Consider the following 113611-nt stretch of genomic DNA (forward strand, 5'->3'; position numbering starts at 1 on the left):
CCTCGACGAACTCCAGGCAGGCGACCAAGCCGTCAAAGCCACCTTCGAACTCGGCTACAGCCAGCTCGACAAGGACCAGGCCCGCGCCTTCCGCCTCCTCGGCCTCGCCGACGGCCCCGACATCTCCCTCCACGCGGCGGCCTCCATGCTCGACCGCACCCCCGACGAGACCGAGGACCTCCTCGAATCCCTCGTCGACACCTCCCTCCTGGAATCCGCCGCCCCCGGCCGCTACCGTTTCCACGACCTCCTCCGCCTCTTCGCCCGCGCCTGCGCCGAACGCGACGAACAACCCCCGAGCGAACGCGACGCCGCCCTCTCCCGCCTCCTGGACTTCTACCTCGCCACCGCGGCCCGCGTGTACGCCCTGGACCAGCCGGGGGAAAGCCTGGCCGACTACCTGGAGCCGACGACTGCGGAGGGCCTGCACTTCACCGGCCAGAACGAGGCGATCGGCTGGCTGCTGGCCGAGTCCGCCTGCTTCCTGGCCTGCGCCCGCCAACTGACCTCCGGCGCGACGCTCCGCCGCGCCGCCGACCTCCTGATGGCCACCAGCGGCCTCGCCGAGTCGGGCGTGAACATCCGCTCCTACGAACAGGCCGCCACAGCGCTCCTGGAGACCGCGCACGAGGCCCGCGAGCCGCACGCCGAGGCGCGGGTGCGTTCCGTGCTCACGGGCGTCTGCCTGGCCACCGGCCGCTTCGACGAGGCCGACGAGCAGGCCCGCCTGGCCGGACTCCTCGGCCAGTCCGTCGAGGACCCGATCTCCGCCTCCTACTCCCTCAACGACCGCGGCATCGTCGCCAACTACCAGGCCCGGTACACCGACGCGGAGGAATACCTCTCCGAGGCCCTCCTCGCCTTCCGCCACCACGGCAACCCGGTCTCCGAGGCGAGCGCCCTGTGCAACCTCGCGCGCAGCCGCATGGCGCTGGGCCACTACGACAGCGCGATCGGGCTGGCCCGGCAGAGCGTCGTGCTCCAGGAGGCGCACGGGCAGGCCCTGCGCTTGGCCAACTGCAGGTACACCCTCGGCACTGCGCTGGTACAGGCCGGCCGAATCCCCGAAGGGCTCGACGAACTGAATCAAGCGCTGGCCATCTTCCACGAGATCCGTCAGGGCCAGTGGGAGGGCGTCACGCACTTCCGCATCGCCGAGGCCCACTTCTCGGCGCAGCGCCCCGGACAGGCAGCCGCCCATGCGGAACAGGCTCTCGCGCTGCGCGTACTCGGTGGAGAGTGGCGCCGTGCGACGGTCCTGCTGGTGCTCGGCAAGTCCCTGAACGCCCTGGGCCAGACGGACCGCGCACGCGCCATCTGGACGGACGCGCTGGCGGTGTTCGAGCAGTTGGGCTCGTCGGAGACGGACGAGGTACGGGACTTGCTCATGCCGTCCGTCGCAGCCTGAGACAGCACCGGCAGCAAACGTTCATCGATCGTTTATCGGCGACCGGCATGCTCTTCTACATCGACCCGCCGCCTCGGGGGGCAAGCGGATCGATGGGGGGAAAGAAGCCGCTGTCCCAGTAGGGTTGAGCGGCTCTGGAGCGCCCGCCCGGCGGCCCACGGGGGAGCCGCCGGGCGGGCCGTGACAACGCTTGTCTACAAAGGAGTCAGCCACCATGACCGCTCACGAGGAAACGACTGCGACCGAGCCCGACGAGAGCCGCCACGGCACGAGCGAGCCGACGGACATCAGCACGAAGAGCCGCCACGGCACCTCGATTCCGTCCAACCTCAGCACCAAGAGCCGCCACGGCACCTCGATCCCGTCCAACCTGACCTCCGACGAGACCACGGAGGACGGCACCGACAGCCGTCACGGCACGTCGGAGCCTGCCAAATAGAGCCAACACCGCACGGGGGATACATGGGGTCCGGCATCGGCGGCGAAGAGGGGGACCGCCGGAGCCGGGCCCCAATGTGCATGGCAGGAATCTGTCCGAACTTCAGTGCTAAACGGTCGCTTCTCGGCACAGACTGTAAGTAACAGGTCCCACCAAGGCGTTGAGCTGCCACGGCGGGAAGTCCAGTCCCGTACAGAGGAGTTGCCGTGACCCGCCCCAAGAAATTCCTCGTGCTTGCCGCCTTCGGCGCAGGCATTATCGCCGGAGCGGCAGCGCCCGCCCTGGCGCACCATCAGCAGGCACTGGCCCAGGGGAGTTCCCAGGCTTCCACCGAGATCCTGGCGAACCGCCACGGAACCTCAATACCCCTTTCGGGCCCGGATCAGGGCAACCGCCACGGAACCTGATATTCCAGGTGGTCACGGGGCCGAGTCGTCGACTCGGCCCCGCATTGCTATGGCCGGGCGGGGAACGCCACCTCGAACCACACCTCTTTCCCGTCCACGCCGCCCGGCCCGAACGGGGAGCCCCGTACGGTGCCCCACGCGTCGGAGAGCGCCGCGACGAGATGCAGGCCGCGCCCGGACTCGCCGGTATCCACCACGGCCCTTGGCCGTGGCGGCATGCCGCTGCCGTCGTACACGGTGACGCGCACCTCCAGCGCCCCCACGGAGAGCCACAGAAGCGAGCCCCGGCCGGTGGCGTGCACGACCGCGTTGGTCACCACCTCGGACGTGCAGAGGGTGACCGCGTCAACGATGCTTTTCAGCCCCAACGACCGCAGCACGGACGCGACGAAGTGGGCAGCGGCTGCTCATGGGTTCGCCCCTCCGGGGGTTCCGTCGCGGAACGCCACGCGGTGACGGGCCCCTCCCCGGAATGACCGGCCGGTCGTGAAGGGGTGTGCTTCCGACTCACAGGCAGCACACGGGAGTCAGGGCAGCGGGCAGCTGCCGCAACCTCCGCGTGAGAGGTACGTCACGTAGACGTACGGGGCAACCATGCGGTACTGCAACCATGACCCCTGTGCTCGCCCGGACGCTCGCTCCCGTGTGAGGGTGAGACGAACGGAAGGATCACGATGCCGCTGAGGAGTACGCCGACCGCCCGCCAAGAGCGCCTCGGCAGAGAGCTGCGCAGGATGCGCGAGGCCGCAGCGCTGACAGCACGAGACACCGCGAAGCTGCTCGGCGTTGACCCCGCGAAGGTCAGCCACATAGAGGCAGGCCGACTTGGCGTCAGTGAAGCGCGGCTGCGGCGCATCGCCGCATACTACGAATGTGGCGACGTATTTCTGATCGAGGCTCTTGCAGCCATGACGCACGAGCAACGCGGGCAGGGCTGGTGGGAGGCGTATCGCGGCATCCTCCCGGCATCAGTCCGGGACGTATCGGAGATTGAGCATCACGCCACGTGGCTGAACGCCCTCCAAATCACGCATGCGCCAGGCGTCTTGCAGACAGAGGAGTACGCCCGCACCATCTTCGGCTACGTGGTACCTCCCTTGCCCAATGACCAACTGGAGGCGCTCGTACAACATCGCATGGAGCGTCGCGGCATCCTCTTCCGTGAGCGACCACCGACGTACAGAGCCGTCATCCACGAGGCGGCGCTGCGCATGCGTTTCTGCGGTCGCAAAGTGATGCGCAGTCAACTGGAGCACTTGCAGGACATCGGCGAACTGCCGCACGTAGAGGTGCGGGTGATTCCCTTTGAGGCAGAAACCTACATCGGTTCCGGCCACGCCATGCTGCACATGGGCGGCCCTGTTCCGCAGCTCGACACCGTCCAGATCGACAGCGCACAGAGTGTCAGCTTCCTCGATGCCGACGCACAGCTGAAGAAGTTCCGCGCTATCTTCAGCCTCGTCGACGCCGGGGCACTCGACAGGCAGAAGTCACGCGATCTCATCCGGAGCATTGCTCACGGTCTATGAAAGGGATGTCGATGTCGGAACCGACAACCTGGCAGAAGTCCTCTTTCTCACAGGAAGGAGGCGAGTGTGTTGAACTGGCCTCCGTCGGCGGCGCCATGGCACTCCGCGAGAGTGACGACCCCGGTAGCGTTCTCATCAGCGAACACCGCCGCGTCAACGCGCTACTCAGGTGCATAAAGGCAGACCTGGCCTTCCCCCGCCCAAGGTGACCGGAAGACGGATGAACCCACCCCCCAACTGGCAGAAGTCCTCCTTCTCCGGCACGGAAGGCGACTGCATCGAACTCGCCGCCCTTGGCAGCAGTATCGCGGTCCGGGAGAGCGACCGGCCTGCCGAAACACTCGCCACCACGCCCGTCCGCCTCGCGATATTCCTGGCCAAGGTCAAAGCGGGGGCGTTCAACCGGGCGTGACGCGGCCGGCGGACGACGAGCGGGAGGGGACGGGGAGGGGGCGGTTCTTCCGGAACACTCAAGCGTGATGTGCGGCCGCTTGCGGCTCGTACATCATGCCGTTCCGGAAGGACCGTCACCGGACCGGCCCCGCCACCCCACCCACGCCGCCGCCACCCCCACCGTCACGGCCAAGAACGGTTCGAAGTGAGTCCGGCACCCGGGGCGTAATGGCGGGATTTCACGCTATGAAGCTTTATTGTAACTACCCGTGGCGGGCGTGCGGCGCCAGCGGTCCAGCGCAAACGCCCGTACCAACCCATGGGAGGAGCACTCATGCTCACGTCCGAACCCGCCGCCACCGCACACAAGCGCCGGGCTGCGGCGTCACCGCCCGGGCAGGGGGTCATCCCCGAGCAGCTCAGGGGCATGACCTTCGACGGCTACCCCTGCTCGTACCGCCTGCTGCAACACCCCAGCGCGCAGACCGAGCCGTTCGTACTGCTGGGCGGCGCACTCCAGGACAAGTACGCCTGGGTGCCCGGCGAGGGCCCCTTCCGCGCCGTGAGCGACATCATGACGATCGACCTGCCCGGCTGGGGCGACGTCCCCGTGCTCCCCTCCCGCTACGGGTTCGACTTCCTCGCGGACGCCCTGGCGGCGGCCATGGACCACGCGGGCATCGCCAAGGCGAACATCGTCGGCGCGTGCTACGGGGGCCTCATCGGATACATCTTCGCCAAGCGTCACCCCGACCGGGCAGCGAGCCTGGCCATGGTCTCGGCACAGGACGGGCTGTCCGACGAGACGCGGGCGGGTTTCCACCGAGCGATCGACGCGCTGAAGGCGGACGACCTGGACACGTTCCTCCAGATCGTGGTCGACCTCTACCTGCCGCCCTCCGTGACGGCCGCGCACCGCCGCCGCAAGGCCATCGCCCGCGTGCTGCGCGGCCAGATGCGCCAGCTCCCCGCGCGGGCGTTCGACAACTACATCCAGGGCACGCTGCGCCTGCTCGACTTCCGGACGGAGTTCTCGCCGCTCCCCCTCCCGACGCTTGTCGTGAACGGCGAGCAGGACACCTTCACCCCTCCGAGCGGCGGCCGGCGGCTCGCGGACCGCCTGGACGCCTCGTTCGCCCTGATCGACGGCGGCGGGCACATGCTGGGCCTGGAACGGCCGGTGGAGACCACCGAGCGCATCACCTCGTTCATCCTGGGCCGCCAGACGGCCCAGACCCCCCAGCTGCCGTTCAGCCGCGCCCCACACCCCATCTGAGCGCCCGCACCGCCCCATTCACCGCCGAGCGGGATGGTGGCGACGGCCAACGGCCCGCGCGGATCAGGCGGCGTTCACGGGCACGGCGCATACGCGGGGGCATGACCGGGCATCGTAGTAGTATTACGCGTGACACGTAATACTCAAGGAGGCTGCCGGTCATGCTGCTGAACTCCAAGGGACAGGTCACCATCCCCGCTGACCTGCGGGCCAAGCACCACCTTCACGAAGGCGACGAGATCGATGTCATAGAGGTCGATGGCGTGCTGACGATCAACCGTGCGGAACGCGCGGAAAGCCGGGGCCACCGCATGGTGCGTCGACTGCGTGGCAGCGGCACCGACGCCGCTACCGACGGGATGAGTACAGACGAGCTGATGGAGTTCCTGCGCGGTGAGTGACGCCACTCTGATCGACACGTGTGTGCTGCTGGACGTCCTCGGCGAAGATCCGGTGTGGCGCACGTGGTCCGAGCAGGCGCTGGCCGACGCCGCGGATTCGGGTCCCGTGGTGATCAACCCCATCATCTACGCGGAGGTCTCGGTGCGATACGCACGGCTCGAGGATCTTGACGCGGCCCTTCCCCCGCAGGACTTCACCCGCGAGGCGCTTCCTTATCCAGCCGCGTTCCTCGCAGGCAAGGCGTTCGCCCTCTACCGGCGCAGCGGGGGCAGCAAGCGAGCGCCTCTCCCTGACTTCTACATCGGCGCACACGCTTCAGTGGCGGGACACAGTCTGGTCACCCGGGATCAGAGTCGCTATCGGACCTACTTCCCCAAGCTGAAGCTGATCCACCCCTGACTGTCGGGTCCGAACCGTCGGCGGAATCCGCCCACGGATGGCTCCGGTAGCGCCGGGTTTCCCGTCGGCGTAGCGTGAATTGCGGCAATCGCACTGTGCGTACCCGTACGGGAAGCGAGGCGGCACGGCGATGATCAGGAACCTGATCGGCTCCCTGCTGGCCCTCATCGGAGCGGCAGCGGCAGTGTGGAGCCCTTTCCTCTCTTGGTACGGCGCCCGTGACGGGCAGGATTTCCGTCTCGGTGAGCTGTTCACGCCGGACGGGATCAGTGGAGCAGACGCGGGGCTGTGGGGCGGGCTGTTCGTGCCCTTGGCCGCGGCCTCGCTGTTGGCGCTGATCGGTATGGCTCTGCGGTCGGTGCTGCTGGTGGCGCTCGCCGGAGTCGTGGTGCTCGGCTTCACGATCCTCTGGATGGTGCGCCAGGGCCAGGCTGCGGGCAGCCTCACGGCGGGCGGCGAGACGGGCCTCGGCGCGGGTGTGGCGCTGGCACTGGCGGGTGGTCTGGTGATCCTCGTGGGCGCGTCGGCGATGCGGGGCAGGCGCAAGCGGCGCGGACGGCACCGGGTACCCGGCGGTATGGAGGAGCGGGAGTCGCGCTGGGACTCCCGGTCCCACTGGCGCGGGGGCCGTTCCGATACGGCGGCGGGCGCAGGAGCAGCCGCCGCAGGCGGAGCGGCCGCAGTCGGGGCAGCCGCCGCGCACCACGGTGATGCCGCCACGTCCGAGCGGACACCCCCGCCCACCGCCCCACCCCACCCCCACCGCCGCCCCGGAACCCAGCCCGGAACGGAGCCCGGAACCGAGCCCACGCCGACAGCCGTACAGGCGCGCGACCCCCGCGTGGAGGCGCGCGACGCCGGAACCACGGACCTGGAGACGGCCGACGCGGCTGCGGACGCCGAGCCGCATTCGGACGCGGACGCGGGGGCGGAGCCGCCCGTGACGGTCGTGCCCGAAGAGCAGGGCATGCGCCTCGACAACGGACGCAACGTGATCCCGGGCGCGGGCGCCGGCGGGAACGCCGGAAAGGACACCGGCAGGGACACGCGAGCCCAGCCCGCGCGGCATGGCGCCACGGGTGTCACTGCCGGTGCGGAGACCGGCGCGCAGGCGGACGCGGAGACCGACGTTTCGAGGAAGGAGCCGCTGCCCCGTCGGCTGCTGCACCGAGTGCAGCATCTCGGCCATGGCCACGGCCACGGATCCGGCCGTCACGACCACCGCGACGCCGCCTGAGCTGACCTCCCCGCAGCCCGAACGTCGGAGCCTACCCCTGCCGGGACTGCCCCGTGCCCTTGGCCGCATCGAGGGCGTACACGCAACGGTCCTTGCTGCAGGCGTAGATCACGCCGCCCACCGCCACCGGGGAGCCGGTGATCTCACCGCCGGTGGCCAGCTTCCAGCGGAGCTGGCCACCCACCGCGTCCAGCGTGTAGAGGCAGTGGTCGGCGGAACCGAAGTGCACGCGGCCGGCGGCCACCACGGGGGCGCCTATGACGTCGCCGCTCGCCGCGAATCGCCACCGGGGCGTGCCGCTGACCGCGTCCAGCGTGTAGAGCGCCCCGCCGCTGCCGAGGTGGACGAGGCCGTCCACGACGACGACCGGCTCGGTGGAGTGTCGCGACTCCGTGGCGATGCGCCAGCGGTCGTGGCCGTTGACGGCGTCGAGGGCGTAGACCGTGCCGAGGTAGTCGGCGAGGTAGATGCCGCCGCCCGCCACTGCTGGGCCCGGCACGAAGGCCGGGGCGCACAGGAAGGCGGCCGGGGCGTCGAAGCGCCACCGCTCGGCGCCGCTCGCCGCGTCCAGGGCGAAGACGCGCGATCCGGCGCAGATGTAGACCGCGCCGTCGTCCGCGACGGTGAGCCGCACGGGGACGCCGCCGGTGGCGGAGGAGTCGCCGACCGGGTAGGCCCACCGCTCGGTGCCCGTACGCGCCTCCATTGCGTACAGCCGCCCGTCACCCCAGGTGTAGACGGTGCCGTTGTGTATGACGGGCCCGGCCTCCGGGGTTTCGAAGTCGGCCTGTGCCCCCGAGAGCTCCCACAGCCGTTCGCCGGTCGACGCTTCCCATGTCTGTACTCCGCCGCCGCGGGTGCCGGTCACGACGGTGCCCCGGTCGACCTTCAGTGAGTAGACCCAGCCGTCGGTGGCCAGCCGCCAGCGTTCGGAGCCGTCGGCGGCGTCCAGTGCGTACAGACTCGGCCCGTCCGAGGCGTGCACCCGGCCGCCCGAGACGGCCATGGACCAGGCGACCTCGCGGGTCTTGAACTGGCGCCGCCCGGTGGCGACGTCGAGGGCGTGCACCTCGAAGGAGGTGACGTACAGCAGATCGTCGGCGACGACCGGGGTCCCCCACACGTCGTTGGACATCCGGAAGCGCCACGGGCGCCAGCGGGGCGGTGTGCCCCCGTCGGGCGGCGGGACTTGCTGCGCGGAGGGCGGAGCCGGTGGTGCGGCTGGGGTGCCGGGTGCCGGAGGGCGGGGCGGCGGCCCGGCCCTCGACGGCCCCGGGGAGGAGACGGGAGGCGCGGCGTGCGCGGCGTGCCCCGCGTGTGCGGGCGGGCTCGGGGGCGCGGCCGCGTGGGCACCGTGGGCGCCGTTCGGGGGGCGCACCCAGCCGGAGCCGGGGCCGGAAGCCGGGTCGGGCTCCCGGAGGTCGTCCGTCCGGCGCGGGCCGGGGCCGATGGGCACCTTGGCGCCGGGCAGTTGTACGTGCGACCCGTCCGGACCGGGCGCGCTCGGCGGTGCGGCGGGCGGGGAGGCGAGAGAGGCAGCCGGGTACCCGCCGGCGCCCACCGCTGCGGGGCCGCCGGGGCCGGCCGGGATGCTGCCGCGGCCCTCCGGGCGCCAGGCCGTGTCCCAGTCCGAGCTCTCGGCGGCGTTCGCCCCCATGGGGGCGGTGTCGGGTGCGTACGGTGCCCTCACGGGCGGGCCCGCGCCGGTTTCCGGCGGGGACGCGGGCGGCGGGGGCGGGGCGGCGTGCGACGGCGGCGAGGCGTGCGGCTGCGGCATCGCGGCGAGGTCCGGCCCGGCGACGGCGGAGCTCTGTGGCGTGCCGGCCCCGTGCCGGGGCCCGCCTGCCTGGCCCTGCCCCCGGTCGCCCTGGCCTCCCTGACCCTGGACTCCCTGGCCTTGGCCGCCCTGGCCTTGCCCCTGGGGTCGCGGCGTACGCGCTCCGCGCTTGCGCTCGATCAGCGCCACCGCTCCGCTGGGCAGCCAGGCCGAGGCCGTGCCGCTGTCGTCCCCCGCAGAGGAGAAGAGGTGCGGCGCGAGCTGCGTCTGGAGGTCGGCCGGGCTGGGCCGCTCCTCGGCCGCCATGCGCATACAGGAGTCGATCAGCGGGCCCAGGTCCTCCGGCATGCCCGACAGGTCGGGGCCCTCCCGGAGCAGCATGAAGACCGTCTCGACCGGGTTGGCGCCGTGGAAGGGCGCATGGCCGGTGGCGGCGAAGACCAGGGTGGAGGCGAGCGAGAAGATGTCACTCGCACCGGTGACGCTGCGCGAGTCCCGTGCTTGTTCGGGTGACATGTAGGCGGGAGTGCCGACGGCGACGTTGGTCATGGTCAGACGGGTGTTCGAGACCCCGGAGGCGATGCCGAAGTCGATGACGCGCGGGCCGTCCTCGACCACCAGTACGTTCGAGGGCTTGAGGTCGCGGTGGACGAGACCCGCGCCGTGGATCGACTGCAGCGCCTCGGCGATACCGGCGGCCAGCCAGCGGACCGCCTGCACCGGCAGCGGGCCGCACTCATTGACTATCTCCTCCAGCGACGGCGCGGGCACATACGCGGTCGCCAGCCAGGGAACCGCTGCGCGCGCGTCGGCGTCCACGACAGCAGCGGTGTAGAAGCCGCTGACCGCCCGTGCGGCCTCGACCTCCCGCGTGAAGCGCACGCGGAACAGCTGATCCTCGGCGAGTTCGGTCCGCACCGTCTTGATCGCCACCCGTCGGCCCGATGCCGAGCGCGCGAGATAGACCAGCCCCATGCCACCGGCACCGAGACGGCCGAGCACCTCGAACGGCCCGATCCGTCGCGGATCGTGCTGTGTCAGCTGCTCCACCACTTGCCTGCCACCTCCCCGTAGGGGCGTTTGCTTCGTACCCGCCCCGTGCAGCTTCTCACTGCCGTCCAGGACCTGGGCCCGGAGACCGATTCTTCCTGGCTAAGGCGACCGTAGCGAACCCGGGGCAGCGGGGTCGCACCGTGCTGCACTGGGATAACCGGATGGTTCACCAGAAAGCAGACATGTCACTCTTGCCCCGGCTCCCTCCTGACCTGCGCACGGGCATTTCCCCCTCTCTCTTCAGCAGATCTCTCACCGGCCTCTCCCGGCCATCCGGCCTCTCCCGACCCGCTGCACAGAAGGTATCCCCCGCCACTGACAGTCACGGAAACCCGTTTGCATGCGGTCGAATCGCGCACGGATCACCCCTCGGTAAGCTGACGGCATGACAGGACAGGTGCGAACAGTCGACGGCCGCGTAGCCGGGCGCCGCGGTCAGGCGACCCGCCAGAAGCTGCTCGACTGCCTCGGCGAAATGCTCAACTCCTCGCCTTACCGCGATGTCAAGGTCATCGACGTCGCGCGCAAGGCGGGCACGTCTCCCGCGACCTTTTACCAGTACTTCCCCGACGTCGAGGGCGCCGTACTGGAGATCGCCGAGTACATGGCCAAGGAGGCGGCGAGCCTGAACGCGCTCGTCGCGGACCGTTCATGGACGGGCAAGGCCGGTTGGCAGACGGCGGAGGAACTGGTCGACGGTTTCCTGTCGTTCTGGCGCAAGCACGACGCGATCCTGCGCGTCGTCGACCTGGGCGCCGCCGAGGGCGACAAGCGGTTCTACCGGATCCGGATGAAGATCCTCAACGCCGTGGCGGGCTCCCTGACGGAATCCATCAAGGATCTCCAGGGCCGGGGCAAGGTGGACCGCGAGGTCAACCCGGCGGCGATCGCCGGTTCGCTGGCCGCGATGCTCGCCGCTGTCGCCGGGCATCAGAAGGGCTTCCAGAGCTGGGGCGTCAAGCAGTCCGAACTGAAGCCGAACCTGGCGCTGCTGGTGCATCTCGGCGTGACGGGCAAGAAGCCGACTCGCTGACCGGCCGCGGCCAAGCCAAGTCGCGCCGCGCGCGCTCTGGATCGCGCTCGCGCGGAAGCCCACCGGGCGGCGGCCCACACCCGCCGCCCGGTGGGCGAGGGCCCGGTGGGCGCCCCTGTCAACCGCCCCCGGGCCCGGACCTGCTCACCGCGTCACACGTGGCACACGCTGTACACGTGCGGTGCGGATCACAGGTGTCAAAGGCGCCGCCACAACGCCGGTACGTTCGGCGGCTCCCAGCCCGTCGTGGCCTGGTGACCCTGGAGGCACTCGTACTCGGCGCCTCCGTAGGTGACCCGGTCGCCGGGCCGGTAGTCGGCGGACGCGCTCCAGGTGCCGCCCGGAGGCTCGCCCGGATCGCCCCCGCCCTGCTGGATGTTGAGGACGAAGTCGAACGAACCCTGCTTGCCGCCGCCGCCGTCCCGCACGTCCATCAGCAGCGCCGGGTCGAAGATCGTGTCGGTGTTGTTGCGCGGCTCGCCCGGGAAGTAGAGCTGCGTGGTCAGCACCGGCCTGTTGGGCGCCTGGACCTTGACATGCAGATGCCTGGTGCGGCCCGGATAGAGCCCCGGCACATGGGTGGTGAGCTTGAACGCACCCGAGGCGTCGGTGTACTGGTGCCCCCGGTAGCGGTAGCCGATGTTGTCGTACGCGCCCTGCGCGTCGGCCTGCCAGAAGTCCAGCAGGACGTCCGGGATCACCTGGCAGCCCAGGCCGAACACATAGCCGGAGACGGTCAGCAGCGTGCCGCTTCCGGAGCCGGTGAGCGAGCTGCGCCGGGGCGAACCGGGCGTGAAGTACGGGCCTTCCGTCTGCGGCGGTGTCGGATCGTCCCCGTCGTCGCAGTACGGGGTCGGGGTCAGCGGCCTGCCGCTCGCCGCCTTGTCCCGGGCCAGCGCGGTGCCACCGCCGAGGAGTGCCGCCGCCGGGCCGACGGCCAGGGCGGCCTTCAGCACGGACTTGCGGCTGATTCCGCTCTCCGCGTTGCCGGTGCGGTTCGCGGGAGTGCGGCTGTCGGCGGGGGTGGTGCCGTCAGCGGGTGTGTCCGTGGAGTTGTCGCCTTCCACAGTGACTCTCCTTCGCGTCGGGGGGTGTCGGACGCGGCCGGCCGGGCGTGGCCATGACGTTACGGAGCGGCCTGTGGTGCGTCGATGGACGAAGTACGGCAGGCATGGTGAATCCCGCCAGGCGGAGGCCCGGCGGCCGGGGGCAGGGCGGAGGTGATGACCCCGCTGTCGCGCCGGAACTCGCCCGGCGTGATGCCGGTCTCCCGGCGGAAGAAGCGGCAGAAGTACGCGGCGTCGGCGAAACCCACCTCGCGGGCCACCCGCCCCACGGTCAGGCTGGTGCTGGCCAGCAGCCGCTTGGCCTCCAGCACTTGGGCCTGCCGGACCAGCTGGCCCGGCGTCCGCCCGGTGGCCGCCTTCACCGACTCGCTGAGATGGCTGACCGAGACCCCCAGCTCCGCGGCCCAGTCACGGACCGACTGCCCGGTGGCGCCTCCGGGGCCGGTGAGCAGCCGCGCGAACCGCTGCGACAGGACGGCGGCGGGGCCGGGCCGTACGGTGGCCGTCTGCGTCAGAGGCACGTCGTGGTCCACCGGCAGGCGGTTCGCCCGTACGACCAGAATGTGCAGATACGCCTGGAGTACGGAGGCCATCCCGGGGCGCTGCTCCCCGTGCTCCCGCAGCATCCCGGTCACCACCGGCTCGATGTCGGCCGCCTCGTCGGTGTCGAGCCGGGCACCGGAGCGCTCGCCCAGGCCGCGCAGCAGATCGCGGTCGCCCGGGTGGGCGAGCAGAAAGGCGTCGTCGAAGAGCACGACCCAGCCGTCCAGATCGCTGACACCCTCCCAGTAGTGCACCTGGCCGGGGGTGATGACGCACAACTGCGGGGGCTGCAGCGGTCTCCGGCAGAGATCTACGACATGACTGCCCCGCCCGCCGGTGACATAGACGATCTCGTGGAAGGTGTGCCGGTGGGGGAACTCGGCACGGGACAGCGGGCCGATCGAGTCGAACGTCCCGATGGCGAAGGGGAGTTTGTGCGGGGCGGACACTTCCAGGCGGTGCAGTGGCACCACCACTCCATGGCTCTCTTCCACGGCCGAATTCATCCATTCTTCATACGGCTTGCGCGTCGAGAAGCCCCCCGGTTCACGCCCCTTCTACCCCCGGGCCCTCAGATGCACTCGCCTCGCAGCGGGATTGGTATGGACCGGAGGCTCGGCGGCCCGCACTCCCGTACCCGGACACACCGAGGTGCGCGGTGCTCAGCGGCACCGCGCACCTCGGGACTGTCCGTGAGGAGTTGCTGACAGTAGCTCAGAAGCGGCTGTACAGCAGCTTGTTGGGCGATCCAGTGCCCGCTGCCCTGACCCTGCCCTCGGTGGAGGCGTCCAGCAGTGCGCTGGAGACCTGAGCCGGGGTCTCCGTGGGATGCTCGGCGAGCCGGAGTGCGGCGGCGCCGGTGACATGCGGTGCCGCCATGGACGTACCGCTGAAGACGGCATTGGCGGTGTCCGAGCTGAGCCCCGCCGAGACGACCCGGTAGCCCGGGGCGAAAAGGTCAACGCAGGTGCCGTGGTTGGAGGATACCCAGCGTGCGTCCGTGCTGGTGGTGGCCGCGACGGTGAGCACCGCGGGCGCGCGGGCGGGCGACTGCTCGCACGCGTCGACATCGTTGTTGCCCGCCGAGACTGCGACGGTCACACCGGCCCTGACCATGGCGGTGACGGCGGCGTCCTTGGCGTCGGTCGCGGAGCCGCCGATGCTGATATTGGCGACGGCGGGCTTCACGTGGTTCTTCGCCACCCAGTCGTAGCCCGCCAGGACGTCGGCGGTGGTGCCGCGGTTCTCGCAGTTCAGTACGCGCACCGCGACCAGCTTCACCGACTTGGCCACACCGTACGTCCTGCCCGCGACGGTGCCCGCGACATGCGTGCCGTGGCCGTGGCAGTCCTGGGCGGTGGCGTCGTCGTCGACGAAGTCGTGGCCGGACTTCACGCGCCCGCCGAACTCGCTGTGGCTGAGGCGCACACCGGAGTCGACGACGTAGGCGGTGACGTTGGAGGCGTCCGTGTCGTAGGTGTAGCTGTCGCTCAGCGGCAGGTCGCGCTGGTCGACACGGTCGATGCCCCAGGTCGGGTCGGCCTGCGTCGCGTCGCCCTGCTCGATGCGGTTGGGTTCGACGTAGGCGACGGCGGGATCGGCAGCGAGCCTGCGGGCCGCCGTCTCGTCCGCCGTGACGCTGAAGCCCTTGAGCGCGGTGGCGTAGGTGCGCTCGACCTCGGCTCCGGAGGCACCCGACTTCTTGAGCAGGTCACCGGCCAGACTGCGTACGGAGGGCGCGGACTTGAGGCGGGAGGCCCCGGGTGCGTCCTTGCCCGTCTGCTTCATCACGACGATGTACTCGCCGCTGATCGCGCCGGGTTCGCCGGCTCCGCGGATCTCTCCGAGGCCGGTGCCGGGCTCCAGCGCACTCGCACCGGCGGCGGTGCCGCTGAGCAGGGCGAGAGCTGCGGCCGTGGCGAGGACTATCCGAGAGGTCTTCTTCGTTCTCTTCTTGGTTCTCTTCGCATGCTGCAACGGAGCGAGCCCTTTCGGTCGGGCGTGCGATGGCCGCTCCGTTCTAGCCGCACACATGTAGCACCAAGCGCTCATGTACGGCATAGGCGACTATTCGAGTCGATGTCGTTGTCGAATCGTTACCCTGGCTCGGCGGAACGTCAGGACGTACGGGCGGCGTTGAGCGCCTCGACGGCGGCCTGGGCGTCCCCGAGGTTCGTGAAGTCCACCGCGATGAAGTTCACCGGCCGTCCGCGTTCGGCCTCGCAGCGACGCGCCCGCTCCAGCACGAAGTCCTTGCCGTTCACCTCTTCGGCGTCGATCCGGCTGCCGCCGCCGTGCGTGATGAAGTGGTTGAGCAGGAACAGCCCCTTGTCCTTGCCGCCGCGGTTGGGCTCGCAGCTCATCTCCCCGGGGGAGCTGAAGGCGTAGGGCGTCTCCATGCCGTACCGGTAGTAGTTGCGATACCAGGGGGCCGGGCCGTCCTGGCTCTCGGAGAAGACGACAAGGCGGGTGTCGTCCTCGACCATCTCCCCCAGGGTGGGCCACTGAGCTTCCGGATCGGAGTCGGGCGTGAACAGCAGGTCCTCCAGACCTGCCTCCCGGAACGCGGAGGCCGTCTGCTCGCCGCTGATGCCGTCCTGGGTTATCAGGGTGACCAGTTCCCCCGGATGCTCTTCGAGCCAGTCGCCCACCTCGCGCAGGGTCTCGACGAGAGGCACGGCTCCGGCCCGGCAGATCGCATGGCACAGCCAGAGTCCGCGCCTGGGCGGGCTCGCCTTGTCGATGAGCCCGGTGACCTGCCGCTGCATGTCGGGGGCGAACTCGGAGAGCTTCAGGCGCTCGGCGATCTCGTCGGGACGCTCCCAGGTGTGGGTGTCGATGAGCAGCGCCCTGGCACCGTTGTCCAGCTGCGTGGTGATGTCGGCGTCCTGGAGCGGACTGATGAACTTGTCGGCCGTCGACGACATCGCGTTGTGGCTGGCCAGGTAGGCGACCTGGTCGTAGCGCAGATCGCACAGTTCGGCAGAGCCGTTGCAGTAGATCCGCTCCGAACCCCTCGCCGCCGTCGGCAGCAGGGCGGGGCCCAGGACGACCGTCGTCGTGACGAGCACGCCGATACCGCCCAGCGCGGCCTTCCGCGCACGCAGCGACAGCGAACGGCCCGCGGCGCGCCGCTCCCACGCGACGGAGACGACGAACAGCAGCAGGCCCGCGCCCAACGGCAGGAGCGAGGCGAGCAGTCCGGCGTCGACGAGAGAGCGGAGGCCCGTCCGCTCCAGGTCCGTCACCAGGGCGGCCAGCGAAGGCGGCCATGAGGCGGGCGGCGTCCACAGCCAGGCGTCAGCGAGCCACCGTGCCAGCAGAAAGACGGAGGCGGTCAGGGCGCCGCCCATGAGGAGCAGGCGGGCGAGGAGACGCAGGCGCCGCGCCCGGGTCCGGGGCCCGAAGAGCCACAGGAGGACGACCGCCGCGATGCCCGCACCGGCGGCGAGCGTCTGCACCAGCCCCATGGTGAGGTGGGTGATGCCGCGTGCCGAATGCAGCGCGCCGGTGTCCGCGCCCGAGTTCTGCAAGTCCTCGGCCACGTTCCACTGGCCGCCATCGGTGATCTTGAGCAGGTCCTGCTCCGCCTTCTCGCCGCCGGTGCCTGCCGTGGTGCCCGGCAGATGCGGACCGACCGCGGCCAGGGCCGTGGCCACGTCTCCCACCGAGAGCGCCCCCTCGACCTGGGCGTGCAGCGCCTCCCGTTCGCCCTTCGGCACACCGGAGAGCAGCAGGCGGGTCGCGTCCTGGACCGCCTTGTCGCCGAGCTCCACGCGGGGCAGACCGGAGGGCCTGCGGCCTGCGGCGAGATCGTCGAGAGCGGTTTCCATCGCCTCCAGGGCGGCGTCCAGATCGGCTTCGGTGCGCTCCTCGGTGCCGGAAACCAGGCTGCCCAGATACACCTCGCCCAGATCGCTCAGATTGGCCAGCACCGGTGTGAGGTCCACCGACAGGCTCAGACTGTCGGTGTCACCCCGCAGGTAGCGGAGCAGCGCGGCGATCTGATCGCCCGTCAGCTTCCTTACGGTGGCCATCGGCAGCACGGTCTTGAGGTTCGCCGTCACCACCGACTCGGGCACCGGCAGACGCGCCAGCAGGCTCCTGGTCACCGGCTGTGCCTCCGGGTCGACGAGCACCTCGTCGTACAGCCGGTCGTACGCCCGCTCGTCGTCCAGGACGCCCTGGTAGAAGCCGCGGTTGAGCACCGTGCCGCGCAGGGTGCCCGCGCTCACCAGGACCGTCACACACAGCACGGCCAGCACCCCGGCCAGGACCCTGGTCACTCTCCCCGGCCGGGCCTGACGCCAGCCGACGGGTGCAGTGGAGTCCGAGGGCCCGGTGCGGCCGGCCTTCGACGCTGCGTCGCCCACCTCGGCGCCCTCCCCTCCGGATCCGTGACAGCTTTGCTGCCCGTTTGCTGCTCACCAGACTAGTTTGCGGGGAGCCCCACTTCGTCACGTATCGCGCGCACCCCCTCGGCGAACGCTTGCGAGATCGCGGGCGGCCGGGTAGTCGCAGGCGGCCGGGTATGCGAACCTACCCCGCGCCGGGGGCGCCCTCCGCGTGCGCGCCTACCCCCGTACGCCCCCGCGCGACGTCCGGGCGGAGCACCAGGTCCTCGTCGTACGCGCCGCCCCGCTCGTGCCGGTAGGGGATCGGCGTGGCCGTGGGGAGCGTCCGGAGCCGCTCCCGGAGCTGGGCGGCGGCCTCGTCGGCGGCCTGGGCCGTGGCACGGTCCGCGCCGTACACGACAAGCGGCGGCAGCGCGGCCATCCCGGTGTACCAGAACGTGCCGTGCAGCAGCGGGAAGAGCACCTCCTCCACCTGCCCGTGGATGCCGCGCGGTCCGAAGCTGGACTCCCGGGCACCGACCGAGGTGACCACCAGTGCCCGCTTTCCGGCGAGCCCGCCGTCCCCGTACCGCCGCACGCCGCCCTGGTCGTCCTTGACGCCGAAAGCGAAGCCCTGCACGAGCACGCGGTCGAACCAGCCCTTGAGGATGGCGGGCGGCCCGAACCACCACAGCGGGAAGTGGAAGACGATCGCGTCGGCCCAGGCGATCTTCTCCTGCTCGGCGAGGATGTCATCGCTCAGCTTGCCCTCCCGGTATCCGTGCTCCTGCTCCGCGCCGACGAACAGCCGGTCGGTGGACTCGCGACGGAAGTCCCCCGCGTCCACAGTGGGCTTCCAGTCCATTGCGTAGAGGTCCGAGACGCGGGTCCGGTGGCCGGACTCCTCCAGCGCGCGCAGGCCGTCGGCCATGAGCGAGGCGTTCAGGGAGCGGGTTTCGGGGTGGGCGAATATCCAGAGAATGTTCATGCCTCCGATGCTGCGTCCGACTGCCCGGCGCGACCACTGGCCACATGGACACGATGTGAAAGAATCGGGCCATGTCTGCTGTGGCTGCCGCGCACGAGCGGCCCGACGCATCTGCCGCACCTGCCGCACCTGGCTTCGGCGCTCCCGGTCGGCACCGGGTCGCCGTCCTCGTCCGTCACGGGGTGCTGCCGCTGGAGCTGGGGCTGGTCCACCAGATGTTCGGCGGCGCGGTCGCGCCCCGCGGCGCGCCGGATGCCGGTGAGCCGCTCTACGCGGTGGTGACCTGCGCACTCGCCCCCGGCGAGATCCGTACGGATGCCGACTTCCTGATCCGCGTCGCCTGCGGGCCCGAGTTGCTGGCCGAGGCCGACACCGTGATCGTCCCGGCCTCGCACGAGGCGGACGAGACCGAGAGCGAGGGACGGCTCGGCACCGCGCTCGCCGACGCCCTCGCCCGCATACGCCCCGGCACCCGGATCGCCTCGATCTGCACCGGGTCCTTCGTCCTGGCCGCCGCCGGGCTGCTGGACGGGAAGCGCGCCACCACCCACTGGAAGTCCGCCGACCACTTCCGGGCCCTCTACCCTGCGGTGGACCTCGATCCGGACGTCCTCTACACCGACGCGGGCGACGTCCTGACCTCGGCGGGCGAGGTGGCCGGGATCGACCTCTGCCTGCACATGATCCGGAGCGACCACGGGGCGGCCGTCGCCAACGACGTCGCCCGCACCACCGTCGTACCACCCCACCGGGACGGCGGTCAGGCACAGTTCATCACCCGCCCGGTATCCGAGCCGGGGCGCCGCGCCTCCACCGGCACGGCCCGCGCCTGGGCCCTGGAACATCTCGACCGCCCCCTCACCCTCGGCGAGTTGGCCGCATGCGAGTCGATGAGCGTACGGACCTTCACACGCCGCTTCCGGGAGGAGGTCGGCCTCACTCCCGGCCGGTGGCTCAGCCAGCAGCGCGTGCAGCGGGCCCGGCAACTGCTGGAGGAGACGGACCTGCCCGTCGACCGGGTGGCCGCCCAGGCAGGCTTCGGCACCGGCACCTCACTCCGCCAGCACCTCCAGACGGCCCTCGGCGTCTCCCCCAGCGCCTACCGCCGCACCTTCCGCGGCCCCGCCACCCTGCCGGACCGCCTCCCAGCGACCACTGATCTTCATCGGTCGACGGTTTGACCACGCGAGGGCCACTTTCCTGGTCAGTCCGTCGACCGATGAAGATCCACGAGGAGAGCCGTCAGCTGGGCGGAATCGCGCACCTGCACCGCATTTCGCGGGAGAACGGCGAGTCCGTGAAACGGTGGGGTGGTGACTCAAGGCAACGAGCAGCCCCGCGTACTCAGGCCCGCGCTGGAATCGATGACGCTGCTTGTCGCGGCCGTCATCGTGCACGACACAGCCGCCGACCGCGTTCTCCTGCTCCAGCGTGGCGAGCAGGCCAAGTTCGCCCGGGGCAAGTGGGATCTGCCTGTCGGGAAGAGTGAACCGGGCGAGGCGGTCACCGGGACCGCGGTCCGTGAGCTGTGGGAGGAGACGGGGCTGACGGTGCGGCCCGAGGCCCTGAGGATCGCCCATGTCGTCCACAGCGCCCGGGGTGTCGAAGCCCCCGGCGGCTTCCTCACCGTCGTCTTCGCCGCAGACCGGTGGTCCGGCGAGCCGGAGAACCGTGAGCCCCATAAGCACTCGCAGGTCTGCTGGGTGGATACGGACGCCATACCCGGGGAGTTCGTGCCCTCCAGCGCCGGTGCTCTGCACAGTTATCTGAGTCAGCATCAGGCCCAGGCCCAGGCACGGGTGGAGATCACGCTGCACGGGTGGGGCTGAGCCGGACTCCCCGCCGGGAGGCGTCCGTCAGGCCGCGATCGTGACCTCCGGGCGCCGGCGGATGACCAGGGCCATCAAAGCCGCCGTCGCGCACAGTGCGCCCGAGGCGATCCACACGATGTCGTACGTGCCGAAGGTGTCGCGTGCCAGGCCCGCCAGGAACGCGACGATCGCCGCGCCGATCTGGTGTGACGCCAGCACCCAGCCGAAGACGATCGCCCCGTCGGCGCCGAAGTGTTCCCGGCACAGGGCGATCGTCGGCGGCACGGTCGCCACCCAGTCGAGGCCGTAGAAGACGATGAAGAAGAGCATCGGCGGCTGCAAGTCGTCCGTGAAGAGCATCGGGAGGAAGAGCAGCGAGACCCCGCGCAGCGCGTAGTACGTCGCCAGCAGCCGCCGGGGATCGTAGCGGTCGGTGAACCAGCCGGAGGCGATGGTGCCGATGATGTCGAAGACGCCGATCACCGCGAGCAGCGAGGCGGCGGTCGGTATCGCCATTCCGTGGTCGTGCGCGGCCGGGACGAAGTGGACGCCGATGAGGCCGTTCGTCGAGGCGCCGCAGATCGCGAAGGTACCGGCGAGCAGCCAGAAAACCCTGGTGCGGACGGCCGAGTTGAGTGCGCCCAGGGTGCGGCGTGCGGCACCGGTGGTGGAGACCTCGGGCGTCACATAGTCGTCGCCCGCCCCGTACGGCCGCAGTCCGACGTCCTCGGGCCGGTCCCGCAGAAGCCACATCACCAGCGGTACGACGGCGAGCGCCGCCCCGGACACGATCAGCGAAGCCGTCCGCCAGCCCGGTCCCCCCACCAGGACGGCGATCAGCGGCAGGAAGACCAGCTGCCCCGCCGCTCCGCCCGCGGTGAGCACGCCGGTGACCAGGCCGCGGCGCTGGACGAACCAGCGGTTGGTGACGGTGGCCGCGAAGGCCAGCGCCATGGAACCGCTGCCGAGACCGACCAGCACGCCCCAGCACAGGATCAGTTGCCAGGCGGAGGTCATGAAGACGGTCAGCCCGCTGCCCGCCGAGATCAGCAACAGTGCGCAGGAGACGACGCGTCGGATGCCGTAGCGCTCCATCAGCGCGGAGGCGAACGGTGCGGTGAGCCCGTAGAGCAGGACATTGATAGAGACCGCGCCGGAGATGGTGCCGCGCGACCAGCCGAACTCGTCCTGCAGCGGGTCGATGAAGAGGCTCGGCGTGGAGCGGAAACCCGCCGCCCCGATGAGTGCGACGAAGCAGACGAGCGCGACCCACCAGGCACGGTGCACGCGCGGTCGGCGGCCGGGGCGCGGGGAGTCGCTCCCGGCTCCGGTCCCGGCCTCGGAACCGGGGGACTGGGGAGGGAGTGTCTTTGTCACGCGCTCACTCTCGGCTGCCCGGCCCGTCCGCACGAGTGGCCCGACGGCCACCATATGCGAGGATCGGGCCATGAGTGTTTTCCGTCACCACGGCCGCCACCGGGTCGCCGTGTTCGTCCGCCATGGGCTGCTGCCGATCGAACTCGGCATCCCGCACCGGATGATGGGCCGCGCCAAGAGCGCGGCGGACGAACCGCTCTACGAGGTGATCACCTGTTCCGTCACCCCGGGTGCGGTCCGTACGGACGCCGACTTCAGCGTCAACGTGGAGCACGGGCCCGAGGCGCTTGCCGAGGCCGACACGGTGATCGTCCCGGCGGCGCACGAGAGTGACGAGCCGTCCACCACCGGCAGCATGAGCCCGGCGCTCGCCGACGCCTTCGCCCGCATCCGCCCCCGCGCCCGGATCGCCTCGATCTGCACCGGGGCGTACGTTCTCGCCGCAGCCGGGCTGCTCGACGGGAAACGGGCAACCACCCACTGGGCCTCCTGCCTCCGCTTCCAGCAGCTCTTCCCACAGGTGAAGGTCGACCCGGACGTGCTCTATGTGGCCGACGGAAGGGTGCTCACCTCGGCCGGGGTCGCCTCCGGCGTCGACCTGTGCCTGCACATGGTGCGCGAGGACTTCGGCTCGGCGGTCGCGAACTCCGTCGCGCGCCGGACGGTCGTACCGCCCCACCGGGACGGCGGGCAGGCGCAGTTCATCGAACGGCCGATGCCCGAGCCCGGCATACACGGCACCGGCACGGCCCGCGCCTGGGCCCTGGAGCATCTCGACCGTCCGCTTGCGCTACGGGAGTTGGCGGCACGCGAGTCGATGAGCGTACGGACCTTCACGCGTCGCTTCCGTGAGGAGGTCGGGCTGAGCCCGCAGCAGTGGCTGACTCGGCAGCGCGTCGAACGGGCCCGGCACCTGCTGGAGAGCAGCGACCTGCCCGTCGATCAGGTGGCGGCCGCGGCGGGCTTCGGCTCGGCCGCGGCCTTGCGCATGCATCTTCAGACGGCTCTCGGGGTGTCACCCAGTGCGTACCGGCGGACCTTCCGCACGGGCGGCGCCGACGCGGCGGTGGCGCAGGCGGTGGGCACGGGCCGGTGAGCGCGGGCCGGTGGGCACGCGCGGGCCCACCCGGGGCGGTGTGCCCGTGCGTACCACCGGGCGCCACACGGACGGCCACCGCCCGGACCGGCGCTCAGACCCTGCCTCCGAGGAGGCCGACGCCGTCTCGCGACCCGCAGTCGCCGAGGCTTCGGGCGCGACAGCCCGCTCCTCGACTCCCCTCACGACGCATCGCTCACCCAAGCGTGATCAAGAGGACACTCCACGTCAACACCTGGTCTGGGCTTTCCGCAGCCAGGAGGGGTGGAAGGGGGTCATGGCGGGGCGCAAAGGGCACGGGCGGCGGCGCGCAGGGAGTCGTGGGACATCACGTACGGGCGCGGACAGTCACTCGGGATCAGCAGGCAGCGGTGAGCGACCGCGGTGACCGGCAACGGCAAGCGGCGGCACTGAGGATCAGGCGGTGAAGATCAGGCGGTGAGCGGGCCCGTCGTGGCTGACTGGCCGGTCGCCGCGGGCAGGTCTGGGTAGCAGTCGAAGAGCCTGCGCACACCGAGCGCGGCGAGCACACGGTTGACATGCGAGCCGTCCTCGGCACCGCGCGCGGGGAGGATCAGCCGCAACTGCCCTGCGCAAGAGCGCATCAGCCGACGGGACGCGATCAGGACACCCACTCCGCTGGAGTCACAGAAGAGCACTTCGGAGAGGTCGAGCACGAGGCTGCGGCGGCCCTCGGCCACAGCGTCATGGACGCGCTGCCGCACGGCGGGCGAGGTGACCAGATCCATTTCGCCGGACACTCGCAGGACAGTCCACTCCCCACGCACCTCCTCCCATACTTTCAACGACACGTGGCCCCTTCCCTTTCGCTCACCGAACGAACTCGATCGCCTGCCGGAAGTGATCCTTCCCTGTCTCGGCTGCCCTGCCGACCGCGGTCAAAACTGCTTCACCTCATGACCCTATGCCCTGGTCGACCCGTTCCTCCCCTTCGTTCCAGTCGGAACAGCACGCTCATCTGGCATATCCGTGCAGGGAATACCACTCACGAACGACAAAAATCAGCAGAAAGTGACGAGTTCGACACCATCAGCAATATCTCTAGGGCGCACATTGCCTCAAAGGGGCGTACGTTGTCAGCCCCCCGCACTACATTCGAGGAGACGGCTGGGGTGACGAGGGCGTTTGGGGAGCGGGGCCACATGGCATACGACACATCACCGCGTTGGGACCGGAAGATGCAGCAGCGGCTGGCGCGAGGCGAGGCAGCGGCGCTGAGCGAGCTCTACGACCGCTACGCCGCCCTGGTCCACAGCCTCGCCCACCGCGTGCTGGACGACGACGAATCCGCAGACCGTACGACACGGGAGGTCTTCACCCATGTGTGGGAACACCCGGACGCCTACGACCCGCGGCAGGGTTCGCTCCGCTCATGGATCGCCGCGCTCGCACAGCGGCAGGCCGCGTACCGGCTCCGGCAGCAACAGCACGGTGGCTCACCCGAGCAGATCGAAGAGAAAGTGCGCGCCGCCTCCGCCGCCGCCCGCGCCGACTACATCGTGACGTCCATGCCCGCGTCGCTGCGCGCCGCCCTCGAACTCGCCTACTTCCAGCGCCGCGACTGCCGTCAGACAGCCGAGCACCTGGGCGTCACAGAAGACGAGGCGCGGCGCAGACTGCGGCTGGGGCTCCAGCTGCTCTCCTCGGCCACGACCCGGCCGCTGCCAGCCGGACCGGAATCACCCCGCATCCCACCGGGCCTCGGGCGAGCGCGGTGAACGGGCCGTACGAGCCCTCCGGCCACAGCCCGGACGAAGGGCAGAGGGGCCGCGCACCCGGAGACGAAGGCGCGGGCAGCGCGGGCAACGACGGCGCGAGCGGCGGCATCGGCCCCCGGCCGTCCCGTATACCGACACCCCGGCGGGCCGCCGAGGACGGCAACTGGCCGCCACCGCCGGCACCTGGGCCGAACCTCGAGCACACACCACCCGAGGGGCGGACCCAGACTGCCCGAACCCAGGCAGGGCAAGCACTAACGGCCCAAGCACAAACGGCCCAAGCACAGCCCGTCTTCGACCACAGCGTGCTGAAATCCCTGCTCGGCGCCTGGGCATTGGCCGCCTGTACCGCCGAAGAGGCGGCGGCACTGGAAGCCCATCTCGGCGAGTGCGCCGCCTGCGCCGACGAAGCCCTGCGACTCCGGGACGCCGTCGGCCTGCTGCGCCCCGAGGAAAACCTCGACCTCGACCCGCAACTGCGCTCCCGAGTACTGGCAGGCTGCCTCGTCCGCAGACCAGCCCGCGTCCCGATGCCCGAATGGGCCGCTCCCTACGACGCGGAGACCGCCCGGCTCGACGCACTGCTGCACGACATGGCTGAAGCGGAATGGCGCGCCCCCGTCCGACTGCACTGGTTCGACGGCAAACAGGGCGTCACCGAACGCGAGACGACCGTCGCCGGAGTGATCGGCCACCTGCTCGCCGTGGACGGCATGGTCGCCGCCTCCCTGGGCCTGCCCGACCCACTGAGCACGATCCCGCTGCCGCGCGGGGCGGGGCCCGAAGCACGTACGGAAGCCCAATGGCGCACCGGCTCCCACACCGGGCCTCCCTACCCAAGCCCCGTCGGGACGGACGACACCCCGCAGGCAATCCGCGTGCCCTGGCGCGAACAAGGCCACTCGCTGATCCGCACCGTCTCCTTCGCCGGGCGCTGCACCGCCGAACTCGAAGCGTCCTACGGCACGTTCACCCTCCCCGTGAAAGACGCCTTCCTCGAGCGCGCCTTCGAATGCTGGGTGCACGCAGGAGACATCGCAGCAGCCGTGGACTATCCGTACGATCCGCCCCAGGGCCCCCAACTGAACCTGATCGTCGACCTGGCCGCCCGGCTGCTGCCCGGCACCATCGCCAGCCGCAGACGCTCGGGCCTCGCCACACCCGCCAAACGGCTCTCCGTACCCGGAGCGCCGGGCCGCACCCTCCACCTGGAAGTCGAAGGCAGCGGCGGCGGAGACTGGTACATCCCGCTGGACTCACCCGCTGCGAGCGCCTCCCCGGAAGAAGAAGTGGCGCATGTGGCGCTGGACGGGGTGGAGTTCTGCCAGTTGGCGGCCGGGCATGTGGCACCACAGGAAGTCGCGGCCGGGCAGTGGGGAGACCGGGAAGCCATCCGGGACGTGCTTTTCGCTGCGGCGTCGCTTTCGCATCTGTGACGGGGAGGCGCCTGCGGGGGCCTCTCCCCTGACCCGCCCCTTCCCGAAACCGTGCCCAGCCCCGGACCCCGGCGACGCAGGCCCCAAGCCGGCACACCGGCCGCGCCGGGTCGGGGCGTAGCGGGCCGGGAGGAGGTCCGTCGGGGAAACGCTAGGTGAAGACGACCGTGCGGCGGCCGTTGAGGAGGACGCGGTGTTCGCTGTGCCATTTGACCGCGCGGGCCAGCGCCTGGCACTCCACGTCGCGGCCGATCGCCACGAGCTGTTCGGGGGTGACCTCATGGCCGACCCGTTCGACCTCCTGCTCGATGATGGGGCCCTCGTCGAGGTCGGCGGTCACGTAGTGCGCCGTCGCTCCGATCAGCTTGACGCCGCGCGCGTGTGCCTGGTGGTAGGGCTTGGCGCCCTTGAAACTCGGCAGGAAGGAGTGGTGGATGTTGATGATCCGCCCGGACAGCGCCTTGCAGAGATCGTCCGAGAGCACCTGCATGTAGCGGGCGAGCACCACCAGTTCGACGTCCTCGTCCTCGACGAGCCGCAGCAGCCGCGCCTCGGCCTCCGCCTTGGTGTCCCGGGTGACCGGGATGTGGTGGAAGGGGATGTCGTAGGAGGCGGTCAGTTCGGCGAAGTCGGTGTGGTTGGAGACGACGGCGGCGATCTCGACCGGCAGGGCGCCGATCCGGGAGCGGAACAGCAGGTCGTTCAGGCAGTGGCCGTACTTGCTGACCATGAGCACCACCCGCATCCGGTCGGCGGCGCGGTGCAGCTGCCAGTCCATCCGGAAGGAGTCGCCGATGGCGCCGAAGCTGGCCCGCAGCTTGCTGAGGGTGGTCAGGGACGCGGCGGCGTCATCAGCCGCGCTCTCCCGCTCGGTGCCCGGCCCCGCGCCGTCGCCCTCCGCGTGCTCGGGGCCGCCCGCGGAGCCGCCGCCGCTGAAGTGGACCCGCATGAAGAACAGCCCGGTGTCCCGGTCCCCGAACTGCTGGCTGTCCTCGATGTTGCATCCGGTCATGAACAGGAAGCTGGACACGGCGTGCACGATCCCCTGCTTGTCCGGACAGGAGAGGGTAAGGACAAACTCTTCGGCCTCGCTCATGCTCCCAGCCTGGCACACACAGGGGCGGCCGGCTCAGACCGCACGCAGCAGGACCGCCAGCGCGTCCAGCGAGCTCGGTGGCACGTCCGGGTCGTCCCCGTCGTTCACCGCCAGCCGCAGGTGTGCCTCGCGCGCCGAGCGGACGGCCTCCGGCCAGCCGTGGTGCTCCATGTACGTCGCGACGGGGGCGTCGGCGCCGACCTGGTGCATGATGCGCAGCACCCGCAGCACCGCCGTGTCGACGAGGGCGGCCTCCTGCGAATCCCGGAAGATCGTCCCGACGTACTTCTCGGCCGACCAGCTGTCCAGCCAGGTGTCCTCGACGAGGCGGTAGACCGCGTCGGTCACGTCGCCGTAGCCTGGCTGGCCCGTCAGCCAGCAGTTCTGCTGGAACGCGGGGTCGGAGAGCATGTGCAGTGCCGAGCGCACGTTACTGCGCCAGCGCCACCAGGGCATGTCATTGACGGGCATGGCGTCCATGGTGGTGGACCGACGGCCACGACGGGAAGACCTCTCCGAAGCTTGCTGCATGGTGCTCGACCATACGTTCTCCGGTACCCCCACCCACCGGCCCCCCGTAATTCACTCTGTCGTCACCGTTCGTTGGCCGGACATCACTTCCCAGTTATGCCCCGCGCGGCATCGTGCTCAGACATGACTGCTCGGCGCCGTGCTCACAAGGTTACCGCCCTCGCCGCCGTCACGGCCGCGTTCGCGTCACTGCTCAGCGGCTGCTCACTCCTCCCGGGAACGGCCGAGGCCGGAGACGACCCGATAACCGTGATGACCTGGGCCCCCGACAAGACCAAAGCGACGAACATGCCCGGAATGCCCGCGATGGCCGAGGCGTACGCGCGCTGGGTCAACGCGGAGGGCGGCATCAACGGCCGCCGGCTCGAAGTACTGACCTGCAACGACCACAACGACACCGTCAAGGCCGCACGCTGCGCGAGCCGTGCCGTCAAGGAAGACGCGGTGGCTGTCGTCGGCTCCTACAGCCAGCACGGCCGCTCCTTCATGTCGCCGCTGGAGGGGGCCCGCATCCCCTATATCGGGGGCTACGGACTCGCCGACGAGGAGTTCACCAGCCCGCTCTCCTACCCCGTCAACGGCGGCCTTCCGGCGCTCGTAGCGGGCAACGGGCGGCAGTTGGCCGCCGGTGAATGCGGACGCGTCTCCCTCGTACGGCCGGACACCACCGCGGGCGACCAGCTCCCGCCGCTGCTCAACTCCGGACTGCGGGACGGTGGAGCGGCAGGCGCCGCACCCGTCTCGGACATCCGCGCGCCGGAGGACGCCACCTCCTACCGGACGGCCGCCCAGCAGGCCCTGGAAGGGGCGGCGGGCGGCAGTGCGGTGGGCAGCGGCGGGGCGGGGGGCGGCGCCTGCATCACCGCGGTGCTCGGCGGGCGCACGGACACCTTCTTCGACTCCTTCCGGCGGATACAGGGCAACGACCCGCAGATCCGTACCGCCTCGGTGCTGGGCAGCGTCCGGCAGTCGCTGGTGGACCGTACGGGCGGGGCGGACAGCCCGCTGGACGGCACGTACGCGACGGGCTGGTACCCGGGCGCGGACGACCCGCGCTGGAACCCGATGAAGAAGGTGGTGCGGGAACACGCCTTCAAGGACAACCGGATCGACACCGCCGACCCCGGCGTGCAGACCACCTGGATCGCCTACACGGTGCTGCGTACCGCGCTCGAATCGTTGGACGACGGCGCGGCGGTCACCACGGAGAGCCTGCGCAAGACGCTCGACGAGGGGCGCCCGATCCCGACCGGCGGGCTCACCCCCGACCTGCGCTGGCACTACGAGGACCTGCTCGCCGCGCACGACTTCCCGCGGATCGTGAACACCCAGGTGACCTACCAGCGGGTGCGGCAGGGCCGGGTGGTGTCGGTGCGCAAGGGGTTCGTGGACGTGGAGGAGTCGCTGGAGGCGGGGCGGGAGGACAGCGTCACGGACAACTGAGGCGAGCCGGCCCAGGGGCCCCAGGCGGGGTCGGTGCACGGGCCCTGCGCCGGGCGGCTGCTGCCCGGCGCACGTCGTCCTCCGGTCAGAGCTGGGTGAACTTGCGCTCGCTCAGCCCGTACTCCCGGGCGGTCGGGTTCCACAGCCCGGCCGCCTCCTTCTTCGCACCCGTCGCCTCGCCGCTCGCGGTCGTCCCTGCCACCTGCTGCTGCGTCGAGCGCGGATTGCCCTTCGGGCAGCCCTTCTTCCCGGCCACCTGATCCGCCCAGGTGGCGTACGCCCGGTCGGCCCGCTCGGAAGCCTTCCAGGCGCGGGTGAGGGAGTCGCTGAGCGCGGCGTTGTCCGGGACCTTGCCCAGCTCCAGCTCGCCCAGCTTGGTGACCAGTCCCTTGCGCTGCTCGGCGGCGGCGCGCAGGTCAGTGGCGGCAGCACCGAGTTTCTTGCACTGCTTGATGTTCTGGACGGCGTTGATCACCGAAGTACGGCTGTTGTTGCTCGACTCCAGCAGTTTGTCCAGCTTCTTCGCCTGGGTCTCCGCGGTCACCGGAGCGGGCGACTTCTCGGTGGGCGGGGCGCTGGACGGGGTGGGAGCGTCCTTGGCGTCGTCCTCGTCCCCACCACCGCCGCCGCCGCTGAGGGCGGCGCCCGCGCCGATCCCGACAACGATGAGCGCGGCGACCCCCACCCCGATGAGCACGGCGGGCGAAATGCGGCTACCGCCCTCCCCGCGCTCGGCGGTGCGCCGTGCGGCACGGCCCGCCTCGTACGGGGCGCCATGCGGCTCGTACGAGGCGGCGGGCCCGGGGCCCTGCTGGTGTGCGGCGGGGTCGAACAGGGGCATGCTCTGGGTCGCCCCCGCCTCACCGGAATCCATGGGGGGAGGCTGCTGGCCCGGTCTGCCGTGCTGACCGTGCTGCTGCGGCGCGCGCTGCCCCTGCTGGGGGGCGGCTCCGCCGGGCGCCGGGTCGGACCGGAAGAGGCTGTCGAACTCGGCGGGCGGCTGCCGGTCCTCCGGCGCGCCGGGGCGAATGCCGTACGGGGCACCCGGGGGCGGCGGCGGAGTGGCCCTGGCCGGCGGTGGGCCGCCCGGCGGGCCCGGCGGGGGCTGCGGCGGCCGCGAGTCCCCTCCGCTCGCCTCCGGCGGCAGCGGGCTGCGCAGCATCGCCGTCGCCTCCGGATCGGCGTTGCCCCGCTGCGGTGGCAGCAACTGCGTGGACTCCGCGGCGGAATCCGCCCCGTAGCCCGGCTCCGCTCCGGCGCGGAAGGGCGGGATGAGCTGAGTCGATTCGGCGTCCGCGCTGTCGTGCGCGGGCTGCGGACGCAGCTGTTCGGTGAAGGAGTCCTGCGGGAGCGGGCGTCCGGCGGCGCTCGGCGGCCACGCACCGGGCTGCATCCCCGGCTGTGTGCCGGGCTGTGCCCCCGGCGGCGGAAGCGGAGCCGCGCCCCGCGACAGCGGCCCCAGGGACAGCATCTGCGTCGACTCGGCGTCACCGTCAGCGGGGGCGTGCGGAAGTGCTCCGGGGGCCGCCGGGGGCCGGCCGCCCCCTCCCCCCGTGCCCTGCCCGGGCGCCGGGGCCCCGGCGGGCGGCTGCGGCGGGAGAAGTTGCGTGGACTCAGCATCCCCGGCGTGCGGCGGGAAACCACCCGGTGGCGGGGGCAGCGCGGTGGACGGGGGTGCGTTGGGCGGAGGTCCGGCGGGCGGCAGCGGAGCGGACGGCTGACCGGGACGCCCGGACTGACCGGCGTGTGAGGGCTGACCACTCCCGGACGGCAACTGCCCCATCGCCGACGACGGACCGGCCTGCAACGCGGGCCCGCCGTGGGAGGGCGGGCCCGCGTGCTCCGGCGGAGCACTCTGCGGGGGCTGGCCCTGCGGGGGCGGCGGGCCGCCGGGCGCGCCGTGCGACGGCGGGCCGGGGTGGGGCGGCTGCCCGCCGGGGCGGGGCGGCCAGTTCGCAGGCGGCTGCGGCACGGGCGGCGGGGCCTGCGCGGGCTGACCGGTGCCGGACGGCGGGCCGGGATAGCCGTAACCGCCCTGCGCTTGCGGGCCCGGGTAGCCGTAGCCGCTCTGCGGCTGGGGACCCGGGTAGCCGTAACCGCCCTCGGAGGACTGCGGGCCGGGGTAGCCGTACCCGCCCTGGTCGGGCTGGGCGCTGGGATACCCGTACCCGCCCTGCGGCGGAGGGCCGGGGTACCCGTAACCGCCCTGGGCCGGGGGGCTGCCGGGGTACCCGTAACCGCCCTGGGGCGGGGGTGCCGCCGGTGGCGGTCCAGGGGGAGCCGGGGGCGCGCCGTAGGGCGGCGGGGGCTGTTCGGGCTCCGGGCCGCCCGGACCCCAGGGCTGCCCCCAGGGCTGGCCCTGGGCGGGCTGCGGGGCCGCCGGTGGCCGTGGCTGGTCGGGTATCCACGGCTCGCCGCTCGACGGCAGCACGACACCCTCGTACGGGGGCTCGTCGCCCTGTCCGTGTCCGCTGTGCGTTGTCACCGGGACTCCTCGATAAGCCTGACTGCCGAACGGTCGGCTCACGCTACCGGGTCGCTCGAACTGTCGACCACAGCCCCGATCATGGGGAACCTCCCCACCCTCGCATTGCGGTACCAGGCTCCTAAATACCCCGTTATGCCACCGCCCTCAGCTCCACGCGTGCGGTGAACTCGGCGACGACCGGCACCTTCGCGTACGGCACCAGTCGCTGCTGGAAGTCGTCCAGATACTCCGCCCCCCGGTCGGAACGCAGTCCGGCGAGGACTTCCGCCGCCTTTGCCCCCGTATGACAGGCGTGCTCGACCTCACGCTGCCGCAACTGCCCGTCCGCGAGCAGAAACAGTCCGATGGCCCGGCGCCGCGCGCGCCCCTCCGAGTGCCCGGCCAGGGACTCGCGCGCGCGTTCGATCGTGCCCTGCGACTGGCCGAGATCCCGGTGGCAATGGGCGAGTTCGTCCGCGAGATAGGCACGGTCGAAGTGCGCGATCCACACCGGATCGTCACCGGAGTCGGCCTGCGCCTCCGCCGCCTCCAGCGCCTTCAGCGCCTGCCCTGCCACCGCATGGCAGAACCGCGAGTCCCCCATCAGGGCATGCCCCCGCGCCTCCGCCGCCAGGAACATCGACTGCGCGCGCGGCGTCACCTGCCCCCGCGCACCCTCCTGTGCGGCGCGCGCCAACTGGGCGATCTCACGCGGGCTGCCGAGTGAGGCGGCCAGGTGGCTCATGCTCGCGGCCAGCACATAGCCGCCGTACGCACGGTCACCCGCCGCCTGGGCCATCCGCAGCGCCTGGATGTAATAGCGCTGGGCGAGGCCGGGCTGCCCGGTGTCGACGGCCATATAACCCGCCAGCTCGGTGAGCCGGGCGACCGCTCCGAACAGCGCCCGGCCGACGTCCTCCCGGTACGAGCCCGCCAGCAGCCCGGAGACCACGCTGTTCAGATAGTGCACGACGACCGGGCGGACATGGCCGCTGCCGTGCCGGTGGTCCAGCTGCGAGAGGGCGTCGGTCATCGACTGCACGGCCGCCACGTCCGCCGTACCCACCCGCCCGCCCGCCGTACGGGACACCGCCTCGTCCGGGGCGGTGATCAGCCAGTCGCGGCTCGGCTCCACGAGCGCGGTGGTGGCGACCGTCGACCCGGTCAGGAAGTCGCGGCGCCCCACGTCGCTGCGCCACAGCTCGCACACCTGCTCGACGGCGGCCGGGACGGTGGGGGCGAACTGCAGGCCCACGCCGGAGGCGAGGTTCTTGCCGTTCGCCATGCCGATCTCGTCGAGCGTGACCGGACGGCCGAGTTTCCGCCCCAGCGCCTCGGCGATGACGGCGGGCGCCCGCCCGCGCGGCTGCTGACCGCGCAGCCAGCGGGCGACGGATGTCTTGTCGTAGCGGAAGTCGAGCCCGTGCTCGGCCCCGCACACGTTGACGCGGCGGGCGAGACCGGCGTTGGAGCAGGCGGCTTCCTGGATGAGTGCCTGCAGCCTTTCGTTCGGCTGCCTCGCGACCAGTGGCCTGGCGGCCATGTGATCCCCCTTCTCCCGATGCTCCCGAATGTCACGGATGATCACTGCCCAGCGCACATACCGGGAATTCCGGCACGATGCGGCGCAATGGACCGGAGGGTGACTACCCGTACACCACCAGTAATCCCCATACGCGCCCCCGCAGATGCTCCGGTGCGCCCCAGACGGCGGAACGTTGCTGCTCGTGCGAGAGCTCGCGCCCCCGTAACCCTTGTACAGAAGGGGAGTTGGGACCTGCATGGAAGAAACCCGCGGAAACACCTCCCCCGTCGCAGCCGTCACCCCGGGCGCCCCTGGCGCCCCCCTCGGCACAGCGCCCCCCGTTCCGGCACCCGCCACGATCATCGGACAGATAGCCCGGCCGCAGGCCGGAACGCCACTGGAGCACGCCGTGCGGTACGCGGAGGACCGGCGCTGGGACGTCTTCCCCGGCACCTGGCTCACCCCCGTCGGCGGAATCCTGCGGTGCAGCTGCGAGGACGCCGCCTGCACCGCCCCCGGCGCACACCCCGCGGGCGTGCGCTGGGCAGGCGAGGCGGCCGGCAGTGCGACGGCCGCACGCCGCCTGTGGTCCCGCGAGCCGAGGGCCTCCGTACTCCTGCCGACCGGCCGTACGTTTGACGCGCTCGACGTGCCCGAGACCGCAGGCTGCCTGGCAACCGCCCGGATGGCGCGCACCGGGCGCACGCCGGGCCCGGTCATCAGCACCCCGGACGGCCGGATGGTCTTCTTCGTACTGCCCGGCGCGGCGCCGAAGCTTCCGGGCCTCGTACGGAAGCTGGGCTGGTCACCGGCGCGGCTGGACCTCGTCGCGCGCGGCGAGGGCGACTGGATCGCGGCACCGCCGACCCGGCTCGGCGGCAGGGGCTCGATGCAGTGGGCGCTCCGGCCGACGGCGGCGAACCGCTGGCTGCCGGACGCGGAGGAGCTGCTCCCCGCGCTGGCGTACGCCTGCGGCCACGGCGCCGCCAGGTCCAGCGGACCGGTCCCGCCCTCGCCGCCACCCTCGTCCTCCCCTGCACCGGCGGCCGCAGCAGGGAGGGCTGCGGCGACCGCAGCGGCGGGGAGCCGCTCGCGAGGCTGACCGCGCTCGCGGGGCGCGTACGGGGCGCACGGCGCGCGGGGGGCGTAGGTGAGGCAGGGGGACGCTGGGCGGCAGGGCGTGCGGGGGAAACCCGTGGGGCGGGGGGAAATCCTGGGAGGCGCGGCGGATGTCACACATCGGAGCGCTGCGTCGTCCTCAGGGCATGAGAATTGCCATTGGATGCGACCGTATGCCCATGGAGTACTTCCGGTTGACGGCCGGGCCAGCCACCGAGCCCGCCGGCGTGCGGGGCGGTACGCCGCTCGCGCCCCGGCCCGCGGAGCAGCCGCGATGAGGCCGGGTCAGCGGGACCCGCAGGGGCACGGACAGCAGAGGCAGGAGCAGGGCCGGGCGGAGGGGTACGACCAGGACGCGCTCGCGCGGGCGTTCGAGGCGTACCGGCCGCGCCTGCTGCGGGTGGCGTACAGCACAACCGGATCGCTGACCGAGGCGGAGGACTGTGTCCAGGAGTCCTGGCTGCGGCTGCGTCGCGTCCCGGACCCGGCGGCCATCCACGACCTCGGCGCGTGGCTGACCAGGACCGTCGGACGTCTGGCGCTGGACGCGCTGGGCAGCGCCCGCGCCCGGCGGGAGCAGTACGTCGGAACCTGGCTGCCCGAGCCCCTCGTCGAACAGCCAGGGACTCGCGGCGACCTCGACCCCGTCGAGCAGATCACGCTCGACGAGTCGGTCAGCATGGCGCTGCTCGTCGTACTGGAGCAGCTCTCGCCCGCCGAGCGGACGGCCTTCCTGCTGCACGACATCTTCGGCCTCTCCTTCCCGGAGGTGGCCGAGGTGGTCGGCCGCTCCCCCGCCGCCGTACGGCAGCTCGCGTCGCGCGCCCGTCGGCATGTCGAGGACGGCCAGCCGCGGTTTCCGCCGAGCGACGGCCAGCAGCGGGAGCTGGTCGCCGCCTTCGTGACGGCCTGCCGGCAGGGCGAGCTGGACAGACTGGTCACACTGCTCGACCCGGAAGTCGTGTGCCGTGGCGACGGCGGCGGCAAGGTCGGTGCGCTGGGTTACATCGAGCGGGGCGCGCTCAACGTCGCGAAGGTCCTTCTCGCCTTCTCCCGTCAGCTGCCGGAAACGCCGCTGATGGCCGTGATCAACGGTGCTCCGGGACTCGTCATCCGGGGCAAGGACGGCCGCCTGTCGACGGTCGCGCTGACCTTCGACAACGGAAGGATCACCGCCGTGGACGTCATGCGCAATCCGGACAAGCTCGGCACGCTGCTCGACATCGAGTCAGCCACCCGGGACTGACGCGAAGCAGCTGCCCGGTGACCGGCCGCCCAACTGACCACGGGGGGCACTCAGTTGATCGCACAGCGCGAGTAGAATCGCCCGGCGGTGCGAAAGCCGCGCAAGAACGCCATGCACCCACCACAGGAAGGAACGGGACTTTTCATGACGCGCGCGACGACTGAAGGCACGCCGCCCAGTACCGGATCAGGTGGCGGATCAGCCGCTGCCGGGCCGACGGGCCCCGCCTACCCCGTCCAGGCGGTGAACGGCCGCGGAACCGTCCGGCTGCTGCGGACGGTGACCTTACTTGCCTGCATCGAAACCCTCGTACAGGCCGCGCTGGCCGGTCAGTTCATGACCGGCGACAGCGGAAAGCTCAGCTGGCACGAGGCCAACACCGGGCTGCTCGTCCTGCTGACGGCGCTTCAGATCGTGGGGGCGGTGCTGCTCTGGCGCCGCAACCGCCAACTGCGCTGGCCGATCCCGCTGACCGTCGTGGTCCTGCTGCTGACCGTTGCACAGGCGGTACTGGGCGCCAACGGGGAGACTGCGGTGCACATACCCGTCGGCGTAGCCATCTGCGGTGCGGAGGCGGCACTCGTGCTGTGGGCCTTCCTGCTCCGCCCGAACAGCCCGAACGGCCTGAACAGCCCGACCGAACCGGACGACTCCGGCACGGAGGCCGTGCGTCCCAGCCGAACGGCCTGAACCAGGCCGGGGCCCGACCGCTCCCGGCCCCGGCTCTCCCCGACCCGGCTCTCCCCGACCCGGTTCCCCTGCGTTGCGGATCTCCACCGTCAACTGCTGTTCCGCATCAGCGACTCCGCGTCAGCCCCGGCTCACCGCCGTGAGGATCTCCGGCAGCCGGTCCGCCACCCGAGGCGCCATCAACCGCAGCGCGAGACCGCACAGCCCGGCCCCGTACGCCAGCCCCGCGGGCAGAATCAGCCACAGCGCGTCATGCGCCCCCGACAGATGCATCCAGATCGTGGCGGCCAGCAGCGGCGCACCGAGGACCACGCCCACCAGCATGCCGCCGAAAATGCTCAGATACGCGAGCGAACCCTGCCCGGGCGCAACGTTCTTGCCGCTGTCCTGTGGAATCGAGTACGCGAAGTAGGCGGAGGAGACCACCCCGGTGGCCAGCAGCGCACCCAGCAGCGCCAGAGCGAGCCCCAGCACCTCCGGCAGCGTGGCCCAGTCGTCCATCAGCAGCGCCGAGAGCAGCGACACCGCGACCACGTACGGGACGCCGACCACCGCGATGGCCAGCAGCCGCCCGCGCAGCTCGCTCGCGGCGTCGCGCGCCGAGGAGACGGTGGAGGCCACCATCCAGAAGCCGGAACTGTCCTGCCCGAACTGGTTGTACATCTGGAGCCCGAGCATGCCCGCCGCCCAGCAGACGTTGTAGACGCTGCCGTTGCCCTGCACCGCGAACACCACCGGTAGCAGGATGCCGACGCCCAGCGACGCCCCCCAGCCCACCTTGGTCTTCGGGTCGCGCCACGCGTACCTCAGCGAGCGCAGCGCCACCGCGCCCGTACGGCCCGCCGGGAGCAGCGCCGCGAGGCCCCGCGCGCCGCTGGCCCGGCCGGTCGACCCGCCGGTGACACCGTCGCCGCCCGCGCCCGCACGCTGCGGCTCGGCGGCCTGCAAGGTCGAGGAGTCCGGCGAGATCATCAGCCGCTCCATGCTGCGCCGCCACCACCACAGCGTGCCCGCGAGCGCCACCCCGCAGAGCGCGAGCTGAGCCAGCGCCAGCGCGTACGAGCCGTCGCCCGCCGCGCGTACGGCGCCCACCGCGGCGGCGGGCGGCACCCAGCGCAGCACCTCCGTCGCCGGTTCCAGCAGGGAGAGCCCGTCCGGTTCGGAGAGCTTCTGGAAGCCCAGATTGAACAGCTGCGCGCCGACGGCGATGATCAGGCCGCTCAGCAGCGCCAGATCGCGGCCCTTGCGGCTGGTCAGCAGCCGGACGTTCGCCGTGGCCACGGCCCGTGCCAGCGCCACACACAGCAGCAGGGCCACCGGCAGGGCGAGCACGGCGACCGCCGCCCCGGCCCAGCCGTGCGCCACCGCGATCACCGCACCCAGCAGCAGGGTGAGGGTGAACACCGGCCCGATGCCGACCAGCGACGCGACGAGCAGCGCGGTCACCAGCGGGCGCGGGCGCAGCGGCAGCATGACCAGCCGGGTCGGGTCCAGCGTCTCGTCCCCACCAGGGAAGAAGAGAGGCATCACGGCCCAGCCCAGCGCGAGCAGCGCGGTCAGCGGGAGGACGACGTCCTCGGCGTGCTCATGGCCGCGCAGCAGGACCAGGCCGAGCAGCTGGAGTGCGGCCACCAGCAGGGCCAGCACGATGGAGGTGACGAAAGCCGCCGTGCGGGTGGTGGACTGGTGCAGGCCGTTGCGCAGCAGCGACAGCTTGATCCGTACGAAGACGGGGGCGGGGTGCGGTGTCCGTGCGGGGGCGGCGTCGGCCGCCTCGGCCGGGCCCGCCGGGCCCGCCGGACCGCTTGCCGGGACGGAGCGGGTGTCAGCGCTCATCGGGCGCCGCCGCCCAGCCAGTCCAGGCTGTCACCGGCGGCCGAGCGGGCGCCGGCGCCGACGAGTTCGAGGAACGCCTCCTGGAGGGAGGGCGCCTCGCCCCGTACGGCGGCCAGGGTGCCGTGTGCACGGATCTTTCCGGTGGCCATCACCGCCACCCAGTCGCACAGCGACTCGACGAGTTCCATCACATGGCTGGAGAAGACGACCGTGGCACCCGAGCCGGTGTACCGCTCCAGCACCCGGCGGATCGTCTGAGCGGACACCGGATCGACGCCCTCGAACGGCTCGTCCAGGAAGAGGACTTCGGGATTGTGGAGCAGTGCGCAGGCCAGCCCGATCTTCTTCCGCATGCCGGTGGAGTAGTCGACGACCAGCTTGTGCTGGGAGCCCGCGAGATCGAGCACGTCCAGCAGCTGGGTCGTACGCCGGTGCACCTCCTCGTCGGGCAGACCGCGCAGGGCACCCATGTAGCCGAGCAGCTCACGGCCGGAGAGCCGCTCGAAGAGCCGTAGCCCCTCGGGCAGGACGCCGATGCGGGACTTCACGGCGACCGGGTCGCGCCATACGTCGTGCCCGGCGATCTCGACGGTGCCGGAGTCGGGCCGCAGCAGGCCAGTGATCATGGACAGGGTGGTGGTCTTGCCCGCGCCGTTGGGGCCGACGAGCCCGACGAACTGGCCTGCGGGCAGTTCGAGATCGATCCCGCCGACGGCGATCTGCTCACCGAACTGCTTCCACAGCCCGCGCACGCGGACGGCGGGGGCGGGCGGCTCCGGCGGCCTCACCGAGCCGTCCACGGCGCCGAAGGAGGGCACGGCGCCGTCCTTGCCGATCACCCCACGGGGCGGCTGGGCGCGGGCGGCCCCGGCGGCCCTCTCCCCCCGCTCCGGCCCACCCGCACCCGGCCCCGGACCATCCTCGGCCGCACCGGTTCCCCCGGCGCCCGCCTCCGTACTGCCCGGCCCCGAAGCCGCCGCCTCCGGGGCGGCGCTGGCCGGGTTGTCGGCGACCGGCGCATCGGCGACCGGCGCATCGGTGACCGGCGCATCGGTGACCGGGGCGGCAGGCCACGGGCCGCCCGGCGAATCCGCGTCGAGCGGACCCGTGCCGGGTCCGCTCCCGCCGTCGCGCCGTGATCTTCCGCCCTGATGTTCGCCCGTCATGCCTGCGCGCCTTTCGCCGTCCCCTCAGTGGGCCCCCGCAGGGTCCCCGAAGAGGCAGGTCACGCCCCTTCTCGAACGCCACGATAGCCACGGCTCCCCGGACGGCCGCAAGGCGTAAGGAGTTGTGGGCCTTACCTGTGCTCGAGCGCACGGCAGCCACCGGCCCCCCGCCGGCCCGCCCACACCGGGCGGCAAGCCGACACACTGCCGCGCACCGGAGGAGCGGGCTCCGCCGTGCGGGCACCGAATGCCCGCTCGCGAACAGCCCTGTGAGAGTTGTCCGAGGAGCAGGGCTCGCCCGGCGGGCGGCAAGCGGGGAATTGCCGCGGGCCGGAGGCCGGTCTCCGCGCGCACCCGTCGGAGGCCACCGGATCAGCAGGGGCTGCGCCCGGCCGGGGGCTGGGGTGCCCGGGGGCTGGCTCCCCCCGGGCAGGACGCACCCCTGGCCGGGCGGGAGGTCCGGGCCTCCCGCCGCAGGCGGGCTACGCGTTGGGTGGGAGGGTCGCCTGGAGGAAGGGCTCGACAACGCGGCGCCAGCCGTCCGGGTGGTCGTAGTGGACGAGATGGCCCGCGTCCGGCACCTCGGCGTAGATGCCGCGGGGCAGCACCCGCACCATCTCCTGCGCCTCGGCCCGGCCGAGTTCGCCGTCGATGCCGCGCACAACGAGCGTGGGGCACTGGACCTGCGCCAGTTCGTCCCAGTGCGCGTCGTGCACCCAGGTCTCGCGGGCCCGCAGCATCTGGTCCGTCGAGAAGACCGGTCTCCAGCCGTCCTCCTGCTCGGACATCACCTCCGCGAAGAACTCCCCACGGGAAACCCGTGGGCGCTCCAGCTTCGGATCGTCCTCACCGAACCACTTGCGTACGTCCGCGAGGGTCGCGAACGGCACCGGCCACGACTCGTACCATCCCTCCCATTCGCGCTGCGACTGCTCGCCGAGGGCCGAGGCCCGCATGTCGCAGATGACGAGCGCCTGGACGAGGTCGGGCCGCTTGGCCGCCAGCTGCCACGCGGTCAGCGCGCCCATGGAGTGGCCGATCAGCGCCACCGGCGCGAGATCCAGCTGCTCGATCGCGGCCTCCGCGTCGTCGACATACGCGTCACGGTCGTAGCTGGCGTCGTCGGGCTTGTCGCTGCGCCCGTGACCGCGCTGGTCGAGGCCGATGGCGCGGTAGCGCGCGGAGAGCCAGCGGGCCGTGTCGGCCCAGTGCGCGGCCCGGCCCATCAGTCCATGCAGTAACAGCACCCCGGACGGCTTGCGCTGTCGTCCCGTCGCACCAGCCGCGCCGCCGGAGCGGTGATCCGGGTGACCGGCGTGACCCACCCCGTGGTCACCTTTCGGCGGGTCGCCGAACTCCCACGCGGCGAGCCGGATCCCCTCCGGTCCCGTCACGTCGATACGTCGCACCATGCGTCCTGGCACCCCCATTCCGTCTGATTGCCGCGCATCTGGCTGACCGCTGCGCACGCTATCGAACCTCTATTCGAACAGATCGCACTTCCGGCCAAAGCCGCTCGTTCGAGTGACCTCACCGAAGGATTGATCGCCACCGCCCAGGGGAGACAGCTACCGGGAGGGCGGCCGACCCTGGGAGCTCGGGGCTCCGGGTCGGCGCCGGGGGAAACGGGGAGACGGGGCTGCGACAGCCAACGGCGCGCGAGCCCCGTCTTCCTGACAGCCGCCCGCCTCTCCGCCGCGCACCCCGGGGCCGCCGCCGACCACCGAGCCCACACCTCTCGGTCCGCCCGCTGCCGGCCCCGCGCCTTCCCTCCCACGCCATCCGACGGCTCCCCTTCCGCCCTGCCCGTCAATGAGTAGCGACAGCGTGACACGACGCAGTCACGACCGCTCGCATTCCGGCAACATAGGTACGCGTCAGACCAGTTGGGAAGAAGACGACCGGACAGGTGTCTTCCTCGCCCGCACGGACTACCGAAACGAATCTTCGAACGGATCTTCCACGACCCGCCCTGACCTGCCCCGTCCGGTACGCCGCGAGCCCCTGCGCCGCACGCCCGCGGCCCCTGCGCCCCGTGCCCGGTCAGCGTTTGGCGACGAAGACGTGCGCCGCGACACCCGACTCCAGCTCGGCAGCCTCACCGCTGCTGCCCACCTGGACTCCACCGCCCGCCCCGGCAGTCACGCTGACCACGGCACCGGGCTGCACGCCCGCCCGCCGCAGCGTGTACATCAGCTGGGAATCGGCCTGGATAGGCTCCCCGATCCGGCGCACGACCACCGTCTTGCCGTCCACACCCGGCCGCAGCTCGGAGAGGCTGACCATCCCCGCGTCCAGGAAGGGATCGGCCTCGGCCGTCTCGCCCAGCTCTTCCAGGCCGGGAATCGGGTTGCCGTACGGCGACTCGCTCGGGTGGCGAAGCAGCTCGAGGACGCGGCGCTCGACCGCCTCACTCATCACATGCTCCCAGCGGCACGCCTCCGCATGCACCTGCTCCCACTCCAGCCCGATCACGTCGACCAGCAGGCACTCCGCGAGCCGGTGCTTACGCATCACGCGCGTCGCCAGCCTGCGCCCCTCGTCGGTCAGCTCCAGATGCCGGTCCCCGGCGACCTGGACCAGCCCGTCCCGCTCCATCCGCGCGACCGTCTGACTCACTGTCGGGCCGCTCTGGTCGAGGCGCTCGGCGATGCGCGCACGCATCGGCACCACGCCCTCCTCTTCCAGCTCCAGGATGGTGCGGAGATACATCTCCGTAGTATCGATCAATCCGGACATGCGTGCCCCTCATCGGTTGGTGCGACGGCCCTGGACCAATTCTGACGCATCCCACCGACAACCGGGCCGTTCCGGACGGGTTGCCGTATTGACAGGGGAGTGGTCCAGACCTCACCGTGATCGCGGCGGAGGCCGGGCAGCGGCCCCGAGGGCAACCAGGGAGCCGCGCGGGATGAGCGAAAACAAGTTGGCATCGGACTTCTTCGACGCGTCCATCAGCCTGCTCCAGCGGGTCAGAGACACGGAATCCGCACAGATCACCGCCGCGGGAGCCCTGATCGCCGACACGGTCGCCGACGGCGGCCGCGTCTTCGCCTACGGCGCGGGCCACTCCGCGCTCCCCGCGCAGGACGTCGTCTACCGCGCGGGCGGCCTCGCCGTGATCAACCTGCTCGTCGTGCCGGGGGTCGTCGGTGTCGCCACCAGGCCCGCCACCCTCAGCAGCGCCCTGGAGCACGTCGGCGGCCTGGCGGCCACCGTGCTGGACGCGAGCCGGGCCGAGTCCGGCGACCTGCTGATCGTCATCTCCCTCTCCGGGCGCAACACCCTTCCCGTGGAGATGGCGATGCACGCGCGGTCGCGGGGCCTGCGGGTGATCGGCCTCACCTCGGTCGCCTACACCCGCAGCACCGCCTCCCGGCACTCCAGCGGCACCTTCCTCAAGGACCACTGCGACATCGTCCTCGACAACCACATCGCGGTCGGCGACTCGGAGCTGACCGCCCCCGGCATCCCCGCGCCCTTCGCCCCGGCCTCGACGGTGGTCACCAGCGCCCTCCTCCAGGCCGTGGTCGCCACCGCGGCGGGCGGGCTCGCGGAGCGCGGCATCGCCCCGCCACTGCTGCGCTCCGCCAACGTGGAGGGCGGCCTGGACTGGAACGACCGCGTCATGGCGGAGTACGCGGACCGCATCTTCTACCGCGACTAGGGCTGTGACCGGGCCAGGTCGACCAGCGTCGCGAGGCGGACGGCGATGTCCTCGGCATAGGCCGCGTCCGAGCGGTCGAAGCCGCGGCGTCCGGCGCCGCGCAGGAAGGTCGCGACCCCGAGCGTCCGGCCCCGGCTGCGCAGCACCGCGCACAGGCCGTGCACCGTGTCGTGGGGCCACTTGCGGGACTCCGCCCAGTCCGCGGTCAGGTTCGCCTCGCTCACCGACGCGCTGACCCCGCCCACACTCGTACGGACCGAGCCGCCGCGCTCGTACGCCTGCACCGCGGGGTGACCGGCGCCGTAGCCCACCGGGATGCCGCTGCGCAGGCCCGGCTCGACCGGCGGCCAGTGGCCCGGCGCCGAGACCGGGGCCGCCGCGGCCCGTACGAGCCGGGTCGGCGCCATCAGCCGGCCGGGCGAAGGCACGGCGGGCTGGGCGGCGGCGGACGGAGCGGCGGCCATCACCGAGGCCTCGAGGTCGAGCAGCGCGTGGTCGGCGAATCCCGCCAGCGCGAAGTCCAGGTGGAGGGCGGCGGCCTCCATCGCGTCCTCGCATTCGGCGGCGGCCCGCCCGGCCCGGTGGAGTTGGGCGTCGCGGAAGCGCGTCCGTGAGGCGTCACGCTCGGCGCGCTTGGTGTGCGTGATGTCCTGGAAGAGCCAGGCCACACCCAGCGGCACGGGCTCCTCGGCCAACGGGGACGACAGCCGCAGGAAGCCGCTGCGCCAGCAGCGGCGGGTGGCCGCGTCCCCGTTCGGCCCCCTCGCGTCGCTGATCCGTGCGTCACTGATCCGCGCCTCGCCCATCCGCCCGTCGCCCGAAGGGCTGGAGCGCAGGGCCACCCAGATCTCGCAGGGCGCGGGCGGCGCACCCTGCGCCAGTACGTGCTGGAAGGCGCCCTCCAGCTCTTCGAGCCCCTGCTCCAGCAGTTCGCCCAGCGGGCGGCCCAGCAGCGCGGAGCGGGAGACGCCCAGCGCCCGCGCCGCGTGCGCGTTGACGACGGCCGGACGCAGATCCGCGTCGACGATCACCACGCCCCAGGAGGCGTCCTCCAGCAGCGCTTCGCTCAGGGCGATGGACCGTTCCAGGTCGATCTGTGCGTGCACCTCGCTGAAGGCGCAGTACACCCCGGTGGGGCGGCCGTCCGCCCCGCTCACGCCGGAGGACTGCGTGCGCACGAGTACCCTGCGGCCGTCCTTCGTCATCAGCGCGAACTCGTGCACCTGCCGCCCCGGCGTGTCCCTGGCGCCCAGCAGCCGGGCCTCGATGTCCGGGGCGTCGGCCTTGAGCACCGCCCAGCCGGCCAGCCCGTGGCGGCCGACCGCCTCGTCCGGAGTCCAGCCGAGGATGCGTTCGGCCTCACGGTTCCAGTGGGTGACGACGCCCTCGGCATCGAACGCGCACAGTGCCGCGTCCATGCCGTCGAGCAGGGCGGCGAGCAGCAGTTCGTCGTCTGCCCCGCCTCCTCCTCCGCCCGTGGCGGCGCTGCCTCCGTCGCCGGAGGCTGAGTGTTCGGAGTGGGTCTCTGACTGAGCAGTCACCTGGCACCCCCAGCTGGACGCGGTTGCTGCGACTCTGCGGCACGCACCGATCATTCAACTCGAACGTGACTCAGGGCACACGGGCTTTGCGCAAATCGTTGCCGCCCTGAAATTCGCTTGCGAGTGGTTCGCGGGATGCCTAACGTGCGAAGTACACGAGAAGGGAGGTGGTTCGGCCAGATGATGAATAACCGGACGCGTGAGGTGATTGCGGCCTAGGGCCGTCGTCACGCGTGACGCCGGCTCTGCCGGCCAATCCCAGCAGTCACCCGGCCCGCGGGCTCGTCGGACTCGTCCGACCGGCGCCCTTCCGCTTCGGCGGTGGGGAGCAGTCCGCGGGCCGTCTGCTGTCCGCATTCAGCTCCGGGACCGCACGGACTGTGAGTCCTGCGGGGGCTATGAGGCAGACGAGGCGGGTGTGCCGGAGGACCGCGGTGTCCGTGAGCTCCCCGCGCGGCGCAGGGACCATACGAACAGGCCTATCAGCCCCGCCTGGAAGAGGGCGGCGGCGGCGACCCAGCCGAAGATGAGCGGGCCGTCGAAATCGGCGCCGAGCGCGACGAGGACCGTGGGCAGGGTCAGCAGGAGCATCCACACCCCGGACAGGGACGCGTCGGCGTGGTCCACGAACGCTGTGTCCACAGCCGCGAACACCATCGCCGCCGCGACCAGCCCGAGGTAGACGAGCGAGCAGGCGTTTCCGAGGGTGACGCGGGCGTTGCGGCTCATGCGCTGGAGGAAGGCCATGATCTGTCCGTTCGGTTGGCGACCTGTATCCCCAGTCTGGCCACTGGCCGGGGCGTGCGCCTGAGTACGCGTACTCATTCGGCCGCCCCGGCCGGCCACCGCGGGTCACGTCACCGCGCAGGTCACGGGCAGAGCCGCTCCACCGTCCAGTCGCCGTCGGCGTGGACGAAGCGGAGCCGGTCGTGGAGCCGGTTCTCGCGCCCCTGCCAGAACTCCACCGCCTCGGCGACGACCCGGAAGCCGCCCCACTGCGGCGGGGCCGGGATGTCCGCCCCCTCCGGGTAGCGGACGGCCAGCTCCTCGTACATCCGGTCCAGTTCCTCGCGGGTGGCCACCCGTGAGGACTGCTCGCTGGCCCAGGCCCCGAGCTGGGAGCCGTGCGGACGGGTGCGGAAGTAGGCGGCGGTCTCGTCGCGGCCGATGCGCGCGGCCCGGCCGGAGACGATCACTTGGCGGGCGATGCCGTGCCAGGGGAAGAGCAGCGAGACGTGCGGATTGGCGGCGATCTCGGTGCCCTTGCGGGAGCCGTAGTTCGTGAAGAAGACGAAGCCGCCCTCGTCGTACTGCTTGAGCAGGACCGTACGGGAGCTGGGCCGCCCGTCGGCGTCGGCGGTGGAGAGGACCATGGCGTTCGGCTCGTGCAGACCGCTCGCCGCCGCGTCCTCGAACCAGCGGGTGAACTGGCCGTACGGTTCGGGGGCGAGCGCGCTCTCACTGAGACCTGCGGCCCGGTACCGGGCACGCATGGCGGCGGGGTCGAGGTTCGGGGTACCCGCGTGGGCGCGGGCGTGGGCTTGGGCGTCATCGGCGTGGGGCACGCGCATATCTTGTCGCATCCCCAGACCGATGGTGTGTCAGTCTGCCCGGTCTTCGCTCCTCGTACACCTCGCGCGGGAGGATCACGGGCTGTGCCTCATGTCACGGGCAGTGCGCATGTGGCGAACCCGCCAAAATCACTTCCACACCGCTGTGGCCTCCATAAATCGCGCGCTATCGTGTCCGTCCGGCCGGAGCCGGGTGACCACCATCCGTACGGGGCATCACCACGGGTACCGGAATCAGTCCGCCATCGGACACGTACCGCACCGCCGGGCAACGGCAGCGGAACCGTTCCGGCACCTCCCGGAAACACCTGGATCTGACCTGACCCTGGTCACCAGTCCGTCGACCTGCCGGCAGCACCTGCCGGCACCATCACGAGGGAGCCGCCTGATGTCCGATTTCGTACCCGGACTCGAGGGAATCGTCGCGTTCGAAACGGAGATCGCCGAACCCGACAAGGAAGGCGGCGCGCTCCGCTACCGAGGCGTGGACATCGAGGATCTCGTCGGCCATGTCTCCTTCGGGCACGTGTGGGGCCTGCTGGTGGACGGCGGGTTCCACCCGGGACTGCCGCCCGCCGAGCCCTTCCCCATCCCCGTCCACTCCGGCGACATCCGGGTGGACGTGCAGTCCGCGCTGGCGATGCTCGCACCGGTGTGGGGCCTGAAGCCGCTTCTCGACATCGACGAGGAGGAGGCGCGCGACGACCTGGCCCGTGCCGCCGTGATGGCCCTCTCCTATGTCGCGCAGTCGGCGCGCGGGCAGGGCGTGCCGATGGTGCCCCAGCGGGAGATCGACAAGGCGGAGACCATCGTCGAGCGCTTCATGCGGCGCTGGCGCGGCGATCCGGACCCCAAGCATGTCGCCGCGGTGGACGCCTACTGGACCTCGGCGGCGGAGCACGGCATGAACGCCTCCACCTTCACCGCACGGGTCATCGCCTCCACGGGCGCGGATGTCGCCGCCTCGCTCTCCGGCGCGGTCGGCGCGATGTCGGGGCCGCTGCACGGCGGGGCGCCTTCGCGGGTCCTCGGAATGATCGAGGAGATCGAACGCACGGGCGACGCCAAGGGGTTCGTCACCCGGCAGCTGGACCAGGGCGGCCGGCTGATGGGCTTCGGACACCGCGTCTACCGCGCGGAGGACCCGCGGGCACGGGTGCTGCGCCGTACGGCCAAGGAGCTGGACGCGCCGCGCTTCGAGGTCGCGGAGGCGCTGGAGAACGCGGCGCTGGAGGAACTCCACAACCGGCGCCCGGACCGGGTGCTGGCCACGAACGTGGAGTTCTGGGCGGCCATCGTGCTCGACTTCGCCGAGGTCCCGGCGCACATGTTCACGTCGATGTTCACCTGCGCGCGCACGGCGGGCTGGTCGGCGCACATCCTGGAGCAGAAGCGGACGGGACGGCTGGTCCGCCCCTCCGCCCGCTACGTGGGCCCGAGCACGCGCAGCCCCCGCGACATCGAGGGCCACGCCGACATCGCGCGCTGACCCGCGGGGCGAGGCGGGGCCCGCATCTCGTGTGCGGGTGCGGCCACCTGATGGCCGCATCCGCACACGAGATGCGGGCCTGTAAGGATGACCCGCATGCCCAGCACAGGTGACCACGCGGCTCGGGCCGCGGACACGGCCGAAGCGCTCCTCGCACCCTCCGGCGGCGTCGGCCCGGACCCACTGCCCGTCCTGACCTACCCCGCCGGAGCGGATCGCCTCGCCCGCCGCGAGGCACTGCGCCCGGTCTACGAGGCGATCGTGGCGCGGGTGGGCGCTCCCACCCTGCTCGGCGGCGCCGTCCGAGGACCGAGCGTGCGCTGGTGCAGCCGTGAACGAATCCTGCTGCTGTCCGGTGACCACACCGCCACCAGACTGTCGGGGCACGACGCCCGCAAGTTCGCACGTGCCGAATGGTGGGACTTCGACGGCGCCGACATCGGAAGACGCGGAAGGCCGCACGGCTTCGACACGTTTCCCTACACCTGGCAGCTCGACCGCGGAGGCCCCGGAGACGCCCCGTTGCATACGTACAACGGGGTAGCGGTCGCCAGCGGCTGGGACCATGCGACCACGGGGCTGGAGCTCATGCTCGCCGCGTGGGTGGAGCAGTATCCCGTCCAGGCCCCGGGTGACTGGATCGGTTTCGATCTGTGGACTGCCCGCGACTGGGGCCGCCGCATGATCGTGTCGTACACCCCCGCCCACCGCGGCCGCGAACTCGCCGTCCGTATCCACGACCGGGGTGCCGAACAGACCGAGGAGCGACAGGCTCAGATGCGTGAGCGCGGCTGGCGCACCCTTGCTGAACGCCAGTGGTGGTGTACCGATTCGCCGGAGAGCGATCCGGACGGGCCCCGGCAGATCGCTGAGCTCGCCATCACCGAGTGCCGTGCCCGGGGGGCCACCTGTCCCGACGAACTGCGGGCCCATCACATCAACGCGGGTGACCACGGCGCCCTGTGGCTCACCGGTCTGGGCCTTCCGACACACCCCTCCCGCGGCCACCACTACTGACCCCGCCGACCGGTCTCCCCGGCGTGTCAGCGCAACCTGTCAGCACCTGTCAGCGCAACGTGTCGGCGATGAGGGAGGCCCACTGCGCCACCACGCGGTTGCGGCGGGGGGTGTCGTCGCGGAGGAGGTTGGCCAGGCCGAGGCCGCGGGCCATGTCCAGCAGGCCCTGCACCGTTTCCCGTACACCCGGTGTCCGCTCGTCGGCGCCGAGCAGGGCGAGGGCCATCCGGTGGGTCTCGCGTCCGATCCGTGCCTCCAGGGCGGCGACGCGCGGGCCGAGCTGCGGCTCGTTCGAGGCGGCGACCCACAGGTGCAGCGCGGCGCGGAAGAGCGGCCCGGTGTAGAGGTCGACGATCATCTCGACGGCCGCCTCGGTGGTGGCCGGGGCGGGCAGGTCGCGCAGCACCGCCGAACGCTGCTCCGCGACATACTCGACGGCCGCCGTGAAAAGGTCCTCGCGGGTGGGGAAGTGGTGCTGCGCGGCGCCACGGGAGACGCCGGCGTGCTCCGCGACGAGCGTGACCGTACTGCCCGACCAGCCGCGCTCGGCGAGGCAGGTGACGGCCGACTCCAGCAGCCGCTGCCGGGTGGCGCGGCTGCGGTCCTGTTTGGGGGCCGTGCCGCGCTCAGAAGCTGTTGTCCTGCCCCGGTCGGGGGCCGAGTGCCCGGGCACCGCCGCCTCCTGCGTTGTCGTCGGTCGCCGACGCTCCGCGTCGACTCCCTCCTCCGCCTCGGATCCGGCGGCACCAGGCCCCTCGGCCTGATCCCCGCCGGGGCAGGACAACAGCTTCTCAGTCAGCGCACCCATCCCGGATCCCGTCGTTCGAGGAAGGCGGTCATGCCCTCGCGGGCCTCTTCGGAAGCGAACAGGCGTGCTGAGAGCTCTGCGAGGCTATCGGTGTCCCGGTCGAAGGCGCGCAGCACCTCGGCCGCGGCCAGCCGTTTCGACTCGGCCAGCCCCTGCGGGGAACCGCGCCGCAGCCCGTCGAGGATGGGGGCCAGCGCCGCGTCCGGGTCCGGCGCGGCCAGGGTGACGAGTCCGATACGAGCCGCCTCGGCGGCGTCGAAGCGCTCGCCGGTGAGGAAGTAGCGCCCCACGGCACGCGGATCCAGCCGGGGCAGCAGCGGCATCGAGATGACGGCGGGGGCGACGCCGATGCGTGCCTCGGTGAAGGCGAAGGACGCGGCTGGTGACGCGACGGAGATGTCGCAGGCGCCGAGCAGACCGGTGCCGCCCGCCCGGACATGTCCGGTGACGCGGGCGACGACGGGCTTGGGGAAGGCGACGACGGTGCGCAGCAGACGGGCCAGCGCCTGGGCGGCGGCGTCGCGCGGGGAGCCCGGCTCGCCGGAGGAGGTGCCGGAGGAGGTGCCCGAGGGCTCGCCGGAGGAGGTGCCGGTCACCGCCTCGCTCAGGTCCGCGCCCGCGCAGAAAGTGCCGCCCGTGTGGGTGAGCAGCACCGCCCGAGTCGTCTCGTCCGCCGCCGCCGACTCCAGTCCGGCGTACAGCTCCGTGACGAGGCGACGCGACAGCGCGTTGCGGTTGTGCGGCGAGTCGAGGGTGAGGGTGCGAACCCCGCGCTCGTACGTACTCCGCACCAGTTGGTGTCCGCCGGTCATGAGTGGCTCTCCTTCGCCCGCAGGTGCCGTCGCAGAATCTTGCCGCTGACCGCCCGCGGCACCGCGATCACGAACTCCACCCGCCGCACCTTCTTGTACGGGGCGACCCGCTCCGCGACGTAGGCCATCACCTCTTCCGCCGTGAGCTGTTCGCCCTGCCGCAGTACGACGAACGCCTTGGGCACCTCGTTGCCGTCCTCGTCCCCGACTCCGATGACCGCCGCGTCCGCGATCGCCTGGTGGCCCAGCAGCACGGCCTCCAGGTCGGCGGGCGCGACCTGGTAACCCTTGTACTTGATCAGTTCCTTCAACCGGTCGACGACGAACAGCCAGCCCTCCGCGTCGACGCGTCCCACGTCCCCGGTGCGCAGCCAGCCCTCGCGGTCGATCATCGCGTCGGTCTCGCCCTGGCGCCCCAGATAACCCTTCATCACCTGCGGCCCGCGTATCCAGATCTCGCCCGCCTCGCCTGCCGCCAGATCCTCCCCGGAGCCGTCCAGTCCGACGATCCGCATCTCGGTGCCGGGCATCAGTTTGCCGACGGTCCCAGGCGGCGGGTCCATGGCGGCACGTGGCACGACATGAGTGCCGGGCGACAGTTCGGTCATCCCGTACGCCTGCATCACCGTCGGCAGCCCGAGCCGTCGTGCACAGACGGCGCCCAGTTCGGCGTCCAGCGGGGCTGCGGCGCTCACCACGTACTCGACGGACGACAGGTCGTACGCGTCGACCGCCGGGTGCTTGGCGAGGGCCAGGACGATGGGCGGGGCGACGTAGAGCGCGGTCACCCGGTACTCCTGGACGGCGCCGAGGAACTGCTCCAGTTCGAAGCGCGGCAGCACGATCACGGTGGCGCCGGTGCGCAACGGCGCGTTCATCAGCGCGGTCAGCCCGTAGATGTGGAAGAAGGGCAGTACCGCCAGCACCCGTTCACCGGGGCCACTGGGCATCAGCGCGTGGAGCTGCGCCAGGTTGGTGGCGATGTTGCGGTGGGTGAGCATGACGCCCTTGGGGGACGCCGTGGTGCCCGAGGAGTACGGCAGCACGGCCAGGTCCGTCGCCGGATCGATGACGGGACCGGCGACCGCCGGTGCCCCGGCCACGGCCGGGGAGACGGTGCCCGGCATGTCGAGGACGGAGCGGTGCCCCACCGCCTGGTCGCAGACGAAGATCTCACTGACGCCGCCGGTGCGCTCCGCCGCCGCGCGGGCGACCTCCAGCAGCGGCGACACAGTGACGATCCAGCGGGCCTCCGAGTCGTGCAACTGCCGGGCGAACTCCCCGGGCGTCGCCTGCGGGTGCACGGTGGTCACCGCCGCCCCGGCCAGGCTGGCCGCGTAGAACACGGCGGGATAGAGCAGGGTGTTGGGGCTGTGCAGTGCGAGTACGTCCCCCTTGTGTACCCCGGCGTCCGAGAGTCCGGCCGCGATGCGGCGGGTGAGGCCGTCGAGTTGCGCGTAGCTGAGGGTCGTACCGTCCACCGCGTCGATCAGGGCGCTGCGGTCGCCGTGCTCGGCGACGGAACGGCCCAGCACGGCCTCGTGGATGGGCAGGTCGACGAGCGGGACATCGGCGTACTCGCTGCGGAACACCATGACGGTCCCCTTCGGGAGCGGCTCGGGATCGGAGCTGGGCGGTCGGGATCGGAGTGGGCGGTCGGGACCGGCTCGGCACCGACAAGGCTGCTCAGTAGGACTTGGGCAGCCCCAGGCTCTGGTGGGAGACGTAGTTGAGGATCATCTCCCGGCTGACGGGGGCGATACGGGCGACGCGGGCCGCCGTCACCATGGAGGCGAGACCGTACTCCCGGGTGAGGCCGTTGCCGCCCAGCGTGTGCACCGCCTGGTCGACGGCCCGCACGGCGGCTTCGCCCGCCGCGTACTTGGCCATGTTCGCCGCCTCTCCCGCGCCCATGTCATCGCCCGCGTCATAGAGATGGGCCGCCCTCTGGGTCATCAGACGGGCCAGCTCGATATCAATGTGTGCTTGCGCGAGCGGATGCGCAATCGCCTGGTGCGCGCCGATCGGCTGCTTCCAGACCTGGCGCGTCCGGGCGTAGTCGACCGCCTGCGCCAGTGCGTAGCGGGCCATGCCGAGGGCGAAGGCCGCGGTCATGATGCGCTCGGGGTTGAGCCCGGCGAAGAGCTGGAGCAGGCCCGCGTCCTCGTCGCCGACCAGCGCTTCGGCGGGCAGCCGTACGTCGTCCAGTACCAGCTCGAACTGCTTCTCCGGGGCTGCCAGTTCCATGTCGATCTGGCTGCGGCCGAAGCCGGGCGCGTCCCGCGGGACGATGAAGAGGCAGGGCTTCAGCTTGCCGGTCCGCGCATCCTCGGTGCGACCCACGATGAGGGTGGCCTGGGCGATGTCGACACCCGAGACGAAGACCTTGCGTCCGGTGAGCACCCAGTCCGTGCCGTCGCGGCGGGCGGTGGTGGTGATCCGGTGCGAGTTGGAACCAGCGTCCGGCTCGGTGATGCCGAAGGCCATCTTGCGGCTGCCGTCGGCGAGACCGGGCAGCCATTCGCGCTTCTGCTCCTCGGTGCCGAAGCGGGCGATGACGGTGCCGCAGATCGCGGGCGAGACCACCAGCATCAGCAACGGGCATCCTGCGACGCCCAGTTCCTCCAGCACGATGGACAGCTCGGCGATACCGCCGCCACCTCCGCCGTACTCCTCCGGCAGATTGACGCCCAGGTAACCGGCCTTGGCCGCGTCGGCCCACAACTCGTCAGTGTGGCCTCCGGCGTCGACGACGTCCGTGAAGTACCTGCGGCCGTAGCGGCTGCCCAGCGACCGCACGGCGGCGCGCAGGGCGCGGTGCTCGTCGGTCTCCAGCAGGGCGGGAGAGGAGGGGGCGGCGGGGGTGCTGTCGGTCATCGGATCCCTTTCGGTGCGAAGCGGGAAGAGCCGTGCGGTGCTGTGCGGTGCCGTTCTGCGCTTGCCGTTCTGCGCTTGCCCGAGCTGTGCGGGGCTGCGCTCGTCAGGGGCCGGTTGCCGCCGTCTCCTGGTCGGAGACGACGACCGCCAGGACCGCGCCCACCTCGACCTGCTGCCCGACCTCGGCGTGCAGCGCATGCAGGACCCCGGCGGCGGGGGCCGTGAAACGGTGCTCCATCTTCATCGCCTCCAGCCACAGCAGTGGCTGCCCGGCCGCGACGCGGTCGCCCGTGGCCAGCCCCTCCGCTATCCGTACGACCGTGCCGGGCATCTGGGCCAGCAGTGAGCCGGGTTCGGTGCGGGCCTGCGGGTCCGCGAAGCGGGGCAGGGCGGTGAAGGCGTACGCGCCGAGGGAGGAGTCCACCCACACCCGCACGGCGGCGTCACCCGCTGCGGCGGGCCCGGCGCCGTACGCACTGATCTCGAACTCCCGGCGCACCCCGTCGGCTTCCAGCACAACGGCCCTCTCGGTGGCGGCCAGCAGCCGCACGCCGGCGAAGTCCTCTGCGGCGAGCCCGTCCCGGGTGAGCCGGTAGGCGATCTCGTACTCCCCGCCGTCGGGTTCGGCACGGTAGCTCTTGCGCTGCGGCCGGGAGGGTACGTTCCGCCACCCGCCGAGGCGTGCGGCCACGGTCGGTGCCGCCCGCCGCGCCGCCGCGTCGGCGAGCGCGGCCGCGAGCGCGGCGAGGGCCTGCGGCCGGGCGGTCGCGGTGCCCTCGGGCACGGACGGGGGCGACGGCACCTGGGCCGGGGCAGTCAGCGCGGCGAGGTGCCGGTCGAAGAACCCCGTGTCCGGCTGGGCGTCGCCGAACTCCGGGTGCCGCAGGGAGCGTACGAGCAGCTCGCGGTTGGTGACCGGCCCGTGGATGCGGGCCCGTTCCAGCGCGCGGGCGAGCGCCCGTACGGCCTCCCGCCGGGTGGGCGCCCAGGTGATGACCTTGGCGAGCAGCGGATCGTAGTGGACGGAGATCATGTCGCCGTCCGCCACTCCGGAATCCACCCGCACGCCGGGGGCGTCGGGGCCCACCTCCAGCCGGTGCAGCACACCCGTCTGCGGCCGCCAGTCGCGCGCCGGGTCCTCCGCGCAGAGGCGGGCCTCGACCGCGTGGCCACGCGGCAGCGGCGGTTCGGCCGCCGGAAGCGGCTCACCCTCCGCGACGCGGATCTGGAGCGCCACCAAGTCCAGCCCGTACACGCGCTCCGTGACCGGATGCTCCACCTGGAGACGGGTGTTCATCTCCAGGAAGTACGCCCGGCCGCGCCCGTCGACAAGGAACTCGACCGTGCCCGCGCCCCGGTAGCCGACCGCGCGTGCGGCCCGCTCGGCCGCCCCGCAGAGTTCGGCGCGCAGCGCCTCGTCCAGCCCCGGCGCGGGCGCCTCCTCGATGACCTTCTGGTGGCGCCGTTGCAGCGAGCAGTCCCTCGTCCCGAGCGTCCAGACGGTGCCGTGCGCGTCGGCGAGCACCTGCACCTCGATGTGGCGCCCGCGTTCGACGTACGGCTCCACGAAGACCTCGCCGTCTCCGAAGGCGGCGGCGGCCTCGGCCCGCGCCGCCTCGATCTGGCCCGGCAGCGCGGCGAGTTCACGTACGACGCGCATGCCGCGTCCGCCGCCGCCCGCCGCCGCCTTGACCAGCAGCGGCAGTTGCTCCTCGCGCGCCTGAGTCGCGGCCACGGACTCCAGCAGCGGGACGCCAGCTTTGGCCATCAGCTCCTTGGCGTGGGTCTTGGACGCCATCGCGTCGACCGCCTCCGGCGGCGGCCCGATCCACACCAGGCCCGCGTCCTGGACGGCACGGGCGAAGCCGGCGTTCTCGGAGAGGAATCCGTAGCCGGGGTGGACGGCGTCCGCGCCCGTGGCCAGGGCCGCCTTGATGATCAGGTCGCCGCGCAGATAGGTGTCCGCCGCCGCGCTGCCGGGCAGCCGGACGGATGCGTCGGCCTCCCGCACATGCGGGGCGGTCGCGTCCTCGTCGGAGTGGACGGCGAGGGTGGCGATGCCCAGCTCCCGGCAGCTGCGGAAGACTCGGCACGCGATCTCGCCCCGATTCGCGACGAGTACGGATTCGATTGCCCTCACCGCTACCTCAGTCCCCTTCACCGGCATCCCCCTCGCGTTCGCCTCTGTTCCTTCCCCGTCGGCCCGCACTCCGCTCTCACCTCCGGCGCACTCACGTCCGGCGCCCTCACATCCGGAAGACGCCGAAGCCACCGCGTGCCCCCTCGACGGGAGCGGTGTGGACGGCGGACAGGCACAGCCCCAGCACGGTGCGGGTGTCACGCGGATCGATCACACCGTCGTCGTAGAGCCGCCCGGAGAGGAACATCGGCAGCGACTCCGACTCGATCTGCTCCTCGACCATCGCGCGCAGCGCCGCGTCGTTGTCCTCGTCGTAGGGCTGCCCCTTGGCCGCCGCCGATTCGCGCATCACGATGGACAGCACCCCGGCGAGCTGCTGCGGCCCCATGACCGCCGACTTCGCGCTGGGCCAGGAGAAGAGGAAGCGCGGATCGTAGGCCCGCCCGCACATGCCGTAGTGCCCGGCGCCGTAGCTGGCGCCCATCAGCACGGACAGGTGCGGCACCTTCGAGTTCGACACCGCGTTGATCATCATGGCGCCGTGTTTGATGATGCCGCCCTGCTCGTACTCCTTGCCGACCATGTAGCCGGTCGTGTTGTGGAGGAAGAGGAGCGGGATGTCGCGCTGGTTGGCGAGCTGGATGAACTGGGTGGCCTTCTGCGACTCCTCGCTGAACAGCACGCCCTGGGCGTTGGCGAGGATGCCGACCGGATAGCCGTGCAGGCTCGCCCAGCCGGTGGCCAGGCTTGCCCCGTAGAGCGGTTTGAACTCGTCGAAGTCCGAGTCGTCGACGATCCGGGCGATCACCTCGCGCGGGTCGAAGGGCACCTTCAGATCACCCGGCACGATGCCGAGCAGTTCGTCCTCGTCATGGCGCGGGGGCGCGGCGGGCAGCGGATCGGGCTGCGCCTTGCGCCAGTTGAGCCGGGCGACGACGCGGCGGGCGCGGCGCAGCGCGTCCGGCTCGTCGACGGCGAAGTAGTCGGCCAGCCCGGAGGTACGGGCGTGCATCCCGGCGCCTCCCAGCTCCTCGTCCCCGGCCTCCTCACCGGTCGCCATCTTCACCAGCGGCGGCCCGCCGAGGAACACCTTCGCCCGCTCCTTGACCATGATCACGTGGTCGGACATGCCGGGAATGTAGGCGCCGCCCGCCGTCGAGTTGCCGAACACGACGGCCACGGTGGGGATTCCGGCCTCGGACAGGCGGGTGATGTCCTTGAAGAGTGCGCCGCCGGGGATGAAGATCTCCTTCTGGCTGGGCAGATCGGCGCCGCCGGACTCCACCAGGCTGATGCAGGGCAGCCGGTTGGCCCGCGCGATCTCGTTCGCCCGCAGCGCCTTCTTGAGCGTCCAGGGATTGCTCGCTCCGCCGCGTACGGTCGGGTCGTTGGCGGTGATCAGGCACTCCACGCCCGACACCACGCCGATCCCGGCGACCAGCGAGGCGCCCACGGTGTAGTCGCTGCCCCAGGCGGCCAGCGGGGAGAGTTCGAGGAACGGCGTGTCGGGGTCGAGCAGCAGCTCGATCCGCTCACGGGCGAGCAGCTTGCCGCGCTCTCGGTGCCGGGCGACGTACTTCTCGCCGCCCCCGGCCGTCGCCTTCGCCTGCTCCGCCTCCAGCCCGGCGAGTTTCCCGGCCATCGCGGCACGGTTGTCCGCGTATTCCTGACCCGTCGTGTCCAGCACGGAACGCAACACGGTCACAGCAACTCCTCCGGGATCTCGACCTGACGGGACCTCAACCACTCGCCCAGTGCCTTGGCCTGGGGGTCGAAGCGGGCCTGGGAGGCGGCTCCGTCGCCCAGGATTCCCTCGACCACGAAGTTGACGGCCCGCAGCTGCGGCAGAAGATGCCGGGTGACCTCCAACCCCACGGTCTCGGGGAGCAGTTCACGCAGCCGGGTGGTGGTGAGTGTGTGCGCCAGCCAGCGCCAGGCCCGCTCGTCGCGCACCCAGACGCCGATGTTGGCGCTGCCGCCCTTGTCTCCGCTGCGGGCCCCGGCCACCGTGCCCAACGGCACCCGGCGGGTGGGACCGTACGGTGCGAGGGCCTGTCCGAGGGGCGGGGGCAGCGGCGGGTCGGCGAGCGGGACGACGGTCCGGGTCCCGGATGGCCGGGCAACCGGGAGCCGCCGCCCGTCCGGAAGCACAGCGGTGTGCGCCACCTCGGCCGCGTCCACGTACGCCGCCTCGAACACCCCGTACGGCGCGCCCTTGCCGGGCGGGGCGGTGACATGGAAGCCGGGGTAGCTGCCGAGCGCCAGCTCGACCGCCGCCGCGCTCACCGCGCGCCCGACCGTCTCGGCGTCCCCGTCCCGCACCACCAGCCGCAGCAGCGCACTGGCCTCCTCCTGGACGGGCGCGTCGGCACGGTCCGTACGGGCCAGCGTCCAGCGCACCTCGGCCGGAGCGCCGCCGGCGGGGCGGGCGGCGGCGAGCTGTTCCTCCATCTGCTGCCGCACCAGCTCCGCCTTCGCCTCGATGTCGAGGCCGGTCAGCACGAACACGACCTCGTTGCGGTAGCCGCCCAGCCGGGTGAGGCCGGCCTTCAGGGTGGGCGGCGGCGCCTCGCCTCGTACGCTCCCGCCGTCGGCGCCGGTGATCCGCACCCGGTCCGGGCCGTCGGGCGACAGGCGCACGGAGTCCAGCCGGGCGGTGACATCCGGTCCGGCGTAGCGGGCGCCACCCGTCTCGTACAGCAGCTGGGCCGTCACCGTGCCGACGGTCACGGCACCGCCGGTGCCCGGATGCTTGGTGATCACCGAGGTGCCGTCGGAGTGGATCTCGGCGAGCGGGAAGCCGGGGCGGCGTACGTCCAGACCTTCCTGGGCGAAGAAGGCGTAGTTCCCGCCGGTGGCCTGGGTGCCGCACTCCAGCACATGCCCGGCGACGACGGCTCCGGCAAGCGCGTCCAGATTCTGGGAACCTCCCCTGTCCCAGCCGAAGTGGGCGGCGGCGGCACCGGTCACCAGCGCGGCATCCGTCACCCGGCCGGTCACCACCACATCGGCGCCCGCCCGCAGGCACTCGGCGATCCCGGCGCCGCCGAGATACGCGTTCGCGGTGAGCACGCCCTCGCCCCAACGGCCCAGCCCGGGGCCGCCCGCGAGCAGGTCGTCCCCCTCCACATGCGCCACCCGAGCCGGAACGCCGACCCGATCCGCCAACTCCCTTACCGCATCCGCGAGTCCGGCCGGGTTGAGGCCGCCCGCGTTGGTCACCAGTTTCACGCCACGGTCGTGGGCGAGGCCGAGGCCGTCCTCCAGCTGCCGCAGGAAGGTCTTCGCATAGCCACGTCCGGGGTCCTTCATCCGGTCGCGGCCGAGGATCAGCATGGTCAGCTCGGCGAGGTAATCGCCGGTGAGGACGTCGAGTTCGCCGCCGCAGAGCATCTCGCGCACGGCATCGAAGCGGTCGCCATAGAAGCCGGAGGCATTCCCGACGCGCAACACGGCGGAGGCCGCGCCAGAACCCACGCTCACGAGGCCGCGCCCGTGACGCTCGCGTCGCGCGGGGCCCGCCCCGCACCGGGCGGGCCCGCGAAGGCCTGGGCGATGCCGAGCCAGTGCTCGGCGTCGGCGCCCTCCGCCCGCAGGGCGGTGTCGCTGCGGTGCATCCGCTGAGTGACCAGCCTGCAGAAGTCCAGCGCCGGTCCCGTCACGCGCTGCTCCGCGTCCTCTGGACCGTGTGCCCACAATGCGCCGTCCGGTGCCCGCAGTTCCACCCGGAAGGAGGCAACGGGCGGCTCCAGCCCACGGGCGGCATAGGCGAAGTCGCGCGTCCGCACGCCGATCCACGCCACGTGCCGCAACCGTGCCGTCGGCTCCCGGCGGACGCCCAGCGCGTCGGCGATGTCCTCACCGTGTGCCCAGGTCTCCATCAGCCGGGCGGTGGCCATCCCCGCGGCGCTCATGGGCGGCCCGTACCACGGCAGCCGACGGCCACGGGGGACCCGGGCCAGCTCCGCCAGCAGCTCTGCCCGGCCCGCCCGCCACTCGGCCAGCAGAGCGGCCACCGGCTGCGCGGCGCCCTGCTCCGCGCCCTCGTCCACGAACGTGCCGGGTGAGGCGAGCGCGGCCTCCGCCTCCTGCCAGAACGCGGCCTCGTCCCGCACAGCGAGCAGGGCCCGCGCGTCCGTCCAGGCCAGATGGGCGATCTGGTGCGCGATCGTCCATCCCGGAGCGGGTGTGGCCTGCCGCCACCCCTCCTCGGGCAGCTCGGCCAGGAGCGGGTCCAGACTCCCGCTCTCGGCCCGCAGATCCTCCAGCACCTCGTCCGCACCGGACACGTCGAACTCCCGCCACTCGGTCAGCCGTTCCGGACCACGTCAGCCGTTCCGGCGTAGAGCGTGGCAGCACCCACAGAAACAATCAAGCACGCCTGCATGATTTTTTCCGGGAGCCTGCGGACCGCGTGGAGCGCGGGACCGGCCCCGAGGAGTCGTGGGGAAGTCCCCCTCCCCCACGACTCCGACGATCATCCGAGCAGTCTGCCCGGCATCGCCCTCTCGAGGCCCCGCGCCGCCGCGTTTCCTCGCATGACGCGGCCCGCCCCGTCACAGCCCCCGGCGGGACGGGGCAGGGCGGGGCGGGGCGGGGCGGAAAGGTTCCCCCGGCCTCAGCTGATGGTCAGGCTCGTGAACCGGATCGTGACGGTCTCGGCGCGGTCAGCGCCGGCCGAGGTATCGACCTTGATGACCGTGGGGTTCTGCATGGTGTACTGCTTGACCGCCGAGTCCTGGTAGTCGAGCAGCACGATGGAGGCGGTCGCGGGCTGGATCCTTCCATTGACCAGCCCGGTGAACTGCGCGGAATGGGTGGTGCCACGGACGACGGTCACCGTCCCGCCGCTCTGCTGGCCCGGGATGAGCTTGCGACCGGGCGTCCCCTGCTGCTGGTGCTGCTGCTGCGTGGACTGCTCCTGGTTCAGGCCCGAGACCTCCTTGAGGTACTCGACGCGCGCGCCCTCGATGTTCAGTGCGAAGTTGTGGGCGGTGAGCGAGTCGCCCGGCTGGAGGCCCCCCTCGGCCTTGGACCTCAGCTTCGAACCGCTCTTCGCCCCGGCGTCGGAGGAGCCGGCGCCCGAGTGACTCTTCTGGGACGAACTGCTGCTCGAGGAGTCGGTGTCCGAGGAGCCGGACCCGCACGCGGTCAGCAGGCCCAGGGACAGTAGGGCCGCCGTGACCGCTCCGGCCATGCGGCGGCGGCTGGAGCTGGTGGATCGGGCCATTACGAGTCTCCCTGGGCCGTCGGAGGTTCCCTGCCGGGGCGTCTTCGGCACTCGCAGCCCGGCGTGACACCTCCGACACTCGCAATCCGGTGTGCTGTTACCGCCTTGGCCGTGTCACGCCCCCGTCACAGCCACTGTGGGCCCACGGCCCGGCAGGTCCGTGTGCGCGGGAGGAACGGTGTGCGCGGCACCGGCACCGGCACCGCGCGGCTTTCACCACGTGTCCGGATGTGACAGTTAGCCGTCATTGCGGTCATGGGGTGGCGGTGGCGAGAATTGCCTCATGCCCCGTTCGCACCGTGTCGTCATCGCGGTCTTCCCCGATGTCGACCTCCTCGACGTCACCGGCCCGGCCGAGGTCTTCTCGCTGGCCAACCGGGAGACCTCGGGCCGCGCCCGCTATGAGGTCCATCTCGCCGGGCCGTCCGCCGGCGAGGTGCGGACGTCGGCGGGTGTGCGGCTGCTGGCCGATCTGTCCTTCGACGAGGTCAGCGGGCCGGTGGACACCCTGCTGGTGCCCGGCGCGGTCGACTGGACCGCCGAGGGGCCCGTGGCCCGGCTCGACGCCGGTGTCGTGGCCTGGGTGAAGGAGACCGCCGCGCAGGCCGGCCGGGTGGCCTCGGTGTGCGTCGGTGCGCACGTACTGGCGGCGGCCGGGCTGCTCGACGGAAAGACGGCGACCACGCACTGGTCGACCGCCGCCCAGCTCACCGCGGAACATCCGGCTGTCACGGTCGACCCCGATCCGATCTTCGTCCGCACCGACCGCGGCCGGCTGTGGACGGGCGCCGGGATCAGCGCCTGCCTGGACCTCGCGCTCGCCCTGGTGGCCGAGGATCTGGGCGAGGAGGCCGCGCTTGCCGTGGCCCGGCAGCTGGTGATGTATCTGAAGCGGCAGGGCGGTCAGAGCCAGTTCTCCGTGCCGCTCAGCAGACCCGCATCAGCCCGCCGGGACATCGACGAGCTGCGGCTCTGGATCGCGGACCATCTCGATCAGGACCTGTCCGCGGAAGTGCTGGCGGCCCGGATGTGCCTGAGCGAGCGGCATTTCGCCCGCGTCTTCAAGCAGGAGACCGGTACCAGTCCTGCCGCCTATGTCGAAGCCGCCCGGGTCGAGGTGGCCCGGCGCCTGCTGGAGACGACCGACTGCCCGCTCGACCAGGTCGCGGACGTGGCCGGGCTCGGCTCGGCGGAGACCCTGCACCGGGCGCTCAAGCGCCAGCTCGCCACCACCCCCGCCGCCTACCGACGCCGTTTCCGCACGCAGGCCGCCTGAGCTTCTCCCGACAGCTGAGCCTCTCCACCCCAGCGTTCCCCCGTACGCGGGCACGGCGGGCAGCTCCGTCATGCTCGGTCTCCCCATGAAAGGCACACCATGAGCACGAACCAGCCCTCCACCACGCTGCGTGACGTCATCGGTCTGGACAGCCGGCCGCCCAGGCTGAACGACTCCATCCTGATCCTGATCGACGTCCAGAACACCTACCGCACCGGCGTGATGGCCCTGGAGGGCGCCGAAGAGGCCGTGGCAGCGGCCGCACGCCTCTTGGAGCGGGCCCGCGCCGCGGGCACCCCGGTCATCCACGTCATCAACGACGGCGGCGAGAACACCCCTTACGACATCCGCGCCCACATCGGCGCCCTCAGCGACGAGGTCGCCCCGGCGGAGGGCGAGACGGTCGTGGTCAAGCAGTTCCCCAACTCCTTCCACGCGACCGAGCTGGAGAAGACGCTGACCGGTCTGGGCGCCGCCCCCGGCAGCGGCAAGGACCTGATCCTGGCCGGGTTCATGACCCATATGTGTGTCAACTACACCTCCCAGGGCGCCTTCAACCTCGGCTACCGCCCCAGCGTCGTCGCCGAGGCCACCGCCACGCGCGCCCTCACCTGTCCGGACGGCTCCGTTCTGCCCGCCGCCACCCTCCAGACCGCCGCCCTGACGGGCATCACCGACCTGTTCGGCACGGTCGTCCCCACCGTCGACGCCCTCCCCGTCTGACCCCGGCCAGGGCCCCCGGCCCGCCGCCCCCCCCGCGCGCGGCGGGGGCGGCGGGCCGGCAGCAGTCAGCCCCGCTGGTCCTGGTCGCCCAGGCGGTCCGCGAGGACCTCCGCGAGGTGCCGGCTGCGCTGCCCGCCGAGTTGTTCGAGCTGGGTGCGGCAGGAGTAGCCGTCGGCCAGGAGTTCCGTCTCCGGGTCGGCGGCGAGCGCGTCGCGTACGGCCGGCAGCAGCTGGTCGTCCGCGCAGGCGGCCGAGACCTCGTAATGGCCCTGCTCAAAGCCGAAGTTGCCCGCGAGGCCGCAGCAGCCGCTGCTCAGTTCACCGGTCATTCCGGCCCGTTCGCGCAGCCTGCGGTCTGCCGCGTCGCCCAGGACCGCATGCTGATGGCAGTGGTTCTGCCCGGCCACCGGGCGGTCGACGCGGGGCGGTGTCCAGTGCGGCGCGTACTCCTCCAGCGTCTCCGCGAAGGTGCGTACGGAGGCGGCGAGCCGTGCGGCGCGGGGGTCCTCCTCGCCCAGCAGCTCCGGCAGGTCGGTCTTGAGTGCGGCGGCGCACGGCGGTTCCAGCACGGTGACGGGGAGCCCGGCGTCCAGCGCGGGCTCGATCCGGTCCAGGGTCTTGCGCAGCACCTTCCGCGCCTGGTCCAGCTGGCCGGTGGAGACGTAGGTCAGCCCGCAGCACACCTGCTTCGGCGGTACGGCGATGCGCAGCCCGGCGTCCCGCAGCACGTGCACGGCCGCCGTACCGGCCTCCGGGGAGAGGTAGTTGGTGAAGGTGTCGGGCCACAGCACGATCCGCCGGCCGCCCGGCGAGTGCGCGTCAGACGCACGCCCGTCCGGGGACCGCCCGTCCGGCGACTGCCCCTCCTCGGCCGCACGGGCGGTGCGGTCGCGCAGGGCCTCGGCGCGCCACCACCGGCTGAAGGAGCCGTTCGGCAGGGCCGGGATGTCCCGCTCCCGCGCCAGCCCGCCAAGCCGCTTGCCGATGTCCGCCAACGGCCCGATCCGGGCACCGGCGTTGAGCAGCGGGGCGCTGCGCGTGGCGGCGATGATGCGGAGCCACTGCGGCAGCCGTCCCATCGAGTAGTGCGCCATGGGGCGACGCCGCCCCTCGTAGTGGTGGTGCAGGAACTCCGCCTTGTAGGTGGCCATGTCCACCCCCACCGGGCAGTCGCTGCGGCAGCCCTTGCAGGACAGGCACAGGTCGAGGGCATCCCGCACCTCCTCCGACTGCCAGCCGTCCGTGACGACTTCGCCGGCGAGCATCTCGTGCAGCAGCCGCGCCCGGCCGCGCGTGGAGTGCTTCTCCTCGCCGGTGGCACGGAAGGAGGGGCACATGACGTTGGCGCCCGACGAGGTCTCGCGGCATTTGGCGACGCCCACGCAGCGCCGCACCGCCGCCGAGAAGTCGCCGCCGTCGTGCGGGTAGCCGAACTCCACGTCCACCGGCTTGCGCGGCAGCGGCGCGAAGCGCAGGTTCTCGTCCATCCGGGCGGGGCGCACCAGCATGTCCGGGTTCAGCCCGGCCGCCGGGTCCCACAGATCCTTGAAGTCGCCGAAGAGACCGACCATTTCGGGCCCGTACATCTTCGGGAGCAGTTCGGCGCGCGCCTGCCCGTCGCCGTGTTCGCCGGAGAGCGAACCGCCGTGGGCGACCACCACATCCGCGAGTTGGTGGCTGAAGTCCCGGAAGCGCCGGATGCCTTGGTCGCTGAGCAGGTCGAAGTCGATCCGCACATGGATGCAGCCGTCCCCGAAGTGTCCGTACGGCAGTCCGCGCAGGCCGTGTTCGCCCAGCAGTTCGCGGAAGTCCCGCAGATAGGCGCCGAGTCGCTGTGGCGGTACGGCGCAGTCCTCCCAGCCGGGCCATGCCTCGCTGCCGTCGGGCATGCGGGTGGCCGTGCCGGAGGCGTCCTCCCGTACGCGCCACAGTGCGCGTTGCGCGGCGGGGTCGGTGACTACCGCGTGGTCGGTTGTGCCCTCGGCCGCCGCCCGGCACAGCTCCTGGGCGCGGGACAGCGCCTCGGCCGGCTCAGCGCCGCCGACCTCGGCGAACAGCCAGGCGGCGCCCCGGGGCAGGGTGGCCCGTGCGGCTTCGCCGACCAGGTCGTGCGCCATGCCCTCGACGGTCAGCGGTCCGTACGGCAGCAGTGCGGCGGCGGCTTCGGCGGCGGCGCTCTCGTCCGGATAGCCGAGCACGGCGAGCGCGCGGGCACCGGGTGTCTCCAGCAGCCGGACGGTGGCCTGGGTCAGTACGCCCAGGGTCCCTTCGCTGCCGGTGAAGGCGCGGGCCCAGTCCTCGCCGTTCTCGGGGAGCAGGGCGTCGAGCGCGTACCCGGAGATCCGGCGCGGCAGTTCGGGGAATCCGGTGCGCAGCCTGGAGAGTTCGCGCTGGACGAGCCTGCGCCCGCCCTCGCGCAGCTCGGCGGGGACGCCCTCGCCGCCGGGAGCCAGCGCGGCGCGGGCTCCGCCGTAGGTGAGGACGTCCAGTTCGCGTACGTTGTCGGCGGTGGTGCCCCAGGCCACCGAGTGGGAGCCGCAGGAGTTGTTGCCGATCATCCCGCCGAGCGTGCACCTGCCGTGGGTGGACGGGTCGGGTCCGAAGGTGAGTCCGTGCGGTGCGGCGGCGGACCGCAGGTCGTCCAGGATGACGCCGGGCTGGACGAGGGCGGTACGGGCCTCTGGGTCGATCCTCTCGATGCGGTTCATATGCCGGGTGAAGTCGAGGACGATGCCGGTGCCGGTCGCCTGCCCGGCGATCGACGTACCGGCGCCCCGTGCCACCACGGGCACGCCGCGCTCCCGGCACGCGGCGAGGACCGCCGCCACGTCGTCGGCGTCCCTCGGCGCGACGACTCCGACGGGCACGCGCCGGTAGTTGGAGGCGTCCATCGTCATCAGTGCTCTGCTGCCCGTGTCGAACTCCACTTCGCCGCGTACGGACTTGCGGAGTGCCTGCTCGATGTCGCTCATGTCTGCTGCTGCCATGCCCCCAGCGTGCACGCTGAAAGCCCCGCAGCCGAGACGCCTCACCCTTCCCATGCGCCTCGGTACTCTCCGGACTCACAGGGCCGCTCGGTGTGACGATCTCCCCCGCGCCCTGTCGCGGGGAGGTCGTTACGGCGCCGGTGGCTCCGGGCTGGCCGGACTGAGGGGGCGCTCGAAGAGGGTCTCGAGGACGACGATCGTCTGCGTGCCCGTCACCCCCTCGATCCCGAAGAGGCGGCCCAGCACCTCCTGGAGCGCCTCGGTCGTCCCCGTCCGCACCTTGACCAGCACCGACGCGCTGCCCGCCACGATGTGCGCCTCCTCGATCTCCGGCAGTTCGGCCAGCGCCTCCGCCGTTCCCGCGCTGCCCATCCAGGCGGACGCGTCGACCATCACATAGGCGAGCACGCCGCGCCCCACGGCTGCCGGATCGACCTCGACCCTCGTACTGCGCACGACCCCGCGGGCCCGCAGTTTGCGCACGCGCTCGTGCGCCGCCGCCGCCGACAGCCCCACGGCCGCGCCGAGCGTCGCGTACGACTGGGTGGCGTCCTGCTGGAGGAGGACGATCAGCTGGGTGTCAATGTCATCCACATCGCGCACCATGAGTGGACACCATTCCTTCCTTATCGAATAACTCCGTACGGTATCTTGTCTTCAGTCAATGAAGCCGAACGATACTCACCTCACCCGTCTGCCTCATCTGACCGTCTACTGCCTTTCGGAGGAAGAAGCCCATGTCCGACCTCAGCACCGAGCTGTACGACGTGATCGACAAGCGGTTCCGCCCCTGCACGATCGGCGACAGCCGACTGGAAAAGCTCCACGGCGGCGGCCGCTGGGTGGAGGGCCCGCTCTACGTGCCCGCCGGCCGCTACCTGCTCTGGAGCGACATCCCCAACGACCGCTTGCTGCGCTGGGACGAAACGACGGGCGCCGTCGGCGAGTTCCGCAGCCCGGCCGGTTTCCCCAACGGCAACACCCTTGACCGCGAAGGCCGGTTGATCACCTGCGAGCAGGGCAACCGGCGCGTCACCCGCACCGAACACGACGGCGGCATCACGGTGCTCGCCGACCGCTTCGAGGGCAAGCGCTTCAACAGCCCGAACGACGCGGCGGTCAAGTCGGACGGCTCCGTCTGGTTCTCCGACCCGGACTTCGGCATCACCAGCGACTACGAGGGCCACCGCGGCCCCTCCGAGATCGGCGCCACCCAGGTCTACCGCCTGGACCCCGAGAGCGGCGACGTACGCCTCGCCGCCTCCGGCTTCGCCGGGCCGAACGGGCTGGTCTTCTCACCGGACGAGCGGCAGCTCTACGTCTCCGACAGCCGCGCCAACCACATCCGCGCCTTCGACGTCGCGGACGACGGCACCCTCATCAACGACCGGGTCTTCGCCAGCTGCACCGAGGGAAACTTCGACAACATCCGCTTCGACACCGACGGCCGCCTCTGGGCCGCCGCGATGGAGGGCGGCGTTCACTGCTACGCGGACGACGGCACCCTCATCGGCCGCATCCGCACCCCGGAGCCCGTCGCCAACATCCGCTTCGGCGGCCTCCGGCGCAACCGGCTCTTCCTGGCCGCCAACACCTCGCTCTACTCCCTCTTCATGGGCGTCACCGGCACACCGCACCCGGTTGCGGCACGCGTCTGAACGACCGGAACCAGACGGCCTGCAACCCTTCGCACCCCTTGCGTGTCTTCATGGACAAAGCGAAGAACACCATGATTAGTGGCTTTCATGGATCTCAGCGACGAGGGGGAAGCGATGGGCAAGAAGGCACACAGGTCCCGCCGGGCACGGGTGCGGCGGGCCATGGCACTGGCGGTCGGCGCGGCGGCGTTCGCCACGCTGGGCACGGCGGGCGCCGCCGAAGCGGGCGGGCCCGCCGGGCAGCAGCGGGCACAGACGGTGGAGCGCGAGCGGATCGCCGCCTCCGTACTGGGCGACGACTACAAGATCACGCTCACCGCGCTGCGCTCGGACACCGATCCGTACGCCGCCTCGGTGCGGATGCGTGCCTTCACCCAGCAGGACGGCGCCTGGCAGGAGAGCGACCGGGTAACCGTCGGGGAGGTGGAGGGCTGGTTCTGGTTCCCGCTGACGGGAAGTCAGGCCGTCTGCCAGTTCTCCACCGCGAGCACGGAGCCCGCACCCATCACGGTGAGCCTGCTGGTCACGCCCTCGATCGGCTGCTCGGCACCCGAGGCGTTCGAACTCCGGGACGGGCGCTTCTACCGCCCCTGACGCCGCGGTTGCACCGCCGGCCGTGACAGCCCCCGCTGCCGCGGCGGGCGGTGCCTCCGTACGATCGGAACATGTCTGCAGACGCACCGCTCACCCGAGCGTCTTTCCTCCGTCTCACCCCCGTCCGCGCGCCCGCGCCGCTGCGCCTGCTGCCGGACCGCCTCTGGACGGACGAGGAGTGGAGCCGCATCCGGCAGGGCCTCCGGGCGCGCAGCATGGACGAGAAGTGGCACGTCTTCACCGAGGGCGACGTCGCCTTCCTGCACCGCAGCTGGACGGGCAACGGGATCTACGAGGTGACCTTCGCACCCTCCCCCGCTCCTGACACTGGCTCTGGCACTGACCCTGGCACTGCCTCCGCGGGCGACAGGCGGGTGGTCTCGGCCACCGTCGAGACGGATCCGGAGCGCTACCGGAGCAGGGGCGGGGAATTCGAGAGCCTGATGATCGAACTCATCCTCGGCTCGATCGTGCTGGGCGATCCGGCCCCGGAGCTGTGGGCCCGCCACGCGGAGCTGCTCGCCGTCCCGCCGCAGGACGGCGAGCGGGAGGGGTGAGGCCGTCACCGGGCCCCGCCGCTCGGTCGGGGTCGGCGTGAACGCGGGGCCGCCGCCCGTCCATAGACTGCGCGGATGTCCTGGATAACCCCGCGCCGCCTGGGCGCCGCCGCCGTTCTGTATGCGACGTTCGTGGGCGGCTGGTACCTCGGCCAGCCGTTGGATCCGGAGTGCGCGGTGGAGGCGGACTCCGGGTACGAGCCCGCACCGCCCGGGCCCGCCGATCTCGAAATCACCCAGGGCACGGCCATCGTGCGGGACGTCGCCACCGCCGAGGTCTTCAGCACCGGCTACTGCGACTCGTACACACAGCACCCTCGTGTCTGGGCATGGGTCAACGGGGACTGGCGCTGACGCCGGCGCCTGCATCCCGGCCACCCGGCGGTCGTCCGGCGAACCAGTGTTTACAGTCCGGCTGCGGCGCGCTACGTTCCGAATGGGAGCGCTCCCAGTCAGCGTCATCACTCGTTCCACCCCACAGAAGGGACGACAAGCGCAATGGCCTTACGACCGATCGACCGGAGCCTTCGGAGGCACCGGTACCGCAGAGGCACCCTGCTGGCCCTGCTCGCCGCACTGCCGGGCCTGTGCCTGGTCTTCTTCACCGGGGGCAGCGCCTCCGCCCACGGAGCGCCCATGGAGCCGGGCAGCCGCACCTATCTCTGCTGGCAGCACAGCCTGTCCGACACGGGCGAGATGAAGCCCACGAACCCCGCCTGCCAGGCCGCACTCGACGAGGGCGGCGCCACACCGTTCTACAACTGGTTCGCCGTGCTGCGTTCGGACGGCGCGGGCCGGACCGAGGGGTTCATCCCCGACGGGGAGCTGTGCAGCGGCGGCACGGGCGGCCCGTACGACTTCACCGGCTTCAACCAGGCCCGTGAGGACTGGCCTTACACCCACCTGACCTCCGGCGCGGAAATGGAGTTCTCCTACAACGCGTGGGCGGCGCACCCGGGCACCTTCCGGCTGTACGTGACCAAGGACGGCTACGACCCCACGCAGCCCCTCGGCTGGGGCGATCTGGAGGACGAACCGTTCCAGACGGTGACGGACCCGCCGCTCTCGGGCGACGTGGGCTCGATAGACGGGAAGTACACGTGGTCCGGCACCCTCCCCGAGGGCAAGGAGGGCCGCCACCTGATCTACATGGTGTGGGAGCGCTCGGACAGCGCGGAGACCTTCTACAGCTGCTCGGACATCGCGTTCGACGGTGGCAGCGGTGAGGTGACGATTCCCTGAGCACGCGGGCCGCGCGGGCGCCGCACCGCTCGCGCGGCCCCTCAGCCGGCGCAGCCCGTCAGCCCGGCGCGGCCCGTCACCCGTTCGCGTGGCCCGCCGGGAGCTCCGGGGCGCCCGGCCATCTCGCGGTACGGACCGGATCCGTAGAGTGCGGCGCTACCCACTACGCTGCCCAGGTGGCTGATATCCAGATTCCCGCTGACATCAAGCCCGCCGACGGTCGATTCGGCTCGGGTCCGTCCAAGGTGCGTACGGAGGCGCTGAGCGCCCTGGCCGCTACCGGTACTTCACTCCTCGGCACCTCACACCGGCAGGCTCCCGTCAGGGATCTGGTCGGGCGCGCCATCTCAGGCGTCGAGTCGCTCTTCCAGCTGCCCGAGGGTTACGAGGTCGTCCTCGGCAACGGCGGCTCCACCGCCTTCTGGGACATCGCGACGCACGGCCTGATCGAGAGCAGGTCGCAGCACCTGTCCTTCGGCGAGTTCTCCTCGAAGTTCGCGAAGGCCGCCAAGCTCGCGCCGTGGCTGGCCGAGCCGAGCGTGATCCAGTCCGAGCCGGGCACGCACCCGCTGGCGCGGGCGGAGGCGGGCGTGGACGCGTACGCGCTCACGCAGAACGAGACCTCCACCGGTGTCGCCATGCCCGTGCAGCGCGTGCCCGGGGCGGACGAGGGCTCGCTGGTCCTGGTCGACGCCACCTCCGGCGCGGGCGGCCTGCCCGTGGACATCACCGAGACCGACGTCTACTACTTCGCCCCGCAGAAGTCCTTCGCAGCCGACGGCGGCCTGTGGATCGCCGTGTTCTCACCCGCCGCGATCGAGCGGGCCGAGCGCCTCGCCGCGTCCGACCGGCACATCCCGGAGTTCTTCAGCCTGAAGACCGCGATCGACAACTCGCGCAAGAACCAGACGTACAACACCCCGGCCCTCGCGACGGTCTTCCTTCTCGCGGAGCAGCTGGAATGGATCAACGGCCAGGGCGGGCTGGACTGGGCGGTCCGGCGTACTGCCGACTCCGCCCGGCGGCTTTACGGCTGGGCCGAGGAGTCCAAGCACGCGACGCCGTTCGTCGCCGACCCGGCACAGCGCTCGGCGGTCGTCGGCACGATCGACTTCGAGGCCGACATCGACGCCGCCGCGATCGCCAAGACGCTGCGCGCCAACGGCATCGTCGACACCGAGCCCTACCGCAAGCTGGGGCGGAACCAGCTGCGGGTGGCCATGTACCCGGCGGTCGAACCCTCGGACGTGGACGCGCTGACGGCCTGTGTGGATTACGTGGTCGAGCGGCTCTGACCTCTCCCGCGCCTCTACGCCTCCGCGCCTCCACACGGCACGGACGGCGGCACGGACAGGGGCACAGGCAGGGCGGCAGCGCGGGCCCGGATTCGTCCCTCCTCGGACGAGTCCGGGCCCGCGGCCGTTCAGCCCCCGCGCCGTTTCCATGACTGCACGGCTGGGTACCCCGGGCGCATGGCCACTCCCACGACCGGGCTGCACGTCCTCAGTCGCCGCGGGCGAGTGCGGCTGACCACGTACGAGCCGGACGGGCGGCCGGTGGGCAGCTCCGCATGCATCGTCGTCGAAGGCGATCACGCCTTCGTGCGGACGTATCGCAAGGCGAAGCACGCCGAGCGGCTGCGCCGCTATCCGGAGGCGGAGCTGGCCCCCGCCGACCTCGGCGGGACCCCGATCGGCGCCCCGATGAAGGCGCGGGCCCGCCGCCTGGAGGGCTCCGAGGCGCGGCGTGCGGCGGCGAAGCTTGCCCGCAAGCACCCGCTGTTGCAGGGAGTGGCGGCCCCGCTCGGCAGCGCGCTGCGTCTGGACCGGCCCGTCCACTACGAACTGCGGCTGGTCGGCGAGTAGCTGTCAGCGGCTGAGGTGCTGGAACTTGCGGACGGCCAGCGGAAGGAAGACCGCCGTGATGATCAGCGGCCAGACCACCGCCATCAGCAGGGCATGCTCCTCGATCCAGCTGCCCCCGCTGGGCATCGGGTTGCCGTACAGGTCACGGACCGCGTTGGCCGTGGAGGAAACCGGGTTCCACATGGCGATGGTGCCCAGCCAGTCCGGCATCGCCGAGGGCGGGGTGAAGACGCTGGAGATCATCCCGAAGGGGAAGGCGACGGCGAAGAGGTTGCCCGCCGCCTCCTGGTTCGGGGTCATCAGGCCGAGCAGGACGCCGATCCAGATCAGCGAGAAGCGCAGCAGGAGCAGCAGCACGAAGGCGTAGAGGGTGGCGAGCAGCCCGCCGTCCGAGCGCCAGCCGACCACCAGTGCGATCAGGGCCAGCACCAGGAGGTCCAGCCCTGCGTGCAGTACGTCGGAGACGCCGCGCCCGGTCACCACGGCTGAGGGCGCCATGGGCATGGAGCGGAAGCGGTCGGTGACGCCGCGCTCCTTGTCGATGACGACGGCCATCGCGGTGTTCATGAAGCCGAAGGCCATGGTCATCGCGAACATGCCGGGCATCGCGAACGCCTTGTAGTCCACCCCCTCGCCGACGTCCATGGCGCTGCCGAAGACGAAGACGAACAGCAGTACGGAGACGATCGGGAAGCCGAGCTGCCAGGCGATCAGCGAGGGCTGCTTGACGAGATGGGTGAGGTCGCGGCGGACGACCGTCCAGCAGTCGGCGAAGGCCCAGTACAGGCGGCGCTCCGGCCCGTCGAGGTCGATGACCGGCGTGGGGGCCGCCTTCGCGGTGCCGCTCGCTCTGGTGTTCCCTGATGTGCCGCTCATGCCGCCATCACGCCCTCCTGCGGCTTGTTCTTGTTCGCCGCCTCGCTCTCCTTCTCACCGGCCGTGCGGCCGGTGAGGGTCAGGAACACCTCGTCCAGCGTGGGGCGCCGCAGCCCGATGTCCGCCACCGCGATTCCCGCGTCCTGGAGGGTGCGCGCCACTTCGGTCAGCGCCGCGACCCGCTCGCTCACCGGGGCCTGCACCCTGCGTTCCTCCCTGTCGGTCTCCGGTTCGACCCCGCCGGCGGCGACGCGTGCGACCGTCCTGACCACCTCCGGGAGGTCGGCCGCCTCGGCTGCCACGACCTCGATACGGTCTCCGCCGATTGCCTGCTTGAGCCCGGCGGGGGTGTCCTCGGTGACGTTGCGGCCCTGGTCGATGACCGCGATCCGGTCGGAGAGCTTGTCGGCCTCGTCCAGGTAGTGCGTGGTGAGCAGGACGGTCGTCCCCTCGGCTGCGAGCGCCCGTACGGCCTCCCAGACCTCACTGCGTCCGCGCGGGTCAAGGCCGGTCGTCGGCTCGTCCAGGAACAGCACCTCGGGAGCGAGGATCATGCTGGCCGCCAGGTCGAGGCGCCGCCGCATGCCGCCGCTGAAATCCTTCGGCTGCTTGTCGGCGGCCTCGACAAGGCTGAACTGCTCCAGCAGTTCGACGGCCCGCTGCCGGGCGCGTGTGCTGCCGAGGTGGAAGAGCCTGCCGAACATCTCCAAGTTCTGCCGGGCGGTGATGATCTCGTCGACGGCGGCGTTCTGCCCGGTCAGGCCGATGCGTCTGCGGACCTGCCGGGGCTCGCGCCATACGTCGAAGCCGCCTACGACGGCCCGGCCGCTGTCGAGCCGGATGAGGGTGCTGAGGATGCGGACGGCGGTCGTCTTGCCCGCGCCGTTCGGACCGAGCAGGCCGTAGACGCTGCCCCGGGGCACGGCGAGATCGAAGCCGTCCAGCGCGCGCTTGTCGCCGTAGGACTTCCGCAGCCCTTCGGCGAGGACCGAGTAGTCGGACGTTCCCGTAGTCACGGGCTCCCCCTTCATGTAGCTGAGTGCCACCGCGAGCGGCCGGACCTTGCGGATTCCTGCTGCACGAGGACGCGGAACTGGGCGCACTATTTGGGTACGCTGTACTCAGAAGAAAAAGCGTACACCATACGCAGCGAAGGTTCGAGAGAATTAGGATGGCGGACACCATGACGACGGCACAGAGCGGCAGCGGCGACATCCAGCGCAGTCTCGAACTGCTCTGGGGCCTCAAGGAGGCGCCCACCCGGGGCCCCAAGCGAGGGCTGACCCTCCGGGAGATCGTGCGGGCGGCGGTCGAGGCGGCCGACGCCGACGGGATCGAGGCGCTCTCCATGCGCCGCGTCGCGACCGACCTGGGCGTCGGCACCATGTCGCTCTACCGCTACGTCCCGGGCAAGGCCGAACTGCTCGAGCTGATGCTCGACCACACGTACGGAGCACCCTCCGAGCTGGACAGGCAACCCCACCGGGACTGGCGCACCGAGATGGAGGCCCTCGCCCGAGGCAGCTGGAAGATGTATCTGGAGCACCACTGGCTGCTCCAGATCAACGTCGCCCGCCCCCTGCTCGGCCCCAACGCATTGGCCGGATTCGACTTCGCCATGGCGGCCCTGGTCGGGCTCGGCCTGAGTGACCAGGAGCGGGTCAGCGTCATCGTCGCGATCGACAACTTCGTGAGCGGCAGTGCGCGTACGCAGATCAACAGCCTGGAGGCGGCGAAGCGCACCGGAGTCAGCGACACGGACTTCTGGGCCGCCCAGGAGCCGATCCTCACCACGGTGATGCAAAGCGGTGCCTACCCCGCACTCGCCGAGCTCGCCGAGGACAGCTTCGCGCTGACCGGCGAGGACTTCTTCGAATTCGGCCTGGTGCGGCTCCTCGACGGCCTCGCGGACTTCGTCGAGGCGGCGAGCGCGCGCGAGGACCGCGACGACCGTGACGGCCGCGCGCGGAGCAGCTGACCCGGCTGTGGTCAGCTCCGGCCGTGGTCAAGCTCCGGCCGTGGTCAGCTCCGGCGGCGGAAGAGGCGGCGGACGGCCATCCAGACGCCGACCGCCAGGGCGAACGTCGCACCGCCGACCAGCAGCTCACGGTTCTCCTCGGCCGTGTTGCCCTCTCCGTCCCCACCGGAGCCGCCGTCCTTCTCCTCGGCCGCCTTCTCCTTCGCCGCCCGCTCCGGCAGCAGCTCGCCCTCCAGGTCCTCCGGCTCGACCCCGCCGCCCTCGCCCTCCGTACCGAACATCAGCGTGCGGCCGTCCGGTGTGAAGGTCACCGACTCGCCCTGGCGCTGCATCGGGACGTTGACCGTGTCGATCGGCTCCGGACGCCCGTCGGCGGTCCAGCGGTACATCTCGGCGCCGAAGTAGCTGCGCAGCAGCAACCGGGTGCCGTCCGGCGAGAACGCGCCGTCGGTTGCCCACATGTCCGTCCTGCCCACCCGCTGGAAGGTGTTCACGCCCATGGCGGACAGCTTCTCGGGCCCCGCGTAGACGCCGCCCTTCTTCTCGTCGTTCTTGCTCGCTATGTACACGCGGCCGGTCTTCGGGTGCACCATGAGCGACTCGGCGTCACGCGGCCCGTCCGCGTACTGGACGGTGTAGCGGGTGGGCGTGACCGTCGTGTCCCGCAGTTTCTCCGGTTCGGCGAAGCGGTAGATCCACACCTCGCTCCAGCTGCCGCCGAGGTTGTCGCCGATGTCGCCGACGAACAGCTCGCCGCCGGGGCCCAGGGAGATCCCCTCCACATCGCGGGGCTCCACGCCCTGGAGGGTGACGGTGGCCACCGTCTCGCCGGTGCGGCTGTCGACCGCGTACACGTACGGGCCGTCTTCACTGTCGTTGTGGGTCCAGTAGACGCCGGGGTGGGCGCGGCTGGCGGCGAGGCCGCTGGACTCGGTGATCCGCGGGTCCTTGATGTTGAAGGCGGACGGATCGTCGGCGTTCACCCGAGTGGAGGACCCGGCCGTCGCGGCCGGGACGGTGGCGAAGAGCACGCCCACGGCCGCGCAGGCGGCGGACACGGCGAGCGTCACGGCACGGCGCGCCCGGGAGGGCCGGGGCGGGCCGGGCCGCGGGGCAGCGGCCCGCGCCGAACCGTCCCCCGCGGCAGCAGAGTTCGCGGAACCGCCGGACAGCCGGGTGCAGAGTGCGCGCATGCCGCCTAGCCTGCCATCCCCGGGCCGGGTGACCGACCGCGTGACGGGCATCACAGCCCGGCAGCGCCGCGCGTCCGGAAGGATGGGCGGATGCGGATCCTGTTCGTCGGCGACTCGATGACTGTCGGAAGCGCGGGCGACACGACCTGGCGCTACCGGATGTGGCAGCACCTCAACGCCCACTTCGGCGGGCCCTACCGCATCGTCGGCCCGCGCACGGCGCTGCACGAGGACTCCCTCGACTACGCCGATCCCGACTTCCCCGAACGCGCCCGCCGCCATCTGGCGGGCTGGGGAGAGGGCTGGCTGCAGCTGACACCGCTGATCGGCGACGCCGTGCGGAAGGGGAAGGCGGACACCCTCCTGGTCGCCCTCGGTCTGATCGACCTGGGCTTCTACACGGACGCCGCACAGACCGCGGAGAACGCCCGGCGCTTCCTGGCCGAGGCGCGCACCGCGAATCCGCTGCTGCGGGCCGTGATCCTGCCCGTCATACCGAACATCCGTGCCCTGACCGACCCCGGCTTCGCGGCGGAGTGCGCACGCTTCAACGAGCTGCTCGCGAAGACCGTCGCGGACCTCTCGACCCCGGTCTCTCCGCTGCTGCTGGCCACCGAGCCGCCGGAGTGGACCCTGGACCGGGACACCTATGACGGCACCCACCCCTCCGCCAGCGGCGAACATCTGATCGCGGCGGCCTTCGCGGACGCCCTGCACCAGGGGTGGTCGGTGGGCGCCCCGTACGAGCCGCACGGGGCGAACCCTGCCTGACGCGGCACGAGCGAGGATTCACAGCGTGCCCTCCCGCCGAACGTATCGTTGTACAACGCGACTGCATGCGACTGCGCGGCAGTGGGGAGGAGCGGCAAGACGGACGAGTTCCCGCGCGACTGACCGCTGCCCCCGGCGTGCTTGCCTGGAGTCCACTCCAAGGCGTTGGCTTGTCTTTCATGGAGTACACGCAGCTCGGACGCACAGGACTCAAGGTCAGCCGGCTCGTCCTCGGCACCATGAACTTCGGCCCGCAGACCGACGAGGCCGCAAGTCACGCGATCATGGACACCGCGCTCGACGCGGGCGTCAACTTCTTCGACACCGCCAACGTCTACGGCTGGGGCGCGGACAAGGGCCGGACGGAGGAGATCCTCGGCACCTGGTTCGCCCAGGGCGGCAACCGGCGTGAGCGGACCGTCCTGGCCACCAAGGTCTACGGCGACATGGCCACCGAGGGTGCCGCCTGGCCCAACCAGTCGAGGCTCTCCGCTCTCAACATCCGCCGTGCCGTCGACGCCAGCCTCAAGCGGCTCGGTACCGACTACATCGACCTCTACCAGTTCCACCACGTGGACCGGTCGACGCCCTGGGACGAGATCTGGCAGGCGGTCGACGTCCTGGTGCAGCAGGGCAAGATCCTCTACACCGGTTCCTCCAACCACGCGGGCTGGCACATCGCCCAGGCCAACGAGACGGCCGCACGGCGCGGCTCGTACGGGCTGGTCAGCGAGCAGTGCCTCTACAACCTCGCCGAACGCCGCGCGGAGATGGAGGTCATCCCGGCCGCACAGGGCTACGGCCTCGGCGTGATCCCGTGGTCCCCGCTGCACGGCGGGCTGCTGGGCGGCGCGCTCCGCAAGGAGCGGGAGGGCGGCGCGGCCCGCACCGCAACCGGGCGGGCGGCGGACACGCTCGGTGACCCGGTCGGGCGGGCGCAGATCCAGAGGTACGAGGACCTGCTGGACAAGCACGGGCTGGAGCCGGGCGAAGTGGCCCTGGCATGGCTGCTCAGCCGCCCCGGCGTCACGGGACCGATCGTCGGTCCGCGTACGGGGGAGCAGCTGGCGTCGGCGCTGCGTGCGGTGGAGCTGAAGCTGAGCGACGAGGTCCTCAGCGCGCTGGACGTGATCTTCCCCGGCCCCGGCGCGTCTCCGGAGGCATTCGCCTGGTGAGAGGCGCCACGGCCCGGCCCGGTGCGGCGCACGGGGCCGGGCCGTGGCCCGGCCCGGCAGGCTCTCAGCCGCCGAAGGCTGCCGCGACCGCCACCACGACGAACAGCAGCACCAGCGCGCCGCTCACGATTCGCATCCTGGTCTTGGTATTCACGCCCCCACGGTACCGGGACAGCTCGCGCACCGTACCCGGGCCCCGGTACGGCGGCCCTCGCGGCGGACGGCGGCGCCCCCCTTCGCGCCCTGGCCCGCAGATGCGAGGCCACGGCACCGAAGACGTAGAGGACGGCTCTCGCTCCCGCCGCGATGCCCAGCGGCCGGTGCGGCCCGGTCCGCCATGTCCCAGGTGCTGGCCGGATCGCCGGTGTCGTGCGGTGCGGTGTCATGCGGTGCGGTGCGGGCCGGCGCTCAGTCCGAGCGTCCCAACCGCCAGGAGGAAACCGTCTCGTAGGTCGGCTGCTCGCCGGGCACTCCGCTGACCGGCAGCCGACTGCGTACGAGGGCGAGCTCCTCGGCCGTCCAGGACTCGCTCAGGAAACCTTCCAGCGCGGTGACGTACGGCGCCAGCCCACCGGGCGGGCCGTCCAGGCGCGGGCCGCGCGCGAGCGTGAGGTGGGCGTTGAAGCGGTGCACGTCCTCCATGCCGATACCGCTGCGCCGCCCCGCCGCCGCGACCGCTGCGGCGAGCCGCTCCATCGGTATGCGGTCGCCCTCAGCACCGGCCCACAGCGTGCGGTCGCCGAACCGGCCGAGCCCGGAGAGGCGCAATCGGAGCGGCTGCCCTCGCCGGGCCGCGCGCCCCAGCCGCTCGTTCAGCTCGGGCAGCAGCTCCTCCTCGACCTCGCCGTAGAAGGCGAGCGTGAAGTGCCACTGGCTCCGGTCGGTCCAGCGCAGCCGGTCCGAACCGGGCAGCGCCCGGAGCCCTTCCGCAGCCGCCGCCAGCTGGGCGGTGACCTCGCGGGGCGGCAGCAGGGCGGCGAAGAGTCTCATACCGCCAGTCTTCCCGGTGCGGTCACTCCGCTGCCCCGGAACGGCCGGATCCGGCCGAGGCGGCAGCGGGTACGGGCGCGCGCACCGGTTCGGGCGGGGGCGCGGCCGCCCGCAGCGCCGGGAGCCGCGCGTCACGGACCGGCTGGCCGCTGCCCCGGCCGCGGATGCCGTAGTCCCGCATCCCGGCCCGCAGGCCCGACCGCAGCCCCACGCCGGTGATCCGAGCGAGCACGAGCCCGATGCCGAGGGCCACCAGGGCCGAGACCACCCCGCCCGCCAGCAGGCCGACCCGGGCACCGAAGACGTCCGTGATCCAGCCCATGATCGGACCACCGATGGGCGTGCCGCCCACGAACACCATCATGTAGAGGCTCATGACCCGGCCCCGCATCGCCGGATCGGCGGCGAGCTGCACGCTCACGTTCGCCGTGACGTTGAAGGTGAGACCCATGATCCCGATCGGCATCATCAGCGCGGCGAAGATCCAGAACGTGGGGGTCACCGCCGCCGCCACCATCAGCAGCCCGAAGATCAGCGCGGCGCCGACCATCAGCCGCATCCGTGACGAGGAGCGGCGGGCCGCCAGCAGCGCACCGGCCACCGAGCCGACCGCCATCAGCGTGTTGAGCAGGCCGTACGTCCCGGCGCCCTCCTTGAAGACCTGATCGGTGAAGGCGGTGAGCCAGATGGGGAAGTTGTAACCGAAGGTGCCGACGAACCCGACGAGCACGATCGGCCAGAGCAGTTCGGGGCGGGAGCGCACATAGCTCAGCCCCTCCCGCAGCTGCCCCTTGCTGCGCGGCGCGCGCTCGCTCTGCTGGAGCTCACTGGTGCGCATCATCAGCAGGCCGATGAGCGGGGCGAGAAAGGAGAGGCCGTTCAGCAGGAAGGCCCAGCCGCTGCCGACGGCGGTGATCAGGACACCGGCGACGGCGGGGCCGACCAGCCGGGCGCCCTGGAAGTTCGCGGAGTTCAGGGAGACGGCGTTGCGCAGCTGGTCGGGACCGACCATCTCGGCGACGAAGGTCTGCCGCGTCGGGTTGTCGATGACGGTCGCCAGACCGAGCACGAAGGCGAGCACGTAGACGTGGGAGACATGCACCTGACCGCTCAGGGTCAGCGCTGCCAGGACGAGGCCGGTGATCCCCATCACGGACTGGGTGGCGAAGAGGACCTTGCGCTTGGCGCAGCGGTCCGCGATGACGCCTCCCCACAGGCCGAAGAGCAGCATCGGGAGGAACTGGAGCGCCGTGGTGATGCCGACGGCGGTGGCCGAGCCGGTGAGGCTGAGGACCAGCCAGTCCTGGGCGATGCGCTGCATCCAGGTGCCGGTGTTGGAGACGGCCTGGCCCATCGCGAAGAGCCGGTAGTTGCGGATCTTCAGCGAGCTGAACATCGAGGTCTGGGCGTCCGGGGTGGTGCGCTCGATGGCCTCGGTGTGCTCGGCGGTCTCGGTGTGCTCGGTGTGCTCACCGCTCTTGGCGGTGTCGGGGTGTTTACGGGTCGAAGGGTTGTGGGGAGCGGGTGCGGAGTCTTCTCCGTGGCCCGGACTCAATGGGGTTTCGCCTCTCTCTTCTGTGGTCTCGTGCGGGTGACCGGGCGCCTACAGGTGCGCGAGCTTCTCCAGTACGGGAGCCGCGTCGCGCAGCTTCGCCCACTCGTCGTCATCGAGCTGGCCCGCCAGCTCGGCGAGCCAGGCGCTCCGCTTGCTGCGGCTGGCGGCGAGCATGGACTCGGCCCGCTCGGTCTGCGTGACCACCTTCTGGCGGCGGTCCTCCGGATGCGGTTCCAGCCGGACGAGTCCCTTGGACTCCAGCATCGAAACGATGCGGGTCATCGACGGGGGCTGCACGTGCTCCTTGCGGGCCAGCTCGCTCGGCGTGGCCGAGCCGCAGCGGGCCAGGGTGCCGAGCACCGACATCTCGGCCGGGCTCAACGACTCGTCCACCCGCTGATGCCGCAGGCGCCGGGAGAGGCGCATGACGGCTGAGCGGAGGGAGTTCACGGCGACCTCGTCGGCCTGGGACAGTTCCGGCATGTCATTAGGGTAACTCATTACCTCGGCTAATGACCAGTGAGTTATCCCCGGTGACTTGGTGTAAACCTCATCTCACCCGTACGAGTGAGATCGTAGGGAAAACTGACCCGTCGCCCGCGCTCCGCCGGGGACGGTGAGCGGATGACCTCCAGAGAACCGGCAGACCCCACCGGACCCGCAGTACCCGCAGAACCCGCAGGATCGACCGTGCTCAGCCTGCGCCTCGACCGCGAGCTTTTCGAGCGGCTCAGAAAACATGCCGCGAAACGCGGAACGAGCGTCCAGGACTATGTGATCCGGACGCTGGTCCGCGATGACTTCGACGAACGCTTCCAGACGGCCGTCGAGGAGACCGACCGCTTCTACGGCCGCACCTGAAGGCCGCCGGACGGGCCTACCGCACGCCGAGCAGCTGCTCGATCGGGTCCAGCAGGAAGTAGACGAGGAAGCAGACCCCGACCACGCTGAGCAGCCACGGCACCTCGCGGAACCGTCCGACGGCCGCCCGGAGCAGGATGAAGGCGAGCACTCCGATGCCGATGCCGTTGGTGATGCTGTAGGTGAACGGCATCGAGGCCATCGTCAGAAACGCGGGCACCCCGACGGTGCTGTCCGCCCAGTCGATCTCCCTGACGTTCGCCGCCATGATCAGAAAGCCGACGACGACCAGCGCGGGAGTCGCGGCCTGCGACGGCACGACGGTCGCCAGCGGCGTGAAGACCAGCGCGAGCAGGAACAGTCCACCGGTCATGAGGTTGGCGAGCCCCGTGCGCGCGCCCTCGCCGACGCCCGCCGTCGACTCGACGAAGCAGGTGTTGGCCGAGCAGGAGCCGAGGCCGCCACCGGCGACGCCGATGCCGTCCACCATCAGGATCCGGCCCATGCCGGGCAGCTGGCCTCGCCTGTCGGTCAGCCCTGACTCCTCCCCCACGCCGATGATGGTGCCCATCGCGTCGAAGAAGCCGGACAGCAGCACGGTGAAGACGAACAGGCAGCCGGTCAGCAGTCCGACCTCGTGGAATCCGCCGAACAGGCTGATCTCCCCGAAGAGCCCGAAGTCCGGCGAGCTGACCACGTCGCTCGGCACCTCCGGGACGGCAAGGCCCCAGGCACCGTCCGGGATCTCCGCCAGCGAGTTGATCAGAATCGCCACGACGGTCATTACGACAATCCCGAGCAGGATCGCCCCCCTGGCCCGCCGCACGATCAGCACGAACATCAGCGCCAGTCCGAGCACGAACACCAGCACCGGCCAGCCCTGGAGCTGACCGCCCTGGCCGAGACCGAGCGGTACGGAGGTGTGCGCTGCATCGGGGTTACGGGTGACGAAACCGGAGTCGACAAGTCCGATGAGGGAGATGAAGAGGCCGATCCCGATGGCGATGGAGCGGCGCAGCCCGTTCGGGATGGCGTCCATCACGCGCTGCCGCAGACCGGAGGCGACCAGGATCATCAGGACGATGCCCGCCAGGAACACCATGCCCATCGCATCCGGCCAGCTCATCTTCGGGGCCAGCTGGAGCGAGACGACGGCGTTGATCCCGAGCCCGGCGGCGAGCGCGATCGGCACGTTGCCGATGACGCCCATCAGCACCGTGGTGAGCCCGGCGATCAGGGCGGTCGCCGTCACCAGCTGGGCGTTGTCCAACTGGTGACCGAACTTGTCCTCACCTGCGCCGAGGATGATCGGGTTCAGCACGATGATGTACGCCATCGCGAAGAAGGTGGCGAGACCACCGCGAATCTCCCGGCCGAAGCTGGAGCCGCGCTCACTGATCCGGAAGAACCGGTCCACTCCGTTCTGCGGAACAGGTGGCAACGGATCCCCTGGGAACAGCTGCTTCATGGGACCGTGCGGGCTGCCGGCCGAATCGGACATGCGTGACCTCGGTGGGGTGGGGGCGCCCGTGGAAGGCGGATGAGCGGCACCGGTATGAGCCGGATGAAGGGCGACTTGGAGTTTCCTACGAATAAAACAGGCCGCATCGAGATGCATTCAGTATGAACAGATAACGACCCTGATCGCTATCTCCGCGCGTAGACACGGCACGTGGCGCGCCACGGCCCGCCGTAACGTCCCACGGGAGAGCGCCGGTCACCCGGCAGGCTCGGGGGTGCGCAGGCTGGATAGGCTGGAGAGGACCAGCCACTGCGCCCCGAAAGACTGATCGAGGAGCCGGACCGATGGGCCTGATGAACAAGTGGACCGACGGCGACCGCGTGGCGCCGGAACCGCTTGAGGGCAACGTCATGGCGACGGTCGCCTCCGGCACCGCGATCTGGTTCCTGCTCTTCCTCGTGCAGCTCCCCTTCTACGGCTGGTTCGACGACCGCGGGCAGACATGGTGGATCTGGACCTGCCTGACGGGTGCCGGGCTCGGCCTGATCGGCATCTGGTACGTCCGGGGGCGCGACGCGGCGCTCCGCCGTGCGGCTGCGCAGGCAGCGGAGACGGCGGGGGCAGCCGAGGCGGGCACGGAGACCGATACCGCAGGGAACGGCGCGCCCACCGCCGACTAGGCCCTGCCCAGGGGCTCACCCCGCGCCGCCACTCCACGCGAAGCGCACGAATCACCCGTAACGTCAGAAACATGACGCAAGGGGTCGGCAGCGACGCCGGTGAACCAGGACCGGACGAGGGCCCGCCCCCGGGACCACGGTCCGCCCGCGCACGCGGGCTCAGTACCGAAGAGGTCGCCGAGCGCGTCGCCCGCGGCGAAGTGAACGACGTGCCGGTGCGCAGCAGTCGCTCGGCCGCGGAGATCGTGCGCGCGAACGTCCTCACCCGCTTCAACGCCATCATCGGCGTCCTCTTCCTGACCATTCTCATCGTGGGCCCGATCCAGGACAGCCTGTTCGGCTTCGTGATCCTCGCCAACACGGGAATCGGCATCGTCCAGGAGCTGCGCGCCAAGAAGACGCTGGACAACCTCGCCGTCATCGGGGAGTCACGGCCGGTTGTGCGCCGTGACGGGCGCTCCGCCGAGGTCCCGACCGCCGGGATCGTCCTCGGCGACCTGCTCGAAGTCGGTCCGGGCGACAAGGTGGTGGTCGACGGCGAGGTTGCCGAGTCCGAGAGCCTGGAGATCGACGAGTCGCTGCTGACCGGTGAGGCCGATCCGGTGGTCAAGCGGCCCGGCGAACCGATGATGTCCGGCAGCTTCGTCGTCGCGGGCAGTGGAGCGTTCACCGCGACCAGGGTGGGCCGGGAGGCGTATGCGGCCCAGCTCGCCGAGGAGGCATCCCGCTTCACGCTCGTGCACTCCGAACTGCGCAGCGGCATCAGTCAGATCCTCAAGTACGTGACCTGGATGATGATCCCCACCGCGATCGGCCTCATCCTCAGCCAGCTCGTCGTCAAGAGCGAGGACGCGGAGGAGGCGGTGCGCCGGATGGTCGGGGGCATCGTGCCGATGGTGCCGGAGGGGCTGGTACTCCTCACCTCGATGGCCTTCGCCGTCGGTGTCATCCGGCTGGGGCGGCGGCAGTGCCTGGTGCAGGAGCTGCCCGCCATCGAAGGGCTGGCGCGCGTCGACGTCGTCTGCCTGGACAAGACCGGCACGCTGACCGAGGGCGGCATGGAGGTCGCCGAGGTACGGACCCTGGGCGGCGCGGACGAGACGCGCGTGCGGCTCGTACTGACCGCGTTCGGGGAGGCTGATCCGCGGCCGAACGCCAGCCTGCGGGCGATCAGGGACAGCTTTCCGGCCCATGGCGGCGGAGGCAGCCCAGGCCGCACGGACGGCGCGGGCGGTACGGACGGTGGCGGTACGGACGGTGGCGGTACGGACGGTGCAGGCGGTACGGACGGTGCAGGCGGTACGGACGGTGGCGGCACTGATGGTCGCGGCGGCAGCACGGACGGTGGCGGGCGGCGTGCGGCGGACGGGGTGTGGGCGTGCATCGACGTGCTGCCCTTCTCCTCCGCCCGCAAGTACAGCGCCGCCGCCTTCCGCGAGCCGGACGGCACCCGCAGCAGCTGGCTGATGGGCGCGCCCGACGTCCTGCTGCCCCCTTCCCATGACACGCTCGCCGACGTCGACGGCCTCAACGCGCAGGGACTCCGCGTGCTGCTGCTCGTGCGTACGGAGCACGCGCTGGGCGCACCCGGCATGGCGGACGGCACGGAGCCGCACGCCCTTGTCGTACTGGAGCAGCGGCTGCGGCCCGACGCCCGCGACACCCTGAGCTACTTCGCGGAGCAGGACGTGGCCGCGAAGGTGATCTCGGGCGACAACGCCGTCTCGGTCGGCGCCGTGGCGGGCAAGCTGGGCCTGCCCGGCGCCTCGGCACCCGTGGACGCGCGGGGGCTCCCGGCCGGACGGGACGCGATGGCGGGCGTGCTGGAGGACGGCTCGGTCTTCGGGCGGGTGTCGCCGCAGCGGAAGCGGGACATGGTCGGCGCGCTCCAGTCGCGCGGTCACCACGTCGCGATGACCGGCGACGGCGTGAACGACGTACTCGCGCTCAAGGACGCCGACATCGGGGTGTCGATGGGCTCGGGCTCCGAGGCGACCAAGGCCGTCGCCCAGATCGTGCTGCTCGACAACAGCTTCGCCACGCTGCCCTCGGTGGTCGCCGAAGGCCGCCGGGTGATCGGCAACATCGAGAGGGTCGCGACCCTCTTCCTCACCAAGACCGTGTACTCCGTGCTGATGGCGCTGCTGGTGGTCTTCTGGCAGGTCCCCTACCCCTTCCTGCCCCGCCATCTGACCCTGCTGGGCACGCTGACCATCGGCGTCCCGGCGTTCTTTCTGGCACTGGCGCCCAACCGGCAGCGCGCGAGGCCGCACTTCGTGCGACGGGTCATGCACTACGCGATCCCCGCCGGGCTCATCGCGGGGATCGCCACCTTCGGCACGTACCTGCTGGCTCATGGCCACTACTCGGGGCCCGGTGCGCTGGGGGCGGAGACCAGCGCGGCGACGCTGACGCTGTTCCTGGCCTCGATGTGGATCCTGGCGATCGTCGCCCGCCCGTACACCTGGTGGCGGATCGCTCTGGTGCTCACGATGGGGCTGGGTTTCCTGCTGGTCCTGATGGTGCCCGCCTTGCAGGACTTCTTCCAGCTGAGGCTGGTCGGCACGACGATGCCGTGGACGGCGGTCGGTGTCGCGGCGGTGGCCGCCGCCGCCATGGAAATCGCCTGGCGCGCGGTGGCCCGCCGCGTGCCGGCCTGACGGGTCGGGTGCCCCTCAGCGCTGAGCGTCCTCGCGGTAGAGGTCGGCGAGCAGGGCGACGGCGGCGTGGGTGGCCGGGTGGGGGTCGTGGCGGCGCCAGATGAGGTGGACGGGGATGGGTTCGGCGTCGCGCAGCGGGCGGTAGCTGATGCCGTCGCGGCGGTACTGGGCGGCGGTGGCCTGCGCGGTGAGGCCCACGCAGCGGCCGGTGGCGATGGCGGCGAGCCAGTCGTCGACGTCCTGGGTGTACTCCACGGCGGGGCGGGCGCCTTCGGGCCACAGGTCCAGGGTGGTGGTGCCGGTGCGGCGGTCCACCACCAGGGTGCGGCGGCGGATCTCGTCCAGGCGGATGCTGCGGCGTCTCGTCCACTGATCGTCGGAGGCGAGGGCGAGGTAGCGGCGTTCACGGCCGACGACGGCGTGGGCGTGGCGGCGGGTGTCGATGGCGCCGCGCACGACGGCCAGGTCGCAGAGGCCCTCGGCGAGCCCTCCCGTGGGGGTGTTGTGGCGGATCAGGTGGAGTTCGACGTCGGGGTAGCGGTCGTGCCAGCGGCGCTGGAACTCGGCGGTGTGGCGGCCCATCGCGGACCATGCGTGGCCGATGTGCAGCCGGGCGTGGCCGGTGGCGGCCTGGTAAACCAGTTCGTCGGCCTGGGCGAGCAGTTGGCGGGCGCGGGCGAGGACCTGCACCCCGGCGGTGGTGGGGGTGAGGCTGCGGCTGGTGCGGTGCAGCAGCCGCACCCCGAGGATCCGCTCCAGCGCGAGCAGTGTGCGCGAGACGGCGGCCTGGGAGACTCCGAGCTCGATCGCGGCATCGGTGAAGCTGCCGGTGTCGACGATCGCGACAAGGCAGCGCAGGTGCCGCAGCTCCAGCCCCGTATGACCAACCATGCGTCCAGCGTATAGGTGGGGCATCGGATGCATTTTGCGCATGCGCCGGTGTGGCGAACTGTCGTGCCATGGCAAGAACGCGCACAGACACGACGGCCTCCGCGGCACAGGTGCCGCCCCGGTGGACCGGGATGGCACTGATGATGGGCAGCGGCCTGTCCAACCAGGCCGGAGCGTCGGTCGCCGCGCTCGCCTTCCCCGTCCTGGGGCCGGTGGGAGTGGTGGCGGTGCGGCAGTGGGTGGCCGCGGTGGTGCTGCTGAGCATCGCCCGGCCGCGGTTGCGGGCGTTCAGCGCCGCGCAGTGGCGGCCGGTGCTGGGACTCGCCGCCGTCTTCGCGATCATGAACCTGACGTTGTACACGGCGATCGACCGGATCGGGCTCGGCCTCGCGGTCACCCTGGAGTTCCTCGGTCCGCTGACCGTGGCGCTGGCGGGCTCCCGCCGCCGTATCGATCTCTTCTGCGCCCTCGCCGCCGCGGCGGGAGTGGTGGTCCTCACGCGCCCCCAGCCCAGTACCGACTACCTCGGCATCGGGCTGGCCCTGCTCGCCGCCGTCTGCTGGGGCCTGTACATACTGCTCAACCGTACGGTGGGTGAGCGGCTGCCCGGAGCACGGGGATCGGCCGCCGCCGCAGCCGTCTCCGGCCTGCTCTATCTGCCCGTCGGCGCCACCGCACTGTGGCTCCACGAACCCACCGCCGGCGCCCTGCTGTGCGCGCTGGCCGCGGGCGTGCTGTCCTCCGCGGTTCCGTTCCTCTCCGACCTGCTGGCACTGCGCCGGGTCCCCGCCCGCTTCTTCGGGATCTTCATGAGCGTCAATCCGGTGTTCGCCGCGCTGATCGGCCTGCTGGTCCTCGGCGAGCACCTCCATGCGGCATCGTGGCTGGCGATCGCCGTGATCGTCACCGCCAACGCCGTCGCCGTGGGCACCGCCGGCAACCTCTCCCTGAAGAAGGCCGCCTGAGCGGCGCTCATCGTCTGCTGAACGAGGTGTTCGGACGCTGTTCCACCGCCGTACACCGAGCGGCGCGGCGCAGCTGGCAAGCTGCCGTGGTCGGCCCGCCCGTGCGCGCGCGGTAACGACCTTGCCCGGCGCCGCATGGCGCGGGACCCCGGGCTGCCAGGGCCCGGCGGGTATTCCTCACCGCATACTGCACAGGGTCTGGAAGATGTCTGCCGAGCACGCCACCGTGAATCCCGCAGCCGCAGCAACGCCGGCTGCCGCTGTCCCGCTGCCCCCGGAAGCCCCGGAGGAGTCGGCGGGGCCGCCGAAGCCCCGACGGGAGCACCGTTACGACATCGACCTGATGCGCGCCATCTGCGCGTCCGCCGTCATCGTGGGGCATGTCGGCGGAGAGTTCGTCGCCGCCACCGGCGGGGACCCCCGGAACGGTGCGGCGGCCTACTGGCTCGGCCTGTTCCTCGATTCGGTGACCGCGTGGGCGGTGCCCACCTACTTCGCCATCGCGGGCTGGGCGGTCCTGGTCGGTGCGCCGCCCCGTAACGGCAAGACGCTGCGGACCCGTTCGCTGCGCATGATCGTGCCGGTCGGCATCTGGTCCGCCGTCTACCTGCTCTGGGCCCGCTGGCGGGAGACGAACGAGGACCCCACCTCCGAGCTGGCCCTGCAGGCGGTCTTCGGGAGCGTACGGCCCGCCTACCACCTCTGGTACTTCTACGCCCATGTGCCACTGATCCTGCTTCTGGGCTTCGTGGTCCTGCTGCGGGCCGGTAAGCGCCCGTGGGGCGTCGCCGTCGCGCTGCTGGTGGTCGCCGCGGCACCGACGGCCTTCGGTGACCTCGCCCAACTGACCGGCTGGGACGTCCCGAAGTTCGGCTGGCAGGCTGGCACTTACTCGCTGGTCTACGCGGTGCTGGGCACGCTGCTGCTGACCCTGCCGCCCACCGGCCGCCGCGTGTGGTGGATGGCGGGGGCGGTGCTGTCACTGGCGGCCGTCATCTGGTCCCAGGACCAGGTGCACTTCGTGATCCCCAACGCCAACGTGCTGGTGGCCGCGCTCACCTGCTGTGTGCTGCTCTCCCTCAACGGGCTGCGGATTCCGGAGCGGTTGCGTGCGCCGCTGACCCGGCTGACGGGGGCGGGCCTGGGCGCGTTCATGTGCCACGTGCTGCTGCTGAAGACCTTCGCGCCCCGCCTCGCCTCGGCGGAGCACGGCTGGCTGGGTACGACGGCCCTGGTGGCGGCGTACATCGCGGCCGTCGTGGTGCCCGCCTTCGCCGCGAGCATGCTGTGGGGCCGCCTGGGGCTGCGGCGCTACCTGGGATAGGCGCTACTCGGCGCCGCTGCGGGCCGCGCCCGCCCGGCGCGATATCCGCCCCAAGGCCGGGACACGGCGGAGCAGTTGGGCGCGGGCCGAGTTGTCCCGGCCCGGCAGCTCCAGCGCGGTCAGCCGTTTGCGGCTGAAGTAGTCCTCTGTGGTGCCGTCCAGACGCTCCGTCAGCCAGCTTGCCGCGTCCTCCCGCAGACCGGGGTGCAGTTCCGCCTGCATGCAGTAGCCCACCGTCCGCAGCAGCGCCCCCGCATCGTCGGCCCGCTTCGTCGGCACGGCCACCTCGGCCGTCGGGGTCTCGCCGCGCTCCAGGTCGGCCACCAGGAAGTCCACCAGCGTCACCGGCACCCGGTTGCTGTTCTGGTAGGGCCGCAGCCGCCGCAGCAGCACCTCGGTGCCGACCTTGGCTATGGGCACCCCGTAGTACGTCGCGGCCGTCAGCATGGCGGTGGAGAAACAGCCGACCACCAGCGACGGACGGCATCTCTCGTACACGGCTTCGGCCAGCAACGGCCGGTCCAGCACGGTCAGCCGTATCCCCGCCTCGGCCGCCGTCTTCTCCAGCGCACGGGAGTAGCTCGCGGGCGCGGAGGGGTGCGGTTTGAACAGCACCGAGTCGTGGCCCGCCGCGACCGCGCCGTGCAGCATCCGGAGGTGCAGTTGCTCCTCCTCCTCCTGAGTGAGGATGTCCAGCGCCGCGAGGTACTGGCCCAGCAGCACCGCTGTGGGCTCGCTCCGCGCGGCCCGGGTGAGCGCCGGATCGGAGGCGGCGGCCTCCCCCAGCTCGGCCAGGACCCGCCGGAAGGCGTCGTCGAGGACGGTCTCCGCACGTACGCCGTACTCGGAGAGCAGCATCGGACGCAGTCCCGGTACGAGATCGAGGTGCAGCAGCCGCTCGACGCGGCGGCCCACCGCGTACGGCAGCCGGTCGCGGGTGGGTCCGTAACTCATCAGCCCGTCGGCGTACACATGGATGGTGCTGCCGCCGAATATCGCGGTCAGCGCACGGGCCGGGCCCGCGTGGAGCGACTCCACGACCAGCTCCACCTGCGCGTCGCCCAGCCCCCAGCCGAGGCGCAACACACGTTCCCACAGGGGCGCGTCGTCCAGCCGTGGCATCCAGCCGCCGGGGTGGTGCGGGCGGATCATGGCGTTCCAGTCGCGGGTCTCGTCGAAGCGGGCGGCGAGCCCCTCGAAACCGCTCATCAGTGGGAGGGCGGTCGCCGTCTCCGGCACCGAGGCGTTGTTGGACACCAGCAGGATACGGCGGGCCGCGTCCCGGGGCCCGAACTGGCCCGCGTCCAGGGCGGCGGCCACAGTGGCCGCGCCGTACAGCGTCGACACCTCGAAGATCTGGACCGGGCGGGGCACGTTCGGGGTGTTCGCCATGATCAGGCCGCCTTTCGTGCGCCGCGCAGACGGCGGAGTCTCTCAGCGCGCTTCGTGTCGAGCTCCGCCAGCGTCGTGTCCAGCACCTGCTGCGGCATCCGGTGCAGCGCCTCCGCACCCTGCTGCCGCAACCGAGCGGCGACCGCCTCCTCGTAACCCTCGGCGTTGGCGAGGTGGAAGGCGAGGATGGCGCAGTAGGTGCGTACCGCCTTGGGCAGGAAGCGCTCCGCCTCCCGGTCGGCGGCGAGGTCGTCGAGGAGGGTGTCGAAGGCGGGCATGAAGTCCAGTTGGCGCTCATCCTTGATCTGGGTGAGCGAGGTGGCGACACCGCGCCGGTAGAACACCCCGAGCAGCCCCACGACCGCGAACGACTCGGCGCGCAGGTGGAGATGCCACACCCACAGCCGGTCCTCCGCCGTACGCAGCCCGGTGGCGAACCGCATCGCCCCGTCCGCGAACAGGCCACGGCGGTATATCCCGGCCCACACGAAGGGGTAGTCGACCATCGTCTCCGCGTCCGGCGGCGCGATCACGTCCCTCGGGTGCAGCACCGCACCCTCCCGGGGTGCCGGAGGACGCCGTAGCACACGCTTGTTCCCCGTACTGACCACATGGTCGGTACGGACGAAGTCGCATCCCAGTTCCTCTATCGCCGCCACCAGTCGGCGTAGGTAACCAGGGGCGTACCAGTCGTCGCCGTCCAGAAAGGTGAGGTAGTCGCCGGTGGCGGCGTCGATCCCCACGTTCCGGCTGCGCGCGATGCCCAGGTTCTGCTCGTTCCGGATGAGTCTCGCGCCGGGCAGGGTGTGCTGCCAGCTGTCGAGGATTCCAGAAGTGGCGTCCGTCGAGCAGTCGTCGACGAGGATGAACTCGGTAGTCGGCTCGGCGTTGTTGGCAAGGCTGCGCAGGGTGTCTGAGGCGTACTCCTGCACGTTGTGGAACGGTACGATCACGGAAAGCTTGGGCATGCGAGTCCAGGACGCTGAGCGGGCCGCAAGCGCGCGGCCGGGGCGACACTTGGGGGGTGCGTGCGGCCCAGGGGGTGGCATCGGGTGATGCGGCCGACTAGCACAGTAGTCACGGAACCGGCGTACCACGGAAGCAGTTCACGGACGACAGGTGAACAACAGGCAACGGAACGGGGCGAGGCCCCCTCCGGCCAGGCCGCCTCCCCGACCCAGCCGTCCGCACGGGTGTTCACCTCCACGAAACAGCTGCCGCGCAGAATCTCACGGCATGAAGATCGAACAGGTTCCTTGGGCGGACCCGGCCGCCCGTGCACTGCGGGCGCGGCAACGCGCGGAAATCGCCGAGATGTACGGCACTCCGGACAGCGAACCCGGGGTGGCCCCGTCGGCGGCGGACATCGCGGTGTTCCTCGTGCTCAGCGACCACGACGGCACCGCGGTGGCATGCGGCGGCCTGCGCGAACTCGACGCGGAAACCGGCGAGGTCAAGCGTATGTACGTGGCCCCCGCTCAGCGCGGCTCCGGCGCGGCCGGGCAGGTGCTCCGCGCGCTGGAGGACTGGGCACGTGCGCGGGGATGGACCGCCCTCCGCCTGGAGACGGGCGACCGCCAACCCGCCGCGGTCCGCTTCTACACGCGCTCCGGCTACCGCCCCATCCCACCCTTCGGCCCCTACGCGGGGACCACGACCTCCCGATGCTTCGAACGGCCGCTGTAGGCGAGGGCGCAGCCGGGCGCCCCGTCCCCGTCCCAGCACTTCGCGCGTCCCGGGGTGGCATTCCAGGTGTTTGCGTTTCCGCAGCTCAGGTGGGGTGGAACGTCCCAGTGTCCCCCATGGGCCGCAGACCGTTGCGCGGTGGGCGAGGAGTCGGTGATCGTGGTGACCACACCGCGGCGTCGAACTTCTCCGCCGAGGTGGTCCATCACTCGTCAAGCCCAGGGGGGCCTTGTCATGCATGCCGCACGCCTTCGCCGTAAGCACACTCTCGTCGCCGTCGCCGCGCTCGCCGCGGCACTCTCCCTGACCGCGTGCGGATCCGAGGACGACGCGGGCAGCGCCGCCAAGGCCGCTGCTTCCACGTCGTCCGCGTCTTCCTCCGGGTCTTCCTCCGGGTCTTCCTCCGGGTCTCCGTCCGCGTCGTCCCCCGCACCGAAGGACAGCGGCACGGGCGGCGCCACCGCCGGCGGCGCCGGTTCCAGCAAGGACGACGCACCCGGCACCGTCGCGGGCGGCGACGGTGCCACCGCAGGGGACCCCTGCTCCGGAGACAACGTGGCCGCCACGGTCACCCGGGTCGATCGCCCGGTGAACCACCTGCTCATCAAGATCACGAACAACAGCAGCGAGCGCTGCGACGCCTTCGGCGCCCCCGCACTGCGATTCGACGAGAGCCAGGCCGCGGTCCGCGTACTGGATGAGTCCCAGCCGCAGTCCGTCGTCGGCGTCGAGCCCGGCGAGTCGGCGTACGCCGCCATCGGACTGTCCAGCGCCGAGAACCAGGGCGAGGGGCTCAGGGACGTCAGCAACCTGGAGATCCACTTCCTGGGCAAGGAACTGCAGGGCTCGGTCGGCAGTGCCCTCGACAAGGCCCTGCCGCAGGGCACCAAGATCGACGACACCGCCTTCGTCACCTACTGGCAGTCCGACCTTCAGGACGCCCTGATGTACTGAGCCCCGCTCAGGACTCCCTCACCCGGCGCACCACGATCCCCGCCCGCGCCGGGTGAGGGACGCACGGCGGACCGCGTCCGCGTTCTCCTCGCCGGCGCCGTCCGCCGGCGCCGCTCCCGTCGGCGCCGCTCCCGTCGGCGCCGCTCCCGTGGCGGTCAGCTCTCCCTCTTGATCCACTCGTCGCCGCCGTTGGGATAGTCGTAGCCGGGGCGGCCGGTGCCGCCGCTGGTGCGGAACGGTGAACCGGCGTTGTCGAGGTGCAGCGTGCCGCGGCGGTTGCCGCTGGACCAGTCCAACCTCAGATCCCAGCGGACCTCGTGCGCGTTGGTGTGCGCGGTGACGTAGAAGACCTCCGGGTCGGTCTCGCTCACCTTGTACGGGAAGTCGCGCTGGCCGTTCTTGACCTCGGCCGCAGGGCTGCCGGCGTCCAGATCGACGTCGAAGGACTTGGTGTCGACCTTGCCGCCGCAGCCGACCCCCATCGAGTAGTCGTTCCAGGCGAGCGGGGCACCCTTGCTGACGACACGCACATGCAGCGCCTCCAGGACGACGGTGTCCTGGCCGGTGCCCTGGAGCGTGAGGGCGACCTGCTGCTCGCCGGAGGCGACGGCGCCGTACGCGGCGGCCCACCGCGGGGCGTCCGGCTCGGCGGCAGGTGGCCCGACCTGCTCGGGCTCACTGTCGACGAGGAAGTGCTGGCTGCACGGACTCTCGTAGACATAGGGGCGGGTGGCGACGCTGAGCGGTGCGGCGCCGCCGGTGGCCGTTTCGCCGCTCTTGGACGCACGGGGCCCCGCCTGGTCGGCGGCGGGTCCGGATCCGGTCCGGGAAGCCGAAGCGGACGGGGGGACGGACCGCTTGCGGCCCGATTCCCTCGCGGACGGTGCGGAGGAGGAGGCCGACGCGGAGGGGGCCCTGGAGCCTTGGGTGCCGGTTGCGTCCGTGGTGGCATCGGCGGCCTGCCGGTCGCCCGCATCCCCTCCGCCCCCGCCCCCGCCGGATGAGGGAATCGTGGCGAGCGCGATGACCCCCAGCACGGCGGCCACGGCGGCGGAGGCGATCAGCACGGTACGGCGGCGTGGCCGGGCGGCGTTGCCTGGCACGCGGTCGGCGACCAACGGCTCTCCGGTCCCGCCGGGACCGACGGGGGTGCCCGCGGCAGGAGCCACGTCCGCGCCGGGAGCCGGGGCCGCGTCAGGGTCCAGGGCGGCGCCGGGAGCGGGGGCCGCGTCGACATCTGGGACCGCACCGGGGGCTGGGACCGCCGCCTCCGGGCCAGCCGCCGGGGGTGAACCGGGCGCCGCCTCCGGGCCAGCCGCCGGGGGTGAACCGGGCGCCGCCTCCGGGCCAGCCGCCGGGGGTGAACCGGGCGCCGCCTCGGGGCTCGCCGCCGGGTCCGGCTCCGCCAGCGCCGCCGGTCGCTCCGTCGCGGCACGGTCCGGCTTCTGGCCCCGGACCGCGTCCGCCAGGATCCACAGCCGGTGCAGCTCCACCAGTTCCGTCGTCGTCGCCCCGCAGACCCTCGCGAGGCGCTCCGCCGGCCCGTACTCGTTCGGCACCACCGTGCCGTTGCAGTAACGGTGCAGCGTCGACGTACTCATGTGCAGGCGCTTGGCCAAAGCCCCGTAACTCAGCCCCGAGCGGTCCTTGAACCCCCGCAGCAGCTCCGCGAACTCACCCGGCCCACCGGCTCCCGTTGCCCCCGACACCCTTCTCCATCTCCGCGTTCCAGCCACGTATGCAAGGACCCGCACGCTCCGTCAGGCCACAGCCCTTCTCCACTGGGGCTCCCATCATCCAAGCATCACACCCACGGAAAGACGAACAGGCCCCGACATGCCCAGTCTCCCGAACCCCTGTACCCGCCTCCTCACGACCGCCGCGAGCGTCGCACTCGCCGCGCTCTCCTTGACCGCGTGCGAAAGCGGAACGGGCGTCCGCTACGAGGGCACCTCCGGTGCGGCGCCCACCATGCCCACCTCCGCACAGGCCGCTGCTGACCAGGATGGTCGCAGTCCTCAATGAGTGGCTGTGACCGGCACTTCCCAACAGACCCTAGGCCAGCAGCGCTTCAGAGTGCTCTTGAGCCGTTTGCGTGCGCGCGCCAGGCCGTCAGTCGTGCCAGCGGGCGCGGGCGAGCTCGGGGGCGCGGGTGGGGTCCTCCAGGAGGGCTGCGGTTTCGAACCGGCGGGTCCAGCGGCCTGCCGCCCAGGCGAGGCCCGCTGCCACGCCCTCCAGGGTGGCCGCGTGCAGGGTGCCGTCCGGGGTGAGGCGCCAGTCCGACTCGATGCCGCCGACGAGCAGTTCGTCGTGTTCGACGTAGGTCGTCGGGGCGCCGGGCAGCAGGGTGCGTACGGCCCCCGGGACGTTGCGTTCGGTGCCCGCGTCGCCGCCGACCGTGCCGTCGGCGGTCTCGCTGAGCCGCCGTACGTCCAGAACCGCCGCCAGGGCGTCGGCCAGTGCGGGCCGTACCGGCAACAGTGGCCGCTCGCCCGCCAGTTGCACCAGGTCGGGGGCGTCGGCGACGACTGCTCCCGCGGCGTCCACCACCCGCACCTGGTCGCCGACGACGGCCCGCAGTTCGTCCGGCAGCGTCACCTCGTCCGGGTCCAGTTCGGCCAGCAGGCTGTAGAGGCCGTGCAGTTGGCTGGTCTCCACCGGCAGGTGCCGGTCGGCCAGCCGTGCCAGCAGTTCGGCCGCACCGCCCGGTCCCTCCAGCAGGGCGGCGGCGGAGGTGCGCACGCCCAAGGCGCGCAGCACCTCGGTGTCGGGGCCCCCATCGGTGCCCGTGGAGAGGGCGGAGGCGTCCGCCTCCTCGTACAGGCCCGCCAGCAGCGGGTCGCCGCCCGCCGCGCGCAGACCGGCCGGGCGGCGCCCGTCCAGCACCGGGTGTCCGCGCAGCCACCAGGCGGTGTAGGGGCGTACGGTCTCGGTCACCCCGTCCGGCAGCAGCACCCGGACGGGGGCGGTGAGCGCGTCCCGCAGCGGCGGCTGGGCCAGCATGGCCAGGGCCTGCGGCCAGCGGTCGTCGGCGACGAGGTCCAGGTCGCGTACGGCGACCAGTTCGGCGATGACGGGCGGCACCGGGGTTTCCGGAAGCGCGTCGAGTACGTCCTCGCACCACACGTCGACCGCGTCCAGCAGGCCGGTGTCGCCAGGGCGCGCGTAGTCGCCGCCGTCCGCACCGCCGTGACCGCCCTGGGCGGCGGGCGGTTCGGAGATCTCGTCCGGGTCGAGTACCACGTCGGTCGCCCGCACCAGGGCGAAGCCCGCCAGCACGCCGACGGCCGTCAGGGTCCGCTCGCCCCAGCGGTCGGCCAGCGCACTGTCGCAGGCGGCGAGTTCGCCCTCGCGGATCACCTGCTCGAAGGGGCTGCCGGGGAAGACGAGTTCGGAGGCAGGTGCCTGCTCGCCGTCCTCGTCGGGCAGGGCGAGGGCGCCCAGCCACGGCTCGTCCCCCGGCTCCAGCGCCGCATCCCGTACGAGGGTGAGGACGGTCTCGGCCAACTCCTCGGCGTCCAGCGTGTCTTCGTCCCACACCTCTCCGGAGTCGAGCGAGTCGGCGACGGCCGCCCGCACCTGCGGGGTGGTGAGCACCGCGCGCGGGGCGGCCGGGGCGGCGCCGAGCCGGTCCAGCAGCGGGTGTGAGGCGTCGGGGTGAGCCACCTTGAGGCCGAGGCGGGCGAGGGAACCGTGCCACTGGACGGTGTCCGGAGCGCGGTCCGACTCGCTCGGCGGCGCGCCCTCCGGCAGCGGCAGCAGCACCTGGCGCGGCCCGATGGTCGTACGGCCGTCGGCGAGCGGCACCGGGAGCCCGGTGAGCCGGTCCGGGTCCACTCCCGCGAGGGAGTCGTAGAGCCGCCACCACCAGCCTGGTTCCCGCCGCACACCGGCAAGCCGGTCGATCGCCTCGCCCAACGGCACCCGCGCCACCTCCAGGGCGCGCAGCTCGGGGCGGCGCTCCAGCCCGGCGGGCAGCAGGCTGGGGAAGAGCTCGGCCAGCACGGCGACCGTTTCGGCACCGGCGCCCTCCACCACCTCGGCCTCGCGGGGCCGCAGGCGGGCCGGGCGCTCCTCACGCAGCGAGTCGGCACCGACGTCGGCCGCGCCGTCGAGGGCGGAACCGGCTGCGGCATCGGCTGCGGAACCGGCCTCTCCTGCCTCGCCCGGGGCGCCCGCTTCCAGCGGGGCGGCCGGAGGCAGGAAGGGGACGCGGGGCAGCCGCTCCAGCAGCAGACCGCGCAGCGTGCCGTCGAGGGCGCCCCTGCCCAGCGGGCCCGGCACCAGGTCGAGGATGCCGGTGCCGACCGGTTCCCAGCCGCGGAGGAGGTCCACGTAGGCGTCCGCCGCGCGCTCGACCACGAAGTCGGCGAGCGGCCCGGGGGCGACGTGCCTGCGGGTCGGCTCCATCGGGAAGGTGGCGATCAGCAGGGCGGGCAGCCCCAGCGGCTCGTCGGTGGGGGTCGGAGCGTGGACGAACGGAGCGGTCAGCGGGCGGGCGGGTGCGCCCTCCGCGTCCACCGGAACCGCCCAGGTCACCGACCACCAGGGGCGCAGCCGCTCCTCCAGGGGGCGGTCGGCGAAGAGGGCGGGGTCGGCGCGGCCGCCGGCCTGCTCCACCCGCCAGCGGGTGGAGGTGGCGGGCGGCGCGGCCGCGGCCGTCGCCGGGGCGGTCGCCGCAGGTGCGGTCTCGTCGTCGACGATCACATACGGGCCGTCCGTGCGGCGGGCCAGCGTACGGACGCCGTCCGGGGTGTCCACGACGATCTCGGCAAGGCCGGGGAGGGTGAGCAGCAGCGCGTCGTCGATTCCGGCGAGCAGCCGCACGGTCAGCTCGGTCGCCGCCGTGTCGCGGAGCGGCAGCACCACGGCGGTGTCGTAGCCCTCGGGTGCGGTGCCCTCGGCGGGCAGCGGCAGCCGGAGCAGCGGCACATGGCCCTCGCGGCGGCGCAGTTCTTCGGCGAGGGCGCCCTCGCCGCCGGAACCGGCAGCCGTGACCCCGCCCGCGCCGCCACTGGCACCACCGCCGCCCGTGCCCGCTTCGCGCGCCAGTTCGCGTGCCTCGGCGAGCGACCAGCGCACGCCGCCGCCACGGCCGACGACGGCCGGTTCGTCACTCACCGCGAGGACGGCGGCGAACCCGACGCCGTACCGCCCCACCGGCGCGGGCGCCTGCTCCTCCGGACGCCCCCCGATGCCGGCTTCGGGGCCGGCTTCGGGGCCTGCTTCGGGGCCTGCTTCGGGGCCGGTCACCGTCTGCTCGTCGCGTTTCGCGGACGCGCGCAGTGTGGACAGCGACTCGACGCCCGCCGCGTCCAGCGCGGCCCCCGTGTTCGCGGCGACCAGCACCCCTTCGCGCAGGACGAAGCGGATCCGCCCGCGCTTCCCGGCGCGCGCCGCAGCGTCGGCGGCGTTCTGCGCCAGCTCGACGACGAGCCGGTCCCGGTAGCCGCCGAGGGCCAGGTCCTGTTCGGCGTTGGCGTCCTCTCGGAAGCGGGCCGACGACGCGGCCCACGCGTCCAGCACACCGCGCCGCAGTCGCGCGGTCCCGAACGGGTCCTCGCCCGGCTCCCGCCGCACCATCACCGTGCCGCCGCTGCTCACGCTGCCGCCTCCTCGCTGCTTCCCAGCGGTCCGGACGGGCTCCGTGACCGCCTTCAGGCGACCTTACGGCCGCCCATCCGGTGACCGTACGGCATCCCCGCACGGGTCCCGCGCGGCGGGCACGCCGGTCCTGTGCGCCGGGCACGCGACCGTCCTCTACGGCGAACGCAGGCGATACGCTCGCCTCCCGTGCCCGAACTCCAGTTCCTCCTCATCGCCGGTACGGCCGTGTTCCTCGGCTCGCTCGTCCAAACCGGCGTCGGTCTCGGACTGGGACTGGTGGCCGCGCCGGTGCTCGTACTCCTGGAGCCCCCGCTGATGCCCGGCGCACTGCTCACCACCACGGTGGTGCTCCCGCTGCTCACCGTCTGCACGGAGTGGCAGCACATCGACTGGCGCGGCCTGGCCTGGGGCCTGCCCGCCCGAATACCGGGCGCGGTGGCCGGAGCGTGGCTGGTCACCGCCCTCGAACCGCGTGTGCTGGGCGCGGCGGTCGGCGTGTCCGTGCTGCTGGGGGTCGCCGCCTCGCTGTGGGGGCACGGGCCGGTACGCCTCACGCCCGCCTTGCTGGTGAGCGCCGGAACGGTCGCGGGCATCACGGGCACCGCGACCTCGATCGCCGGGCCCCCGCTCGCGCTCCTCTACCAGCACCAGCCCGCCGCCCGCGTCCGCGCGACCCTGGGCGGCTTCTTCCTCGGCGGCACGCTGGTCTCGCTGCTGACGCTCGCCGCCGCAGGCGAACTGACCGGCCGCCAGCTGCACCACGGCCTGGTACTCGTCCCCTTCGTCGTCGCGGGCTTCCTGCTGGGCCGCCCGGTCACCCGCCGGCTGAGCACGACGGGCCTGCGCACGAGCCTGCTGTGGGTGGTCTCCTTCTCGGGCATCGCCCTGATCGCCCGCTCCCTGCTCTGACGCGGCGCTAGAGTCCGGGACAGACCCTGGGCGGGGCCGCCGTCCGGCGGCCGGAGAGGCGGGAACCGTGCCGGTCATCGACGCATGGATGCAGCATCCGACGCTGCGCCACTCCACTCACGAAATGTTCGAGTCACTGTGGAGGTGGACCAGGCAGGAGCCGCCGACGGAGCCGCTGCCCGTGGAGACGACGGTCGCCGCGCTGCGGGCCGCCGATGTGGAGATCGGCCTGGCGGCAGCCTGGTACGGGCCGCAGGGCGCCCTGATCACCAATGACGAGGTCGCAGGCTTCGTCGCCAAGTCGGAGGGACGCCTGCGCGGCGTCGCGGGCGCGGATCTGGCCCGGCCCATGACGGCGGTACGGGAGTTGCGGCGGGCCGTACGGGAGCTGGGCTTCGTGGCGCTCCGGATCGTGCCGTGGCTCTGGGACCTGCCGCCCACCGACCGGCTCTACTACCCGCTGTACGCCGAGTGCGTGGAGCTGGGCATCCCGTTCTGCACCCAGGTCGGCCACACCGGTCCCCTGCGGTCCTCGGAGACGGGGCGGCCCATTCCGTACATCGACCGGGTCGCACTGGACTTCCCGGAACTGGTCCTCGTGTGCGGGCACATCGGCTACCCGTGGACGTCGGAGATGATCGCCGTCTCCGACAAGCACGAGAACGTCTACATCGACACCAGCGCCTACACCGCCCGGCGCTACCCGGCGGAACTGGTGGACTACCTGCGCGGACGGGGTCGGAGCAAGGTCCTGTTCGGCACGAACTACCCGATGATCACCCCCCTTCAGGCGCTGGAACACCTGGACACCTGGGAGCTGGACGCCGAGGTCCGCGACCTTTTCCTCTCCGCCAACGCCCGCCGCGTCTTCCGCCTCCAAGGCGTGTTGGAGAAGTAGCGCCGGCCGCCCGGAGGGCGGTTCTGGCGGGGTCCGGTGCGTGCGATCGCAAGGCGGAAGGAGGAGAGCGCGGCGGGCTGCGCCGACGACGGACAACGCAGCGAGCGTGCGTGCCGGACCCCGCCAGACAGGCGGGACTTCTCCAACACGCCCCGGGCGTCACGTTCGGATCTTGGCGGGGCAGCCACCTTCCACGGTCTACTCCGACCCGGAGCTGCTCGCCACCCTGGCAGCCGACACCCACGACGACTTCGGCCCGGCCGCGGAGCCGGAGGCCCAGACGTGACGCCCCTTCCCGCGGCCCGGTCTCCAGATCCCGCGCGGACGTCAGGGGAGGAGGGGGCGGGGCGGGACGGGGGTGGAGACGATGAGGGAGCTGGTGGTCTGGCCGTGGACGAGGAAGCGGTCGAGGACGCCTTCGAGCGCGGCGAGTTCCGCGACATGCACCTTGATCAGGAAGCAGTCCTCGCCGGAGATCCGATGGCACTCGCTGACCTCGGGGGTCCGTTCGGCCAGCTCCGTGATGCGTGACATCTGCCCGGGCCCCGGCCGCAGCCGTACCCACGCGGCGACCGGCAGGCCCAGCGCTGCCGGGTCCACGTCGAGCCGGTAGCCCCGGATGACCCCGGCCTCCTCCAGCCGCCGCACCCGGTCGCGCACCGTGGGGGCGGAAACGCCGAGGTCTCTGGCCAGCTCGGAGGCGTTCCGCCGGGGGTCGGCGGCCAGCAGCCGCAACAGCTCCCGGCTCAGCTCGTCCGCCGGCAGGGATGACGGTTTTCCGATCTGAAAGCCGTTCGCGGTCATCGCTTTCCCCATTGATGACTCCTGGCCAGCCAGGGCTTCGACTGTCCATGGATATCCGGTGAATGGCTTCCTAGGTTAGTGGACATGCAGAAGCTCGCCCTCGGAGACCGTGCGGCAGCGCCCCGTACGGACCGTGTGCCGCCGCATGCCTGGTTCGTCGGGAGCGCCGTCTTCCACTACCTCGGCCCGGCCTGCGCCGTCCTGCTGTTCGCCCAGGTCGAGCCGCTGGGTGTGGCGTGGCTGCGGATCGTGTCGGCGGCCGCCGTCTTCGCCCTGTGGCGGCGGCCGTGGCGCCACTGGCGGGCCGCCGACCACGAAACCCGCCGCACACTGCTGGCCTGGGGCGGGGTGCTGGCGGTGATGAACTCCAGCTTCTATCTCGCCGTCGACCGACTGCCGCTGGGCACCGTCGCCGCGATCGAGTTCCTGCCGGTGGTCGGGCTGGCGGCCCTCGCCGTACGGGCGCCGCGCAACCTGCTTGCGCTGGTCGCAGCCGTTGCCGGGGTGTACCTGCTCACGGACGTGCATCTGACGGCCGAACCGGTGGGGCTGGCCTTCGCGGGCCTGAACGCGGCCCTCTTCGCGCTCTACGTCGTCCTTGCCCACCGCGCCTCCCGGCACCCGGCCGTGAGCGGGATCGACGCGCTCGCGTCGGCCATGCTCATCGCCTCGGTTGCCGCTCTGCCCTTCGGTATCGCCGAGGCCCGACCCGCGTTCACCGACCCCTTGCTGCTGGGCGCCGCCGTCGGGGTGGGCGTCTGCTCCTCGGTGATCCCGTACGTGTGCGATCAGCTGGCGATGGCCCGGCTCAGCCGTGGTTCCTACGCGTTGCTCGTCTCGCTGCTGCCCGCCACGGCGACCGTCATCGGTCTCGTCGTGCTCCGCCAGATCCCGTCAGCGCCGGAGGTCACCGGGGTCGTGCTCGTCGTCCTCGGAGTGGCGGTGCACCGCGAGAAGCCGCCGACGCCGGACTGACCGGTCCGCGCCCTCAGCACCCCGCACCTGTGCCTCCGCACCCGCACCCGCACCGGCTTTCGCATACGGCGGACGACCGGATCACGACACCAGCGAAGGACCCCTTGTGCACAACGTCCGACTCGGCGGCACCGGCCTCGCCGTCTCACGAATCTGCCTGGGCATGATGAGCTACGGCGACACCTCACGGCGCGGCTGGCACCTGGACGAAACCGCCGCCGAACCACTGCTGAGGCGCGCGGTGGAAGCGGGTGTCACCTTCTTCGACACGGCCGACATGTACGACGACGGCGCCAGCGAGGAGGTGACGGGACGGCTGCTGGGCAAACTCTTCCGCCACCGGGAGGAGTACGTACTGGCCACCAAGGTCTACTACCCGACCGGGCCGTCCGCCATGGAACGCGGCCTGTCCCGCAAGCACATCATGGCCGCGGTGGACGCCTCGCTGCGCAGGCTGGGCACCGACTACATCGACCTCTACCAGATCCACCGCTGGGACTACACGACACCGATCGAGGAGACCATGGCCGCACTGCACGACGTGGTGCGGGCAGGCAAGGTCCGCTACCTCGGGGCGTCGAGCATGTGGGCCTGGCAGTTCGCGAAGGCGCAGGAGAGCGCGCGGGCGGCCGGATCGACACGGTTCGCGTCGATGCAGAACCACTACAACCTGGTCTACCGGGAAGAGGAACGGGAGATGATCCCGCTCTGCGTCGACCAGGGCGTCGGCGTACTGCCCTACAGCCCGCTGGCACGCGGGCTGCTGACCGGCAGCCGCGACCGCGACGGCCGCCCGCGCACGGCACGGGCGGGCAACGATGCGCTGGCCGACGAGATGTACGAGGAGGCCGACTTCGACGTCGTCGACGCCGTACGCGGCCTGGCGGCCGAGCGGGGCCTCCCGGCGGCTCAGGTCGCGCTGGCCTGGCTGCTGCACAACCCGGCGGTGACGGCGCCGATCGTCGGGGCGACGCGGCTCGCGCACATCGAGGACGCGATCGCGGCGGTCGACGTCTCGCTGAGCGAGGAGGAACGGGGGCGCCTGGCGGCGCCGTACCGCCCACATCGGGTGCTGCACCACGTCTAGGCTCCGTCCGGGCGATCCTCTCGTGGCCTGCGACGCCCGGCACCCCACGTCGCCGCGCTGCCGGAGTCGCCGGAGTGCGCGCAGTCCGAGGGCGATCCGCCGCCTTGCCCCCGCCCCCGCCTGCGGCAGGGACGGGGGGCAGCGACGCGATCCGGCCGCCTGCCCCGCCTATTGCTCCCGCCGGCCACGCCCACACCGCGACGCGTGAGGCTGCGGGGGCCGGGCGGGGGAGGCGGCGTGAGCCGGTCGTCTGCCCCGCCCGGTTGTTCCCGCTCCGCGGGTCGGGCCACCGCCCCGCAGCGGGCGCGGTGCCCGGCCGCCACGCTGCCGGGGGCGTGCTGCGGCGGCTCGCGGCGCGGGGGCGGGCTGCCGCGTCAGGTGGACGTGCCCTGTTCCCGGCCGCGGCCCCGGCCGGGCCCGCGGCCACTCGTCCGTGCGGAGCGTTCCGCCGCGAAAACGTCTTCGAGCCGGTAGACGAGCATCCGGCCGTGCTTCCCCGCAGGGGTGAGGCGGCCGAGCTGGACCCACTTGCGGACGGTGGCGGGCGAGACCCGGGCCTCGCGAGCGGCCATCGCGCTGGTGATGAGCATCAGCCCACCCCCTCGGCCCGCTCCCACCCCGCTGGTTCCGTCTCCGGCCAGACGTGGCGGTGTGCGGGGTCCGTCCAGCAGTCGCATGCCGGGTCGCCGCAGCGGCAGGCGGGGTTGATGCACATCACGGCGCCGCGCTCGGGGAACGCCCGCAGCGATACCGAGCCGCAGTGCGGGCACCGCCCCTCCACGGCCGTCATCGGTTCGCTGTCGCCCAGGGCGCGTGCGCACCGGCGTGCCAGGCGGCGGGCCTCGGACCGTACGTGGGCGGCCAGCACAGGGTGGGCGGCGACGTCGTCGAGCTGTGCGAGCAGTCGGCCGAGCCGCTGCGGTACGGGGACGCGGCGGGCCCTGGCGAGGCCGAGCTTCTCCCGTACCGCCTCCTCCAGTTCGGTGACGCCGTCGCTGATGTCGCGGAGTGCGTCGGAGACGTGGAGCCGGAGCGGCGCGGTGGTACGGACGGGGGTGGCCGGGCCGGGGGTGGTGCGGCCCGCGCCGGGTGAGCGTCCGCCGGGGGTCAGTTCCTCGAGCAGTTCGGGGTACTGGCCGCGCAACAGCGTGAGCCAGTGGGCTGCTTCGTGGCGCGGGCTCGTACGGTCCGACGCTCCGCCGCCGGCGCAGCCCCGCGCGTGGGGGCTCATGCGGCACCACCTCGCGCGGGGGCCGGACGGGACGGAAGTCCCGGGCGGGCTGCCCATGCGTGCCATCTTCGGCCGGACGTGTTCGCTGTCATGAGGGCTCCAGGGTGATCATCGTGCGAATGCGGTCGACTGACCCGGAATGACTAATTGCGCACTCGCACGATAATCCTGCGACAAGCCGGGGCGCAACCGGTACGGACACACGACGGAGCACCGGAACGTACACGAATCCGCCACAGTTTCGCTCTCGATCGCACGTAATACCGCGCGCGAAAGCGCGTTATGCTAGCGTCCCACGAACCGGGAGAGCGCATCATGGCAGCCAAAGAACAGCTGGAGAGCTTCGCATCCTGGATCGAGCAGGTGATCCGTGACCGTGGATACGACATCGACAGCCCCAGAGGGGGCGGCAAGTCCCGGCTCGCCGACGCGGCCGGCATCCATCGCGCCGCGATCACCCGGCTCCTGCAACGGCACAGCATGCCCGACCTGGAAACCCTCCGGAGACTGGCACGCGTACTGCGTGTACCTGTCAGGGACATGCTGATCCGTTCCGGTCAGCTCACCCCGGCCGAACTGCCGCCCAACACACCCGAGGATGCGGAGACCGAGGAGACGGGCAGCCCTCCGCTCACTCTGGAACGGGCGGCGGTACTGCTCGGCATCCCCGTCGACCAGCGGGAGATCTTCGTCCGGGTCGCGGCACAGTTCATGCCCGAGACCGGGGACACGGCGTCCGAGAGCGCCCGGCGCGCCAACTGACACCCCGCATACCCGGCCGGGAAACCCCCTGTCACACCCGACCCGTCGGCACCCCCTTGCCGTACGATGTGAGTTGACCGGCTGACTGGAAAACCCCTGGTCGGCACCCCCCAGTCGGTCACCCTGGTATCGGTGCACCCTGCCGGGGTGCTGTGGCAGCCGATACGGGGAGAATCCGTGCCCGAGCGCGACCGGCCCGGTGAAGACGACTTCGACGACGACCTCATGGCCCTGCTCTCCCGTGTCGACAGCCTCGCCGAAGCACATCCACCCGATGAACTCGTCGTGCTCACCAAGGAAGAACTCCAACGCAGGGAGTTCCAGGCGTACGCCGCCGGATGGCAGGACGCGGAGGAAGCGCGCCTGGAGGAGGCCGACCAGCAGCGCTCCCCGGACACCGTCACCCCGTCCGCAGCCGCGTCGGCGAGAAGCCGGATGCGGCTCGTACCGCCGGACGCCGCGCCGGCCGACGTGCTGACGTTCCCCATGGACCGGGTGAACACCCCTCCCCCGGCCACCGCTTCACCCCCGCCCTCCTCCTCACCGGGCACCGCTGTGACCTCCGCCACCGCCGCGGCCTCCGAGCCCAACGGCGAAGCAGGCAGGGCGCCGGCCGCGAAATCCCCCGGCACCTCCCGTCAGGTTTCCGAAGAGCAGGGGCCGGAGCTGGTCCTCGACGCCAAGCCGGCCACCTCGCGGGCCCCTGACATCCCCCCGCTGCGACACGGTCCGGGCCTGCGCAGCAGGGCACGGGCCGCTCCCGCCGAGCCGGTCGAGCCGGTCGAGCCGGAGCCGGGACCGTTGTCCGCAACGGGGTTACCGGGGTTACCCACGACACCGGAGTTACCAGGGCCGAGACCACTGGCACCTGCACGCCCTCATCAGCCGCAGCAGGCAGTACGCGGCGCGCACGACCCGTACGACCCGTACGACCCGTACGACCCCGACAGCTCAGAGGGGCAGCGGGAGGGAAGGTGACCCGGCCGCAGCGCGACCGCGGGACTCCCCACCATCTGGGGGCCTGGCCGGATCTGCACACCCTTTTGAACCTTCTTACTTGCGCGCACGCACACTATCGTTCACACTTGGCGCAGCGGCGGAGCTGTGCCCGTGTCCCGGGCCCGGCCCCGCCGTTCGTGTCTCCCGCTCCCGCTGATGCCACCCCCGGCGGAATCATCCCCATGCTGCTCAGCAGCGCTGACTCCGTACTCACTCTGCGCACCACGCCTCCCACACCCCGCCTGTTCACGCGGAGGGAGGTCGTAAGCGGCGGCCGAATCGGCAGAAGGTAGTGACGTTGATGACAGAGGGCTACGCCATCAGGCAGTTGGAGCACCAGATCGCCCAAGCGCTCCACCGGATCACCGCCGTCGGCGCTCCCGGCAGGCTGCGCAGTCCCGAGAGCGAACCCCTACTGGACGCGATCCGCGAGGAACTGAACGCGCGTGATCTGCGGGCATACACCAGCGGTTGGCAGGACGCCGTCGAAGCTGCCCACCAGGCGGAGCCCGCCTCGTCCTCCGCCCCGAGGCCGTCCCGCCTCCGCACGGCCAGGGATCGCTGACCCGCACGGGCAGCGCCCGTCCCGCACCACGGCACACCAGAAGCAAGCCCGCGCAGCCGCTGCCGGGCTCCATCACGCTGCCCTCGGGGCACTTTGCCCCGAAGGGCGGCATTTCCGAAGTGAGATGTCCATGGATCCGATCCTGTACTGGAACGAGGCCGCCCTCGAGGCGGACCGCGTCACCCACACCACCCGTGCACCGGAAGAGGCCGGTACGCAAGGCCCGCTCGGCAGCTCCCGCGCCCTCGCCATCGTCCATCTCTCCATGCACGACGCCTACTTCGGCATCAACGTGGGCCACCCCTGCTACCTGGGTGCGGACCTGCCGCAGGTCGCGCCGGGTGCGGATGTCAGCGCCGCGATCGCGGGCGCCGCTCACTCCGCCCTCAGCGCGCTGTATCCGGCACAGAAGGCGTACTTCGACGCATGGCACGCCGCGGCCCAGCTCACGGCCGGCAAGCCGCACGACGACGGTCACGCCTTCGGCAACCAGATCGCGGCCCGAGTGCTGGAACTGCGCCGGGGTGACCCCGGTTACGGCGACGACGGTTACGCCTCCTCTCCGCTTCCTCCGCACCACCGGCTGGACCCGGACGCCCAGGACCAGGGCTTCTACGCGCCCTTCTACGGTGCCCGGTCCCGCTGTTTCGCGGTGACCGAACGCCACAGCCTCGACGCCCCCGCCCAGCCCGGAACCGCGGAGTACAGCAGGGCGTACCGGGAGGTGCGCAGCAAGGGCATCGCCCCGGAACTGGTGGGGACGCTGCCCGCCGAGCTGCTGCCGTCCCGCACGGCCGCCGAGACCAGCATCGGCGTCTTCTGGGGCTATGACGGCGCAAGAGGGCTGGGGACGCCTCCCCGGCTGCTGAACCAGATCATCCGACAGGTCGCCGTCGCACAGGGCAACGAACTCGCCCAGAACGCCCGGCTGTTCGCCCTGGTCAACACGGCGATGGCCGATGCGGGCATCCTGGCCTGGAGCGACAAGTACACCTTCGACCTGTGGCGTCCGGTGGTCGGCATCCGGGAGCACGACTTCGCGGTCGGCCCGGCGAGGTGCGGCGGCGAGGCCCCCGAGCCGCAGGGTGACCCGGGATGGCTGCCGCTCGGCGCTCCGAACACCAACAACGTCGGGCAGAAGAACACGACTCCGCCGTTCCCGACCTACCCCTCGGGCCACGCGACCTTCGGCGCTGCGGCCCTTCAGTCCGCCCGCCTCTTCTACGGCCAGGGAAACCTCGGCCCGGACACGCTGACCAGGGGCCTGGAGTTCGTCTCCGACGAATTCAACGGAACCAACGCCGACAACAGCGGCACCGTACGGCCGCGCCTGGTACGCCGGTTCCCCGGCGGACTGTGGCAGATGATCGAGGAGAACGGCCGCAGCCGGGTCTATCTCGGCGTGCACTGGGTCTTCGACGCATTCGCCGTCGACGAGGCCAACGAGGTGGACCTGAGCCGGAACATCGGCGGCGTCCGCCTCGGTCTCGACATCGCCAACGACATCGCCGCGCACGGGCTCACCTCCGCCGACGCCGCCGGGCCCGCCGCGCGGTGACCCAGCGCCCCGCCCCTCGCCGCATCCGGCGACGCGCGGCACACCACGAACCGCCACGGCACCAGCCGACACGACCCAGAAGGAATCGCCATGGGCAACGTCATCCCGCAGGAGAGCGCCCCGCAGGGCGCGAACCCGGACACATCGCAGGACCCGACCGTGACTCCCGCAGGCAACGCGGGCACCACGGCGGGCACCACCGCGGGCCCGCAGGGCGGCACCCCGCCGGGCGGGGGCACCGACCCGACGCCCACCCCGCCCTCCACACCCACTCCCGGGTCCGGGTTCGTTTACGTGATGAGCAACCAGGAGACCGGCAACTCCGTGACGGTCTTCAACCGTTCGGTCTACGGTGACCTGACGCGTGGCGGCACATTCGTCACCGGCGGCCTCGGCGTGGGCAAGAGCTACGACCTGGAGGCCGCCTCGGACCCCATGGTCTCCCAGGGCTCCCTGATCGCCAGCCCCGACCAGCGCTTCCTGCTCGCCGTCGACGCCGGGAGCAACGAGGTCTCCTCGCTGGCGATCGAGGGCGACCAGCTGCGGCTGGTCACCCGTGTCCCCTCGGGAGGCGTCCGCCCGGTCAGCCTCACCGTCCACGGAGACCTGGTGTACGTGGTGAACGCCGGTGGGCTGCCGCCGAACACGCCGCCCAACCCGGACGCCGTCATCGCCGGATTCACCCTCGGCGAGGACGGCACGCTGACGCCGCTGGAGGGCTCGGTGAAGCCCCTGCTCGGCGGTCCCGCCGCGGGCCCCTCTCAGATCGCCTTCACTCCAGACGGCACCCAGCTCATCGTCACCGAACGGCAGACCAACATCATCGACGTCTTCCTGATCGACGGATGCGGCCTGCCGGGCGACCCGGTGCGCAACGAGTCCAACGGCCCCGCCCCCTTCACCGCCTCGTTCCAGGGGGAGGACGTGCTGCTGGTCACCGAGATCATCGGCGTCAACTTCACCTACGGCTCACTGTCCACCTACCGGCTCTCCCCGGACGGCAAGCTCACGGTCATCTCGGGCTCGGTGAACACCACGGAGCGGACCGCGTGTTGGACGGCGGACAGCGTCCTCGACCCCAGCATCACCTACATCGCGAACAACCAGAGCGGGACGGTCTCCGGCTGCCGCTTCGCCGAGGACGGATCGATCACCATGTTCCCGGAGGACGGCCATCTCGTCACCGCGCGGGACCAGCACGCAACCCAGGACATGGCCATCACCAATGACGGCCGGTTCCTCTACGTGCTGACCGCGGGCTACGACGAGAAGATCGTGGACCCCCGGCTCCCCACCTATGTGGAGGGTTCGCCGTACAGCAACAGGATGTCCATCAGCGCCTACCGGATCGAGGCCAACGGCTCCCTGACCGCGCTCACCGGCTACGCGGTCGCCGACGAGCCGCCCACGGTCGCGAGCGTGGGCCTGCTCGAGCTCCAGACCGGCATCGCGCCCGGCAGCGAAGGGCTCGTCGCGATCTGACGCTCTGACCCGCACGGGCAGCGCACCCGTCCGCCGGCCCCGGCCCTCACCGGGGCCGGCGGACGGGCCATCGTGCACCAGGTCGCAAGGAAGCGACACGAGGGAACGGAGGCGCCCATGACCGACTCCGAAAGGAACGATCCCGCCACTGTGGCGCTGGAGTTGGAACGGCTGCGCGGGACCGTCGAGGCGGGCTTCGCCCGCGTGGACGGCGGTCTCGCCCTGCTCGTACAGCGCAGCGATCAGAGCGACAAGCACCTCGACGAGCACGACACCCGCATCGGCTCGCTCGAACGCGCCCGGTGGCCGCTGGCGAGCCTCGCCGTACTGGCGGCGCTCTCGGGCGTGGTGGTCACAGTGTGGCAGCTGACCGGCCGCTGACCGGCCCGGCCCGCCCGAACAGGCGGACCGGGGCAGGGGCGGCCTGGTGCAGACGGCTCTGGTCAGCCCTCGTCGTCGGCACCGCTGCCGTCACCGTCGTCGCTGTCGTCGCTGTCGTCGCTGTGCAGCGACAGCGCGTCCGCGCGGGTCTCGTCGATGACCGGCGGTGGCGGCTGCGGCGGCTTCGGCATGACCGCGGCCTCCGAATGAGCCCCGCAGCCGTACGTCAGTGAGACCACCTGCCCGTCCGCCGGGCTGAACTCGTTGGCACAGACGCCGAACGCCTGGCGCAGCGACCCCGTCAGCGGGACAAGGAAGCCGCAGCTGACACAGGACGCCGGGGCGGCCTGGGCCATCGGGGTGTCCGGCCCGTGCGCCTCCTCCCAGCGGTCGGCGGCGCTGTGCAGGCCGTACCGGGACAGCACCCGCGCGCGGGCCATGCCCAGCTCCTCGGCGACCGCCTGGATGCTGCCGCGCTCCGGCGGCCGGGCCAGCGCGGCCGGCGAACCGGGCAGCAGGTCGGCGTCCTCGGCGTCGGCGAGGCCGGACGCCTCCGCCACCTGCTCGGCCTCCACCCCCGCCGCCATCTCGGGCTCGGCCATCGGGGAGTTGGGCGGTGGCCCGTCCGCGCCGGAGTAGCCGGGCTCCAGCCGGAGATCCTCGGCCTCGGAGGGCAGCAGATCGCCCGGGCCCAGGTCACCGGGCCGCAAACGCTCGCTCCAGGGCAGCCACTCGGGGGCGAGCAGCGAGTCGGGGCCGGGCAGCAGCACCGTCTCGTCCAAGGTCACGACCTTGGCACGGGAAGCCCGCGCCACGGTTGTCGCCCAGCGCCAGCCACGATAGCCGGGCTCGTGGCACTCGAACAGATGAGTGACCACTCGGTCGCCGTCCGCGACGGCCTCGATCCAGTCACCCACTCTGCCCGGCGCGGCCGTCGCCTGGGCCGCCTCCCGGGCCAGCTCGACGGCCTCGGCACACAGCCGGTCGGGCGTACGGCGGTTTCGCGTCGCGGCACTCATGCAGCACTCACAAGAATCGTCTCTCCTACGCCGTAGCGCCGTAATAGCCGTATCGACGTGCGCCTGCCGTACGACCGAGCCAGGGCGGGGGATGCGAACGGAGCGGAACCGTGGAACCGCTGCGACGTCCGTGCCCGCTCAAGGGCCGTGCGGAACGCACCGTCAATCAACGCTACCCCACCATTCACGGCTCGCCTCAGCGCGGTGGTGCTCTGAGGCGACGTTGAAGGCAAGCCGTTACCCCGCGGAGTTGCCCATGGCCGGTACCTGCGGGGGTACGGGCGGGGCGCGGCCCGGCGGGACACCTTCCCGAAACGGGTTCTCATACCGGCGGTGATGTGCCCCGTCTGGGGCACACTGAACGTCGTGGCTGCCGATGAGCCGTACCAGGAGACTCCGGACCGTACCGTCACGGAACCGGCGGAACCGAGCCGACCCGGCTTGGCGAAGAGTAATGACCGCCGCTCCGGACTCAAGCTGGAGCGCAAGAGCCGCAACGGCCGCGTCAAGAAGACCGGCAGGACCGACCCGAAGCCGGACCGCAGGGGCGCCAGCATCGACCGGACCCCGCCTCCCGCCCGCCCCGGCGGCCGGTTCCGCCGCACCGCGCGCGCCACCCGCCGCCCGCCCGCCGCCCTCGCCCGCCGCATCCGCCGGGCCACCCACGCGCAGGGCGCCGGTGAATCCGGACTCGGCAAGCTGATCGAACTGCACGCGGTCAACTCGGCGGGCGACATGCTGATCACCGTCGCCCTCGCCTCCACCGTCTTCTTCTCCGTGCCGACCGACGAGGCACGCGGCAGGGTCGCCCTCTACCTGCTGGTCACGATGGCGCCCTTCGCGCTGCTGGCCCCCGTCATCGGCCCGCTGCTGGACCGCATCCCGCACGGCCGCCGCGCGGCCATGGCCGGTGCCATGCTGGCCCGGGCGCTGCTGGCGCTGACCATGGCGGGTGCGGTCGCGACCGGCGGGCTGGAGCTGTATCCGGCCGCGCTGGGCGTCCTGGTCTCCTCCAAGGCGTACGGCGTGGTGCGCTCCGCCGTCGTGCCGCGGCTGCTGCCACCGCGTATCTCGCTGGTGAAGGCGAACTCGCGGGTCACCCTCTCCGGGCTCCTCGCGACGGGCGCGGCGGCACCCGTCGGCGCCGGGCTGCACCGTATCGGCCCGCACTGGCCGCTCTACGCCGCCTGCGCCGTCTTCGTCCTGGGGACGTTCCTCTCCTTCTCCCTCGACCACAAGGTCGACTCCTCGAAGGGCGAGCGCAAGGCCCGCCTCACCCCGGAGGGGCTGCGGCCACGGCACCCCGGGCTCCGTTCGGCGGGGTCGTCCGTACCCGCCGGGCTGGTCGCCAACTCCTCGGTCCGCGCCCTGTCCGGCTTCCTCACCTTCTTCCTCGCCTTCCTGCTCCGCGAACATCCGCTGTCCGGGCTGACCGCCGCCTTCTCGCTGGGTCTGGTGGCCGTCGCGGCGGGTGTGGGCAACGCGGTCGGCACCGCGATCGGCGCGTGGCTGCGCGAGCGCGCCCCGGAGGTGATCATCGCGACGGTGCTGGCCTGCGCGCTGGCCGCGACGCTCACGGCGACGCTGCTCTACAGCACGGCCTCCATCGCCGCGGTCGCCGCCACGGCGGGCATCGTGCAGGCACTCGGCAAGCTCTCGCTCGACGCACTCATCCAGCGCGACCTGCCGGAGGAGATCCGCACCTCGGCCTTCGCGCGCTCCGAGACGCTGATGCAGATGTCCTGGGTTGTCGGCGGCGCGATCGGCATCTCGCTGCCGCTCACCGGCACGGTCGGCATGGCGGTGGGTGCGGGCCTCATCGCCGTGGGGGCGCTCACCACCATGCGACGGCTGCTGTCCGCCGCGCGGCACAGCGGCTCGCCGCGCCGCGCGCGGGTCGCCTGACGGGCGCGGGTCGACCTGACGGGCGCCGCGCGCACTTCTGCCCGGCCCCAGGAGCACGGGCCGGGCAGAACGAGCGGAGCGGACGGAGCGGGCCGTACGGCGGAGGAGCCGGGTGCGGGGCAGCGCGGTGCGCGCCCGGCACGCACCCGGCTCAGCCGTCGGCGGACTCAGCCTGGAGCGGACTCAGCTGGTCAGCTGAATCAGCCGGCGACCTTCTCCGCGCACGCGGTGGCGTCCTTCTCCATCTCCTTGTTGTCCTTGTCCTTGGCCATCACGTCGTCGGCCTTCTTGTCGCCGTCCGTGAACGCCTGGAGGTCGTCCTTGTCGGCGTACTTGATCATGACGTCCGCCGTGCAGTCGACATAACTCTTCCGGGTCTTCTCCGGTACCTCCTTGAAGCCTGCTTCCTTCGCAAGCTCCTTATCCACAGCGGAGACCACGGCCTCCTTGCTGGGCCCGTCGCTGTCGCCACCACAGGCGGTGAGGCCGAAGCTCAGCGCCGCTGCGGCACCGACGGCACACATGAGGGTTTTCCTGGAGTATTTCTTCACGATTCTTTCGTCGCCTGTTTCTGCATACAACTGCATAGCTGATGAGGGTCGCCCTCGGCGGTATTTTCGGGAGAAACCCCCGCTGCACCGATGAAGAGGGATGCTCACCTTATACGACTGAGCCCCCGGCCCGCCATCGCCTAAACGGGAGAGAATCGGACACCAGGTTTAACCCGCCGTAAAAAGGAGCCTGCTCGCGGTCAGCACGGGCACGGTAACGGAATCCCGCGCCTGACGGACCGATCAATTCCCGTCGGCTCGCCTCCGCGTGCCGGCCGGTGACCGTGCCCGCACCGGCCCGGACGCCCCGCCTCGGCGGCCAAGAGCCATGACCCTGAGCGCCCACCGCGGCCCACGGCCCAGCCTGGGCACCACCCAGTCCGCACCGCCGCACCACACGGCGGAATCCGCGAACCACCGAAGTCACGGAAACCGCAGAACACTGCGGCAGGCCGTGGCAAGAATAGACCGTCGCCACCCGATCCGAGTAATTGTTCTGGAGAATTGTTGAACTTATCCACAGACTCCCCACAGATTTCACCGAAGTG

98 protein-coding genes and 3 pseudogenes are annotated in these 113611 nt (G+C 71.8%); 53 read left to right on the forward strand and 48 right to left on the reverse strand.

All coding sequences use genetic code 11. The features are described 5' to 3' along the window. The 3 genes and pseudogenes from LHJ74_RS22490 to LHJ74_RS22500 form a co-directional block, all read left to right on the forward strand. A pseudogene (locus LHJ74_RS22490) lies at positions 1 to 1408 on the forward strand (AfsR family transcriptional regulator); the annotation flags it as partial. Between the two features lie 214 nt (positions 1409 to 1622). Next, positions 1623 to 1847, forward strand: a complete 225-nt coding sequence (locus LHJ74_RS22495) for a hypothetical protein (protein ID WP_260219968.1) — start codon at positions 1623 to 1625, stop codon at positions 1845 to 1847. 206 nt (positions 1848 to 2053) lie between these two features. Next, positions 2054 to 2254 (forward strand): hypothetical protein, encoded by a 201-nt coding sequence (locus LHJ74_RS22500; RefSeq protein ID WP_260219969.1) that lies wholly within the window; start codon positions 2054 to 2056, stop codon positions 2252 to 2254. A 47-nt stretch (positions 2255 to 2301) separates the two neighbouring features. Here LHJ74_RS22500 and LHJ74_RS22505 read toward each other — a convergent pair. Further along, positions 2302 to 2646 (reverse strand): annotated as a pseudogene (locus tag LHJ74_RS22505) (ATP-binding protein); the annotation flags it as partial. A gap of 282 nt (positions 2647 to 2928) precedes the next feature. Here LHJ74_RS22505 and LHJ74_RS22510 point away from each other — a divergent pair. The 7 genes from LHJ74_RS22510 to LHJ74_RS22540 all read left to right on the forward strand — a co-directional run bounded on the left by LHJ74_RS22510 (position 2929) and on the right by LHJ74_RS22540 (position 7490). Beyond that, the gene (locus LHJ74_RS22510; RefSeq protein WP_260219971.1) at positions 2929 to 3783 is read left to right on the forward strand and encodes a helix-turn-helix domain-containing protein; all 855 of its coding nucleotides are present in this window, start codon (positions 2929 to 2931) and stop codon (positions 3781 to 3783) included. Positions 3784 to 3794: 11 nt separating this feature from the next. Continuing rightward, on the forward strand, positions 3795 to 3992 hold the full coding sequence (locus tag LHJ74_RS22515; protein ID WP_260219972.1) for a DUF397 domain-containing protein: 198 nt from the start codon (positions 3795 to 3797) through the stop codon (positions 3990 to 3992). An 11-nt stretch (positions 3993 to 4003) separates the two neighbouring features. After that, a complete protein-coding gene (locus LHJ74_RS22520) occupies positions 4004 to 4195 on the forward strand; it encodes a DUF397 domain-containing protein (RefSeq protein WP_260219973.1) in 192 nt (63 codons plus the stop codon). A 315-nt stretch (positions 4196 to 4510) separates the two neighbouring features. Continuing rightward, entirely contained in the window at positions 4511 to 5452 is a 942-nt protein-coding gene (locus LHJ74_RS22525) for an alpha/beta fold hydrolase (protein WP_260219974.1), read from the forward strand. Between the two features lie 161 nt (positions 5453 to 5613). Further along, complete coding sequence (locus tag LHJ74_RS22530; protein ID WP_260219975.1) at positions 5614 to 5853, forward strand: AbrB/MazE/SpoVT family DNA-binding domain-containing protein; 240 nt, start codon at positions 5614 to 5616, stop codon at positions 5851 to 5853. Continuing rightward, positions 5846 to 6253: a type II toxin-antitoxin system VapC family toxin gene (locus LHJ74_RS22535; protein ID WP_260219976.1), complete on the forward strand. Its 408-nt coding sequence runs from the start codon at positions 5846 to 5848 to the stop codon at positions 6251 to 6253. The genes LHJ74_RS22530 and LHJ74_RS22535 overlap by 8 nt, the downstream gene beginning before the upstream one ends. Positions 6254 to 6383: 130 nt before the next feature. Beyond that, a complete protein-coding gene (locus LHJ74_RS22540; protein ID WP_260219977.1) occupies positions 6384 to 7490 on the forward strand; it encodes a hypothetical protein in 1107 nt (368 codons plus the stop codon). 31 nt (positions 7491 to 7521) lie between these two features. On the opposite strand, the gene afsK is transcribed toward LHJ74_RS22540, so the two are convergent. Continuing rightward, positions 7522 to 10320, reverse strand: a complete 2799-nt coding sequence (afsK, locus tag LHJ74_RS22545) for a protein serine/threonine kinase AfsK (RefSeq protein ID WP_260219978.1) — start codon at positions 10318 to 10320, stop codon at positions 7522 to 7524. 385 nt (positions 10321 to 10705) lie between these two features. On the opposite strand from afsK, the gene LHJ74_RS22550 reads away from it, so the two are divergent. Then, positions 10706 to 11353 carry a TetR family transcriptional regulator gene (locus LHJ74_RS22550; RefSeq protein WP_260219979.1) on the forward strand — a complete coding sequence of 216 codons (648 nt, stop codon included), beginning with the start codon at positions 10706 to 10708 and terminating at the stop codon, positions 11351 to 11353. A gap of 197 nt (positions 11354 to 11550) precedes the next feature. On the opposite strand, the gene LHJ74_RS22555 is transcribed toward LHJ74_RS22550, so the two are convergent. From LHJ74_RS22555 to LHJ74_RS22575, 5 genes are all read right to left on the reverse strand, one after another. Continuing rightward, positions 11551 to 12420 (reverse strand): carbohydrate-binding protein, encoded by an 870-nt coding sequence (locus tag LHJ74_RS22555; protein WP_375546807.1) that lies wholly within the window; start codon positions 12418 to 12420, stop codon positions 11551 to 11553. A gap of 59 nt (positions 12421 to 12479) precedes the next feature. Continuing rightward, on the reverse strand, positions 12480 to 13469 hold the full coding sequence (locus LHJ74_RS22560) for a helix-turn-helix transcriptional regulator (protein WP_260219980.1): 990 nt from the start codon (positions 13467 to 13469) through the stop codon (positions 12480 to 12482). 208 nt (positions 13470 to 13677) lie between these two features. Further along, positions 13678 to 14940 (reverse strand): S8 family peptidase, encoded by a 1263-nt coding sequence (locus LHJ74_RS22565; RefSeq protein ID WP_260219981.1) that lies wholly within the window; start codon positions 14938 to 14940, stop codon positions 13678 to 13680. Positions 14941 to 15080: 140 nt separating this feature from the next. Further along, complete coding sequence (locus LHJ74_RS22570) at positions 15081 to 17336, reverse strand: PI-PLC domain-containing protein (RefSeq protein WP_260219982.1); 2256 nt, start codon at positions 17334 to 17336, stop codon at positions 15081 to 15083. 166 nt (positions 17337 to 17502) lie between these two features. Further along, a complete protein-coding gene (locus LHJ74_RS22575) occupies positions 17503 to 18285 on the reverse strand; it encodes an NAD(P)H-dependent oxidoreductase (RefSeq protein WP_260219983.1) in 783 nt (260 codons plus the stop codon). A gap of 71 nt (positions 18286 to 18356) precedes the next feature. Here LHJ74_RS22575 and LHJ74_RS22580 point away from each other — a divergent pair, with 71 nt between their 5' ends. Both LHJ74_RS22580 and LHJ74_RS22585 read left to right on the forward strand, forming a co-directional pair. Further along, the gene (locus LHJ74_RS22580) at positions 18357 to 19466 is read left to right on the forward strand and encodes a GlxA family transcriptional regulator (RefSeq protein ID WP_260219984.1); all 1110 of its coding nucleotides are present in this window, start codon (positions 18357 to 18359) and stop codon (positions 19464 to 19466) included. Between the two features lie 129 nt (positions 19467 to 19595). Beyond that, entirely contained in the window at positions 19596 to 20114 is a 519-nt protein-coding gene (locus LHJ74_RS22585) for an NUDIX domain-containing protein (protein ID WP_260219985.1), read from the forward strand. Positions 20115 to 20141: 27 nt separating this feature from the next. Here LHJ74_RS22585 and LHJ74_RS22590 read toward each other — a convergent pair whose 3' ends face one another. Beyond that, positions 20142 to 21473 (reverse strand): MFS transporter, encoded by a 1332-nt coding sequence (locus LHJ74_RS22590; protein ID WP_375546808.1) that lies wholly within the window; start codon positions 21471 to 21473, stop codon positions 20142 to 20144. 70 nt (positions 21474 to 21543) lie between these two features. On the opposite strand from LHJ74_RS22590, the gene LHJ74_RS22595 reads away from it, so the two are divergent. Further along, positions 21544 to 22569 carry a GlxA family transcriptional regulator gene (locus tag LHJ74_RS22595; protein WP_260219986.1) on the forward strand — a complete coding sequence of 342 codons (1026 nt, stop codon included), beginning with the start codon at positions 21544 to 21546 and terminating at the stop codon, positions 22567 to 22569. 431 nt (positions 22570 to 23000) lie between these two features. Here the strand turns inward: LHJ74_RS22595 and LHJ74_RS22600 are convergent, their stop codons facing one another. Continuing rightward, on the reverse strand, positions 23001 to 23381 hold the full coding sequence (locus LHJ74_RS22600; protein ID WP_260219987.1) for an STAS domain-containing protein: 381 nt from the start codon (positions 23379 to 23381) through the stop codon (positions 23001 to 23003). 351 nt (positions 23382 to 23732) lie between these two features. Here LHJ74_RS22600 and LHJ74_RS22605 point away from each other — a divergent pair, with 351 nt between their 5' ends. Beyond that, complete coding sequence (locus LHJ74_RS22605; protein WP_260219988.1) at positions 23733 to 24308, forward strand: sigma-70 family RNA polymerase sigma factor; 576 nt, start codon at positions 23733 to 23735, stop codon at positions 24306 to 24308. After that, a complete protein-coding gene (locus LHJ74_RS22610) occupies positions 24305 to 25744 on the forward strand; it encodes a zf-HC2 domain-containing protein (protein WP_375546809.1) in 1440 nt (479 codons plus the stop codon). The genes LHJ74_RS22605 and LHJ74_RS22610 overlap by 4 nt, the downstream gene beginning before the upstream one ends. A gap of 151 nt (positions 25745 to 25895) precedes the next feature. On the opposite strand, the gene purU is transcribed toward LHJ74_RS22610, so the two are convergent. Together purU and LHJ74_RS22620 are read right to left on the reverse strand one after the other, a co-directional pair. Continuing rightward, positions 25896 to 26840, reverse strand: a complete 945-nt coding sequence (gene purU / locus LHJ74_RS22615; protein ID WP_260219989.1) for a formyltetrahydrofolate deformylase — start codon at positions 26838 to 26840, stop codon at positions 25896 to 25898. A gap of 33 nt (positions 26841 to 26873) precedes the next feature. Further along, positions 26874 to 27371, reverse strand: coding sequence for an SCO4402 family protein (locus LHJ74_RS22620; protein ID WP_260219991.1), 498 nt, complete (start codon positions 27369 to 27371; stop codon positions 26874 to 26876). A gap of 123 nt (positions 27372 to 27494) precedes the next feature. Between LHJ74_RS22620 and LHJ74_RS22625 the strand changes: the two genes are divergently transcribed. Continuing rightward, entirely contained in the window at positions 27495 to 28814 is a 1320-nt protein-coding gene (locus LHJ74_RS22625) for an ABC transporter substrate-binding protein (RefSeq protein ID WP_260219992.1), read from the forward strand. Between the two features lie 85 nt (positions 28815 to 28899). On the opposite strand, the gene LHJ74_RS22630 is transcribed toward LHJ74_RS22625, so the two are convergent. Both LHJ74_RS22630 and LHJ74_RS22635 read right to left on the reverse strand, forming a co-directional pair. Continuing rightward, a complete protein-coding gene (locus LHJ74_RS22630; protein WP_260219993.1) occupies positions 28900 to 31299 on the reverse strand; it encodes a hypothetical protein in 2400 nt (799 codons plus the stop codon). 133 nt (positions 31300 to 31432) lie between these two features. Further along, positions 31433 to 32824 carry an NsdA family TPR-like regulatory protein gene (locus LHJ74_RS22635; RefSeq protein WP_260219994.1) on the reverse strand — a complete coding sequence of 464 codons (1392 nt, stop codon included), beginning with the start codon at positions 32822 to 32824 and terminating at the stop codon, positions 31433 to 31435. Positions 32825 to 33062: 238 nt separating this feature from the next. Between LHJ74_RS22635 and LHJ74_RS22640 the strand changes: the two genes are divergently transcribed. The 3 genes from LHJ74_RS22640 to LHJ74_RS22650 all read left to right on the forward strand — a co-directional run bounded on the left by LHJ74_RS22640 (position 33063) and on the right by LHJ74_RS22650 (position 35861). Continuing rightward, positions 33063 to 33908, forward strand: a complete 846-nt coding sequence (locus tag LHJ74_RS22640) for a bifunctional DNA primase/polymerase (RefSeq protein ID WP_260219995.1) — start codon at positions 33063 to 33065, stop codon at positions 33906 to 33908. Positions 33909 to 34199: 291 nt separating this feature from the next. Further along, positions 34200 to 35171: an RNA polymerase sigma factor SigJ gene (gene sigJ, locus LHJ74_RS22645; RefSeq protein ID WP_260219996.1), complete on the forward strand. Its 972-nt coding sequence runs from the start codon at positions 34200 to 34202 to the stop codon at positions 35169 to 35171. 144 nt (positions 35172 to 35315) lie between these two features. Next, positions 35316 to 35861: a hypothetical protein gene (locus LHJ74_RS22650; RefSeq protein WP_260219997.1), complete on the forward strand. Its 546-nt coding sequence runs from the start codon at positions 35316 to 35318 to the stop codon at positions 35859 to 35861. Between the two features lie 120 nt (positions 35862 to 35981). Here LHJ74_RS22650 and LHJ74_RS22655 read toward each other — a convergent pair whose 3' ends face one another. The 4 genes from LHJ74_RS22655 to LHJ74_RS22670 form a co-directional block, all read right to left on the reverse strand. Further along, positions 35982 to 37697: a transporter gene (locus LHJ74_RS22655; protein WP_260219998.1), complete on the reverse strand. Its 1716-nt coding sequence runs from the start codon at positions 37695 to 37697 to the stop codon at positions 35982 to 35984. Then, positions 37694 to 38515, reverse strand: a complete 822-nt coding sequence (locus tag LHJ74_RS22660) for an ABC transporter ATP-binding protein (RefSeq protein WP_311203343.1) — start codon at positions 38513 to 38515, stop codon at positions 37694 to 37696. The genes LHJ74_RS22655 and LHJ74_RS22660 overlap by 4 nt, the downstream gene beginning before the upstream one ends. 830 nt (positions 38516 to 39345) lie before the next feature. Continuing rightward, positions 39346 to 40275 carry an alpha/beta fold hydrolase gene (locus tag LHJ74_RS22665; protein WP_260219999.1) on the reverse strand — a complete coding sequence of 310 codons (930 nt, stop codon included), beginning with the start codon at positions 40273 to 40275 and terminating at the stop codon, positions 39346 to 39348. 631 nt (positions 40276 to 40906) lie between these two features. Further along, a complete protein-coding gene (locus LHJ74_RS22670; RefSeq protein ID WP_260220000.1) occupies positions 40907 to 41602 on the reverse strand; it encodes an iron-dependent transcriptional repressor DtxR in 696 nt (231 codons plus the stop codon). A gap of 172 nt (positions 41603 to 41774) precedes the next feature. Between LHJ74_RS22670 and LHJ74_RS22675 the strand changes: the two genes are divergently transcribed. Then, complete coding sequence (locus LHJ74_RS22675) at positions 41775 to 42530, forward strand: SIS domain-containing protein (RefSeq protein ID WP_260220001.1); 756 nt, start codon at positions 41775 to 41777, stop codon at positions 42528 to 42530. Here LHJ74_RS22675 and LHJ74_RS22680 read toward each other — a convergent pair. The 3 genes from LHJ74_RS22680 to pdxH all read right to left on the reverse strand — a co-directional run bounded on the left by LHJ74_RS22680 (position 42527) and on the right by pdxH (position 45642). Next, positions 42527 to 44125: a PAS domain-containing protein gene (locus LHJ74_RS22680; RefSeq protein ID WP_375546810.1), complete on the reverse strand. Its 1599-nt coding sequence runs from the start codon at positions 44123 to 44125 to the stop codon at positions 42527 to 42529. The two genes, LHJ74_RS22675 and LHJ74_RS22680, sit on opposite strands and share 4 nt — an antisense overlap. Before the next feature lie 342 nt (positions 44126 to 44467). Further along, positions 44468 to 44818 (reverse strand): SCO4225 family membrane protein, encoded by a 351-nt coding sequence (locus LHJ74_RS22685; RefSeq protein ID WP_260220003.1) that lies wholly within the window; start codon positions 44816 to 44818, stop codon positions 44468 to 44470. Positions 44819 to 44940: 122 nt separating this feature from the next. Next, entirely contained in the window at positions 44941 to 45642 is a 702-nt protein-coding gene (gene pdxH / locus LHJ74_RS22690) for a pyridoxamine 5'-phosphate oxidase (RefSeq protein ID WP_375546811.1), read from the reverse strand. A gap of 388 nt (positions 45643 to 46030) precedes the next feature. Here pdxH and LHJ74_RS22695 point away from each other — a divergent pair, with 388 nt between their 5' ends. Continuing rightward, positions 46031 to 47131, forward strand: a complete 1101-nt coding sequence (locus tag LHJ74_RS22695; protein ID WP_260220004.1) for a citrate synthase 2 — start codon at positions 46031 to 46033, stop codon at positions 47129 to 47131. A 96-nt stretch (positions 47132 to 47227) separates the two neighbouring features. After that, a complete protein-coding gene (locus LHJ74_RS22700) occupies positions 47228 to 48148 on the forward strand; it encodes a hypothetical protein (RefSeq protein WP_260220005.1) in 921 nt (306 codons plus the stop codon). Positions 48149 to 48197: 49 nt separating this feature from the next. On the opposite strand, the gene LHJ74_RS22705 is transcribed toward LHJ74_RS22700, so the two are convergent. The 9 genes from LHJ74_RS22705 to LHJ74_RS22745 all read right to left on the reverse strand — a co-directional run bounded on the left by LHJ74_RS22705 (position 48198) and on the right by LHJ74_RS22745 (position 60015). Then, a complete protein-coding gene (locus LHJ74_RS22705) occupies positions 48198 to 48956 on the reverse strand; it encodes a TetR/AcrR family transcriptional regulator (protein WP_375546812.1) in 759 nt (252 codons plus the stop codon). Beyond that, a complete protein-coding gene (locus LHJ74_RS22710; RefSeq protein ID WP_260220006.1) occupies positions 48944 to 49768 on the reverse strand; it encodes an enoyl-CoA hydratase family protein in 825 nt (274 codons plus the stop codon). Before LHJ74_RS22710 ends, LHJ74_RS22705 begins: the two co-directional genes overlap by 13 nt. Further along, the gene (locus LHJ74_RS22715; RefSeq protein ID WP_260220007.1) at positions 49765 to 51363 is read right to left on the reverse strand and encodes a 4-coumarate--CoA ligase family protein; all 1599 of its coding nucleotides are present in this window, start codon (positions 51361 to 51363) and stop codon (positions 49765 to 49767) included. Before LHJ74_RS22715 ends, LHJ74_RS22710 begins: the two co-directional genes overlap by 4 nt. A gap of 91 nt (positions 51364 to 51454) precedes the next feature. Further along, positions 51455 to 52645: an acyl-CoA dehydrogenase family protein gene (locus LHJ74_RS22720; RefSeq protein WP_260220008.1), complete on the reverse strand. Its 1191-nt coding sequence runs from the start codon at positions 52643 to 52645 to the stop codon at positions 51455 to 51457. Between the two features lie 103 nt (positions 52646 to 52748). Continuing rightward, the gene (locus tag LHJ74_RS22725) at positions 52749 to 54785 is read right to left on the reverse strand and encodes an acetyl/propionyl/methylcrotonyl-CoA carboxylase subunit alpha (protein WP_260220009.1); all 2037 of its coding nucleotides are present in this window, start codon (positions 54783 to 54785) and stop codon (positions 52749 to 52751) included. Positions 54786 to 54891: 106 nt separating this feature from the next. Continuing rightward, positions 54892 to 56490: an acyl-CoA carboxylase subunit beta gene (locus LHJ74_RS22730; protein ID WP_260220010.1), complete on the reverse strand. Its 1599-nt coding sequence runs from the start codon at positions 56488 to 56490 to the stop codon at positions 54892 to 54894. Continuing rightward, positions 56487 to 58268 carry an acyclic terpene utilization AtuA family protein gene (locus LHJ74_RS22735; protein ID WP_260220011.1) on the reverse strand — a complete coding sequence of 594 codons (1782 nt, stop codon included), beginning with the start codon at positions 58266 to 58268 and terminating at the stop codon, positions 56487 to 56489. Before LHJ74_RS22735 ends, LHJ74_RS22730 begins: the two co-directional genes overlap by 4 nt. Then, positions 58265 to 59074: a TIGR03084 family metal-binding protein gene (locus LHJ74_RS22740; RefSeq protein ID WP_260220012.1), complete on the reverse strand. Its 810-nt coding sequence runs from the start codon at positions 59072 to 59074 to the stop codon at positions 58265 to 58267. Before LHJ74_RS22740 ends, LHJ74_RS22735 begins: the two co-directional genes overlap by 4 nt. Before the next feature lie 329 nt (positions 59075 to 59403). Beyond that, positions 59404 to 60015: a phage tail protein gene (locus LHJ74_RS22745; RefSeq protein WP_260220013.1), complete on the reverse strand. Its 612-nt coding sequence runs from the start codon at positions 60013 to 60015 to the stop codon at positions 59404 to 59406. A gap of 283 nt (positions 60016 to 60298) precedes the next feature. On the opposite strand from LHJ74_RS22745, the gene LHJ74_RS22750 reads away from it, so the two are divergent. Continuing rightward, positions 60299 to 61291 carry a GlxA family transcriptional regulator gene (locus LHJ74_RS22750; protein ID WP_260220014.1) on the forward strand — a complete coding sequence of 331 codons (993 nt, stop codon included), beginning with the start codon at positions 60299 to 60301 and terminating at the stop codon, positions 61289 to 61291. A 99-nt stretch (positions 61292 to 61390) separates the two neighbouring features. Then, positions 61391 to 62014: an isochorismatase family protein gene (locus tag LHJ74_RS22755; RefSeq protein ID WP_260220015.1), complete on the forward strand. Its 624-nt coding sequence runs from the start codon at positions 61391 to 61393 to the stop codon at positions 62012 to 62014. Between the two features lie 65 nt (positions 62015 to 62079). On the opposite strand, the gene LHJ74_RS22760 is transcribed toward LHJ74_RS22755, so the two are convergent. After that, positions 62080 to 65001, reverse strand: coding sequence for an FAD-binding and (Fe-S)-binding domain-containing protein (locus tag LHJ74_RS22760; protein WP_260220016.1), 2922 nt, complete (start codon positions 64999 to 65001; stop codon positions 62080 to 62082). Between the two features lie 129 nt (positions 65002 to 65130). Continuing rightward, positions 65131 to 65595 (reverse strand): Lrp/AsnC family transcriptional regulator, encoded by a 465-nt coding sequence (locus LHJ74_RS22765; RefSeq protein ID WP_260220017.1) that lies wholly within the window; start codon positions 65593 to 65595, stop codon positions 65131 to 65133. 143 nt (positions 65596 to 65738) lie between these two features. Between LHJ74_RS22765 and LHJ74_RS22770 the strand changes: the two genes are divergently transcribed. From LHJ74_RS22770 to LHJ74_RS22800, 7 genes and pseudogenes are all read left to right on the forward strand, one after another. Next, on the forward strand, positions 65739 to 66659 hold the full coding sequence (locus LHJ74_RS22770; protein ID WP_260220018.1) for an SMP-30/gluconolactonase/LRE family protein: 921 nt from the start codon (positions 65739 to 65741) through the stop codon (positions 66657 to 66659). A 162-nt stretch (positions 66660 to 66821) separates the two neighbouring features. After that, positions 66822 to 67253, forward strand: coding sequence for a hypothetical protein (locus tag LHJ74_RS22775; protein WP_375546819.1), 432 nt, complete (start codon positions 66822 to 66824; stop codon positions 67251 to 67253). 71 nt (positions 67254 to 67324) lie between these two features. Then, the gene (locus LHJ74_RS22780) at positions 67325 to 67810 is read left to right on the forward strand and encodes a hypothetical protein (protein WP_260220020.1); all 486 of its coding nucleotides are present in this window, start codon (positions 67325 to 67327) and stop codon (positions 67808 to 67810) included. A gap of 75 nt (positions 67811 to 67885) precedes the next feature. Continuing rightward, on the forward strand, positions 67886 to 68164 hold the full coding sequence (locus LHJ74_RS22785; RefSeq protein WP_260220021.1) for a hypothetical protein: 279 nt from the start codon (positions 67886 to 67888) through the stop codon (positions 68162 to 68164). A gap of 144 nt (positions 68165 to 68308) precedes the next feature. Continuing rightward, positions 68309 to 69043, forward strand: a pseudogene (locus LHJ74_RS22790) (lytic polysaccharide monooxygenase auxiliary activity family 9 protein); the annotation flags it as partial. Between the two features lie 185 nt (positions 69044 to 69228). Beyond that, a complete protein-coding gene (gene serC, locus LHJ74_RS22795; protein WP_260220022.1) occupies positions 69229 to 70347 on the forward strand; it encodes a phosphoserine transaminase in 1119 nt (372 codons plus the stop codon). A 177-nt stretch (positions 70348 to 70524) separates the two neighbouring features. Beyond that, a complete protein-coding gene (locus LHJ74_RS22800) occupies positions 70525 to 70917 on the forward strand; it encodes a PNPOx family protein (protein WP_260220023.1) in 393 nt (130 codons plus the stop codon). A gap of 3 nt (positions 70918 to 70920) precedes the next feature. On the opposite strand, the gene LHJ74_RS22805 is transcribed toward LHJ74_RS22800, so the two are convergent. Beyond that, a complete protein-coding gene (locus tag LHJ74_RS22805) occupies positions 70921 to 71793 on the reverse strand; it encodes an ABC transporter permease (RefSeq protein ID WP_260220024.1) in 873 nt (290 codons plus the stop codon). Continuing rightward, positions 71790 to 72809 carry an ATP-binding cassette domain-containing protein gene (locus LHJ74_RS22810; protein WP_260220025.1) on the reverse strand — a complete coding sequence of 340 codons (1020 nt, stop codon included), beginning with the start codon at positions 72807 to 72809 and terminating at the stop codon, positions 71790 to 71792. Before LHJ74_RS22810 ends, LHJ74_RS22805 begins: the two co-directional genes overlap by 4 nt. Positions 72810 to 72976: 167 nt before the next feature. Here LHJ74_RS22810 and LHJ74_RS22815 point away from each other — a divergent pair, with 167 nt between their 5' ends. Next, positions 72977 to 73771: a TetR/AcrR family transcriptional regulator gene (locus tag LHJ74_RS22815; protein ID WP_260220026.1), complete on the forward strand. Its 795-nt coding sequence runs from the start codon at positions 72977 to 72979 to the stop codon at positions 73769 to 73771. Positions 73772 to 73815: 44 nt separating this feature from the next. Here LHJ74_RS22815 and LHJ74_RS22820 read toward each other — a convergent pair whose 3' ends face one another. Further along, positions 73816 to 74964: a YjiK family protein gene (locus LHJ74_RS22820; RefSeq protein WP_260220027.1), complete on the reverse strand. Its 1149-nt coding sequence runs from the start codon at positions 74962 to 74964 to the stop codon at positions 73816 to 73818. Between the two features lie 90 nt (positions 74965 to 75054). On the opposite strand from LHJ74_RS22820, the gene LHJ74_RS22825 reads away from it, so the two are divergent. Together LHJ74_RS22825 and LHJ74_RS22830 are read left to right on the forward strand one after the other, a co-directional pair. Beyond that, positions 75055 to 75735 carry a GDSL-type esterase/lipase family protein gene (locus tag LHJ74_RS22825; RefSeq protein ID WP_260220028.1) on the forward strand — a complete coding sequence of 227 codons (681 nt, stop codon included), beginning with the start codon at positions 75055 to 75057 and terminating at the stop codon, positions 75733 to 75735. A gap of 179 nt (positions 75736 to 75914) precedes the next feature. Continuing rightward, positions 75915 to 76910, forward strand: coding sequence for an aldo/keto reductase (locus LHJ74_RS22830; protein ID WP_260220029.1), 996 nt, complete (start codon positions 75915 to 75917; stop codon positions 76908 to 76910). A gap of 408 nt (positions 76911 to 77318) precedes the next feature. Here LHJ74_RS22830 and thpR read toward each other — a convergent pair whose 3' ends face one another. The 3 genes from thpR to LHJ74_RS22845 form a co-directional block, all read right to left on the reverse strand. After that, positions 77319 to 77900, reverse strand: a complete 582-nt coding sequence (gene thpR / locus LHJ74_RS22835) for an RNA 2',3'-cyclic phosphodiesterase (RefSeq protein WP_260220030.1) — start codon at positions 77898 to 77900, stop codon at positions 77319 to 77321. 22 nt (positions 77901 to 77922) lie between these two features. Continuing rightward, positions 77923 to 79296: an MFS transporter gene (locus LHJ74_RS22840; RefSeq protein WP_260220266.1), complete on the reverse strand. Its 1374-nt coding sequence runs from the start codon at positions 79294 to 79296 to the stop codon at positions 77923 to 77925. Positions 79297 to 79503: 207 nt separating this feature from the next. After that, entirely contained in the window at positions 79504 to 79938 is a 435-nt protein-coding gene (locus LHJ74_RS22845; protein ID WP_260220032.1) for a MarR family winged helix-turn-helix transcriptional regulator, read from the reverse strand. Between the two features lie 141 nt (positions 79939 to 80079). Between LHJ74_RS22845 and LHJ74_RS22850 the strand changes: the two genes are divergently transcribed. After that, complete coding sequence (locus tag LHJ74_RS22850; protein WP_260220033.1) at positions 80080 to 80316, forward strand: ribbon-helix-helix protein, CopG family; 237 nt, start codon at positions 80080 to 80082, stop codon at positions 80314 to 80316. Between the two features lie 16 nt (positions 80317 to 80332). Here LHJ74_RS22850 and LHJ74_RS22855 read toward each other — a convergent pair whose 3' ends face one another. Next, positions 80333 to 81817 carry an NCS2 family permease gene (locus LHJ74_RS22855; protein WP_375546813.1) on the reverse strand — a complete coding sequence of 495 codons (1485 nt, stop codon included), beginning with the start codon at positions 81815 to 81817 and terminating at the stop codon, positions 80333 to 80335. A gap of 314 nt (positions 81818 to 82131) precedes the next feature. On the opposite strand from LHJ74_RS22855, the gene LHJ74_RS22860 reads away from it, so the two are divergent. Together LHJ74_RS22860 and LHJ74_RS22865 are read left to right on the forward strand one after the other, a co-directional pair. Next, on the forward strand, positions 82132 to 82458 hold the full coding sequence (locus tag LHJ74_RS22860; protein ID WP_375546820.1) for a DUF2530 domain-containing protein: 327 nt from the start codon (positions 82132 to 82134) through the stop codon (positions 82456 to 82458). A 71-nt stretch (positions 82459 to 82529) separates the two neighbouring features. Further along, entirely contained in the window at positions 82530 to 85118 is a 2589-nt protein-coding gene (locus tag LHJ74_RS22865) for an HAD-IC family P-type ATPase (protein ID WP_260220036.1), read from the forward strand. Between the two features lie 15 nt (positions 85119 to 85133). On the opposite strand, the gene LHJ74_RS22870 is transcribed toward LHJ74_RS22865, so the two are convergent. Continuing rightward, positions 85134 to 86009 carry a LysR family transcriptional regulator gene (locus LHJ74_RS22870; RefSeq protein ID WP_260220037.1) on the reverse strand — a complete coding sequence of 292 codons (876 nt, stop codon included), beginning with the start codon at positions 86007 to 86009 and terminating at the stop codon, positions 85134 to 85136. A gap of 131 nt (positions 86010 to 86140) precedes the next feature. On the opposite strand from LHJ74_RS22870, the gene LHJ74_RS22875 reads away from it, so the two are divergent. Beyond that, entirely contained in the window at positions 86141 to 86974 is an 834-nt protein-coding gene (locus tag LHJ74_RS22875; RefSeq protein ID WP_260220267.1) for an EamA family transporter, read from the forward strand. Between the two features lie 205 nt (positions 86975 to 87179). Beyond that, the gene (locus LHJ74_RS22880; protein WP_260220038.1) at positions 87180 to 88298 is read left to right on the forward strand and encodes an acyltransferase; all 1119 of its coding nucleotides are present in this window, start codon (positions 87180 to 87182) and stop codon (positions 88296 to 88298) included. Positions 88299 to 88301: 3 nt separating this feature from the next. Here the strand turns inward: LHJ74_RS22880 and LHJ74_RS22885 are convergent, their stop codons facing one another. Further along, positions 88302 to 89690 (reverse strand): polysialyltransferase family glycosyltransferase, encoded by a 1389-nt coding sequence (locus tag LHJ74_RS22885; protein WP_260220039.1) that lies wholly within the window; start codon positions 89688 to 89690, stop codon positions 88302 to 88304. 2 nt (positions 89691 to 89692) lie between these two features. Then, a complete protein-coding gene (locus LHJ74_RS22890; RefSeq protein ID WP_260220040.1) occupies positions 89693 to 90658 on the reverse strand; it encodes a glycosyltransferase family 2 protein in 966 nt (321 codons plus the stop codon). Positions 90659 to 90926: 268 nt separating this feature from the next. Here LHJ74_RS22890 and LHJ74_RS22895 point away from each other — a divergent pair, with 268 nt between their 5' ends. Beyond that, on the forward strand, positions 90927 to 91376 hold the full coding sequence (locus tag LHJ74_RS22895; RefSeq protein WP_260220041.1) for a GNAT family N-acetyltransferase: 450 nt from the start codon (positions 90927 to 90929) through the stop codon (positions 91374 to 91376). A gap of 234 nt (positions 91377 to 91610) precedes the next feature. After that, positions 91611 to 92330, forward strand: coding sequence for a DUF4232 domain-containing protein (locus LHJ74_RS22900; protein ID WP_260220042.1), 720 nt, complete (start codon positions 91611 to 91613; stop codon positions 92328 to 92330). 155 nt (positions 92331 to 92485) lie between these two features. Here LHJ74_RS22900 and LHJ74_RS22905 read toward each other — a convergent pair whose 3' ends face one another. After that, positions 92486 to 94039: a transcriptional regulator gene (locus tag LHJ74_RS22905; protein ID WP_260220043.1), complete on the reverse strand. Its 1554-nt coding sequence runs from the start codon at positions 94037 to 94039 to the stop codon at positions 92486 to 92488. Between the two features lie 403 nt (positions 94040 to 94442). After that, on the reverse strand, positions 94443 to 97913 hold the full coding sequence (locus LHJ74_RS22910; RefSeq protein WP_260220268.1) for a molecular chaperone Hsp90: 3471 nt from the start codon (positions 97911 to 97913) through the stop codon (positions 94443 to 94445). A gap of 210 nt (positions 97914 to 98123) precedes the next feature. Between LHJ74_RS22910 and LHJ74_RS22915 the strand changes: the two genes are divergently transcribed. Continuing rightward, positions 98124 to 98846, forward strand: a complete 723-nt coding sequence (locus tag LHJ74_RS22915) for a sulfite exporter TauE/SafE family protein (RefSeq protein WP_260220044.1) — start codon at positions 98124 to 98126, stop codon at positions 98844 to 98846. Between the two features lie 124 nt (positions 98847 to 98970). Continuing rightward, positions 98971 to 99744, forward strand: coding sequence for an amidohydrolase family protein (locus LHJ74_RS22920; RefSeq protein ID WP_260220045.1), 774 nt, complete (start codon positions 98971 to 98973; stop codon positions 99742 to 99744). Between the two features lie 327 nt (positions 99745 to 100071). Here the strand turns inward: LHJ74_RS22920 and LHJ74_RS22925 are convergent, their stop codons facing one another. After that, entirely contained in the window at positions 100072 to 100560 is a 489-nt protein-coding gene (locus tag LHJ74_RS22925) for an Lrp/AsnC family transcriptional regulator (protein ID WP_260220046.1), read from the reverse strand. Positions 100561 to 100632: 72 nt separating this feature from the next. Between LHJ74_RS22925 and LHJ74_RS22930 the strand changes: the two genes are divergently transcribed. Then, the gene (locus LHJ74_RS22930) at positions 100633 to 101523 is read left to right on the forward strand and encodes an EamA family transporter (protein ID WP_260220047.1); all 891 of its coding nucleotides are present in this window, start codon (positions 100633 to 100635) and stop codon (positions 101521 to 101523) included. 106 nt (positions 101524 to 101629) lie between these two features. After that, positions 101630 to 102610, forward strand: coding sequence for an aldo/keto reductase (locus tag LHJ74_RS22935; protein WP_260220048.1), 981 nt, complete (start codon positions 101630 to 101632; stop codon positions 102608 to 102610). 374 nt (positions 102611 to 102984) lie between these two features. On the opposite strand, the gene LHJ74_RS22940 is transcribed toward LHJ74_RS22935, so the two are convergent. Both LHJ74_RS22940 and LHJ74_RS22945 read right to left on the reverse strand, forming a co-directional pair. Beyond that, positions 102985 to 103200, reverse strand: a complete 216-nt coding sequence (locus tag LHJ74_RS22940) for a helix-turn-helix domain-containing protein (RefSeq protein WP_260220049.1) — start codon at positions 103198 to 103200, stop codon at positions 102985 to 102987. Then, on the reverse strand, positions 103200 to 103841 hold the full coding sequence (locus tag LHJ74_RS22945) for a hypothetical protein (RefSeq protein ID WP_260220050.1): 642 nt from the start codon (positions 103839 to 103841) through the stop codon (positions 103200 to 103202). Before LHJ74_RS22945 ends, LHJ74_RS22940 begins: the two co-directional genes overlap by 1 nt. Before the next feature lie 315 nt (positions 103842 to 104156). On the opposite strand from LHJ74_RS22945, the gene LHJ74_RS22950 reads away from it, so the two are divergent. The 6 genes from LHJ74_RS22950 to LHJ74_RS22975 all read left to right on the forward strand — a co-directional run bounded on the left by LHJ74_RS22950 (position 104157) and on the right by LHJ74_RS22975 (position 109588). Then, positions 104157 to 104603, forward strand: a complete 447-nt coding sequence (locus tag LHJ74_RS22950) for a helix-turn-helix domain-containing protein (RefSeq protein WP_260220051.1) — start codon at positions 104157 to 104159, stop codon at positions 104601 to 104603. 177 nt (positions 104604 to 104780) lie between these two features. Next, positions 104781 to 105581 (forward strand): hypothetical protein, encoded by an 801-nt coding sequence (locus LHJ74_RS22955; protein WP_260220052.1) that lies wholly within the window; start codon positions 104781 to 104783, stop codon positions 105579 to 105581. 322 nt (positions 105582 to 105903) lie between these two features. Continuing rightward, positions 105904 to 106167: a hypothetical protein gene (locus tag LHJ74_RS22960; RefSeq protein ID WP_260220053.1), complete on the forward strand. Its 264-nt coding sequence runs from the start codon at positions 105904 to 105906 to the stop codon at positions 106165 to 106167. A 130-nt stretch (positions 106168 to 106297) separates the two neighbouring features. Next, positions 106298 to 107725, forward strand: a complete 1428-nt coding sequence (locus LHJ74_RS22965; protein WP_260220054.1) for a vanadium-dependent haloperoxidase — start codon at positions 106298 to 106300, stop codon at positions 107723 to 107725. Between the two features lie 90 nt (positions 107726 to 107815). Next, on the forward strand, positions 107816 to 109207 hold the full coding sequence (locus LHJ74_RS22970; RefSeq protein ID WP_260220055.1) for a lactonase family protein: 1392 nt from the start codon (positions 107816 to 107818) through the stop codon (positions 109205 to 109207). Positions 109208 to 109324: 117 nt separating this feature from the next. After that, on the forward strand, positions 109325 to 109588 hold the full coding sequence (locus LHJ74_RS22975) for a hypothetical protein (protein WP_260220056.1): 264 nt from the start codon (positions 109325 to 109327) through the stop codon (positions 109586 to 109588). 62 nt (positions 109589 to 109650) lie between these two features. Here the strand turns inward: LHJ74_RS22975 and LHJ74_RS22980 are convergent, their stop codons facing one another. Further along, positions 109651 to 110607, reverse strand: a complete 957-nt coding sequence (locus tag LHJ74_RS22980; RefSeq protein ID WP_260220057.1) for a DUF3027 domain-containing protein — start codon at positions 110605 to 110607, stop codon at positions 109651 to 109653. A 555-nt stretch (positions 110608 to 111162) separates the two neighbouring features. Here LHJ74_RS22980 and LHJ74_RS22985 point away from each other — a divergent pair. Then, entirely contained in the window at positions 111163 to 112512 is a 1350-nt protein-coding gene (locus tag LHJ74_RS22985) for an MFS transporter (RefSeq protein WP_375546821.1), read from the forward strand. Positions 112513 to 112712: 200 nt separating this feature from the next. Here the strand turns inward: LHJ74_RS22985 and LHJ74_RS22990 are convergent, their stop codons facing one another. Beyond that, complete coding sequence (locus LHJ74_RS22990) at positions 112713 to 113036, reverse strand: CYTH domain-containing protein (protein ID WP_260220059.1); 324 nt, start codon at positions 113034 to 113036, stop codon at positions 112713 to 112715. Positions 113037 to 113611 lie beyond the last annotated feature (575 nt).

Origin of the sequence: Streptomyces gossypii (assembly GCF_025165795.1) — a bacterium.
Taxonomy (GTDB): domain Bacteria; phylum Actinomycetota; class Actinomycetes; order Streptomycetales; family Streptomycetaceae; genus Streptomyces; species Streptomyces gossypii.

Bases quoted from the DNA above. Each gene is read 5' to 3' on its own strand.
- LHJ74_RS22680 (WP_375546810.1), bottom strand. From the start codon at position 44,125: ATGATCGGTGCGTGCCGCAGAGTCGCAGCAACCGCGTCCAGCTGGGGG.
- LHJ74_RS22870 (WP_260220037.1), bottom strand. From the start codon at position 86,009: ATGGTTGGTCATACGGGGCTGGAGCTGCGGCACCTGCGCTGCCTTGTC.
- LHJ74_RS22605 (WP_260219988.1), top strand. From the start codon at position 23,733: ATGGCATACGACACATCACCGCGTTGGGACCGGAAGATGCAGCAGCGG.
- LHJ74_RS22655 (WP_260219998.1), bottom strand. From the start codon at position 37,697: ATGAGCGCTGACACCCGCTCCGTCCCGGCAAGCGGTCCGGCGGGCCCG.
- LHJ74_RS22685 (WP_260220003.1), bottom strand. From the start codon at position 44,818: ATGGCCTTCCTCCAGCGCATGAGCCGCAACGCCCGCGTCACCCTCGGA.
- LHJ74_RS22595 (WP_260219986.1), top strand. From the start codon at position 21,544: ATGAGTGTTTTCCGTCACCACGGCCGCCACCGGGTCGCCGTGTTCGTC.
- LHJ74_RS22580 (WP_260219984.1), top strand. From the start codon at position 18,357: ATGTCTGCTGTGGCTGCCGCGCACGAGCGGCCCGACGCATCTGCCGCA.
- LHJ74_RS22530 (WP_260219975.1), top strand. From the start codon at position 5,614: ATGCTGCTGAACTCCAAGGGACAGGTCACCATCCCCGCTGACCTGCGG.
- LHJ74_RS22940 (WP_260220049.1), bottom strand. From the start codon at position 103,200: ATGCTCATCACCAGCGCGATGGCCGCTCGCGAGGCCCGGGTCTCGCCC.
- LHJ74_RS22965 (WP_260220054.1), top strand. From the start codon at position 106,298: ATGGATCCGATCCTGTACTGGAACGAGGCCGCCCTCGAGGCGGACCGC.
- LHJ74_RS22895 (WP_260220041.1), top strand. From the start codon at position 90,927: ATGAAGATCGAACAGGTTCCTTGGGCGGACCCGGCCGCCCGTGCACTG.
- LHJ74_RS22705 (WP_375546812.1), bottom strand. From the start codon at position 48,956: ATGGGTGCGCTGACTGAGAAGCTGTTGTCCTGCCCCGGCGGGGATCAG.
- LHJ74_RS22635 (WP_260219994.1), bottom strand. From the start codon at position 32,824: ATGGCCGCCAGGCCACTGGTCGCGAGGCAGCCGAACGAAAGGCTGCAG.
- LHJ74_RS22945 (WP_260220050.1), bottom strand. From the start codon at position 103,841: ATGAGCCCCCACGCGCGGGGCTGCGCCGGCGGCGGAGCGTCGGACCGT.
- LHJ74_RS22525 (WP_260219974.1), top strand. From the start codon at position 4,511: ATGCTCACGTCCGAACCCGCCGCCACCGCACACAAGCGCCGGGCTGCG.
- LHJ74_RS22540 (WP_260219977.1), top strand. From the start codon at position 6,384: ATGATCAGGAACCTGATCGGCTCCCTGCTGGCCCTCATCGGAGCGGCA.
- LHJ74_RS22700 (WP_260220005.1), top strand. From the start codon at position 47,228: ATGCCCAGCACAGGTGACCACGCGGCTCGGGCCGCGGACACGGCCGAA.
- LHJ74_RS22930 (WP_260220047.1), top strand. From the start codon at position 100,633: ATGCAGAAGCTCGCCCTCGGAGACCGTGCGGCAGCGCCCCGTACGGAC.
- LHJ74_RS22880 (WP_260220038.1), top strand. From the start codon at position 87,180: ATGTCTGCCGAGCACGCCACCGTGAATCCCGCAGCCGCAGCAACGCCG.
- LHJ74_RS22670 (WP_260220000.1), bottom strand. From the start codon at position 41,602: ATGTCCGGATTGATCGATACTACGGAGATGTATCTCCGCACCATCCTG.
- LHJ74_RS22745 (WP_260220013.1), bottom strand. From the start codon at position 60,015: ATGGCCCGATCCACCAGCTCCAGCCGCCGCCGCATGGCCGGAGCGGTC.
- LHJ74_RS22715 (WP_260220007.1), bottom strand. From the start codon at position 51,363: ATGGTGTTCCGCAGCGAGTACGCCGATGTCCCGCTCGTCGACCTGCCC.
- LHJ74_RS22620 (WP_260219991.1), bottom strand. From the start codon at position 27,371: ATGCAGCAAGCTTCGGAGAGGTCTTCCCGTCGTGGCCGTCGGTCCACC.
- LHJ74_RS22850 (WP_260220033.1), top strand. From the start codon at position 80,080: ATGACCTCCAGAGAACCGGCAGACCCCACCGGACCCGCAGTACCCGCA.
- LHJ74_RS22520 (WP_260219973.1), top strand. From the start codon at position 4,004: ATGAACCCACCCCCCAACTGGCAGAAGTCCTCCTTCTCCGGCACGGAA.
- LHJ74_RS22775 (WP_375546819.1), top strand. From the start codon at position 66,822: ATGGCACTGGCGGTCGGCGCGGCGGCGTTCGCCACGCTGGGCACGGCG.
- LHJ74_RS22920 (WP_260220045.1), top strand. From the start codon at position 98,971: ATGTTCGAGTCACTGTGGAGGTGGACCAGGCAGGAGCCGCCGACGGAG.
- sigJ (WP_260219996.1), top strand. From the start codon at position 34,200: ATGAGGCCGGGTCAGCGGGACCCGCAGGGGCACGGACAGCAGAGGCAG.
- LHJ74_RS22885 (WP_260220039.1), bottom strand. From the start codon at position 89,690: ATGGCGAACACCCCGAACGTGCCCCGCCCGGTCCAGATCTTCGAGGTG.
- LHJ74_RS22875 (WP_260220267.1), top strand. From the start codon at position 86,141: ATGGCACTGATGATGGGCAGCGGCCTGTCCAACCAGGCCGGAGCGTCG.
- LHJ74_RS22990 (WP_260220059.1), bottom strand. From the start codon at position 113,036: ATGTGTGCCGTCGGTGCCGCAGCGGCGCTGAGCTTCGGCCTCACCGCC.
- LHJ74_RS22710 (WP_260220006.1), bottom strand. From the start codon at position 49,768: ATGACCGGCGGACACCAACTGGTGCGGAGTACGTACGAGCGCGGGGTT.
- LHJ74_RS22820 (WP_260220027.1), bottom strand. From the start codon at position 74,964: ATGCGCGCACTCTGCACCCGGCTGTCCGGCGGTTCCGCGAACTCTGCT.
- LHJ74_RS22760 (WP_260220016.1), bottom strand. From the start codon at position 65,001: ATGGCAGCAGCAGACATGAGCGACATCGAGCAGGCACTCCGCAAGTCC.
- LHJ74_RS22695 (WP_260220004.1), top strand. From the start codon at position 46,031: ATGTCCGATTTCGTACCCGGACTCGAGGGAATCGTCGCGTTCGAAACG.
- LHJ74_RS22840 (WP_260220266.1), bottom strand. From the start codon at position 79,296: ATGTTCAGCTCGCTGAAGATCCGCAACTACCGGCTCTTCGCGATGGGC.
- LHJ74_RS22720 (WP_260220008.1), bottom strand. From the start codon at position 52,645: ATGACCGACAGCACCCCCGCCGCCCCCTCCTCTCCCGCCCTGCTGGAG.
- LHJ74_RS22855 (WP_375546813.1), bottom strand. From the start codon at position 81,817: ATGTCCGATTCGGCCGGCAGCCCGCACGGTCCCATGAAGCAGCTGTTC.
- LHJ74_RS22510 (WP_260219971.1), top strand. From the start codon at position 2,929: ATGCCGCTGAGGAGTACGCCGACCGCCCGCCAAGAGCGCCTCGGCAGA.
- LHJ74_RS22830 (WP_260220029.1), top strand. From the start codon at position 75,915: ATGGAGTACACGCAGCTCGGACGCACAGGACTCAAGGTCAGCCGGCTC.
- LHJ74_RS22785 (WP_260220021.1), top strand. From the start codon at position 67,886: ATGTCCTGGATAACCCCGCGCCGCCTGGGCGCCGCCGCCGTTCTGTAT.
- LHJ74_RS22515 (WP_260219972.1), top strand. From the start codon at position 3,795: ATGTCGGAACCGACAACCTGGCAGAAGTCCTCTTTCTCACAGGAAGGA.
- LHJ74_RS22625 (WP_260219992.1), top strand. From the start codon at position 27,495: ATGACTGCTCGGCGCCGTGCTCACAAGGTTACCGCCCTCGCCGCCGTC.
- LHJ74_RS22575 (WP_260219983.1), bottom strand. From the start codon at position 18,285: ATGAACATTCTCTGGATATTCGCCCACCCCGAAACCCGCTCCCTGAAC.
- LHJ74_RS22755 (WP_260220015.1), top strand. From the start codon at position 61,391: ATGAGCACGAACCAGCCCTCCACCACGCTGCGTGACGTCATCGGTCTG.
- LHJ74_RS22980 (WP_260220057.1), bottom strand. From the start codon at position 110,607: ATGAGTGCCGCGACGCGAAACCGCCGTACGCCCGACCGGCTGTGTGCC.
- LHJ74_RS22925 (WP_260220046.1), bottom strand. From the start codon at position 100,560: ATGGGGAAAGCGATGACCGCGAACGGCTTTCAGATCGGAAAACCGTCA.
- LHJ74_RS22750 (WP_260220014.1), top strand. From the start codon at position 60,299: ATGCCCCGTTCGCACCGTGTCGTCATCGCGGTCTTCCCCGATGTCGAC.
- LHJ74_RS22910 (WP_260220268.1), bottom strand. From the start codon at position 97,913: ATGGTGCGGCGGGAGCCGGGCGAGGACCCGTTCGGGACCGCGCGACTG.
- LHJ74_RS22900 (WP_260220042.1), top strand. From the start codon at position 91,611: ATGCATGCCGCACGCCTTCGCCGTAAGCACACTCTCGTCGCCGTCGCC.
- LHJ74_RS22495 (WP_260219968.1), top strand. From the start codon at position 1,623: ATGACCGCTCACGAGGAAACGACTGCGACCGAGCCCGACGAGAGCCGC.
- LHJ74_RS22825 (WP_260220028.1), top strand. From the start codon at position 75,055: ATGCGGATCCTGTTCGTCGGCGACTCGATGACTGTCGGAAGCGCGGGC.
- LHJ74_RS22665 (WP_260219999.1), bottom strand. From the start codon at position 40,275: ATGGTGCGACGTATCGACGTGACGGGACCGGAGGGGATCCGGCTCGCC.
- pdxH (WP_375546811.1), bottom strand. From the start codon at position 45,642: ATGCGCGTGCCCCACGCCGATGACGCCCAAGCCCACGCCCGCGCCCAC.
- LHJ74_RS22975 (WP_260220056.1), top strand. From the start codon at position 109,325: ATGACCGACTCCGAAAGGAACGATCCCGCCACTGTGGCGCTGGAGTTG.
- LHJ74_RS22560 (WP_260219980.1), bottom strand. From the start codon at position 13,469: ATGAATTCGGCCGTGGAAGAGAGCCATGGAGTGGTGGTGCCACTGCAC.
- LHJ74_RS22960 (WP_260220053.1), top strand. From the start codon at position 105,904: ATGACAGAGGGCTACGCCATCAGGCAGTTGGAGCACCAGATCGCCCAA.
- LHJ74_RS22890 (WP_260220040.1), bottom strand. From the start codon at position 90,658: ATGCCCAAGCTTTCCGTGATCGTACCGTTCCACAACGTGCAGGAGTAC.
- LHJ74_RS22950 (WP_260220051.1), top strand. From the start codon at position 104,157: ATGGCAGCCAAAGAACAGCTGGAGAGCTTCGCATCCTGGATCGAGCAG.
- LHJ74_RS22815 (WP_260220026.1), top strand. From the start codon at position 72,977: ATGACGACGGCACAGAGCGGCAGCGGCGACATCCAGCGCAGTCTCGAA.
- purU (WP_260219989.1), bottom strand. From the start codon at position 26,840: ATGAGCGAGGCCGAAGAGTTTGTCCTTACCCTCTCCTGTCCGGACAAG.
- LHJ74_RS22780 (WP_260220020.1), top strand. From the start codon at position 67,325: ATGTCTGCAGACGCACCGCTCACCCGAGCGTCTTTCCTCCGTCTCACC.
- thpR (WP_260220030.1), bottom strand. From the start codon at position 77,900: ATGAGACTCTTCGCCGCCCTGCTGCCGCCCCGCGAGGTCACCGCCCAG.
- LHJ74_RS22970 (WP_260220055.1), top strand. From the start codon at position 107,816: ATGGGCAACGTCATCCCGCAGGAGAGCGCCCCGCAGGGCGCGAACCCG.
- LHJ74_RS22640 (WP_260219995.1), top strand. From the start codon at position 33,063: ATGGAAGAAACCCGCGGAAACACCTCCCCCGTCGCAGCCGTCACCCCG.
- LHJ74_RS22770 (WP_260220018.1), top strand. From the start codon at position 65,739: ATGTCCGACCTCAGCACCGAGCTGTACGACGTGATCGACAAGCGGTTC.
- LHJ74_RS22865 (WP_260220036.1), top strand. From the start codon at position 82,530: ATGACGCAAGGGGTCGGCAGCGACGCCGGTGAACCAGGACCGGACGAG.
- LHJ74_RS22800 (WP_260220023.1), top strand. From the start codon at position 70,525: ATGGCCACTCCCACGACCGGGCTGCACGTCCTCAGTCGCCGCGGGCGA.
- LHJ74_RS22675 (WP_260220001.1), top strand. From the start codon at position 41,775: ATGAGCGAAAACAAGTTGGCATCGGACTTCTTCGACGCGTCCATCAGC.
- LHJ74_RS22805 (WP_260220024.1), bottom strand. From the start codon at position 71,793: ATGAGCGGCACATCAGGGAACACCAGAGCGAGCGGCACCGCGAAGGCG.
- LHJ74_RS22550 (WP_260219979.1), top strand. From the start codon at position 10,706: ATGACAGGACAGGTGCGAACAGTCGACGGCCGCGTAGCCGGGCGCCGC.
- LHJ74_RS22845 (WP_260220032.1), bottom strand. From the start codon at position 79,938: ATGCCGGAACTGTCCCAGGCCGACGAGGTCGCCGTGAACTCCCTCCGC.
- LHJ74_RS22860 (WP_375546820.1), top strand. From the start codon at position 82,132: ATGAACAAGTGGACCGACGGCGACCGCGTGGCGCCGGAACCGCTTGAG.
- LHJ74_RS22650 (WP_260219997.1), top strand. From the start codon at position 35,316: ATGACGCGCGCGACGACTGAAGGCACGCCGCCCAGTACCGGATCAGGT.